Below are 115,343 nucleotides of genomic sequence, written 5' to 3'. Positions count from 1 at the left end.
TCTGAAGGGGCTGGGAACGGGCCTGGTGCGCGATCCGGCGATCGACTACCTGGGCACCGGCCCCACCCCCGCCGATCCCGCGCCGGGATGGACGGTACGGGACGTCCTGGTCCCGTCCGGCTACGCGGCGGCGGTGGCGCTGCGCGGCGGCTGATCCGGGCGCGGGCCGGGCATGGGCCGGGCGCGGCGCGGGCACGGCACGGGCACGGCGGCGCGGCGGGGAGCGGTCCCCGCCGCGCCGCCGCGGTGTGTCCGCGACGACCCGGCCAACGCTGTGCCTTCACCGATCACCCACGTTGTCCCCTGCGGTGAGCGGCATACGATCCCGCGCCTGACAGCGCCCGAACCGACCCGTCGTCGACACCTCCGGCGGGCTTCGCCCCGGCTCGCGCGCCCGCATCCGCTTCGACGCCCTGGTCCCACCACGCGGTCGACCTCTCCGGCGTGCACGGCGGGCGCCCCGGGATCCTGTACGTGGGCACCGCGGCGCGGGTCTCCGAGGCGGCCCGGGCGGCGGGGTTCGGCCTGACGCCGCTTCAGCTGTTCCCCATGCCCAGCGTCGAGGACGTCGACGACACGGTGCTGGGCCACGAGGTGGTGTGGGTGGGCGGCGGGCTCGGTGGCGCATCTGCTCGCCGTGTGGCGGGTGCATGCCCTGGACGAGGTGATGCGGCGCGTCTGGCACGCCGAGGGTGGTGCCGGCGGGGGTGAGCGCGGGCTCGATCTGGTGGTTCGAGGGCGGTGCCACCGGCTCCTTCGGCCCCGTGCTGCGGGCGGTGAGGCCGTGAGGCCATGAGGCCGTAAGCGACGGCCTCGGCCTGCTGCCGTACGGCAACGGCGTGTGCCACGACTCCGGCGAGGGGCGCCGCCCGCTGATCCACCGCCTGGTCCACGGCGGCGCCTTCGCCGGGGCCCACTGCACGGACGAGGGGGGGTGTGCCTGGCCTGGCCTACGGTGGGCCTGGTCCACCGGGGTACCCGGCTTGTGGAGGCGGGTGGGCCTGGTCCAACGGGGGCCCGGCTCGTGGAGGCCGTGGCGGAGTCGCCGGTCAGAGCGGCGTACGTGGTGCGGCGGGAGGGCGGCCTGGCCGTGGAAGAGCGGATCGCGCCGCGTCGGCTGCCAGTGCCTCGACGGCTCCCGTCCTCCTGCATGGGGCGGCGCGCATGAGCGCGCGGGGTGATGGGCACGAGCCCGTGGGGTGTCGGGCACGAGCGTGCGGGCTGGCGCGCACGAGCAAGCGGGGCGACGCGCACGACCACGCGGGCCGACGGGCCGACGGGCCGACGGGCACGAGCGCACGGCGCGACGCGCACAACCACGCGGGCCGACGAGCCGACGAGCACGACCGCACGGCGCGACGCACACGAGCGACCGGGGCGACCCGCACGACCACGCGGCCCCACACACACAACCGCACGGCCCGACGCCCACAACCGCGCGGGGCCACGGGCCGGACCCCGGTCCGTGTTCCCGTGCCCCGCGTCGTGGACGGGCGTGTCCGCGGCTCAGACCAGACCGTGTCGTACGGCGTGGGCGACCGCGTGGGCGCGGTTGCGGGCCTGAAGGCGGGCCATGATCTCGTAGATGACGTTCTTGACGGTGTGTTCGGAGCAGGTCAGCAGCAGGGCGATGTCGGCGTTGCCGTGGCCCTCGGCCATCAGGCGCAGGACCGAGGTCTGCCGTGCGGTCAGGGCCGGGGCGCCGGGAGCGGACGCCGGCTCGCCCGGGCGGGTGCCGGTGGTCAGCAGGCGGGTCAGCTCCGGGTAGGGGATGCTCGGATGGGGGTGGGCGGCCCGGTGGACGGCGGTGCTCAGAGTGTCCTTGGTCAGTCCGGCGGCGCAGACGACGACCGCCCCGGCGCGCAGGGCCCGCAGTTGGCCGCTGCGGCCGACGGTGTCGCAGACCAGCAGCAGCGGGCCCGCACCGCCCACGCCGCGCAGGGCCTGTTCCGGGTCGGCGGCGACGATGACGGTGACCGCCTCGCGGGACGCGTGCGCGCCCGTGCCGTCGCCGAGTCCGGCCCGTTCGGCGAGGCCGCGGACCCGGTCCGCGCCCGGGGCGGGCACGACCCGCACCGTGACGTCGGGGGCGGCCGGCGGCGCCGTCAGGGTGGCGGTCACAGCAGGCCCGCCCGCAGCGCGTAGGCGACCGCGTGGGCGCGGTTGCGCAGCCGGAACCGCTGGGTGATGTCGTGCACGACGGTGGTCACGGTGCGCGGGGAGTAGGCGAGCCGCTGGGCGATCTCCGCCGTCTCGTGCCCGTCGGCCACCAGGCGCAGCACGGAGCGCTCCCGGTCGGACAGCATGCCGTCGCTCCAGCCGCCGGAGCCGCGGACGACCGTGTCCGGCCGGTCCAGGAGCTGTTCGAGCAGGCCGGGCGGCAGGGTGCAGTCGTCCCGGGCGGCGGCCAGCACCGCGTGCGCGAGGCGGGAGGCATCGGCCTCGCGGCGCAGTAACAGGCCCCGGGCGCCGGCGGCGAGTGCGTGCAGGACGTCCCCCGAGGCGAGCGTGCCCGCCGCCAGGACGACGGCGGGGCGGTGGGGCTGGGTGCGGGTGGCCCGCACCATGTCCAGCTCGGCCGGACCGAGCCGGTCCACCATGAGGACGGCGACCCGCGCGTCGGCGGGCTCGCACACGGTCAGTTCGGGGTGGACGAGCAGGGTCGTGCGGGTGCCTGCCTCCAACACTGGGTCGAGGGCGGCCACACTGACAGGTACGGGTGCGCCCATCTGCTGCTCCTTGGAGAGTCGTCCGCCCGGCCGGGGCTCCGCGGGCGGTCTGGCATGGGGACGTGGGAACACCCTGCCTGCCGTACCGGTGCGGGCGGATCGGTAGACGGCCCCCACTTTTCCGCGCGGGGCCGGTCCCCACCCCCGGCAGCGGCCGGGTGAGCGAATGAGCGGGGGTACGGAGGGGGTACGGAGGGTGCCCGATCGGCCCGGCGGGCGTGGGCGGCGGGGCGGGAGTTCCTTGAATGGGGTCTGGACGCCCGGACGTCCTCCTGGCCCCCGCACAGGAGTTCCCGCGGGTCACGCACCCTGGGCCGTCGCTTGGGCGGATACCACCGAGCGCGCCTTCCACCTGCGGTTTCCCGGACTCCTCCCCCCACCATACCCGCACCGATGGGCGGGGGCCCGCGGAGAATATGGGGGACGGATACCCATGTGGGGGCCCCGGGGCGTCTGCGACCTTCTTTCTCGTGACCGACACCGCAAGCCTCCCGACTCCCCGGAGCGCCGGACTCCCCGCCACCTGGTGGGCCCCGGCGCTGACCCTCACGGAGCGGCTCGCCGCCCCCGGGCCTCCCGCGGCGTCCGCCGGAACCGACGCCCCGGGGACGCTGCCCTGGACGGCCGGGGACGCGGAGGGCTTCGCCCTGCGGCTGGACCGGCTGGGCGTCGACGCGGGCACGGCGGCCGCGCTGGCGGCCGAGCCCGCCGAGCGGCTGGCCGCCCGGGCGGCGAAGCCCGACTGGGCGGTGTACGCGGAGACGGTGCTGGCCACGGCGCCCGACACCCTTCCCGAGGTCGAGGTGGGAGGCGAGGGCCCCGACGCGTTCGCCCCGGTCGTCAGGCCGGTGGCCGCCGTGGCCGCAGCGCGTCTGGTGGACCTGATGGCCGGTGTCCCGGACGCCGAACGAGCCGTCTGGCTGGAAGGATTCACCGAGCGGCTGACCCGCCAGCTGGTCCGCCAGGCCGCCCGCACCCTGGTCCACGAACTCCACATGGCGCGGCGCTCCCGGCGTCTGACGGGAGCCGGTCCGCGGGAGCGGTTCGCCTCCTTCGGCGCGGCCGCCGGCACCCGCCGGGGGCTGACCGAACTGTTCGCCGGCTACCCGGTGCTGGCCAGGATGCTCGCCCGGACCGCCCTGGACGCCACGGCGGCCGCCGCCGAACTCATCACCCGCTTCCAGGCCGACCGGGACTCCCTGACCGCCGGCCTCCTGGGCGGCCGCGCGCCGGGCTCCCTGGTCCGCGTCGACCTCGGCCGCGGCGACGCCCACCAGGGCAACCGTTCTGTTGCGGTCCTGCACTTCGCCGACGGCAGCCGGCTCGTCCACAAGCCACGGCCGCTCGACCAGCACGCCCTGCTCGACACCCTGGTCGCCTGGCTCAACGCCAAGGTGCCCGGACTGGACCTGCGCACCGCGCGCACGGTGCGCCACGACGCCTACGGCTGGCTGGAGTTCATCGAGCACCGCTGGTGCGGCACGGTCACCGAGACCGACGCCTTCTACCGCCGCCAGGGCGCCCTGCTGGCCCTGCTGTACGCGGTGGACGGCGCCGACATGCACTACGAGAACGTCATCGCCCACGGCGACCAGCCCGTCCTCGTGGACGCCGAGACCCTGCTGCACACCGGCCTCGGACAGGCCCTGACGGCGGGCACCGACCCGGCGGCGGACGCCCTGGCCGCCTCCGTGCACCGCACCTGTCTGCTCCCCCATCTCCTCATCGGCGAGCACGGCGCCCTGGACATCTCCGCGCTCGGGCGGGACACCGACGGCACCTTCCCCGGCGAGGGGCTGCGCTGGGAGGACAGCGGACAGGACACCATGCGGGCCGTGCGCGGCCCGCTGGCCAGCCCGGCCGCGCAGAACCACCCGCTGCCCGCGGGTACGTCCCTCGCCGGTGCCGACCACTCGGCGGCCCTGCTGGAGGGATTCCGCACCGCCTACGCGGCGATCAGCGAACACCGTCGCGAACTGCTCGACGCCGATGGCCCGTTGGCCCGGTGGGCGGACCGCCCGGCCCGGCTGATCGCCCGCGCTACCCGGCTGTACGCGACGCTGCTGGAGGAGTCCGCCCACCCCGCCCTGCTGGGCGACGCGCTCGCCCGGGAAGGGGTGTTCGCGGTGCTGTGGAGCGAGTCCGAGCACGACGCGGCGCGGGAGCGGCTGGCCGAGCACGAGACCGCCGCCCTGTGGCGCGGTGACATCCCCTTCTTCACCCACCGGCCCTGCGGCACCGCGGTCCGCTCCGACGACGGCGCCCCGGTGCCCGGCGTGCTGCCGGTGGCCGCGGTGACGGCCGTACGGGAGAAGATCGGCCGGATGGACGAGGTCGACTGCCACGACCAGGAGTGGATCATCTCCGCCACCCTCGCGGTGCGCGGCGCGGGTTCACCGCTGGACCGGCCGAGGTCGGAACTGGCGGTGGCGCCGGTGCCGCCGGTGGCACCCGAGCCGTCCCGGCTGCTGGCCGCCGCGTGCGGAATCGCCGACGAGATCGCCGCCCGGGCGGTACGGGGCGGCTCGCGCACCAACTGGATCGGTCTGGAACGGGTCGCGGGACCGCACTGGGCGGTGCTGCCGATGGGCGCCGGACTCGCGCAGGGCTACTGCGGGGTGGCCCTGTTCCTGGCCCACACCGACGCCCTCGCCGGAGCCGGACGGTACGCCGCGGCGGCCCGGGAGGCGGTGCGCCCGCTCCCCGCGCTCCTCAAGGCGCTCGCCGACGATCCGGAGCTGAGCGCGGCGGCGGGCCCCGGCGCCTACGACGGGCTGGGCGGGATCGTGTACGCCGTGGTCCGGCTCGCCGCGCTCCTCGGTGACGGACTGGAGGCGTGTCTGCCGTACGCGCTGACCGCGCTGGGCCACGCGGCGGCCGCCTGCCCCGAACCGGGGCTCGCCCAGGGCAGGGCCGGTGCGCTGGCCGCCGCCGTCGCCGCGTACGAGGCCACCGGTGATCCGGCGGCGCTGCGGCTGGCGGACGCGGTGGAGGACCTGCTGCTGGAGACGCCCGCGGACCGCGCCGGCGACGGTCACCTCCCGCCGCCGTCGGCCGGTTTCGCGGACGGCACGACCGGGATCGCCTGGGCGCTGCTGCGCTACGCCGACCTCGGGCCGGAGCGCGCCCCGCGTCCCATGGCGCTGGCTCACAGCCTGCTCGGCTCGATCCCGCACACCGACGACGAGACGGACCTGTCCTGGTCGGACGGGCTGGCCGGAAGGGCCGCCGTCATCCGGCCCTCCGGCGGCGGCGCCCGGTCCTCCGGCGTCGGCGCCCGGCCCTCCGACGCAGTCACCCGGCCCTCCGACACAGTCACCCGGCCCTCCGGCACCAGCGACAGCCCCTCCAGCGTCGGCGAACGCCCCTCCGGCGTCGGCGCCCCGCTCGCGAACGCCCCGACCGGCCCCGATCTCAGCCTCGCCCGGGGCGCGCTCGGCAGGCTGGAGGCCCTGGCCGTCCTGGCCGGACGCGGCGACACCACCGCCCGGTCGGCCCTGCACCGGCACAGCGGCCAGGCGCTCGCCCTCGTCGAGGCGCAGGGCCACCGATGTGCCACCCCCGACCACGTTCCCTCGCCGGGCCTGATGACCGGCCTGTCCGGCATCGGCTACGGACTGCTCCGCCTGGCCCACCCCGAGACCGTCCCGTCGGTCCTGCTACTGCACCACCCCAGCACCCTCCGGCCCGCCCGCACCTGAGATTCGTCAGCACCACGGCACCTCCCACCTCCAGCCCGTGCCCCCCGCACGGGACATCAGAAGGGGACCACCGTCATGGACAAGAACCTCATCGCCGCCGACTCCGCCGAGTTCACCGGCGCCGACTCCGCCGCCGCCGAGCAGGACGCGGCGGGCGGCATCACCCTCTCCGGCCGCAACCGCGCCTGCGCCCGCGCCCGTGTGCTGGCCGGCATGGTCCTCACCAGCGGCATCGTCATCACGCTGAGCACCCTGGACACCTCGGTCTCCGCACCCAACTGACCGACATCCCACGTAGTCGCGCGTGATGGCGCGGGCCCGCCCAGCGGGTCCGCGCCGCGGCGTTCCCGGGGCACCCGGGGCCGCCGCCGGGCCCCGCACGCCGCCTCGACCGCAACTCCGTTCGATCTAGGCCCCGTCCGCACTGCCGCAGGCCCAACTATGCCGATTATCATCTGCGTTCATGCGTTCCCATGCGCCATCCCTGGTCGGGCGGGACCCCCAACTCACCCAGCTCGCACGCGCCATGGCCGAGGCGAGGCAGGGCCGGGGCGGTGTCGTCTTCCTGGTCGGCGAGGCCGGAGCCGGCAAGTCCCGGCTCGCGGCGGAGGCCGTGGGCGGCGCGCTGGACTCCGGGATGCGGGTGCTGCGCGGCCGGAGCACCACCACCGGCCCCGCCGTACCGTTCCGGCCGCTGACCGAGGCCCTGATGTCGCTGTTCCGCGGCGGCGAACCCCTGGACGATCTCGCGCTCGGCCCCTACCGCACGGTCCTGGGACGGCTGATCCCCGACTGGGACACCGGGGAACGCGACAGCAGCTCCATGGTCATCCTGGGCGAGGCCGTCCTGCGCCTGCTCATCGCCACCGGGCGCGGCCAGGGCCAGTTACTGTTCCTGGAGGACCTGCACCACGCCGACCCCGAGACGATCGGCGTCCTGGAGTACCTGGTCGACAACCTGGAGTACACCCCCGTCCTGCTGCTGGCGACCGTGCGCACGGACATCAGCGACGCGCTGGACCTCGCGCAGTCCGCCCGCCGCCGTGGCGCCGCCGTGCTGGTCGAACTGGCGCCGCTGACCCGGCCGCAGGTGCACGAGGTGATCGCCGCGCAGCTCGGCGCGGACAGCCCCGACGACGTCCCCGCCGAGGTGCTGCGACGGCTGTGGGAGGACAGCGCGGGCAGCCCCTACCTGGTCGAGGAGCTGCTTCAGTCGATGATCGGCTCGGGCACGCTGGTGCAGGGACCCGACGGCTGGCGGGCCGTCGGAGACCTGCGCCGTGACGTTTCCTCGACGCTGGCCCGCGGCATCCTGCGGCGCATCGACCGGCTGGGCACCCAGGGTCTGACCCTGCTGTCGGCCGCCGCCGTGCTCGGCCGCCGCTTCCCGCTCTCCGTGCTCCAGCACATGACCGGCGTCGACGACCGGACCCTGCTCGGCCATCTGCACGCGGGTGTCGCCGCCCGCCTGGTCGTGCCGGACGAGCCCGCGCCCGACTGGTACTCCTTCCGCCACTCCCCCACCGTGGAGGCCCTGTTCACCCAGATGACGCCGGGCCACCGGGCGGAGCTGGCGCGGCGGGGCGCGGAGGCGGTCGAGGCACTGCACCCGGGGCTGGAGGGCGACTGGTGCGCGCTGGCGGCCGGACTGCGCTGCGCTGCGGGCGACCGGGTCGAGGCCGGGTCGCTGTACGCCGACGCGGGCGGGCACGCCCTGGCGGCGGGCGCGCTGAACTCCGCCGTGACACTGCTCAGCCGCGCCGAGGAACTGCTCGGGGACGCGGACGATCCGCAGGCGCGGGCCGCCGTGCTGGAGAACCTGCTGCCCGCGCTCGCCGAGGCGGGCGACTTCGCCCGCGCCTTCGACCTCGTGGACGACCTGCACGCACTGGGCGGCGCCGGCCTCAGCGCCGTACGCCTGGCCACGCTGCACACGCGGCTGGCCAAGGTGGCGCACACCGCGGGCCGCTGGAGCGACGGCAACCGGCAGATCGCACGGGCCCGCGAGGTGCTGACGGCCGTACCCGACGAGACGACCGAGGCGACCGCGGCGGCGGTGGACGTCACGGCCGCCTACCTGGCCCTGGACACACCCGGCCCGGACCGCACCCAGCACGCCGAGAAGCTCGCCCGCTCCGCCGCCGACGCCGCCGAACGGCACGGACTGCCCGTCGTGGCCTGCCAGGCGTGGGAACTGCTCGCCACCGTGGCCCGCGAACGGGACCCGCAGGAGTCGGCGGCCATGCTCCAGCAGGCGCTGACCACCGCGGAACGCAACCGGCTGCCGTTGCAGCGGATGTACGCGGCCACCCGGATGGGCGGCAACGCCTGGCTCGCCGAGGGCGACACCTCCGGCCTGCTGGCGGCCCGCCAGGAGGCATTGCGCCTGGGCTCGGTGAACATCGTGCACACGGTGGACGGCATCCTCGTCCTCGACGCCGTCCTGCGCGGCGAGGACGCGTCCGCGCGGTCCGCCGCCGACGAGTCCCTGGCCGTCGTCCGCCGCCTGCGTCTGGCACCCGCCGTGCGCTACGTCCTGATGGCGCGGGCCACGCTGGAGGCGCACCACGGGAACCGCGCCGCGATGGAGTCGGCGCTCGCGGCGTTCGCCGAGTGGGACGGCGCCGGTTCGCAGGAGGAACCGCTCGGTCTGGGCCTTGCCCGGGCCTTCTGCTCCCTGCTGGAGGAGAACCGGCCGCTGGCCCGCGCGGAGCTGGCGGCGGTGCTGGCGCTGGAGGCGGAGAACCCGTCCACGTACCACCTCAGCGGCACCCACGGCCTGGTGCTGCTGCTGGACGTGCTGGCCGGGGACACCGACCGGGTGCGGCACGAGGAGATCACGGCGACCGCGATGGCCCGGATGCGGTGGAACCGGCAGTTCGTCCTGCTCGCGGAGGCCGTGCTGCTGGGACGCGAGGGTGCCGGGGCGCGGGCGGCGGCGGCCGTGGAGTCGGCGCTGGCGGCGGCGGAACCCTATCCGCTGAGCCGGCACCTGGGACTGCGGCTGATCGCGGACGCCGCGTACGAGGACGGCTGGGGCGATCCGGTGGGCTGGCTGCGGCGGGCCGAGCACTACTTCCACGAACGGGACATCGCGGCCGTCACCGGGGCCTGCCGGGCGGGGCTGCGCCGGCTGGGCGCCCCGGTGCACCAGCACCGCAGCGGCACCAGCGGCATTCCCGAACAGCTGCGCACCCAAGGGGTGACCGTCCGGGAGTTCGAGGTGTTCCGCCTGCTGGCGGAGCGGCTGGGCAACAAGGACATAGCCGACCGGCTGTTCATCTCCCCCCGTACGGCGGAGAAGCACATCGCGAGCCTGATCACCAAGACGGGAGCGGCCAACCGCGCGGATCTGTGCGCGCGGTCGGCCGCTCTGCGGGACGGCTGAGGGGGCTCGGCGGGACGGCTGAGCAAGCCCGGCGGAGCGGCTGAGCAGGCCCGGCCGGACGGCTGAGCAAGCCCGGCGGAGCGGCTGAGCAGGCCCGGCCGGACGGCTGAGCAAGCCCGGCGGAGCGGCTGAGCAGGCCCGGCCGGACGGCTGAAGAAGCCCGGCGGGACGGCTGAGCAGGCCCGGTGGAGCGGCTGAGGGGGCTCGGCGGCTACCGCATCTCGCGCACCGCTCGGGAGCCGAGCACTGCCAGGCCGGTGACGGCCAGGATCGCGGCGACGACCGCGAACAGGGCGAAGTGCCCCGTCCCGGCCAGGGCACCGCACAGGATCAGTGACAGCGGGGCGGCGGCGTAGCCGAGCACCATGTCGACCGAGACGACGCGGGTCAGGATGTCCTGCGGGATGTTCCGCTGGATCCAGCTCAGTCCGAACACGCCCTGGTAGCCGATGGCGAAGCCCATGGCCAGCACGGTCCCCACCACGACCGGCGTGCTCTGGGCCAGGCCGAGGATCGCCATCCCGGCGCCCAGCCATCCGGCGAGGCCGGCCACCAGCAGCCCGACCCGGGGGCGTCCGCCGACGGCGCCGGCGGCGAGGGTGCCGAGCACCGCGCCACCGGCCAGCGCGCCGTTGAGCACGCCGAGGGTGGCCGAGCCACCGCGCAGCACCTGGTCGGCGAGGGTGACGAAACCGACCGTGAAGGGACCCGCGTAACAGAAGTTGACCGCTGTGTCGAGGGCGACGATGGTACGCAGGCGCGGGTCGCGCAGGGTGTAGCCGACGCCTTCGCGGATCCGGGCGCCCAGGGAGGGGCCCTTGGGGGAAGGGCCCTTCGGGGTGGGCCCGGAGGCGGGGGCGTCGGACCGGGGGCGGGTGCGGATGCGGGCCACGCACAGTCCGCACAGGGCGAAGCAGACGGCGTCGACGAGGAAGGCGACCGGTGCCTGGGAGAAGGCGATGACGACACCGCCGATGGCCGGGCCGAGGACCGCCGCCGTGCGCGCCCCGGCGCCCAGCAGGGCGTTGGCCGGGGCGATCAGGTCCTTGTCGACCACCGAGGGGAGGATGGAGACACGGGCGGGCTGGAAGAAGGCGTCGACGGCTCCGAAGGCCGCGGCGGCGGCGCACAGCATCCACACGGTGAGGTGCCCGGTGAGTCCGGCGACGCCGACCGTGGCCATCAGGGCGGATCTGGTCCAGCTGGAGACCACCATCAGGGTGCGGGTGGACCAGGTGTCGCCGAGGGTGCCGCCCACCAGGGTGAGCAGGGCGCGGGGCACGGCCTGGAAGGCCAGGACGTAGCCGAGGGTGAGGGTGGAGCCGGTCAGGCTGAGCGTGATCCAGGAGAACGCGACGACGCTGAACCCGTCACCGAGCAGGGACAGTGCCTGTCCCGTCCACAGCAGACGGAAGGAGCGGTGCCGGACGGGCTCCCACAGCCGCGGCCGGTCCGCGACGAGGGTGGTGGCCATGGGGTGCCTCTCTTCGTGGGGACGTGGGGGGCCGGTCAGTAGCGGACGGGCAGGGCGGTGAGGCTCCGGTTGAGCAGGGACGGCTGCCAGGCGAGCCGCTCCGGTGCGGCCAGGGCCAGCCCCGGCCGCTCGCACACCAGCGTGCGTACGGCGGACACCGCCACCAGCCGGGCCAGGGCGGCGCCGATGCAGAAGTGGGCGCCGAAGCCGAAGCCGAGGTGGGTGGCGCCGGTGCGGGTGACGTCGAACCGGCCGGGGTCGGGGAAGCGGGCGGGGTCGCGGTTGGCGGCGGCGGTGACCAGGAAGATACGGTCCCCGGCGCGCAGCCGGTGGCCGTCCAGGTCGAGGTCCTGGGCGGCGGTGCGGACGGAGATCTTGGACGGGCCGTCCAGGCGCAGGGTCTCCTCCACCGCGCCTTGGGCCAGCTCGGGGTCGGCGCGTACGGCGGCCAGTTGACCGGGGCGGGTGTGCAGGGCGAGGACCGTGTTGGCGATGAGGTTGCTGGTGGTCTCGCCGCCGGCGAACGCCATCTGGGTGAGCATCCCGACGAACTCCTCCTCGCTGACCGAGTCGCCCACCCGGCCCTCCGTGAGGACCTGGCTGATCAGATCGTCGCCGGGCGCCGCGCGCCGCCGGGCGACCAGCGTGCCGAGGTAGTCCTCCAGGCTGACCAGGGCCTGGAGGGAGGCGCGGTACTCGCTCTCCTCCTGGGCGGTGCCGAGGACGAGGTCGGCCACGCGGGTGTTCCAGTACCAGAAGGAAGGTCCGTCGGTGGGCGGGATACCGAGCCAGCGCGCGAACACCAGGGCGGGCAGCGGTTTCGCGACGTCCGCCATGAGGTCGCCGGTCCGGCCGGGCACGGCCTTGCGGTCCAGCACGGCGCGGGTCGCCTTCTCGGTGAAGGCGCTGTAGCGGGCCACGGTCCGGGCGGCGAACGCCTCCTGGAAGACCTGGCGCAGTCTGCGGTGCTGGGGCGGGTCGTTGAAGACCATCCAGCGCGACAGGATGCCGAAGGCCCGCTCGGCGTCCTCGCGGGCCCCCTGGGGGACGGCGTCCATCAGGGGCCGGACCCGGTCGGCGGAGACGGCCCGGTCACGCAGGCACCGCATCACCTGGTCGTACCCGGTGACGAGCCAGGCATGATGCAGCGGACTCCACTGCACGGGCGCGCTCTCGCGCAGCGCGTCGAGGTGGTCGTAGGGATCGGCGACCAGGTCGGGGGCGAGCAGATAGCGCTCGGTACGGGCGGGTGCGGGGGCGGTGGTCATCGGGTCTCTCCCGGGTCCGGGGCGGCGGGGGTGGCTCGGTGGACGGGGGCAGCCCGGTGGGCGGGGGCACAGGTCCCCGACGGCACGAGGGCGGACCGAGCCGGTGCGGTGGGGGCCGCCGACGGTGTGGGGGCAGTTGGTGTGGTGGGGGTCACGGTCGGCGTGGGGGCAGCTGGTGCGGTGGAGGCCACGGTCGGCGTACGGGCATCCGGTGCGGTCGGGGCCACTGTCGGCCCCGAGGCGCTCCCGCCCCTGAAGGGGCGAGCCCGGTCGGAGACGGCAACGGCACCCGGAGCGGCGACAGCCACGGTCGAGGCCAAGACACTCCCGCCCTTGAAGGGGCGAGCCCGGTCGGAAACGGCGACGGCACCCAGAGCGGTGACGGCCACGGTCGAGGCCAAGACACTCCCGCCCCCGAAGCGACGAACCCGATCGGAGACGGCGACGGCACCCAGAGCGGTGACGGCCACGGTCGAGGCCAAGACACTCCCGCCCCTGAAGGGACGAACCCGATCGGAGACGGCAACCGCACCCGGAGCGGTGACAGCCACGGTCGAGGCCAAAACACTCCCGCCCCCGAAGCGACGGACCCGGCCGGAGACGGCAACGGCATCCGGAGCGGCGACAGCCACAGCCCACCCCGAAACACACCCACCCCCAAGGCGGCGGGCCCCGTCGAAGACGGCAACGGCAGCCGGAGCAGTGACGTCCGCAGTCGGCCCCGCGGCACACCCACCCCCGAAGGGACGGACCCGGTCACAGACGGCAACCGCACCCGGACCAGTGACAGCCCCAGCCCACCCCGCAACCCACCCACCCCCCAAGGGACGGACCCGGTCGGAGGCGGCGGCCGTCCCCGGCCCCGTGGCGGCGGACCCGGCCGGTACCGCGGCGGCGGCGACGGCGACGGACGTCATCGCTCCTCCCCGGTTTCCAGCGAAGCGACCAGCGTGGCGATCCCCGTGACCCGCGGCTCCGCCATCATCGACATGTGGTCGCCGTCGGTGATGTGGAGCGTGAGCCCGCCGCGGGCGATCTGCCGCCAGCGGTCGACGTAGGTGTCGTGGTCGACGTCGAGGCCGGGCATCGCGACGCCGCGGGGCAGGCCGGCGGCCTCGCTGCCGACCACCAGGTGGAGGTGGCCGGGGTGGGGCCGGACCTCGTAGGAGGCCAGGGCCGCCAGGAGGGAGTGCCAGACCTCGATGGGGGCGTTCTCGACGAGCGCGGCCTCGGCCGGGCTCATGCCCGCCCCGAGGAGGGTGGCGGTGAGTTCGGCGGTGGCCCGGTCGCGCCGGGCGGAGGGCGGCAGTGCGCGCAGCCGGTCCCGCAGGCGCAGGGCTTCGCGCAGGTCGCGGGTGACACCGTCGAGGCGGGCGCGGGCCACGGGGTTGGGCAGATAGGGCTCGACGAGGACGAGCGGGGCGACGGGATGTCCGGCCTGGTGGAGCTGGGTGGCCATCTCCAGGGCGATGTTGGCGCCCATGGACCAGCCGAGCAGGGCGTGCGGGCCCGCCGCCGCGCGGTCGGTGATCTCGGCGGCGTAGTTGGCGGCGATGCCGGTCACCGTGCTGGGGTCGACGCCGCCGAGGAGACCACGGGCCTGGAAGGCGTGGACGGCGCGGCCGGGCGGCAGGGCGCGGGCCAGCGGGACGAACCAGGCGGCGCTGCCCCCGGTGGGGTGCACGCACCACAGGGGTTCACCCGCGCCCTCGCGCAGCCGTACCTCGGAGGTGACGGTGGCGGGCAGTGCCTGGCCGATCGCGCGGGTGGCGTGGGCGGCGAGGCGGGCGAGGGTGGGGTGTTCGATCAGGTCGCCGACGGTGACGGGCAGTCCGCGTCCGGCGGCCAGCAGGGAGACACGGACGGTGGACAGGGAGCTGCCGCCGATGCGGAAGAAGTCGTCGTGCGCCCCGATGCGGGACAGGCCCAGTACCTCGCGCCAGATCTCGCCGAGGATCCGCTCGGCCGGGGTGGCGGGCGCGACGTACCCGCTCTCGTCGTGGTCGAGTTCGGCCGGCGGCAGGGGCAGGGCCCGCTTGTCGGTCTTTCCGCTGCGGTTGACGGGCAGCTCGTCCAGGACGACGAAGCGGGCGGGCAGCATGTACGCGGGCAGCGTGGTCCGCAGGGCGGCGCGCAGATCCTCGGGGGTGGGCCGGCCGGTGCCGGCGGTGACGAGGTAGGCGACGAGGGCGGGTTCGCCGCCGGGCAGGTCGGTGCGGTGCAGGACGACGGCCTGCCGGATGCCGGGCAGCCGGCGCAACGCGTGCTCGATCTCGCCGAGTTCGATGCGGAAGCCGCGCAGTTTGACCTGGGCGTCCCGGCGGCCCAGCCACTCCACGGTGCCGTCGGGCCGGTAGGCGCCGAGGTCGCCGGTGCGGCACAGCCGTTCACCGGGCTCACCGTAGGGGTCGGGGACGTAGGTGGCGGCGGTCAGGGCGGGCCGGTCCAGGTAGCCGCGGCCGACGGCCTGTCCGCCGAGGTGGATCTCGCCGGGGACGCCGACCGGGACCGGCTGGAGGTCGTCGTCGAGGACGTGGACGCGGGTGTTGCGGATGGGGGTGCCGACGGGCGGGCGGCCCTGGCCGGGGGCGAGATCGGCGGCGACCGACCAGACGGTGGTCTCGGTGAGGCCGTAGACGTTCTGGAAGCGGCGCCCGGCCGACCAGCGGTCGGCGAGTTCGGCGGGGCACGCCTCGCCCGCGACCTGGAGGACGCGCAGTTCGGGGAAGGTGTCCTCGCCCAGGACGGCGAGGGCGCTGGGCGGGAGCATGCCGCCGGTGATCCGGGCCTCGCGCAGGGTGCGGGCCAGGTCCGGGCCGGGGCGCAGCTCCTGCGTGGGCGCGGTGACCAGGCATCCGCCGTTGGTGAGTGACCAGGTCAGCTCCAGGACGGAGGCGTCGAAGCCGAAGGACGCGAACTGGAGGACGCGGTCCTCGGGGGTGGGGTCCACCAGGTCGCGCTGGCCCTCGATCATGTTGGACAGACCGCGGTGCGCGATGGCGACGCCCTTGGGGACGCCGGTGGAGCCGGAGGTGTAGATGAGGTAGGCGAGCGTGTCGGCGTCGGGCTCGCGGCCCGGCACCGGTCCGACCGGCTCGGCGGGCACGTCCAGGTGGATCGTGGGCCCGTCGAAGGGTACGGCGCCGTCCAGGGCGCGCTGGGTCAGCAGGACCCGCATGCCGCTGTCCCCGGCCATGAACGCGAGCCGCTCGGTGGGGTGCTGCGGGTCGAGCGGCAGGAAGGCGCCGCCCGAGCGCAGCACACCGAGGGCGGCGCGCACCCAGTCCGCGCCCCGGTCGACGCAGATGCCGACCACGGTCTCCGGTCCGACGCCGAGCAGCCGCAGCCGCCGGGCCATCTGCTCGGCCTGCTGGTGGAGTTCGGCGTAGGTCAGCGGCTGTCCGCGGTGCTCGACGGCGACGGCGCGCGGGGTGCGGGCGGCCTGTGCGGCGACGTGCTCGTGGAACAGCAGTGGAGAGGAGGGCAGTTGGGGGCCGCTGGCCCAGTCGAGGACGGTGGCGCGGGCGGTGCCGGTGGCCGTCGGCCGGGTGGCCCGGGCGTGCGGGTCGGCGGTCATGGCCTCCAGCTGGGCCACGTACACGTCGGCGACCTGCTCGGCGGTGGCCGGGGCGACGTGGGCCGGGTCCACGTCGAGGGTGAAGGCGTTGACGCTCGCGTTCACCAGCAGCGGGAACATGGTGCGGGCGATCTCCAGGGAGTCGTCCCAGGAGTCGTGCGCGAGCCGGTGGAAGTTGACGTAGTTGAAGACGGTGTCGGTCAGGCTCGGTTCGGTGGGACGCAGCCGGGCGATGCGGACCAGGGGCACCCTGCGGTGCGGGAGCATCTCCTGCTCGGCGGTGAACACGTCCCGCAGATAGGAGAGCCAGTCGCCGCGCGGGCGGTCGACGCCGAACGGCACGGTGTTGAGGAACAGTCCGCGCATCCGGTCGGCGCCGGGCACCTCCGGGCGGCCGTTGGTGACCAGGCCGACGCTGTGTCCCCGGACGCTGTCGTCGCGGTCGGCGAACAGGCTCATCGTGTGGTGGAAGGCCGCGACGAGCACGGTACGGCGGGGCACGCCCGCCTCCTTGGCGAGGCGGCCGATGCGCTCGGCGAGGTGGGCGTAGGAGCGCCGCACCTCGTGCACCGGCGGCTCGTCCGGGGCCGGCGCCTCGGTGCGGCGGCGCAGGGTGACGGGGCGCAGCGCGGCGAGCCGGTCGCTCCAGTAGGCCAGGGACTCCTCGCTGTCGAGGGCGGCCCGCTCCAGGGCGACGTACTCGGCGAAGGCCGGGACGCTCGGCGGGCGCGGGGCGACGCGCTGGGTGACGGCCTCCCGGTGCAGGGCGAGCAGGTCGGCGACGAGGGAGGTCAGGCTCCAGCCGTCGAGGACGACATGGCAGTCGGTGAGGACGAGGCGCAGGTCGTGGTCGGTGATGTGGTGGAGGTGGATACGGACGAGCGGGGCTGCGGCGAGGTCGAAGCGGCGGTCGAACTCCTCGTCGACGAAGCGGCGCAGCCGGGCCCGCTGCTCCTCTCGGGGCAGGCCGCGCAGGTCGGTGTAGCCGACGGACAGACGGGCGGCGCGGTGCACGAGCTGGAGGGGCTCGCGGTAGGTGACGAGGTCGACGCAGGTCCGCAGGATCGGGTGGGCGGCGACGACGGCGTCGACGGCGGCCTGGAAGGCGGCGGCGTCGAACCCTTCAGGGGTGCTGATCTTGAGATCGGTGACGTTGTGGTAGGCGCCGCGCCGGGGGTCGGCGAGCATCTCGTGCAGCATGCCCGCCTGGAGCATGGTCAGCGGGTAGGCGTCGGCGAGGCCCTCGGGCAGCCGGTCCGCGTCGGCGGGGTCGACCAGGGAGAAGGGGGCGACCGGTTCGGGGGCGTCGACGGCCTCGGTGACGAGTTCCGCGAGGTCTTCGAGGCTGCGGGCGCGGAAGACGTCGGCGACGGTGAACGCGAGTCCGGCGAGCCGGCCGACGCCGACCAGCCGCAGGGCGAGGATGGAGTCGCCGCCGAGGTCGAAGAAGTTGTCGGTGCGGCTGACGTGCTCGGCGCCCAGGACCTGGCTGAACACCTCGGCCAGGGCCCGCTCGGTCGCTCCCTCGGGGGCGATGTGGGCGGAGTGTCCGGCCGCGGTGGGGCGGACCGCGGTGAGGGCCGCGCGGTCCACCTTGCCGTTGGCGGTCAGGGGCAGCCGCTCGTGGCGTACGAAGAGGGCGGGGACCATGTACTCGGGCAGGGTCACCCGTAGCCGTTCCCGCAGGGCGGGCGCGTCCAGGGGGCGGCCCTCGGGGGTGACGACGTGGGCGACCAGACGGGCGGTGCCGTCGTCGTGGCGGGCGACGACCGCGGTGTCGGCGACGCCGGGCAGGGCGCGCAGGGCGGTCTCGATCTCGCCGGGCTCGATGCGGTGGCCGCGGATCTTGACCTGGTGGTCGGCGCGGCCGACGTAGGCGAGTTGTCCGTCGGGCAGGACGCGGACGAGGTCGCCGGTGCGGTACATCCGGGTGCCGGGGGCGGCGAAGGGGTCGTCGAGGAAGCGTTCGGCGGTCAACTCGGGCCGGTTGCGGTAGCCGCGCGCCACTCCGCCGCCGGAGACATGGAGTTCACCGACCGTGCCGCGCGGGACGAGGCGGCCCGACGCGTCCAGGACGTAGCCGTGGGCTCCGTCGAGCGGGCGTCCGACGGGTGAGCGGACGGGGCCGTGGACGTCGTCCTCGGTGAGGGTGCGGATCGTGACGTGCACCGTGGTCTCGGTGATGCCGTACATGTTCACCAGGGCCGGGTGGGGACCGGGGGCGGTGAACCAGTCGCGGTAGTCGCGTACGTCGAAGGCGTCGCCGCCGAAGACGACGGTGCGCAGGGCGAGGGCCGAGAAGTCGGCCGCGGCCTCCTGGAGATGGGCGCGCAGGCCCTTGAACGCGGCCGGGGTCTGGTTGAGGACGGTGACGCCCTCCTCGCGCAGCACCCGCAGGACGGCGGCCGGATCGCGCACCTGGTCGGCGGTGAGGACCGTGACGCGCCCGCCGGTGGTGAGCGGGGCCCACAGCTCCCACACGGAGAAGTCGAACGCGGGCGAATGCATCAGGGTCCATACGTCGTCGGGGCCGAAGTCGAAGTGCCGTTCGGCGGCGCCGAGCAGCCAGGCCAGGTTCCCGTGGGTGATCTCGACGCCCTTGGGGCGGCCGGTGGAGCCGGAGGTGTAGATGACGTAGGCGAGATCGTCGAGGGCGGGGACGGCGTCCGGCGCTCCGGGTGCGTCCTCGGCCCGGTCGGGACCGTCCTCGGCCCGGTCGGGACCGTCCTCGGCCCGGTCGAGGGTGTCGTCCAGGTCCAGCAGCCGGGCCGGCAGTCCCTCGGCGGCGTGCCGGGTGGCGGTGTCCGTGACGATCAGTTCGATGCCGGAGTCGGCGACGGTGAACTCGCGGCGTGCCTGGGGGTGGGTCGGGTCGAGCGGGAGATAGGCGGCGCCGGCCCGCCATATGGCGAGGAGGGCGACGGCGAGTTCGGGGGTGCGGTCGAGGCAGACGCCGACGAGCGCGCCCGCGGTGACGCCCGCCGCCCGCAGCCGCCGGGCCAGTGCCGTGGCACGGGCGTCGAGCCGGGCGTAGGTGAGGGACCGTCCCGAGCCGGTGACGGCGACCGCGTGCGGGGTGCGGGCGATGTGGTCGGCGAGGCGGTCGGCGGCGGTGCGCGGGGCCGGACCGCCGTCCTCGCCGGCGCGTGCGGGGCCGTCCGGTCCCAGCAGGTGGGCGCGGTCGGCCGCGCCGAGCGGGTCGACGGCGCTCAGCGGGGTGTCGGGGGCGGCGTGGAACGCCTCCAGGAACCTCACGGTGTGCCGGGCGAGCGCGGCGACGGACTCCTCGGCGAACAGGTCCGGCCGGTAGACGAAGGCCAGTTCGGTACGGCCCGCGCCCTCGCGCAGGTCGAGGGTGAGGTCGAACTTGGCGGTGGTGAGCCCGATCCGGTACGGCCGTCCGCTCGCCTCGCCGAGCACGAGGGTGCCCGCGCCGGTCTCGGTGTGCGTGTACAGCACCTGCACCAGGGGATTGCGGGCCAGGTCGCGCTCGGGGCTGAGCGCGTCGACGACCTTCTCGAACGGCAGCGACTGGTGCGAGAAGGCGTCCAGGACCCGCTCGCGGGTGCGGGCGAGCAGCGCGGCGGGGGTCGGGTCGTCGCCGAGGTCGCCGCGCAGCACGAGCGTGTTGACGAAGAAGCCGACGACTTGCTCCGTCTCGGCGCGTTCGCGGTTGGCGACGACGGTGCCGACGGCGATGTCGTGCTGTCCGCTGTGGAAGGCGAGCGCGGTCTGGAAGGCGGCCAGCACCGTCATGTACGTCGTCGTCCCGGCCCGGCGGCCCACGGCGGCGAGGGCGTCGGTCAGGGCGGGCGGCAGGGTGACGGTGTGGACCTCGCCGCGGCTGGACGGCGTTTCGGGGCGCGGGTGGTCGGTGGGCAGGTCCAGCGGGGTGAGTCCGGCGAGCCGTCCGGTCCAGTGGTCCAGGGCGGCGCTCTGGTCGCCGGCGCGCTGCCAGAGCGCGTAGTCGGCGTAGTCCAGGGGCAGTTCGGGCAGGTCGGCGCGGTGTGCCCCGGTCCTGGCCCGGTACAGCTCGGCCAGGTCACGCACGAGGATGCCGAGCGACCAGCCGTCGGAGACGATGTGGTGCATTCCCAGGACCAGTACGTGGTCGTCGTCGGCCGCGCGGACGAGAGTGGCCCGGAAGGCGGGCTCGCGGGCGAGGTCGAAGGGGCGCAGCGCGGCGGCGTGGACGGCGCCGTCCAGGTGCCGGCCGGGGTCCTCGCCCGCCGCGGCGCTCACGTCGACGAGGTCGAGGACGGCTCGGCCTACGCGGCCGGCGGGCAGGACCCGCTGGTGCGGGATGCCCTCGTGCTCGGGGAAGACGACCCGCAGTTGTTCGTGGCGGGCGACGAGGTCGGCGACGGCGGCGCGCAGGGCCGGCACGTCCAGGGGGCCGCTGAGCCGCCAGGCGGCGGGCAGCAGGTAGGTGGGGGCGTGGGGGTCGAGCCGGTCGAGGAAGTACAGGCGCTGCTGGGCGGCGGACAGCGGGGTCCGCTCCGGGCGGGGCCGGACACGGACGGGGCCGTCGTCGCGCTCGGCCGACCGGCCGCGCAGCCGCTGTTCCCACAGGCGCCGGGCGGCCGGGGAGAGGCCGCCTCCCGTGGGGAGGGGACCGGGGCGCACGTCGGACGTGGTCATGGGGACACTCCGAATCTCAGGTCTGCGGAGGGGTGAGGGGGTGGGCGCGGGCCGTCGGCGGGGCGGCCCGCGCGGCCGGTCAGAGGTCAGCGGTCTCAGAAGCCGGCGGTCTCGGGGGCGGGGGTCTCAGCGGTCGCCGGCCTCAGAGGCAGCGGTCTCACAAGCCAGCGGTCTCAGAAGTCGGCGGTCAGGGACAGATCGATCTCGTCATCGCTCATCTGCGAGATCAGCTCCAGCAGACGGCGTTCCACCTCGGCGGCGAGCCGTTCCACGGTCGGGTGTTCGAACAGGTCACGGACCTGGAAGGGGCAGTCGAACGCGGTCCGCAGCCGGGAGGCGACCGAGACGGCGCGCAGAGAGTGACCGCCGAGGGCGAAGAAGTCGTCGTGGACGCCGACCCGGGGCAGGTCGAGGACCTCGCACCAGATCTGGGCGACGACCGTCTCGGCCGGGGTCCGCGGGGTCACGAGGGGGTGCGGTGCGCGGGCCGCGGGCTCGGGAAGGGCGGCGGTGTCCAGTTTGCCCTGGACGGTCAGTGGCAGGGCGTCGAGCAGGACGAACGCCGAGGGGACGAGGTAGTGCGGCAGCTGGGTCCGGCAGTGGGTGGCGAGGGCTTCCTCGGAGAGGCCGTCGCCCGCGACGTAGCCGACCAGGGCCGGTTCGCCGTACGGGGTGCGGACCACCACGGCGGCGCCGCGCACGCCGGGGTGGGCGCGCAGCACGGCCTCGGCCTCGCCCGGTTCGACGCGGAAGCCGCGGATCTTGACCTGGTCGTCGTCGCGGCCGAGGAACTCCAGCTCACCGGAGGGCAGTCGGCGCACCATGTCACCGGTGCGGTAGACGCGGGCGCCGGGTCGGCCGTGCGGGTCGGGCACGAACCGTTCGGCGGTGAGGGCGGGCCTCCCGAGGTATCCGCGGGCCAGTTCCGGCCCACCGACGAGGAGTTCGCCGGGGACGCCGTGCGGGGCCAGTTCGCCGCGGGGATCGACCACGTAGGTGCGGCGGCTGCCCAGGGCGCGGCCGATGGGCACCCGTCCGCCGGGGCGGACCCGTACGGTGTGCGCGGTCGCGGAGATGACCGACTCGGTGGGGCCGTAGGTGTTGACGACGGGCACGCCGGGCAGGTGCGCGAACCACCGGTCCAGCGGGTCGGCGGGCAGCGCCTCTCCCCCGGTCACCAGCAGCCGCAGACCGGCGAGCCGGGGGGCCAGCGCGTCCAGGCGGGCCACCAGTTCCGCCCAGTAGGACGGGGTCAGTTCCATGACGGTGATCCCGGTCGCGGCGACCCGGTCGGCGAGTTCCTCCGGCGCCCAGATCTCGTCGGGCCGTACGACCACGCTCGCGCCGACGCTCAGCGCGGGCAGGATCTGTTCCAGGGAGGCGTCGAAGGAGGTCGAGGCGAAGGTGAGCACCCGGTCCCGGTCGATGAGGCCGAACGCCTCGCGGGCGGTGGCGACATGGGCGTCCAGGGCGTGGTGCTCGACGCCGACGGCCTTGGGCCTGCCGGTGGAGCCCGAGGTGAAGATGACGTAGGCGAGGTCGTCGGGTCGCGGCGGATGGCGGTGGCCGCCGGGAAGGGGCGGGCTGTCGTCGGCGCGCACGGTCCGGACGCCGAGTGCGGCGACCGCGTCCCGGGTGCGCGCGTCGCACACCACGTGTCCCACGCCCGCCTCCTGAAGCATGTACCGCAGCCGCTCGGGCGGGAGCTGCGGGTCGAGGGGGACGTAGACGCCCCCGGTCCGCCATACGGCGAGCATGGCGGCGACCGACTGGACGCCCCGGCCCACGCACACCCCGATCGCGTCGGCGGGGGCGGCGCCGGCGTCCGTGAGCGCGGCGGCGATCCCCCCGGCGCGGGCGTCGAGGTCGGCGTAGGTGAGGGCGGTGTCGTCGCAGACGACGGCGGTCGCGTCCGGGCGGCCCGCCGGGGCGAAGGCGGGTGCGGCGGGCGCGGTGCGTCCGGCGGCCGTGAGCAGGTCCTCGCGTTCGTCCGCCGACAGCAGGGGTGCCTCGTCGACGCGGACTTCCGGGGTGTCGACCAGCGTGCGCAGCATCCGGCCGGTGTGGTCGGCGAAGCGGGTGGCGGTGGCCGGGTCGAAGAGGTCGGCGGCGTACTCGACGTTGAGTGCGAAGCCGCGGTCGCGGATCACGAAGGTGACGGTGAGGTCGAACTTGGCGGAGTTCCAGGGCAGGGTGAGGTCGGTGGCGTCCAGGCCCGGGAGGCCGGAGCGGCCGGGGAAGGCGTCCTGGACGTCGACCATGACCTGGAAGAGCGGGTTGCGGGACAGGTCGCGCTCGGGGCGCAGCCGTTCCACGACCTGGTCGAAGGGGACCTCCTGGTGGTCGAAGGCGCCCAGGACGACATCGCGGACCCGGTCCACGAGGGTGCCGAGGGCAGGTCTGCCGGAGAGGTCCGTGCGCAGCACGACCGTGTTGACGAAGAAGCCGACGACGGGCTCCAGTTCGACCCGTCCGCGCCCGGCGACGGGGGTGCCGACCGGGATGTCGCGCTGTCCGGTCCAGCGGGCCAGGACCGCCTGGGCGGCGGCGAGCAGCACCATGAAGCGGGTGGCGCCGTGCGCGCGGGCGAGGGTGTCGACGCGGCCGACGAGGTCGTGGGGCAGTTCGACCTCGACCGCGCCGCCCCGGCCGGTGAACGCGGCGGGGCGGGGCCGGTCCGTGGGCAGGTCCAGCACCGGGGTGCCGTCCAGGACGCGCTCCCAGTAGGCGAGTTGGGGTTCCAGGGCGCCGCTGTCGGCGCGGTCCCGCTGCCAGACGGCGAAGTCGCCGTACTGCACGGGCAGGGGCGGCAGTCCGGCGGCGCGGGCCTGGACGCGGGCGTGGTAGTGCTGGGCGAGTTCGTCCAGCAGGACGCCCTTGGACCAGCCGTCGGTGACGGCGTGGTGCAGCGCGATCAGCACGACATGGTCGTCGTCGGCCAGTTCCCACACGCCGGAGCGCAGCAGGGGCGGCCTGGCGAGATCGAACCGGCGGGTGGCGAAGGCCGCGGCGACGGGGCGGAGCGCCTCGACCCGGTCGTCCTGTCCGTCGGCGGTCTCGGGCACGCGTTCCCAGTGGAGCGGGACACCGACCGGGTCGCACACCTCCTGCACCGGGCGGCCGTCGGCCTCGATGAGGGCGGTGCGCAGGACCTCGTGACGGGCGACCAGGTCGTCCAGGGCCCGCTGCCAGGCAGAGCGGTCGAGGCCGCCGCGCACCCGCCAGCAGTACCACAGCAGATAGGAGTCGCCCCGGTCGGAGGTGCGGTCCAGGAACCACAGGCGTTCCTGGGCGAAGGAGAGCGGCAGCGGCCGGTCACGGTCGACGGGCACCACCTCGGTGCCGCCCGAGCCGCGGGCGGCGGCCACGCGCGGGGCGAAGCCCCGGACGGTGGGGTGCTCGAACACGGTGCGCAGTTCGATCTCGCGGCCCAGGCGCTGGGCGATCCGGGAGACGGCCATGGTGGCGAGCAGGGAGTGCCCGCCGAGGTCGAAGAAGCTGTCGTCGAGACCGACGCGCTCCAGGCCCAGCACGTCCGCCCACACCTCGGCGACGATCCGCTCGGTCTCGTCACGCGGTGCCGCGTAGGCGGCACCGGTGGTGGAACGGGTGTGCACGGGGTCGGGGAGTGCGGACCGGTCGAGTTTGCCGGAGACCCCGACCGGCAGGGCGTCCAGGACGACGAAGTCGGACGGAACGGCGTGGTGCGGGAGGTAGCGCGCGCACCAGGCGCGCAGTTCGGGCCGATCCGGTGCGGCGGGGGCGCCGGGGGCGGGCACGACGTAGCCGATCAGGCTGCGGCCGGTGGCGCGGTCGGGGCGGGCGGCGGCCTGGGCGACGAGCGGGCAGGCCCGCAGCACCGTCTCCACCTCGCCGAGTTCGATACGGAAGCCGCGGACCTTGACCTGGTCGTCGTGGCGGCCGAGGAACTCCAGGTCTCCGCCGGGTGTCCAGCGCACGATGTCGCCGGTGCGGTAGAGGCGTCCGCCGGGCGGCCCGTGGGGGTCGGGCACGAAGCGTTCGGCGGTCAGGGCGGGGCGGCCCAGATAGCCGCGTGCCACCTCGGTGCCGCCGATGAGGAGTTCACCGCCGACACCGACCGGGACGGGTGCGCCGTCGGTGTCGACGACGTACACGCGGCGCTCGCCCAGGGGCCGGCCGATGGGCACGGTGTGGGCGGGCGGGTCGTCGGCGTCGTAGGTGGTGGCGGTGACGGTGGTCTCGGTGGGGCCGTAGGCGTTGACGACCCGGACCCGGGGGACGGCGGCACGCCACGCGGCGAGGGTGTCGGGCGGGACGGCCTCGCCGCCCAGGACCAGCAGCCGCAGGGTGCCGAGGGCGGCGGCGAGGCGCCGGTCCAGGGAGAGCGTCAGTTCGGCCCAGTAGGTCGGGGGCACGTTGACGACGGTCAGAGCGTGCCGCTGGACGATCTCGGGGACCTGGGTGGGCAGCCAGGGCTCGTCGGGACGCATCACGACGGTGGCGCCGGAGGTGAGGGCGGGCAGAACCTGGTCGAGGGAGGCGTCGAAGGAGAAGGAGGCGAAGGCCAGGACCCGGTCGGCGGCGGTGATGCCGAAGCGGGCGCGGGCCGCGGCCACGTGCGAGGCGAGGGCGGCGTGTTCGACACCGACGGCCTTGGGGTGCCCGGTCGACCCGGAGGTGAAGATGACATGGGCGAGTTCACGCGGGTGCGGCCGGTGGCGAGGGCCGTCGGCGGCCGGGGCGACGGTCGTGGCATCAATGCGTACGGGGGCCAGGGCGTCGGCGTCGGCGGCGGTCGCCGGGTCGCCGATCACGCAGGCGAGGCGGGCCTCCCCGGCCATGAACCGCAGTCGCTCGGCGGGGAGTTCGGGGTCGAGGGGGACATAGACCCCGCCGGCCCGCCAGATCCCCTCGATGGCGGCGACCGACCACACTCCCCGGCGCAGCAGGACGCCCACCGCGTCGCCCGGTGCGACGCCCGCGGTCCTCAGTGCGGCGGCCAGATCGCCCGTCATCGCGTCGAGGTCCGCGTAGGTGGCGCTGTCGTCGCCGCAGGTGAGCGCTGTCGCTCCGGGGCTGCCGCGGAAGGTGAGGTGCGGCGCCCGGGCGGCGGGAGCGTCGGGGGCGCGATGCCAGTCGGGGCGGGGCCGGGCGAGCGCGCCGGGACGCGGGGGAAGCGCGCGGGCCAGCTCCCGCACGGGGGTGTCGGGTGCGGCCAGGACGGCGCGGACCAGAGACACGTACGCCTGGGCGAACGCCCGCATGGTGGCGGTGTCGAACAGGGCGGTGGCGTACTGGAGCAGGGCGGCGATGCTGCCGTCCGCGCGCAGCGTGAGATCGAGGAAGACGTCCAACGGGGTCTCGGCGAGCGGCGGTTCGACCAGGGACACCTCAAGCCCAGGCATCCGGACCGGCTGGATCGGTGTGTTGAGGAGGGTGAACGACGCCTGGGCGAGCGGGTGCCGGGACAGGTCGCGGGAGCCGCCGAGGGCACCGACGACGAGGTCGAAGGGCGCCTCGGCGTGCGCGAGGTCCACCGGGACCCGGCCGCGCACCCGGTCGAGCAGGGTGGTGAAGCCGGGTCCGCCCGCGAGGTCGGTGCGCAGGACGATGGTGTTGACCAGGGGGCCGATGAGGGCATCGGCGCCGGGGCGGGCGCGGTCGGCGAGGGTGCTGCACACGGCGATGTCGTCGTGGCCGGCCCAGTGGCCGAGGAGGGCCTGGTAGGCGGTGAGCAGGACCATGTAGCGCGTGGCGCGGCGTGCGCGGGCGAAGGTGTCCACGGCGGCGACCAGGTCGGCGGGCAGGTCGAAGCGGACGACATCGCCCGAGCCGTCCCAGGTGCGCGGGCGTGGCCGGTCGGTGGGCAGGCCGAGCGGCGTGAGGCCGGACAGCCGCTCGCGCCAGTGGCCGAGCAGGCGCTCCAGACGCGGGCCGCGCAGGCGTTCGGTCTGGGCGCGGGCCAGGTCGGGGTAGGCGACGGCGGGCGGGGTGACGGGTTCGCCGCGGTATCCGGCGGCGAGTTCCTCCAGCAGGACGCCCCACGACCAGCCGTCCACGGCGATGTGGTGCACCTCGACCAGCAGCAGATGCTCGTCGGGGGCGACGCGGGCGAGGACGGCGCGGACGGGCGGCTGCGCCGCGAGGTCGACGGGCCGTCCGAGGAAGCGGGCGTACAGGTCGTCTGCGCCCTTCGCCTCGACCCGCTCCAGGGCGATGCCGTCCGGGGCGTCGACCACCGGGACCGGTTCGCCGTCGACGGCCGTGAACCGGGTGCGCAGCACCTCGTGCCGGTCCACGACCGAGGACAGCGACCGGTGCAGCCGCTCCGGGTCCAGATCGCCGTGCAGCCGCAGGACCAGCGGGAGCATCGACTCGCTGGAGGAACCGGCGAGCTGGTCCATGAACCACAGTCGGCGCTGCGCGAAGGACGCGGTGCGGGTGTCGACGCCGTCCAAGGCCCTCTCGGGGGCCGGTCCTGCTGTCACTGTGAGCCTCCAAGCCGTGTTTCACAGCAGACTGCCGTCGACGGCCACGGGCCCCATAGGGAAGAAAACGCAGCACCGCGCGCAGTACGGGCTGCCGTGCCGACTCGGTGCAGGTCAGGGCACGGCACAGCACGGCGCCGATCGCGAACTGCCCCTGGGCGCACCGCGCTCGCCGCCGGGCCCCATCGTCATGACCCGCTGACCCGGGTCAAGGACGCCGGTCGTCAACCGGTCCCCAGGAACGATCAAGGGCCGGTTTCGGATCTCTCCGAAACCGGCCCTGACCTGCGACTGTCTCCAGTCGGGACGACAGGATTTGAACCTGCGACCCCTTGACCCCCAGTCAAGTGCGCTACCAAGCTGCGCCACGTCCCGATGCCGTCTGACCTGGGCGTTTCCCTGGCCGAACGCGCACAGAAACCATACCGCACTCCGCCGGGTGGTCGCGCACCCGTTTCCTTGACCTGAACTTCGGTTGAGGTTGCACCATCGTCCGTATGACGATCACCGAACCGCGCGAGCGCTCCTTCGGCTACGACGACCTGCCCGCGCTGATGAGCCGGATGACCGGCGACGAGAAGCACGGACCGGCCGCGACCTCCACCCTGGACGTGCTGTGGGTGCTCTACGACCGGGTGCTGCGGGTGAGCCCCGGGCGCAGGACGGATCCCGGGCGGGACCGGTTCCTGCTGTCCAAGGGGCACGGGCCGATGGCGTACTACGCGGTCCTGGCCGCCAAGGGGTTCGTGCCGGTCGGGTGGCTCTCCGGTTTCGGTTCGTACGACTCCCCGCTCGGTCACCATCCCGACCGCACCCTGGTGCCCGGCGTGGAGATCGGCAGCGGTTCGCTGGGGCACGGGCTGCCGATCGCCGTCGGCACGGCGCTGGGACTGCGCGCCCAGGGGCTCCCCGGGCCGGCGGTGTGGACGCTGATCGGGGACGCCGAGCTGGACGAGGGCAGCAATCACGAGGCCATCGCGTACGCCGGTCCGGCCGGCCTGGAGCGGCTGCACACGGTCGTGGTCGACAACTCCTCCGCCACCTACGCCCGGCCCGGCGGGATCGCCGCCCGCTTCGAGGCCGCGGGCTGGTCCGCCCGCACGGTCGACGGCCGCGATCACCGGGCGCTGTACGACGCCTTCACCGCACCGCACCCCGGCCGCCCGCATGTCGTCGTGGCCCGCGTCGAAGCCAAGTAGTTCCCGTCCGTCCGGGGCCTCCCCACCTACGAAAGGCACCTTCCCACCATGGACACCATGCGTGACCGTTTCGCCCCCACCATGGCGCGGCTGCTCGACGAGGATCCGCGGGTCGCGGTGGTCCTCGCCGAGATCGGCGTGGCCGCGTTCGACGACGTACGGCCGCGCCATCCGGACCGGGTGATCAACGTCGGGATCCGTGAGCAGCTGCTCATCGGGGCCGGGGCGGGGCTGGCGCTGACCGGGCTGCGGCCGGTGATCCACACCTTCGCCAGTTTCCTCGTGGAGCGGCCCTTCGAGCAGGTCAAGCTGGACCTCGGCCATCAGGACGTGGGCGCGGTGCTGGTGAGCGCCGCCGCGTCCTTCGACTGGCCCGCGGGCGGGTACACCCATATGGCGCCCGGCGATGTCGCCGTCCTGGACACGCTCGACGGCTGGACCGTCCATGTGCCGGGGCACCCGGACGAGGCCGAGACCCTGCTCCGGCACGCCGTCGCCGCGGGCGACGACAAGGTGTACGTCCGGCTGTCGGTCCAGTCGAACGCCGAGCCGCTCCCGGTCGACGGTGCCCGTTTCCACACCGTCCGCGCGGGCCGCTCCGGCGTGGTCGTCGCCGTCGGGCCGACCCTGGACGCCGTGCTCGCCGCGACCGAGGGCCTCGATGTCACGGTCCTGTACGCCACGACCGTACGGCCCTTCGACGCGGCCGCCCTGCGGGCCGCCACCGAGCGGGCCGGAACCGATGTAGTCCTGGTCGAGCCGTATCTCGCGGGCACCTCCACCGCCGTCGCGGGCGATGCCCTCGCCGATGTCCCGCACCGGATCCTCGGCCTCGGCGTGGGCCGCCGTGAGCTGCGCCGCTACGGCACGGCCGAGGAGCATGCCGCGGCGCACGGGCTGGACGCCGGGTCGCTGCGGGAGCGGATCAGCGGGTTCCTGGCGGGAGCGCGGGTGCCGCTCACCCTGTGACCGTTCGCAAGGGCCCTCAGCTCGGCTGCCGGTCGCGCTCCTCCCGGATCGCCGGGCCGCCCGCGCCCACCGGTGGGGCGTCCACCCGTACGAGATTGCGGACCGCCGGTATCGCGAGCAGGGCGATGACGACGAAGACGCTGGTCACGGCGGCCACCATGAGGACGCCTCCGGCACCCAGACCGGCGGCGGCCGGGCCGGCGAGGGCCTGGCCGACCGGCATCATCGCGAGGGAGCCCGCCACGTCATAGGCATGGATCCGGTTGAGGACGTCCGGCTGGACCTGGGTCTGGACGCTGGTCGCCCACATCACGCTCCAGAACGCCATCCCGGCCCCCGCCACCGCCGCGCCCGCCGCCATCGCGGCCACGCCCATGCCGAGCCCGACCGTCGCCGGGAACCCGGCGAAGCCGAGCAGGCTGATCGCGCCCGCGCGCAGCATCCGGCGCGGCCGGATCCGCAGGGCGAGCAGTCCGCCGACCACGGTCCCGGCCCCGAGCGCCGAATTGACCAGGCCGTACGCCCCGGCGCCGTGCTCGCCCACCACCTCGGTCGCCACCAGCGGGGTGGTCGGGCCCCAGACGGCGATCATGTACAGACACCAGACGAGGATCACGCCCCAGAGCCAGGTGCGGGAACGGAACTCCCGCCAGCCCTCCACCAGATCGCCCCGGAAGGTGCTCTTCGCCCGGCCGTGCGGCGTGTGGCGCGTGCCGTACGCCGGTCTCGGCAGCCGGAGGAACAGCAGGCACAGCGCGCTGATCCCATAGGTGGCCGCGTGGGCGACGAACACCCCGCCGGGGTCGGTGAGTCCGACCAGGACACCCGCGGCGGCGGGTCCGGCGAGCTGGGCCGCGGACTCGGCGATGCGTATCGCGCCGTTGGCGCCCTGGACATCACTGGCCAGCCGCGGGACCGTGCTGGCCACGCCGGGCTGGAAGACGGCGCCCGCCACGCCGTTGACCACGCCGATCGCGCAGATCTCCCAGAGCACCACCCGCCCGGAGAAGAACAGCGCGGCCGTCACGGCCTGGGTGACCAGGCGCACCAGGTCGGCGCCGATCATCAGCCCCCGGGTGCCGAACCGGTCGGCGATCACCCCGCCGAAGACGACGAGCGCGGCGAAGGAGGCGGCCGTCGACGCCATCGCGAGGCCCACCGCGCCCGCCCCGTACCCGTGCTGGAGCAGTCCGGCGGCCAGGGCCACCGGCAGCATGGTGTCACCGAGCCGGGCGACCGCGCGGGCGACGAAGAACAGCCCGAAGTCCCGCGACCAGACCGGCGGCGGGGTCTTCCCGTCCCGCGCCCCCGCCCCCACGGCGCCTACCACTCCCGCTCCCGGTGGGCCGTCCCCCGTCGACTGCGTTGACCTCCCGGACATCGTGCGCGCACCCCTCCCCGGCTGATCCGCCGATCCCCACCACTGATCTTCGGATCATGCCACGGGCCACTGACAACGCCCCGGCGCGTCATCTCCCGGCGGGCGTCCCCAGCCGGGGGTGGGCTTCCAGGAGTCGGGTCGGGGCGGCCTGGCGCCAGGAGTCGGCGAGGATGTCCCTCAGCTCGTCCTCGCCCTCCAGCGCGGCCAGCCGGACCCGCACCCAGGCGAACTGTGCCTCGTGACCGGCGATCCAGAACTTCTCCGGTTCGGCGAGGACCAGTTCGTCGCGCTCCTCCTTGGGGCAGCGCACGGCGATGGAGGTCTCGTCCTCGGGCAGCGTGGCGAACATCTTGCCCGCGACCCGGAAGGTGGGCATGCTCCAGGCGATCTTCTCCGTCGTCTCCGGCAGCGACAGGGCGATTCGGCGTACGGTTTCGGCATCCGGCATGACAGGCACGGTAACCGCTGCCACTGACAAGGGCCTGGTGCGCGGGGGTCTCCGGCGACGGGCCGGTTCAAGGGCGCGCGTGCGGGGCCAGCCGCTTGTAGTAGATCGACGTCGGCCGTGGCACGCCCCGCGGGTCGGCCGCGTAGTCGGGGATCGCGCCGATCCGGGTCCAGCCCGCCGAGCCGTACAGCCGCTCGGCCCCGCTGTCCGTCTCGGTGTCCAGGTGCAGCATCGTGATGCCGGACGCGGCGGCGGCCTCCTCGGCGGTGGCCAGGAGCCGGCGGCCGAGGCCCCGCCCGCGTGCGTCGCGGTGGACCATCAGCTTGACCAGTTCGGCGCGATGACGGCTGTTGGGCTTGCCGGGAAAGGCGAGACTCACGGTACCGACGACCCGGCCCGCGACCCGGCCCACCTCTCCGCCCGCCCCCGCGTCCCCCGGGCGCGCTTCCTCTCCCTCCGCCTCCGTAGCGACCCACACCGCCCGCCGCCCCTCGGCCACCCCCGCCGCCCACTCCCCCCACCACGCGAGCGCCTCCGCGCGTTCGAGGGGTGCGAGGAAACCGACCGACGCGCCGCCGTCGACCGAGTCGGCCAGCAGGTCCGCCAAGTCGTCCGCCAGAAAGCCGAGGCGGGCGGCGTCCACGCGCGTGATCCTCACGGCAGCACCACCGCCAGCACATACCGCGCGTCCCCCGGCCCCGGGCACCAAAACCGCGTCGCCCCCCACACCCGCAGCCGCAGACAGTCCCCCGCCTCCAGCAGATACCCGGTGTCCTCCGCCGTGATCTCCACCCTGCCCTCCAGGAGCCAGATGTGCTGTTCCAGGCCGGGCACGGGCGGCCGGTCGTAGGCGATGTCGGCGCCGGGCGTCAGCCGTCCCTCGACCAGTTCGCCGCGCAGCCCCGGATGCGGCGGCGACACGGACCGGCGTACGAAACCGGACGCGCGGTCCTCCCACACGGGCTGGTCGGCGGCGCGCAGCAGCGGCGCGGGGCCGGCCGCCTCCACCTCGCCGAGCAGCCGGGACATGGTCCGGCCATAGACATGGCAGAGGCGGTTGAGGGTGGCGGCGGTGGGGCTGATCTCGGCGCGTTCGGCGCGGGAGAGGGTGGAGCGGCTCACTCCGGTGCGCTCGGCGAGATCGTCCAGCGACCAGCCGCGCTCGGCGCGGAGTTCGGCCAGGCGGGTGGCCAGCCGGGCGTCCACGGGATCGTCGTCTCTCATCCTTCGCCCCTCACCGCGTCTCTCGCATTCGGGATGATATCCCAGATGTGAGACAGTCATACGAGACAGCAGCCGGACACCCTCACGGCTCACACCCGCACGGCTCACACCGGCGCCGCCTCCCCCAGCGCCGCCAGTACCGGGCGGATCAGCGGGTGTTCCTCGGCGCCACGGCGTACGGCGGCGAAGACCCGGCGGGTCGGGGCGATCCCGTCGACCGGGCGGACGACCACGCCGGTGAGGTCCATACCGTGCAGCGCGGAGCGCGGTACGAGGGCGACGCCGAGCCCGGCGGAGGCGAGGGCGACGACCGCGCGGAAGTCGTCGGAGGAGTGCTCCAGACGGGGCTGGAAGCCCGCGTTCTCGCAGGCGAGGACGACCACGTCATGGCAGGGATTGCCGGGGTAGGGGCCGATCCACGGGTCCTTGGCCAGCCCGGCCAGCGGCACCACGGCCGCGTCGGCGAGCCGGTGGGCGATGGGCACGACCGCGTCGAACGGCTCGGCGTACAGCGGCACCGGGGACAGCCGGGGGTCGTCGGCGGGCGGCGCCCCCCGGTACTCGACGGCCACGGCGACATCGATCTGCCGGTCCAGCACCATCGCGAGACTGGCGTCGCCCTCGGCGTCCCGGACCCGGATGCGGATGCCGGGCGCGGTCGCGGCGAGCCGGGCCACGGCCGGGGCGACGACGAGGGCGATGCCGGTGGCGAAGGAGGCGACGGTGACCGTACCGGCCGCGCCGGAGCCGTAGGCGGCCAGCTCCGCCTCGGCCCGCTCCAGCTGGGCGAGCACGGCGTGGGTGTGGCCGAGCAGGATCTCGCCGGCCGGGGTGAGCCGTACGCCCTTGGCGCCGCGCTCCACCAGACGGTGGCCGGTCTCCTGCTCCAGGGCGGTGAGCTGCTGGGAGACGGCCGAGGGGGTGAGGTAGAGCGCGGCGGCCGCCGCGGTGACCGTGCGGTGGTCGGCCACCGCGCGCAGGATGTGGAGCCGCCGTGCCTCGATCATGGGCCCATTATCGTGCCAGAGCGTCGGCCCTGGTCAGACGGCCAGTTCCGCGCGGGCGGCGACGAACGCGTCCACGGCCCGGTGCACGTCCTGCGGGGTGTGGGCGGCGGACAGCTGGACCCGGATACGGGCCTGGCCCTGCGGGACGACGGGGTAGGAGAAGCCGACGACGTACACCCCGCGTTCCAGCAGCAGTTCGGCCATCCGGCCCGCCTCGGCCGCGTCGCCGATCATGACGGGCGCGATGGGGTGGTCGCCGGGGAGGAGGTCGAAGCCCTCCTCGGTCATCCGGGCACGGAACAGCGCGGTGTTCGCCCTGAGCCGCTGGCGCAGGTCCCCCGCCGACTCCAGCAGGTCGAGGATCTTCAGGGAGGCGGCGGCGATCACCGGGGCGAGGGTGTTGGAGAACAGATAGGGGCGGGAGCGCTGGCGCAGCAGGGCGACGATCTCGGCGCGGGCGGCGACATAGCCGCCGGAGGCGCCGCCGAGGGCCTTGCCGAGGGTGCCGGTGATGATGTCGACGCGGTCCATGACGCCGTGGAGTTCGGGGGTGCCGCGTCCGCCGGGGCCGACGAAGCCGACGGCGTGCGAGTCGTCGACCATGACCATGGCGTCGTGGCGGTCGGCGAGGTCGCAGATCTCGGCGAGGGGGGCGACGTACCCGTCCATGGAGAAGACGCCGTCGGTGACGATGAGCCTGCGGCGGGCGTCGGAGGCGTCCTTGAGCTGCTGCTCCAGGTCGGCGAGATCGCGGTTGGCGTAGCGCAGACGGCGGGCCTTGGACAGCCGGATGCCGTCGATGATGGAGGCGTGGTTGAGGGCGTCGGAGATCACCGCGTCCTCGGGGCCGAGCAGTGTCTCGAAGACTCCGCCGTTGGCGTCGAAGCAGGAGGAGTACAGGATCGTGTCCTCCTGGCCGAGGAACGCCGACAGCCGGGCCTCCAGTTCCTTGTGCACCTCCTGCGTGCCGCAGATGAAGCGGACGGAGGCCATGCCGTAGCCCCAGCGGTCCAGCGCCTGGTGGGCGGCGGCGAGCACCTCGGGGTGGTCGGCGAGGCCAAGGTAGTTGTTGGCGCAGAAGTTGAGGACATCGCCGGGCCGCCCGCCCGCGCTCACCGTGACGGTCGCGGACTGCGGACCGGCGAGGACCCGCTCGGGCTTGTGCAGCCCGGCGGCCCTGATCTCGTCGAGGGTGGCGCGCAGATCGTCGCGCACGGATTCGAACATCGTGGAAGCTCCTCAGGGGTTACGCGGGGACGTGGTTACGCGGGGACGCCAGGGCACGGACACGACTACCCGGTCCAGTCCAGGATGACCTTGCCGCCCGTGCCACCGGCGGCATCCTCGAAGGCCGTCTCGAAGTCGCGGTAGCCGTAGCGGCCGGTGATCACGGGGGCGAGGTCGAGGCCGCCTTCGAGCAGCACCGACATGGCGTACCAGGTCTCGAACATCTCACGGCCGTAGATGCCCTTGATCGTGATCATCGACGTGACGATCCGGGCCCAGTCGACGGGGAACTCCTCGGCGGGCAGCCCCAGCATGGCGATCCGGCCGCCGTGGGTCAGATTGCCGATGATGTCGCGCAGCGCCTCGGGGCGGCCGGACATCTCCAGGCCGACATCGAAGCCCTCGCGCAGTCCGAGGGTGCGCTGCCCGTCGGCGACCGACTCGGCGGAGACGTTCAGCGCGAGGCTCACGCCGATCTTCCGGGCCAGCTCCAGACGCTCCTCGCTGACGTCGGTGATCATGACGTGCCGGGCGCCCGCGTGCCGGGCGACGGCGGCGGCCATCAGGCCGATCGGCCCGGCGCCGGTGATCAGCACATCCTCGCCGACCAGCGGGAACGACAGCGCGGTGTGCACGGCGTTGCCGAACGGGTCGAAGATCGCGGCGACATCGAGGTCGACGGGGACCCGGTGCACCCACACATTGCCCGCGGGCAGGGCGACGTACTCGGCGAAGGCGCCGTCGCGGCCGACGCCCAGTCCGACGGTGGCCCGGCACAGATGACGCCGCCCGGCCAGACAGTTACGGCATTTGCCGCACACCAGATGGCCCTCGCCGCTCACCCGGTCGCCCACGTCGATGTCGGTGACGTCCCGGCCGGTGGCGACGACCTCGCCGACGAACTCGTGTCCGACGACCAGCGGGGTACGGATCGTCTGCCGGGCCCAGCCGTCCCAGGACCGGATGTGCAGATCGGTGCCGCAGATGCCGGTGCGCAGCACCTTGATGAGGACATCGCCGGGCCCGACGGCCGGCTCGGGCACGTCGGCGAGCCACAGACCGGGCTCCGCCTTCTCCTTGACCAGCGCCTTCACGCTACGGCTCCAGGGGTTCGGGTACCGGGCGCGGGCATGCCGAGGCGGCCCGGACCGGGGAGGGAGGGTGGATTCCGGTAGCAATCTGCCCCACGGGAGCGCCCCGGTCCATCGAGGATTTCTTAAGCGGTACCCCAGCTTTGCTACAGGCCGGGCACGGGGAGGGCCCGGCGACGCGCGCGTGCCTCCCCCACGTACACCCGAGGCGGCGGCCTCGATACGTCACCCGGCGCAGTCCCGGGTGCGCCGCCCCGCGCCGGCTGGGAGGCTCGGCGTCCGGCGGCGGGACGGATTCCGCCCGACACGGGAGAGCCACCCATGCGTGAGTTTCTGGTCCAGATCACCACCAAGGTGCCCGACGGCACCCCGCGCGAGGAGGTTACCGCGCGCCGCGCCGCCGAGACGGAACGCTCGGCGGAACTGGCCGCCGCCGGCCATCTGTGGCGGCTGTGGCGCCCCGAGGGCGAGCGCCGCAGCATCGGCATCTGGTGCGCCGACGACGAAGCGGACCTGCACGCGCGCGTGCTGGACACCCTCCCGCTGCGGCCCTGGATGACGGTCTCCGTCACCCCCCTCGAACCGCACCCGAGCGACCCGGGCCGCGCGGGGAAGTGACCGATGAGATCCACGACATGCGCGTAGAGCGCCCCGCGGCTGCCGTACGACGGCCAGAATCGAGGGACGTCACCGGCCGCCGCGGTCGGTGACCCGCTCGGCCGACCGACCAGGAGCCGCCCATGAACACCGCCCGGGACCTCGCGATCGTCGCCCTGGACTCGGCGCCCGAACGCCCGCTGGAGCAGGGCGATCTGTCGCTGGCGCTGGCCGGGGCCGAGCTGCTCGACCTGGCCGACGCGGGCGCACTCTCCCTGGACGGCGACCACATCGTTCCCGGCACGGCGTCCGACACGGGTGACCGCCTGCTGGACGGGGCCGCGGCGCTGCTGGTCCGCGAGCGGCCGTACGAGTCGGTCGAGGACTGGCTGTGGCGACGGGGGCGGGAACTGGCCGCCGCCTACACGGCCGACCTGGAGAAGGACGGGCTCGCGGCCCGTCCGCGCGGGCGCCGGATTCCGCTCAGGGCCTCCCGCGCGGAGCTGGTGGACTCACCGGAACGCGGTCGGGCCCGCGAGCGGCTGACCGCCGGGGATCCCGTCCTCACCGCGCTCGCTTCTGCGGCCGGGGTCGGCGGGGACGGCGGGGACACGGGGGGCGGGGCCACGGGGGCGGATCTGTCAGAGGACGAGGGCAAGGCGACCGACGAAACCCGCACCGACGACTCCCTCACCACCGAACCCCTCGCCGACGAGCCTTTCGCCGATGAGTCCCTCACCGCCGTTCTCGCCGCCGTCGGGGGCGCGGTGATGGAGCTGGAGGCCGTACGCCAGCGCCGGGCCATCGAGAACGCGGCGTTCGACAATGTGTGGCGCGGGTGGTGAGCCGTTGAGGACCGGGCGGGGCGCGGGGTGGGCTACACCCCCTCCCCGCCCACCCCCTCACAACGCCGGTAATCCGTCCGCCTCCCGGCGTTCCAGGCGGGCGGCGAGTTCCGCGGCGGCGGCCTTGATGGTCTCCAGGCCCGGCCGTCCCCAGGGGCGGGGTGTGACGTCGGAGACGGACACGGTGCCCAGCACCATGCCCAGGGTGTCGATCATCGGCGCGCCCAGATAGGAGCGGACGCCGAACTCGTCGACGACCGGATTGCCCGCGAACCGCGGATAGTCGCGGACGTCGTCGAGGGCCAGCGCCCGGCGCCGCGCCACCACGTGGGTGCAGAAGCCGTGCTCGCGCGGCAGGAAGCGGCCGATCTCGGGGCGGGTGCCGTCCTCCCGGACCACCGGCACCGGGTCCGCCAGGTGCAGCCCGGCGAAGAACTGCCCGTTCCCGGCGAGGAAGTTGACCATCGCGTACGGCGCCCCGGTGTGCTCGGCGAGGCGGGTGGCGAAGGCGTCGAGGGCGGGCTCGGGGCGTTCACCGAGGCCCAGCCCGCGCAGTCGGCGGGCACGGGCGGGTGCCTCTTTGTCCTCGGGCGTGAGCAGCAGCCGGCCTGCCGGGCGGGGCGGCTCGTAGCTCATCGCCCGTCTCCCTCGCTGTGGACGTGTGGCATGTGCGGCTCCGATGGGTGGGGTGGTGCGGGCGGCGGGGCCGTCACCGGTGCGCGCCATTGCTCGGCGCGGGGTCCGGGGAGTGGGCGATCAGATGACGGACGAGGGTGAGCAGGGTCTGGACCCCGGACGCGGAGATCCGGGCGTCGCAGCGCACGACGGGGATCCTCGGGTCCAGGTCGAGCGCGGCGCGCACCTCCTCGGGGTCGTAGCGGTGGCCGCCGTCGAACTCGTTGACGGCGACGATGAATCCGAGGCCGCGCTCCTCGAAGAAGTCGACGGCGGCGAAGCATTCGGCGAGGCGCCGGGTGTCGACCATGACGACCGCGCCGAGGGCGCCCTCGGACAGCTCGTCCCACATGAACCAGAACCGTTCCTGTCCGGGGGTGCCGAACAGATACAGCACATGGTCGGGATCGAGGGTGATCCGGCCGAAGTCCATGGCGACGGTCGTCTCGACCTTGTTCTCGACGCCGTCGAGACTGTCGGTCGCCTCGCCGGCGGTGGTGAGCAGTTCCTCGGTGCTGAGCGGCGCGATCTCGCTGACCGCGCCGACGAAGGTGGTCTTGCCGACGCCGAAGCCGCCGGCGACCAGGATCTTCAGCGCGGTGGGGAACGGATCTCTGTCGCCTCCTTGGTCGTCGCGGCGGCGGTCGGTCACGGCGTCGTACCCATGCGGTGCAAGGTCATGGCGGGCCGCGCCGGTGGCGGGGTCAGAGCTGTCGTCGTAGTCCATCGAGCACTGCCTCCAGAAGAGCCCGGTCTGTGGGGTTGTGGTGGAACACGGGGGGCTTGGTGGTGAGCGCCCCGCAGTCGAGGAGGTCGGACAGCAGCACCTTGGTGACCACCGCCGGCAGCTTCAGCTGGGCTGCCACCTCGGCGACGGAGACGGGTGCCCTGCACAGGTGGAGCACCTGGGCCTGTTCCGGGCCGAGATAGCCGAGGGGGGTCGCCCCGGTGGCCATCAGCTGCGACATCAGATCCAGTGCGACGGAGGGGCGGGTGCGGCCGTTGCTGACGGTGAACGGCCGCACCAGCCGTCCCGCCGCGTCGTCGAGCCAGGGCCCGTCGCCGGTCGCCGCCACGCTCACGACCTCATCGCCGTGGGTTCGACGGCGTGCTGCCGGGGCGCGGTGACCAGATAGGGGCGGACGCTCTTGACGAGCATGGCCATCTCGTAGCCGAGGACCGCCGCGTCGGCCTCGCGGCCGGCCATGACGGCGAGGCAGGTGCCGGAGCCGGCCTTGGTGACGAACAGCAGGTTGGCGTCGAGTTCCACGACGACCTGCCGTACGTCGCCGCCGTCGCCGAAGCGGACACCGGCGCTGCGGCCGAGGGAGTACAGCCCGGAGGCCAGCGCGGCCATGTGGTCGGCGCTGTCGTGGTCGAGGCCGTGGACGGATTTGACGAGTCCGTCGCTGGAGAGGAGAACCGCGCTGCTGGTGTGCGGTACGCGCTGCACGAGGCCGCTCATCAGCCAGTCGAGATCGGATACCTGGCTGGTCTGCGCATCGCTCGCCATGGTGGATCGACTCCTTGGGGTACGAAGGTCTGCGGGAGCGGTGGAACCGGGGGTGAGGGGGGTGCGGGTGGTACTCATCCGGCGGGGGCGCTCCCGTCCTGCCGGAGGGGGTGGTCGTGGGCCGGGTCCCGGGGGGTGGGGGTGGGGGGCATGGACAGCCGCGGGGCCGGGGGCGTGGCCCTCGGGTCCTGCGGGTGAAGCGGCCCGTCGAGGTCCGGTCCGCCGCCCTGCTGGGCCTCGGCGAGACTGACCCCGCGCTGGTAGGCGGCCATCAGGCCGGGGTCGTGCCCGGCGGTGAACTCGGGCTCCTCGCGCGGGGCGGACCGCTCGCGCAACTGGGGTACGAGGTGCTGCTGGGCCCGGCGCCGGGGCAGCTGGGGCTTGCCCTGGGTGCCGCGCACGGCTCCGGCGCGCGGCGTGAGCGGCCTGGTCGCGTGCGACTCGATCAGCGACCGCTCGTCGGGCCGGATCCCGGGGACGGCCTCGGCCGGGGTGGACCGCGCCGCCTGGGCATCACGCACGGGCAGCGGAGCGGCGGCCCCGTCCCTGGCGGCCCCGTCCCTGGCGGCCGGGACCCGCCCGGTGCCGGGGCCCACGGGAACGCTCCCGGTGTCCTGCCCGAGAGACCCCCTCCCGGTGCCAGGCCCGACGGCTGGACTCCCCGCCCCGGGCCCGGCAGAAACACTCCCGGTGCCGTACGCGCCCGGAGCACTCCCCGTCCCATGGGCGACCGGCCCGGTCCCCGTCCCGTACGACGCCGGAGCGCCCCCCATGTCGTACGGGGCCGGAGCACCCCCCGTCCCGTACGCCACCGGTACGCCCCCGGTGTCGTACGCCGAGGGCGTGCCCCCTGTGCCGTCGTGGGGCAGGGCGGGCTGCTCGGCGGTGGGTGCGGCGCCGAGCAGGGCCTGGGGGACGACCAGGACGGCCTGGACACCGCCGTAGATATTGGTCTGGAGCCGTACCGTGATGCCGTGCCGCCGGGCCAGTTGGGAGACGACGAACAGGCCGATGCGGCCGTCGGCCAGCAGGCTGGCGACATTGACCTGGTCGGGGTCGGCCAGCAGGGCGTTCATCTTCTGCTGTTCCTCGACGGGCATGCCCAGTCCCCGGTCCTCCACCTCTACGGCGAGCCCGGAGGTGACCAGGCCCGCGCGGAGCAGGACCTGGGTGTGCGGGGCGGAGAACACCGTGGCGTTCTCGACGAGTTCGGCGAGCAGATGGATGACGTCGGCGACGGCGTGGCCGCGCAGGGTGCCTTCGACGGGGGGCACCAGTTTGACCCGGGAGTACTGCTCGACCTCGGCGATGGCGGAGCGCAGCACCTCGGTCATGGGGACCGGGTTGCTCCACTGGCGGCGGGAGACGGCGCCGCCGAGCACGGCGAGGTTCTCGGCGTGGCGGCGGATCCGGGTGGCGAGGTGGTCGACATGGAAGAGGCCCTTGAGGAGTTCGGGGTCCTCCAGTTCGTTCTCCAGGTCGTCGAGGATCGCGATCTCGCGGTGCACCAGCGACTGGAGCCGGCGGGCGAGATTGACGAAGACCTCCAGCTTCTGTTCGCTGCCGGTCCGGCTGGAGAGCTGGGCGGCCTGGACGACACAGGCGACGGCGCTGTCGTGGGTGTTCGCCAGATCGGCGGCGAGCAGCTCGAAGTCGTCGGCGTCGGCGGGCGGGGTACCGCGGGTCCTGCGGCGGGGCGGCTGCTCGCCGCGGCGCAGCCCCTCGACCAGGGCGCGCAGTTCGGCTTCGCGCCGGGTGCTGCCGCGGCGCAACGCGTCGACGCGGTCGTGGACGGACCGGGCGGCCCGGCGTGCGGCGACAGCGGCGACGGCGACGGCGGCGAAGGTCACCGACAGGGCGGCGGCGAGCACGGCCAGCAGGGTGGGGCCCAGCGGTGCGGCGGTGGCGCGGACGGTGAAGATGACGGCGGCGCCGGCGCCGAGGGCGACCGCGACGGGGGGCAGCACGGCCAGGCGCATCAGTTGGGGCTTTATGTGGGCCTCGGGCAGCGAGGGCGTGGTGCGGGCGACCGGCCGTCCGTGCCGGCCGCCTTCGCGGCGGTCTGCGCGTGCGGCCGGTGCGCGGAGGTGTGACATCGGTTCCCTCGTACTGGTCCGTCTGGTGGCGGACACTCACAGTAGTCGCCGACATGTCCTGAGTGGTGGGCAGTTGACGAACTCCCCCGTAGACCATCCCGCTCTGGTATGAGGCATCGCACGGAAGATCGATAGGTCGGCCGGAGAGTGGGAGGAGAGTCACCATCGGGCGATCAATGCTGGTCAATCATGGTCATGAAACGACGGCGGGGGCCGGGGGGTTCCTGACCCCCCGACCCCCGCCCACTTCGTCGTCCTTCTGGACGGCCGGCCGTTCCTCGGCGCCCGGCGACCCTTTCCGCCCTCCCGACGCATTGCCCAGAACATCACCCAGCGTGATCACCGGTCGGTGTCACGGCTTGCGGGCCACCGCCCCGTACATGGCGATGTCCTCGTCGCGGATGTTCTGCTCGCCCGTGCCGTCCGGGAGCCATCGGTGCACCTGGACGATGCCGGGCTCGACGAGTTCGAGGCCGTCGAAGAACTCGTGCGCCTCGTCCATCGTCCGCAGCCGCATCGGCATGTCCCGGGCCGCGTACTCGCGGGCGACCCGGGCCACGTCCTCGGGGGCGAACTCGGCGGTGCCGATGGACATCGCGAGGTAGCTGCCGGACGGAAGCGGCTCAAGGAGCCGGCGCACGATGCCCACCGCGTCGTCCTCGTCCAGCACGAAGTGCACGATGGCGATGACGGTGAGCGCCACCGGCCGGGTGAGATCGAGCGTCTCGCGCAGTTCGGGGGCGTCCAGGATGGAGCCCGGGTCGCGGAAGTCGGCCTCGATGTACGACGTCCGGCCCTCGGGCGTGCTGGCCAGCAGGCCCTGGGACAGGGTGAGGACGATCGGGTCGTTGTCGACGTAGACGACCCGGGACTCGGGCGCCACGGACTGGGCGATCTCGTGCAGATTGGGGGAGGTGGGTATGCCGGTGCCGATGTCCAGGAACTGGCGCATCCCGGCGTCCTCGGCGAGCCAGCGCACGGCGCGGTTCATCCAGTCGCGATTGGCCCGCATGTGGATCGGCAGCGCGGGCCACTCCCGGGCCATGGCGTCGCCGGCCTCCTGATCGGCGGGGTAGTAGTCCTTGCCGCCCAGGACATAGTCGTAGATCCGCGCGGAGTGCGCGTGCTCGGTGTCGATACGGTCGGCAGGCCATCCGTTGTCAGGCAACGCCGTGTCTCCCATTCGGGTCGGGGTGAGTGAGCCAGGTCCAGCGATAACAGCACTCGAACTCCTTGAACTCCTTGAACTCCTCCTAGAACTCCTTGCGAATCGCACCGAGCTGGGCCTCGGTCCGGCCGGCCGGCGCCGCCTGGGCGCCCAACCGGTCCAGGGCCTCGCGGTAGACCACGACGTCGTCCCTCTTGTCCAGATACACGGCACCCACGAGGCCGCTGAGGTAGACGATGTCGGGCAGCTCACGGGCCCGGAACCGGAAGATGTGGTACGCCCCCGCCCGCATCGCCGGGTGGGGTCCCTGGGTGAACCGCATGATCTGCACGGTCACATGCGGCAGCCGGTTCATCTCGATCAGATGGTCGATCTGCGCCCGCATCACCCCGGCCCCGCCGACCGGCCAGCGCAGCACGGTCTCGTCCATCACCACCCACAGCCGCGGCGGCACCGGCCGCAGCAGCAGTTCCTGGCGGCGCATCCGCAGCGCGACCCGGCGCTCGGTGGCGTCGGCCGCGGCATGCGGGTTGCCCGCGCCGAGCAGGGCACGGGCGTAGCTCTCGGTCTGGAGCAGGCCGTGCACGAACTGGGGTTCGTAGGCGCGGATCTGCAACGCGGCCTGTTCCAGGCTGAGATACGCGGCGAACCAGTCCGGCATGACATCGCGGTAGGTGTGCCACCAGCCGCGCTTGTTGGCCTCGCGGACCGACTTGAGGAAGGTGTCGATCTCCTGCTGGTCCGTCACCCCGTAGATCTGGAGCAGCTTCTCGGCGTCCGCGAGCCGCAGCCGGGCGACCTTCGCGGCCTCCATGCGGCGGATCGTGGAGTGGCTGACCCCGATGGACATGCCCGCCTGCTCGAAGGTCAGACCGGCCCGGACCCGCAGTTCCTCCAGCTGCCGCCCCAGGATCATGCGCAGGACGGAGGGAGCGCCACCCCAGTCGGTCTCCGCGGTCACGCCTTACCCCCTCGATGCCTCCGGGTTCCAGGGCCAACCGTCTCACGCGATCACTTCCACTCGCGTGCTCGATCGCGTCCTACCGCGCCAGCGTGCGCATGACTATTTGCAATTTTCAACTTGTAGGTTGCGAAAGGACGTTGCCGGATGACACCCTGGACCCACCGCCCCGACGCGCTCAACCGCGAAGGACCACAGCTCAGTTGAGCCGAGTCGGGCGGTGACCCACTGTCGTCGGATGCGGCTGACCACCGCACCCGCGCGTGGCCGGGCCTGCGGTGCGACTCCGTTACGGCCCCGGGCACATGGCAGACGAAAGGCGTGCGGCGATGGCTTCGCCCTACCTCCCCCACCCGCCGGCACAACTGCCCCCGTCCGGCCTGCTCAGAGCGGTGCCCACGACCAGGCGCGCGTACGACGACCCGCGGGAGCACACCCGCGCCGCAGAACCACCCGGAGGCGAGTTCACCGGTCAACTCCCTGGGGACCCGTGCCCCGACCGCCTCGCCTCCGGGGATCACCCCACCCCCGCACCGCACCGCGCCGCCGAGCGCGCGTCCCGCTTATCGGACGCGTTCGCGCTCCCGGCCGCCCCGGCCTCCGTCGGCGCGGCCCGTCGCCGTGTCCGCGCGGTCCTGGACGGCTGGCAACTGGCCGAGGAGACCCGGGACGACGCCGTCGTGGTCACCTCCGAGCTGGTCACCAACGCGGTCACCCACTCCGCGAGCGAGTACGTCATATGCCGCCTGCGCCGCACCCCCCAGCTGCTGCGCATAGAGGTGGAGGACCAGAACCGCGGTGCCGCCCGCCCCACGCCCCGCCGGTCGGGCCCCGACGACCAGAGCGGACGCGGCCTCCTGCTGGTCGCCGCGGTGAGCGCCGACTGGGGCGTCGAGGTCGCCCCCGACCGCACGGGCCGGATCGTGTGGGCCGAACTGCCGACGACGGCGACGCCCTTCCCGGCCCCGGCGCCCCCACCACCGCCCACCCCGGCTCCGGCCACCGACGGCACGCGGGATGTCGTACGGCGTGATCCGCACCAGCCGGACCATCCGCACGACTCGCACCAGCCGTACGAGCCGCACCCCCCCGCGCCACCCGCATGAGCCGCACGCGCCCGTGCCGGACCCCGCGGAGACCACCACCGGCCCCTCCCCCACCCGGCCGAAGGATGTACGCCATGCTCCGACCCCACGGCACTGAGCCCCACCGGCCTCCCCTGGTCCGCCGGGCGGATCCGTCCTGGACGCCGGCCCGTCCCAAGCCCGAGCCACGGGTCGGGCCCCCGGCACGGCCCGGCGGATCAGCCGGCCGCCCCTGACACGGGCGCCGGGTCCACCGGCGCGGCGATCAGCCCTTTGTTCTCCATCGGCAGGTCCACGACGCGTTCCAGGGCCAGCCCGGAGCTGTCGAGGAGGGCACGGCAGTCCGCGTCGGTGCGCTGCCGTCCGCCGTTCGTCACCAGCAGCTGCAGATCCCACAGGGCGGTGAGCACGGCCTCGGGATCGTCGGTGGCGACGCGGTCGAGCACGACGACCCGTGAGGTGGGCCTCATCACCGCGCGGACCCGGCGCAGCAGCCGTACGCAGGACGCGTCGTCGCAGCCGCCGAGGACCCGGGAGAACAGATAGGCGTCGGCGCCCGGCGGCACCGGCCCGGTGAACATGTTCTGGCCCCACAGATCCACCCGGTCCGGGCCGACGCGCTCGGCGAGATAGGCGCGGGCGATGGGCATGGTGTGCGGGAGGTCGACGAGAACGCCCCGCGCCCCTGGCGCCGCCGCGAGCACGGTGGCCAGCAGTTGCCCGCTGCCGCCGCCGAAGTCCACGACCGTGCGGCAGTCCGAGAAGTCGATGGCCCGGGGGACGTCGTCGAAGACCTGGTGACCGGCGCGCAGGGCCCGCTGGAAGCGGCCCGCCAGCTCCGGGTGACCGGCGAGATAGGTGTCGAAGGGGAGCCCGTACGCCGTCTCGAAGCCACTGGTGCCGGTGGCCAGGGCGTGCTCGGCGTGCCCCCACGCGTCATAGCACTCCTCCCCGTAGAGCAGGCACATGTCCCGCAGCGAGCCGGGCCGGTCGCGCAGTTGTTCGCTCACGGGGGTCGGGTGGTACGTACGGTTCTCGCCCTCGCCGTCGGCCGTGAAGACGCCGAGCGTCACGAGCAGCCGCAGGAGCCGTCCCAGGAGGTCCGGCGCGAGGCCGGTGGCCTTCGTGAGCGCGGCGCGGTCGCGCTGCCCGTCGGCGATCAGGTCGGGCAGCCGCAGCCGGGCGGCGACATGTACGGCCTGGGTCCGCCAGGCACCGGTGATGAGATCGAGGGCGGTGTGGGTGGGGGTGTGGTCACTGGGCATCGGGGGGCGTCCTTTCGTTCGTACCTTTCGTTCGTATCGTTCGTATGAATGCGAGCGGGCCTGCGTGCGTCGGGCCCGGTCGTCGGTCGGTCAGGGCTGGAGGCGGATGGCGTGCCAGCCCTCGGGGGTGCGGTCGTAGCGCAGGCGTTCGTGGAGGCGGCCGGTGCCCGCCGCCCAGAACTCGATCTGGTCCGGGACCAGTTCGAGGCCGATGTAGGCGGCGGGGCGGGGCTGGGGGCCGACGAGGTGTTCGGCGCGGGCGCGCAGGGCGGCCACGTCGTACAGCGGGCGGCTCTGCCGGGAGGCGACGGTCATCGCGTGTGTGAACGGTGGCCGGGCCGCCCACATGGCCTCCGTATCGGCGTCCGGCAGCCGTCGTACCGGGCCCGCGACGCTGATCTGGCGGCTGGTCTCGCGCCAGTAGAGCAGTCCCGACGCCCAGGGGTTGGCGCGCAGTTCACGGCCTTTGCGGCTGTTCATGTGCGTGGCGAAGACGAGTCCGGTGCCGGTGAGCCGGTGCAGGGCGACGATCCGGGTCGAGGCGCGGCCCCGGGCGTCGGCGGTGGCCAGGGCGAGGGCGGTGGGTTCACGGACGCCGACGGCTGTCGCGTGGGCGAGCCAGGCGCGCAGCAGGGTGAGGGGGTCGGGGGGCGGGGTGCGGTACTCGGGGAAGGGCACCGCGAGGGTCCCGGTCAGGGTCTCGGAGTCGCGTCGCTCAGACATGGAGCCTCCCGTGGGCCACGGTGACGGCGTCTCCGGCGACCTCGACCCGGTCCACCCGGTCCCCCGCGCCCGCCGTCCTGGCGAGCATCCGGGAGGGGCGGCCCAGTTCCACGCCCTGGTGGATCTCGATGGGGCGGCCGTGGTCGACGTATCCGTGCCGGGCCAGATGGACGGCGAGCGGGCCCGCGGCCGAGCCGGTGGCCGCGTCCTCCGCCACCCCGTAGGCCGGGGAGAACATCCGGCTGCGCCAGTGGGTGCCGGAACCCGCGTAGCAGATGGCGGCCAGGTCAGTGAAGCGGGCGAGGGCCCGCTGGTCGGGGACCGCCGCCGACAGCGCGGCCACGCTCGCGAGGCCGACGAGGACATGGCGGGGTCCGTTGCGGTAGATCTCGACGGGGAGGGCGGCCAGGGTGGAGCCGGTCACGCCGAGGGCGTCGAGGAGTTCGTCCGTCCGCTCGAACGGCCGCCAGGTGGGCACCGGCTGCCGCATCCGCGCCCCCACCACCCGGCCGCCCTCCCGGGCCAGCGTCAGCGGGACGACCCCCATGGCGGTCTCCAGGCGCAGCAGGTCGCCCGGCCGGGTCTCCCCCAGCGCGACGGCGGCGCCCAGCAGCGGGTGGCCCGCGAAGGGCAGTTCGTTGACCGGGGTGAAGATCCGGGCCCGGGCGTCGGCGCCGCGCCGGGCGGGCAGCAGGAAGACGGTCTCCGAGAGGTTCAGCTCACGGGCGACGCGCTGCATCCGGGCGGGCGGGAGATCGGCGCAGTCGAACAGCACCGCCACGGGGTTGCCCTGGAGGGGCACCCGGGTGAAGGCGTCCACGACGACGTACCTGTGCATGGTGGATCACGCTCCTCGCCGGTCGGCGGCGGCCGGGACGGCGCCCAGCGTGTGGCGCAGGGCGCGGGCGAGGATCCCCGGGCCGTCCCGGGTGAGCACCGACTCCGCGTGGAACTGCATCGACGCGAAGCGCGGGCCGCGCAGGGCGTGCACCTCGCCGGTCCCCGGGTCACGGCAGATCTCCACCGGGCCCACCCCGTCGATCTCCGCCAGGTCGTGGCCGCTGTGCGCGGCGTAGGTGTTGTAGAAGCCGACGCGCTCCCGGCGGCCGAAGTGGTCGATCTCCTTCTGCACGCCCTGGTCGGGCACGGCCCTGCGGTGCACGGGGAACCCGAGCCGGAGGCTGAGCACCTGATGGCTGAGACAGACGGCGACGAAGGGCCGCCGCAGGGCGAGCAGGGTGTCCACGGCCGTGTGCAGCCGGTCGATCCTGGGATGCCCGCGCTCCTCGGGGTCGCCGGGGCCGGGACCGAGCACCACGAGGTCGTGGCGGTCGAGAGCGCGGGGCGTGTCGGGATCACGTACATGACTGACCGTCACTGTCAGTCCCAGTGAGCGGAGTTGATGGGCGATCATCGCGGTGAAGGTGTCCTCGGCGTCGAGGACGAGCACGGTCCGGCCGTCCAGGCCACCGGTGGGTCCCTCCCCCGGCGGAAAGGCGGCGCGCGTCGACGGGCCGCGTGGGGCGAGCCAGAACCCGGCGAGGTGCTCGTTGCGCCGGTCCAGTGCCGTCCGTACCTCCGGGTGGGCGGCGAAGGAGGCGGGGCCGTCGGGCTCCAGGGCGGTGAGCAGTCCGGCGGCCTTGGCCCGGGTCTCGGCGGCTTCGGACGCGGGGTCGCAGTGGCGGACCAGGGTGGCGCCGACGCCGAGCGCGAGCCGGCCGTGCGGGTCGATCTCGGCGGTGCGGATGAGGATCGCGGAGTCCATGGCCGGGGCGCCGAGCGCGTCACGGCCGATGAGGGCGGCGATTCCGCCGTAGTAACTCCGGCCGCCCGGCTCGTACGCGGCGATGACCCGGGCCGCGTTCTGGAGCGGGGAGCCGGTCACCGTCGGGGCGAACAGCGTCTCGCGCAGGAGCTCGCGCGGGTCGCGGCCGGTCCGGCCCTCGATGAGGTACTCGGTGTGGGCGAGGCGGGCCATCTCCTTGAGGAAGGGGCCGACGACCCGGCCGCCGTCCGGGCAGATCCGGGCCATCGTCTTCAGCTCCTCGTCCACGACCATGTACAGCTCGTCGGTCTCCTTGCGGTCGGCGAGGAAACCGAGGACACCGGGGAGGGTGGGTCCGGCGGGCGGATAGCGGTACGTGCCGCTGATCGGGTTCATGACCGCCGTGCCGTCGGCCAGCGAGAGATGCCGCTCGGGCGAGGCGCCGACGAAGGTGCGGGTGCCGGTGTGGATCAGGAAGGTCCAGTACGCGCCGGACTCGCGCTCCAGCAGCCGCCGGAAGACCGCGAGGGCGCTGTGCGGGCCGTAGCCGGGCAGTTCGGCGGTGAAGGTGCGGCGCAGGACGAAGTTGGAGCCCTCGCCGCCGCCGATCGCCTCGTCGACGATCCGCCGTGCCGTGCGCGCGTACGCCGTGTCGTCCAGGTCGAACGCGCCGCCGGTCAGCGGGGCCGCCGCCCTGGGCAGCCGGGCCAGCGCCTCGGCGACCGGGACCGTCCGGTGCGCGGTGACGGACAGCGCGATCAGCGGGGCCCCGTCGTCCACACAGGCGAAGCCGCGCTCGGTGAGCTGGCGGTACGGGACGAGCGCGAGGACGTCGTGGCGGTGGGCGGGGCCCGCGCCGCGGGGGCCCCGGGGCAGCGGGATCTCCCCGAGGGTGGCGGGCAGCGAGACGCGGCCGGTGAGGGCGTCCAGGTGGGCGGGGCCGGTGGCGGCGGGGCGGTGCACCAGGGCGAAGGGGGCCGGGCGGGGGCTCAGCGCCTCGGCGAACGGATCGGTCAGGGCAGGCATGTCAGGGCCTCCTTCGTGGCCTGCGTGGTGACGACCATCGCGCAGCGCCCGGCGGCGTACCGCAGCGCGCCGTCGTGGTGGGCGCGGGAGAAGTCGCCGGTGGCGTCGGCGACCAGGAACGGACGGATGTCGTGGGTGAAGGCGTCGACCGCGGTCATCAGCACGCCGAGGTGGGCGTACACCCCGCACACGATCAGCTGGTCACGGCCGGACCCCTGGAGCCGGTCGAGCAGGCCGGAGCGGAAGAAGGCGCTGTAGCGCCATTTGGTGAGTGTCCAGTCGCCGGGGCGGGGGGCGAGCGCGGGGTCCACGGCCCGGTCGTCGGCGGTCGTGCGCATGCCCGGGCCCCAGAAGTCGGCCAGCAGTCCGCGCTGTTCGGGGGTCATCCCGCCGGGCTGCGCGGTGTACGCCACGGGCACGCCCAGGGCGGCGGCGCACTCGCGCAGCGACCGGACCCGCGCGACCAGCTCCCGGCGGCGGTCGCCGGGGAAGGGGGCGAGGAAGTAGCGCTGCATGTCGTGCACGAGCAGCACGGCACGCCGGGCGTCGAGGGTCCAGCGGGCGGTGTTGGGGGGCAGGTCGGCGGCGGTGGGGAGGGGGTAGGGGGCGATGGTGGGGAGGGTGGGGGTACGGGGGATGGCGGTCATGGGGTGGTCCTTGAGGTCGTCCCTGGGGTCGCCCTTGGGGTCACCCTTGAGGTCGTCCATGAGGTCGTCCTTCGGGCTCGCAGGGGCGGTTCGGGCGGCGGCCCGCCGTTCCCGGGCCGCTGGACAGCACGGGGCCGGTCCCGCCAGGCCGACGCCACCGCCAGCGCCTGCCAGGGGTTGAGCCGGGGATCGCAGTGGCTCGTGTACGTGCCGCCCGCGCGCCCGGCGTCCCCGTCCCCGGTCGCGCACTCCGTCACGTCGTCCGGGGTGGTCTCCAGGTGGAGGCCGCCCGCGATGCCGCCCGCGGCCTCGACGGCCCGCTGGAACCCGACGACCTCGCGGCACAGCGTGGCGACGGCCCGGACCTTCGTACCGTCGTGCGCCGTCACCGTGTTGCCGTGCATCGGATCGCACAGCCACACCACCGGGTGCCCCGCCGCGCGCACCGCCGTGACGAGGGGCGGCAGCAGGTCGGTGACCCGGCCGGCGCCCATCCGGGCGATGAGGGTGAGCCGGCCGGGACGGCGGCACGGGTCGAGCCGCCGGCACAGGGCGAGCAGGGTGTCCGGGGTCATGGCCGGGCCGACCTTGCAGGCCACCGGGTTGGACACGGCGGCGAGCAGGGCGACATGGGCGCCGTCGGGGTCGCAGGTGCGCATGCCGGCCCAGGGCCAGTGGGTGGAGCCGAGGTAGGGGCGGCCGTCCTCGTCGTGGCGCAGCAGCGGGAGTTCGTAGTCGAGCAGCAGCGCTTCGTGGCTCGTCCAGACGGCCGGGGCGATGCCGAGGCTCTGGAGGGGGGTGGGGCCGGGGGTGTGGCCAGGGGTGGCGCCGGGGGCGGGCCAGCCGAGGTGCCGCATGACCTCGGCCGCCGCGAGGTAGCCGAGCAGGACGCGCAGGGGGTCGGGGCGGCGGCGGTCCGGATCGGGTTCGGGCGCGTTGACCAAGTGCCCCCGGTAGGAGGGGAGGCGGCGCCCGCCGATGTCCTCGTAGGGCTGGGAACGGGGCTTGGCGTACTGGCCCGCGATCCGGCCCACCCGTACCACCGGCTTGCCGGTCGCGGCGCGCAGCGCGTCCGCCAGCAGATCGAGGACGGCGACCTTGCGGCCCACATCGAGCGGCGTGCGGTCGTCGGGGTCCTCGGCGCAGTCGCCGCTCTGCACGACCAGCGCGGCACCGGCCGCCACCCGGGCCAGGGCGCCTTCGAGCGCCCGCAGTTCGCCTGGGCGCACCAGAGCGGGACGGGCCGCCAGGGCCGCGCGCACCCGCCGTATCTGCTCCGGGTCGGGCCATTCGGGCTGCTGCGGGGCCGGGTGACGGGTCGGATGCGGTGGCGGGGCGGCCATCGGCGCGAGGTGCGGAAGGGCCGTCGGCGCGGCGGGCGGTACGGCGGTCAGGGCGCCGGCCTCTGCCCGCTTCACGTCGGAATTCCTTCCCGCCTGATCTCGGGCACCGGAATGCCGAGTGCGCGCAACTGCGCGAAAGGGTTCATGAATTCGCGATTGCGGGTGATGAGGCCGTCGGCGAGTTCGAAGGAATGCAGGAAGTGATTCTCGTAATGGCCCTCCGGATAGCCGGGAAAGCGAATCGTGCCGTGGCCGTCGCATTCCACCCAGAAATGATGGGGGTCCTGGGTCTCGAAGATCCGGACGCCGTACCACTCCCAGTCCGGGAAGCAGCGCAGCGACCAGAGCGCGTGGGCGGCCAGCCGGTCGCGTCCGGCGATCTCGATGGGGGCGCCGGTGTCGGTGGTCCACAGACCACCCCGGCCGTCCTCGGTGAACAGTTCATGGCGGCGCAGCCGGTCCTGTCCCCGGGTGTTCATGTACGTCTCTACCGTCCGGCGGTTGCGGCGGCGCAGTTCGCTGGGCGCGCGGCCGGGTCCTCGCCGGGATGCGGTGCCGGGCATTTGGATACCTCCCGCGATGCGTGGGGAACGGCTTGGGTGCCCCACTCTCCGGGTCCCGGCGCCCCGGGAGCCTGAGGCGGACGCCCTCTCGTCCGCCCAGCGCGGACCGGGCCGGCGGACGGGGCGGTCGGTGGTGTCCGGCCGGGCGGCGGCTGGGGCACGGATGGGACGGCTGCCTCATCCGTCCGGTCCGCCGGACCGCCGAGACTGGAACTTTCCGTGGGCAGCCGCGCGGGAGGAGGCCACTTTGATGCCGGAAGCCGCTGTTGGACGGGGGATCAGGGCCGGGGGTGGGGGGCTGGTGGGTGGGCGGCTGCGGGGTGGGGGGCTGGTGGGTGGGCGGCTGGTGGGTGCGAGGCCGGTGAGTGGGTCGCTGATGGGTGCGAGGCCGGTGGGCGGGCCGCTGGTGGGCGCGAGGCCGGTGGGCAGGCGGCCCGTGCCTGGGCGGCTGCTGGCGACCCGGCGGCTCGCACCCGGGCAGGTGCTGACCCGATGGCTGCTGCCCAGACGGCTACCGGCCCGGCGGCCAGAACGCGGGGGCCTGCTGACCCGGCAGGTCACGCCCCGGCGACTGCCAGCCCGGCGGCTGCCCGCCGAGCGGGCGGCTCCCAAGCCGCTGCCGAACCGGCGGCCCCCAGCCTCACGTCCAGCTCCCAGACCACTTCTGGCCCGACAACTGCCGACCCGGCGGCTGCCGGCCCAACGGCCAGAACCCGGCGCCCTACTGACCCGGCAGCTCACGCCCAGGCGACTGCTGCCCCGGCGGCTGCTGCCCCGGCGGCGGTGGTCCCGGGCGGCGGGTCTCGCCCGCGCCGAGGCCCGCGTTGCGTGCCCGGACGATCGCCTGGGCTCGGTCGTTGACCTGGAGCTTGGTGAAGATGTTCGTGACGTGGTTGCGGACGGTCTTGTCCGAGATGGTCAGCCGGCGGGCGACCTGCCGGTAGTCCAGGCCCGCGGCGATCAGGTCCAGGATCTCCAGCTCGCGCGGGGTCAGATCGGGAAAGACCTGACGGCCGGGGGCGGCGGCGAGGGCCCCGAAGAAGGAGGGCAGCCGCTCGGCGATCCGGGGCCCGAAGACGGCTCCGCCTGCCGCCACGGTCCGGATCGCGGTGAGGATCTCGTCGCGGTCGGCGCCCTTGACGAGATAACCGCCGGCCCCGGCGCGCATCGCGGCGAGGACATTGTCGTCGTCGTCCGACATGCTCAGCACCAGGACCCGCACGCCCGGCCGGTCGCTCAGCAGGCGCCTGGTCACCTCGATGCCGGAGGCGTCGGGCAGTCCGAGGTCGAGCACCACCACCTGCGGCGCCGCACGGGCGCTCAGCTCGATGGCCTCCTGGGCGCTGGACGCCTCCCCCACCACCCGGAATCCGTCCTGCGGGAGCAGCGCGCCGCGCAGCCCGACCCGGAACATCGGATGGTCGTCGACCAGCAGCACCGTCACGGTGGCCTGGCCCGGCACCGGCTCGGCGCCCTGGGGACCCTGGGAAGGACCCTCCGGACTGTCTGGACGTTCGGGGCTCTCGGGCCTCTCGGGGCTCTCGGAGCCCTCATTCCTCATGCCGATTACTATAGGTAATCAAATGACCACACGGAGTATTCGCGCGCTGCTGGGCGCCCACCGGTCCGAAGGTGAGGACCAGCTGGCCGCCGCCGCATTGTGCTTCACCGCGATCCTCACGCTGAGCGGATTGTGGATCGGCTATCTCTTCGCGAACGCGGGCGACCCGGGGGTGGCGGGCAGCGTCCGCGACCTCAGTGTGCTGCTCTACGGTCTGCCGGCCGCGGCGGCCGGTGTCCTGGTGCACGCGCACTGGCCCGGCGCCCCCTTCGGCTGGGTACTGCTCGGCTACGCGCTGACCGTGATCGTGCCGTCCGCGCTGGCCGCCCCGCTGTGGGTGGAGGGCGGGGGTACAACGGCGCGGAGCGCGGTGGTGGCGTTCGAGGCGGTGGCCAATCTGGTGAAGGTGACGCTCTGGTACTCGCTGCCGCTGTGGTTCCCGAAGGGGCGGCTGTCCCGGCGCTGGTGGTTCTACCTGGCCGCGGTCGCCGTCTGGGCGGCACCGCAGACCTTCGCGTACGCCGCCGCCTCCGGCACCCAGTTCGGCGCCCCCAATCCGCTCGCGACCGGCTGGTGGGGCGAGACCGCCGCCGCCCTGCGGGACCGGCTGTCGAGCGCGTGGGACGTGACCGACGTCCTGCTCATCGCCCTGAGCACGGGCGTGCTGCTGCGCCGGATCCTGCGCGGCGAGCCCCGGCTGCGGCGCCCGTTGCTCCTGCTGCTGTCGACGTATCTGCTGTGGGCGGTGGCCCAGCGGATCTACTACTACTTCAGCGACCAGGCGTACTGGCCGACGTACTTCCTGTTCACCGCCGCCTCGGCGCTGTGGCCGGTGTCGGTGGGGTTCGTCGTCGTGCGCACCGGATCCTGGCGGATCAGCCGCTCGGCCCGCCGGATCCTGGCCGGGCTGATCGTCACCACGCTGCTGACCGTGGTGTACGTGGCCGCGGCGGCCGTACTGGCGGGCGGGCTGACGCCCGGCCGGGCCGCCGACGCGGTGGTCCTGGTCGCCCTGGCCTTTCTGCTGGGCGCCGGGCTGCGGCGCACCACCGGGTGGGCCGTCGGCCTGGTCGACCGGATGTACTACGGCGACCGCGCGCACCCCTACCAGGTGCTCCAGACGCTGGCCGAGCGGATCACCCACGCGGTCAGCCCGCAGGACATCCCGGCGACGCTGTGCACGACGGTGGTGGAGACGCTGCGGCTGCCGGGCGCGGCGCTGGCCGTGCACACCCGGGCCGGGCCGCGGACCCTCGCGCAGGCGGGCAGGCCCGACGACCCCGGCCAGCGGTTCCCGCTGCTGCACCAGGGGACGGCCATCGGCCATCTGTCGGTCAGCCCGCGCGAGGGCGAGCAGGAGCTGGACGAGTGGGACACCGGCATCCTGTCCTCGCTCGCCAACCAGGCCGCCCCCGCGCTGGCCTCGCTGCGGCTCCAGGAGGATCTGCGCACCAGCCGGGAGCAGATCGTCTCCGGGCGGGAGGAGGAGCGGCGGCGGCTGCGCCGGGACATCCACGACGGTCTTGGCCCGGCCCTCGCGGGGCTGCGGCTGCGCGTGGACAGCGCCGCGGCGCGGCTGCCCGCCGAGGATCCGGTGGGCGGCGAGCTGCGGACCGTCTCGGGCGAGCTGCGCCGGGTGATCGAGGAGGTCCGGCACATCACCCACCGTCTGGGCCCCGCCCCACTGGGCGAACTGGGCCTGAGCACCGCGCTGCGTCAGCTGGCCGCCGGTTTCGACTGCGAGCGGCTGTCCGTCACCGCCGCCCTCGATCCCGACCCGCTGCCGCCCCTCCCGGCCGCCGTGGAGGTGGCGGCCTACCGCATCGCCGCCGAGGCCCTCACCAACGTCCTGCGCCACGCGCGCGCACAACACGCGGAGGTACGGGTGCGGGTGGACGACCGGGCCCTGACCTTGACCGTCGAGGACGACGGTGTCGGCTTCACCCCGGCCCCGGCCCCGGCCCCCGGCCTCACCCCTGACGCAGCCCGCGACCCGAACCCGGAGTCGACCGCGGATCCGGCCCCGGACGCGACCGCCGATTCGCCCCCGTCGTCCGGCAACGGCCTGGGCATCCGCTCGATGGCCGACCGGGCGGCGGAGATCGGCGGCCGATGCACGGTGGAGGGGGAACGGGAGAGGACGGAGCGACCGGAGAGGACGGAGAAGTCGGAGAAGTCGGAGAGGACGGACGGGCCGGGGACCGGGACTTCGGTACGGGCGGTGCTGCCGCGCTCATCGGCGCCGCTCGGGCCGGACGGCTCCGGCTGAGGTGCGTGCGGGCGCGGACATACGGACGCCCGCCGTCTCCCCGTTGCCGGGGACGGTGACGGCGGGCGTCGGACGATGATGTGCGGCGGGTGGGCGCGGGTGCGGTCAGCGGCTCTTGCCCAGCAGCTTGGGGCAGGCCGGGCACTTCTTCTCCAGCCACTTCCGCAGGCGGTCCACGGGACCGGAGTCCTGCTTGGACTCGCAGTCGCACCGCGCTGCGAGAAGAACCACCCCGACGAGTGCGGTGCCGGTGCCCACCGCCGTGATCACCTTGCGTTTCATGACTGCCTCTCCGTGCCCGCGGGCCCATCACCGTTGATCGGTTCTGTCACCCTTTGCGACAACTCCCGATCCATCCTCCGCACCCGGCGTCCCGCCCGCATGAGGCTGCTGCCCCAGCGTGAGCCCGACGTGAGCGGACGTGAGCGGACGTGAGCGCGAAGGGCCCCGGGGCCCCGGGCCACCGCCGGCCTAGATCGCCACGGTCCGGTGGCCGAGGGCGGGCAGATCGGCGGGGGTGCGGGCGAGGACCGCGGAGCGGGCGGTGCGGTGGGGCGTGACGGCGTACTCCTCGCGCCACAGCTCGAACATCAGCAGCGCCCAGACGGTTCCGGCGAGCCGGTCGCAGGGGTGGGTGAGCTGTGCGTCGAGCAGCCGCCGCACCGCCCCCGCGTCGAACATCCCGGCCCGCCGGAGCCGCTCGGCCGACAGCACCTCACGGACGAGGCCGGTGAGCGCGGTGTCGTGGGCGAGCAGGGTGCGCGCGGAGGTCGTCCGGCGGGCGGTCCGGTACCACTCCGGCACGGCCGTGGTGGCGGCCGACCAGGTCCGGCGCGGGCCGCCCGGGAGCGTCGCGCGCACCTCGTGGGCACCGCTGAGATGGGCGGTACGCCGCAGACCGCGGGCCGGCAGCAGGACGTCCAGTTCGAACCCGGTGAGTGCCGTGCGGCGCGTCCCGCGCACCGCCTGCTCGCCGAGCCGCTCGGTCAGCCGCAGTGCCGTGTCGCCGCGATCGGCGAGATACGCGCGGTAGTCGCTGCTGTAGAGCCCGAAGCGGGCCCGCGCGGGAACGGGGCCGAGGGTGTCCACGTACCGTGCGATCCCGTCCGCCGCGCCCCCGTCGGCCGCCTCCACCCGGCCCCGGCCCCGGACGATCTCGTCCACGGTGTCGGCCGCCGGGGCGCTGCGCAGACCCGCCCGGTGCGCCGAGGCGTACAGGGCGTACGAGGTGAGCGCGGCCGGGTCGGGGTCGGGCTGACCCAGGCTCCAGGCGAGGGCGGGCAACAGGTCCGGGAGGTGCCGGAGGGTGTCCGGGAGACAGTCCACGCACGGGGGTGCGGGCTGGGCGGCGGCGGTGGACGGGGCCGGCCGGCCCGGGAGGGCTGTCCCACGCCGGATCAGCCGGAGCCCTTCGGCCCGGGTGCAGACCGCCGTCGTACCGGGCGGCAGCGAGCGCACCCCGTCGATCAGGGTCTCCCCGTCGAGCGGTGCGCCCACGGTGAGGTAGGCGTCCGGTCCGGGCTCCCACAGGGCGGGGCGGTGCGGCAGCAGGGCGAGCAGATCCGGGATGGCGGTGGCGAAGAGCAGCAGCTCACGACCGGGGTCCCAGTGGTAGTACAGCGGGGTCGTCCCGGCGTCGTCGGTGGCCAGCACCACGGCGGGCGCGGCCCGGGTGTCGACGACGGCGACGGCGTACGAGCCGTCGAGCCGGGCGGCGAACCCGGTCCCGTCCGCCTCGTACGCCCCCTTGAGCACCGCCGCCTGGTTCCGGTCGGCCACGGCACCGCCCGCCGCCTCGATCCTGCTGAGCAGCGGCAGCCGGATGTCCAGCCGCCCGGCGAGCGCGACCGCCACCCCGCCCCCGGCCGTCCCCCGCCCACCGACCAGTCCCCACCCGGGCCCCCGCCGCACCTGCCCGCCGTCCGCCGCCACGGCCCGCAACCTGTACGGGGCGATATCGGCACCGAAATGCCCCAGCATCCGAGCCACGACGATCACGACCTTCCGAACGCGGTCTCACCTGCCCCTCCAAGCTGGGCGACCCGCCACCCCAACCACACGGGCCGGGAATCCGATTCGGAACCCAGGCGGGACCTGGGGCAGGGGCGGGCGTTGCCAAAGGGGCGGTTCCGCGAGGGCGGCGACCGATCGGGTCACCGTCCGGGCCCCACCCCCGCCCCGCCCCAGGCCCAAGGCCCCTGGCTCACCTCACCGCACCGCACCTCCCGTACGTCACCGGTCCCCGGCCAGATCCAGCCCGCCCCGAGCACTCGGAGCCGTACCCGTACCCGTACCGTCGGCGTCGCCCTCATCGTCGGCCCCCGAGGCCACGTCCGAGGGGGCCTGGGAGCCCGTCCCGGGTCGCTCCCGCCAAGGCCGCTCGATGCGCGCCGACACCGTCCGCCACCACCGGTCCACCGGGAGGGTGCCCGCCGGTTCGAAGGGCCGGCCGGGGTGGGGGAAGGCGGCGGGCTGGCCGGTGGTCACGGTGAGGTCGGCCGTCCACTCGGCGGGCTCGGCCCAGGGGTGGGCGGCGAGGGTGAAGGTGCCCCAGTGGATGGGGAGAAGAACGCCGTGCGGCCGGCCGCCCTGGAGGTCGAGGTGGGCGCGCATGGCCTCCTCGGGGGTCATGTGGATGTCGGGCCAGAACTCGCTGTACGCGCCGAGCTGGATCATCGTCGCGTCGAAGGGGCCGTGATCGGCGCCGATGTCCTTGAAGCCCGCGAAGTAGCCGGTGTCACCGCTGTGGAATATGCGGTGGCGCTCACCGGCGACGGCCCAGGAGGCCCAGAGGGTGTGCTGGCCGTTGCGCAGGCCGCGTCCGCAGAAGTGGCGGGCCGGGGTGGCGGTGAGGGTCAGGCCCGCGACCTCGGTCGACTCGTGCCAGTCCAGCTCGCGCAGGCGGCTCGCGGCGACGCCCCAGTGTTCGAGGTGCGCGCCGACGCCGAGCGGCACGGCGAACACGGTGTCCGTGCCGGCCAGCGCCTTGATCGTGGGCAGGTCCAGATGGTCGTAGTGATCGTGGGAGATGACGATCACGTCGACCGGGCCGAGCGCGGTGAGCGGCACGGGCACGGGGTGCAGCCGCTTGGGCCCGGCGAAGGGGAACGGGGAGCAGCGCTCGCCCCAGACCGGGTCGAAGAGCACCCGCGCGCCGTCGATCTCGGCGAGGACGCTTGAGTGCCCCATCCAGGTGAGCCGCAGCCCGCTCGCCGGGGGCCGGGCGATGTCGGCGAGGGTGGTGGCGTGCACCGGGGGCGCGGCGAAGGGGGAGCGGCGGCGCCGGGCCTCCTTGTCGGCGTACTGCTTCGCGATGCCGAGCAGGGACGACGGGCTGGTGCGGGCGACACCGCCCGGGTTCTGGAAGACCCCGTCCCTGAAGTGGGGTGATCTGCGGATCCGCGCCAGACGCTCACCGCTCGGGTCCGCGCCGAACGCCTCGGGCCGCAACGCGCGCAGCCCGGAGTCCGGGGAACGGAAGCCGGCCACATTACCTCCAGTGGAGTCGCTGAGATCTCCATTATGGTCGCCCCCTCCGACAACCCCGATTGACGCTGCCCGAGCGAAGCTTCGATACTGACCGATCATTCAGTAATAGGATCAGTGCATCCGCCTAGGAGCCCCATGCCAGCCCCCATGTCCGCCCCTGTGCCGGCCGCTGTGCCGGCCCCTCTGCTGTCCCTCACCTGGACCGACCATGTCACCGGCCGAACGGGTTATCTGGTCGTGGACCGGCTGGTGCGGGGTGTGGCCAGCGGCGGGCTGCGCATGCGCGAGGGGTGCACGCTCGACGAGGTGACCGGCCTGGCCCGTGGCATGACCATGAAAGAGGCGCTGCATTACGACCCCGGGTCCCGTTATGTCCCCCTCGGCGGCGCCAAGGGCGGCATCGACTGCGATCCGCGCTCTCCTCAGGCGTACGGCCTGCTGGTGCGCTACCTGCGTGCGATGCGGCCGTACATCGAGAGCTGCTGGACCACCGGTGAGGACCTGGGCCTGACCCAGGACCTGGTGGACCGGGCGGCGGCCGAGGCGGGGCTCGTGTCCTCGGTGCAGGCGGTGCATCCGCTGCTGGACGACGAGAGCGCCGCGCGGCAGCGGCTCGCGGACGCCTTCGCCGTGGAGGTGGACGGCATCGGCCTGGACGAACTGGTCGGCGGCTGCGGCGTCGCCGAGTCGGCGCTCACGGCGCTGGACCGCGCGGGCGTGCCGTACGCGGGCACGCGCGCGGCGGTGCAGGGGCTGGGCACGATGGGCGGCGCCACCGCCCGTTTCCTGGCCCGCGCGGGGCTCACCGTGACCGCCGTCGCCGATGTGCTGGGCACCATCGCCAATCCGGCGGGCCTGGACGTGGAGGCGCTGCTCGCCGCCCGGGACGCCTACGGGACGGTCGACCGTACGGCGCTGCGGCGGGAGGACCGTGAACTGCCCGCCGACGGCTGGCTGTCGGCCGACGCGGAGGTGCTCGTGCCCGCGGCCGTGTCGTACGCGATCGACGCCACGAACCAGCACCGGGTCACCGCCCGCTGGATCGTGGAGGCGGCCAACATGCCGGTGACAGGGGCGGCCGAGGAACTGCTCGCCGCGCGGGGCGTCACCGTGCTGCCGGACGTGGTGGTGAACTCCGGCACCAATGCCTGGTGGTGGTGGACCCTGTTCGGCGACATCGGCCCCGACGCGGGCGAAGCCTTCGCGCACATCCGGCGCTCGATGCGGGCCCTGGTCGAACTGACACTGGCCCGCGCGGACCACAACGGCACGACCCCCCGCGCCGCCGCGCACACCCTCGTCGCGGAACGCCTGCCGGTGATCGCGGACCGATACGGCTGGTACCGCTGACCCACGGCTGCGCCGGGCTGGGGCGGGATGGGCGAGGCCGAGTCGGGCTGGGCCGGGCCGGGTTGGGCTGGGCCGGGCCGGGTTGGGCTGGGCTGGGCGGTTGCCAGGCCGAGCGGGCCGAGCCATGCCTAGCGGGGCGGGGCGGGGCGGGGCGCGGCGAGCAGGGCTTGGCGGGGCCGAGCCAGGCCGAGCTGAGGTGGGCCGGGCCAGGCCGCCGGGCCGGACTGTTGAGGCCGACGCCCCTGGAGGAACAGAATCCGCCGCCTAGCCAGCTACACCCGAGCGCACAGGGGGCACACCCCCGTACTCCGCCACACCCACCCCCTGACCAGGCCAAGCGGAGCCCGGCCGCCAGGCCGCCGGACCGGGGCGCCGCACCGCCAGGGCACCAGGCCACCGGACCGCCGGGCCACCACGCCACCTCACCGCCACGCCCCCCACCGCCCACCCAGCCCACTGACGCCGGCACCCCGGCAAGGCCAAACCCCCCGCCCCCGTCAACCACACCCAAGCCCCCAGCGGCACACCCCCAAACTCCGCCCCACCCGCCCCCGTCACCCCGGGCGATAGGGTGACCGCCGTGGCGAGAGTGCGGTTGAGTGTGGCGGAGCGGCGTGAGGAGATGTTGCGGGCCGCCGTCGAGCAGATCGAGGCGCGGGGCGTCGCGGCGGTGCGGATCGCCGACGTGGCCTCGGCGCTCGGGGTGAGCAACGCGCTCGTGCTGTACCACTTCTCCACCAAGGAGAAGCTCGTCGCCGCCGCGTTCACGCACGCCGCCCAGGACGATCTCGCGCAGCTGCGCGCCCTGCTCGGCCGTCGGACCAGCGCGCTGCGCCGGCTGCGGTCGGCGGTGCGCTGGTACGCCCCCACCGGGCAGGCCAAGGGCTGGCGGCTGTGGATCGAGGGCTGGGCCGTGGCGCTGCGCGAACCCGCCCTCCAGGAGGTCACCCGCGAGCTGGACCGCGAGTGGAAGGCGGCGATCGCCGGGGTGATCGCGGAGGGCGTGGCCGCCGGGGAGTTCCGCTGCCCCGACCCCACGGCCGCCGCCCTGCGCCTGACGGCCCTGCTGGACGGGCTCGCCGTACAGATCACGTCGTACGCGGGCGCGGTCTCCCGCACCCGCGCACAGCAGTGGGTGGACGAGGCCCTGGCCCGCGAACTGGGTCTGGACCCGCCCTGAGAGCCGGTCCCGGCCGGTCAGGCCACCCGCGCCCCCGACTCGATGCGGGTTCTGATGTCGTCCGGGGACAGCGTGCCCTTGGCCGTCACATGGTCGCCCGAGGATTCGCCGCGCAGCCGGCGGCCGATCCAGGGCACCAGGTACTCGCGGGCCCAGTGGACGTCGTCCCGGCGGACATCGAGCGTGCCGCGCGGCGGCTGCGGGGGCCAGGTCTGTTCGGGGTCGGCCGGGACCTCGACGCCGAGTGCCTGGCCGGCCCGCAGGGCCACCCGGGTGTGGCCGTCGGGGGAGAGGTGGAGCCGGTCGTCGTCCCAGGCCCGGCGGTCCTGGACGGACTTCAGGGACCACAGGTCGAGGACCGGGCAGCCGTAGCGGTCGGCCACGGCCCGGACATGTCCGTTGTAGGTCGCGATCTTGCCGCGCAGATGCTTGAGCAGCGGCACCCCGCGGGTGTCGAAGCCGGTCGTCACCAGGACGGCGCCGGCCGTCCCGGTCAGGACGGCGACCGCGCGCTCGAAGCGCTCGGCGACGTCGTCCGGGTCGCTGCCGGGGCGCAGGATGTCATTGCCGCCCGCGCTGAAGGAGATCAGATCGGGCGCGAGGTCCGCGGCCCGCGGCACCTGGTCCGTCACGATCTGATCGAGCAGTTTGCCCCGCACCGCGAGGTTCGTGTAGTTGAAGTCGCCTTCCGGACACCGGTCCGCGAGCAGCACCGCGAACCGGTCCGCCCAGCCGACGAACGCCCCGTCGGGGCCGGGGTCGCCCACACCTTCGGTGAAGCTGTCCCCCAGCGCCACGTACGACCCGATCACTGATCCACTGTCATTCTTCGAATCGTCTGCCACATCGAGCCATGATTCCTCCTCGAATGTGACCTACGCGACCGTAATACGGGGTTGACGGGCGGTGAGATAACCCACGGCCCAAACCTTGGTCAAGCACGGAATATCTGGACATCCGACGGACCCTCAGAAGTGACCGAAGCGATACGCACCGAAGGCCGGACCCGGGGATCGGGGGTCCGGCCTTCGGAGTGGACGCGCGGCGGTGCCTCAGCCGACGGAGAGGCCCTTGGAGCGCAGGTAGGCGACGGGGTCCACGTCCGAGCCGTAGGCGGGCCCGGTGCGGATCTCGAAGTGCAGGTGCGGGCCGGTGACATTGCCGGTCGCGCCGGAGAGACCGATCTGCTGCCCGGCGGTCACGGACTGACCCGCCGAGACGGACAGCGAGGACAGATGGGCGTACTCGGCGTAGTAGCCGTCGGCGAGCTTGATGACGACCTCGTTGCCGTACGCGCCGCCCCAGCCGGCCGAGACGACCGTACCGGCGCCGACGGCCTTGAGCGAGGTGCCGGTGGGGACCGTGAAGTCGACACCGGTGTGGTAGCCGCTGGACCACATGCTGCCGGTCTGGTGGTAGGGGGTGCCGATGCCGCCGCCCGTGACCGGGAGGCTGTAGGCGCCGGTGCTGGTGCTCGTGCCGGCGCTGGTGTTCTCTTCGGCGGCCGGGGCCTCGGACGCCGAGGACGAAGAGGACGAAGAGGACGACGAAGAGGACGGTGATGACGACTCGTCCTGCTGTGCCGCGTCGTCCGACGCCTGGGAATCGGTGGAGCCCGAGGACTGGGTGCTCGGCGTGCCGGACGCGCTGGTGTCCGTGGCCGCCTGGGCGCCGAGGGTGAGCTTCAGGCCAGGGTGGATGAGCGACGGATCGCCGCCCACGGCCTCGCGGTTGTCCTCGTAGATCTGCTGCCAGCCACCGCTGATGTCCTGCTCGTCGGCGATCTTCGCGAGGTAGTCGCCCACCTTCACGGAGTAGGTCCGCACGCTCGTCTGCGGTGCGCTGGACTGCTGGTCGGCGACCTGTGTGACGGCCTGCTGGGGGGCCGAGGCGGGAGCGGCGGCGGTGACGGAGCCGGCGGGCTTCTGCGGGACCGACTCACCGGTGGCCGCGTGGGCGCCGGTGGCCCCCATGAGCGGCAGGGCGAGTGCGGCGCCGCCGGTTCCGGCGACGGCGATGGTGCGTGTGAGACGCAGGGTCCTGGGACGGCGGTGCTTACCCTTCGCGGGCATGACGAATTCCTCTCCGGCGCCTGCGAGGTGAGCTGTCGGGTGCGGGCTGGAGATGCCCGGCCGCGGGAAATTGCGCGACTAAACCCCTAGCCGTTCCGGAGACCGGAACAGGCGGTGAAGTCCTGTGGGTCCCCCGCTCCTGCCGAACACGGGTGGGTTAGTGCGGGTTCCGGACGGCGGCAGGATTCGGCGTTCCGCCCGGATTCGGTGGCGAACGTAAGCGACCAGGACGCAAAGGGACAAGCAAGGGGTTCCACCCGAAGGCCATCTTCTTGATCCGCGGGGGGAATTCCCGGTCACCCTCTGTCGCAATGACCCTGTCGAATCGCTCAAAGACCCTTGAAGAACATGTTGATTACGTGAGCATGACGGGCGACACACGGTCACGGATATGACGCTGCTCACGTGACCCCGCTCCACCTTTCTTTATTCCGCAGCGAGTTATGGCGAGTTGTCATCAAGGCCACTTAGGCTTTCAATTCGGACAGGGGTCCTGGATGCGCCACAGAAGACCCCTCGGCCAACTTTGTCGCCATTTCGGCCGTTTCGTCATGTCGTATCGTCGTGGTGCAGCTGCCGCCCGGCAACGGAGCCGGGTGGACCAGCCGACTGGGAGGAGCCCCCGTGACGCAACAGGTCCCCTCGACCGAGCCCGAACTGGCCGGAGTCCGCAACTTCCGCGACGTCGGCGGACTGCCGACCGTGGACGGCCGCCGGGTGCGCCACGGAGTGCTGTACCGCAGCGGCCATCTCGCGCACGCGACCCCCGAGGACACCGCGTTCCTGTCCACCCTCGGGCTGCACACCGTCTTCGACTTCCGCAACGCCGCGGACCAGCGCCTCGAAGGCCAGGACGTCGAGCTGCCCGGCGTGCGGAATCTGAACCTGCCGCTGAGCGACCCCGCCGACGGCGCCGAGTTCTGGAAGATGATCCGGGACGGCGATGTGGCCCTGCTGCGGGAGATCCTCTCCGGGGGCCGGGCGGAGAACCGGATGGTCGAGTCGTACCGCGTGATCATCAAGGAGCGCACCGCCGAGCACTCCCGGGTGCTGCACGCCCTCGCCGAGGACAGCGTCCCGGCCCTGATGCACTGCGCGGCCGGCAAGGACCGCGCGGGCCTGTCCATCGCGGTGACCCTGCTGGCGGTCGGCGTGGAGCGCGAGGCGATCCTCGCGGACTACCTGGAGTCCAACGCCACCCACCGCCGCTACAAGGTGCGCCGCAGCGGCACCTCCCCCTCCGCCTACGCCCCGGAGGTCATGGAGCTGATCAGCCCGCTCTTCGACGCGCGCGCCGAGTATCTGACCGCGGCGATCGACACCATCGACGAGACGTGGGGCGGCGTCGACGCCTATCTGGAGCGGGCCCTGCGGATCACCCCGGAGCGGCGCGACCGGCTGCGGGAACGGCTGCTCGACTGAGCCCCGCCCCGCCTCACCGCCCGGCCGCCGGGCTACTTCCCGCCGACCTCGAACAGCAGATACAGGAACGTGGCGAAGACGTGCCCGGCCACGACATAGATGAACAGCCGCAGCCAGACACCGAGGTGCCGCTTCTCCTTGGGCTTGATCGCCTTGGGCTCACTCATGGCGTTTCTCCCGTGATCGGGCCGAGACACAGCGCGGCCGTGGGGCTCTGCAAGAGGGTGTGGACGAACAGCAGCTCGACCCCGTCCGGGTCCTGAGCGGCGATCCGGTGCGGGGTCAGCGAGTCGAAGTGCGCGCTGTCCCCGGCACCGAGCTGATGGGCGGAGTCCCCGAGGCGCAGCCGCAGCCGGCCGGTGAGGACGTACAGCCACTCCTCGCCGGGGTGCACCCGCACGATGTCGCCCTGGGAGCCGTACGGCACCTGGACGCGCAGCGCCTGCATGCCCCGGCCGGGCGCCCCGGCCTGCCAGTACGTCCAGCCGCCCGCCTCGGTCGGATCCTTGTGGGCGGCACGCAGGACGGCGTCCCGGTCGGGGACGCTCTCGCCGAGCAGCTCCGAGACCGTCGTACCGTAGACACGGGCGAGGGAGAGCAGCATGGGGAGCGAGGGCTGACGCCCGCCGGTCTCCAGCCGGGAGAGGTGGGCGGGCGACAGTCCGGCGGCGCGGGCCGCGGCCTCCAGGGTGAGCGAGGCCCGGCGGCGCAGGGCGCGCAGCTGCGGGGCGACGGCCGGCAGCGGCTCGGCCGCCTCCGGCCCGACGTCGTGAGGGTGGCTCATGTCTCTATTGAGCCCGATTCTTACCTCTAAGGCAAATTCCTTGCCTCAGAGACAAGAGGCGCCGAAGGAACTCCCTGTCACCTGTTGGCCACCGCCTGCTTCACCAGCGTCCTGCCGAAGTCCCAGATCAGCCCGCCACCGCTGTGCGCGTCGTCCATGATCTCCGTGAAGGCGTCCACGAACCGGTCGACCTCCCGCTCCCCCACGATCAGCGGCGGGATCAGTTTGATCACCTCCAGATGGTCGCCGGAGACCTGGGTGAGGATCCGGTGCCGCTGGAGCAGCGGCACGACCACCATCTGCGCGAACAGGCCCTTGCGGGCCGCCTGGAGCATGGTCCAGCGGCCGCGCAGCCCCAGCGACCTGGGCCGGCCGAACTCGATGCCGACCATCAGGCCCCGCCCGCGCACATCGGCGAGCAGCTCGTACTTGTCGACCAGTGCCGCCAGCCGGGACCTCAGCAGGTCGCCGGTCGCGCGCGCGTTGGCCACGATCCGCTCGTTCTCCATGACCGACAGGACCGCGAGGCCCGCCGCCATGGCCTGGGCGTTGCCGCCGAAGCTCGCCGAGTGGACCAGCACCCGGTCGATGGACGAGTAGACCTTCTTGAAGATCCAGTCCTTGCCGAGCGTGGCCCCGACCGGCACATAGCCGCCGGACAGCGCCTTCGCCACGCAGACGAGATCCGGCTCCACGCCCTCCTCGTGCTGATAGGCGTAGAAGTCGCCGGTGCGGCCCAGGCCGGTCTGCACCTCGTCCGCGATCAGCAGCGCCTTGTGCCGGTGCAGCAGATCCTGGGCGGCCCGCAGATAGCCGGGCGGCGTCGTGTGCACCCCCTTGCCCTGGATGGGCTCCACGATCAGGGCGGCCACGTCGCCCTTCCTCAGCTCGCGCGCGAGGGCGTCGAGATCGCCGAGCGGGACGGCCGTGTCGGGCAGCAGCGGGGCGAAGCCGTCCCGGAAGCCGTCCTCGCCGTTGACGGACAGCGAACCCGTGGTCAGCCCGTGGAAGGCGTGCTCGCAGTACAGGATCCTGGGCCTGCCCGTGGCGCGGCGGGCGAACTTCAGCGCGGTCTCCACGGCCTCCGTGCCGCTGTTGCCGAAGAACACCCGGTCGAGGTGCGGGCTGTGCGCCAGCAGCCGCTCGGCCAGCAGACCGGGCAGCGGCGGGCAGTCGAAGCGGGTCAGGTCGGCGAGCTGGGCGTCCAGGACGTCATGCAGCGCCCGGCGGACCACCGGGTGATGCCGGCCCAGGCCCATCACCCCGAACCCGGCGAGCATGTCCAGGTAGTCCGCGCCGTCCGTGTCCCAGAAATAGGCGCCCTCGGCCCGCTCGTAGACCTTGTCGAAGCCGATGGTGTGCAGCATGCGCGGGAGCTGGTGGTTCAGATACCGGCTGTGCAGCTCGTAGCGCTCGGCGCCACGCCCGGCCAGCAGCGCGGCGAGATCGAACCCACCGCCCCCGGCCGCTCCTTCCGCGCTGTTCATCGCGGGCTCTCCTCGGACGGCGGCTTCTCCACGCTCTTCACATTCTTCGTGGTCTTCCCGGGCTTGGCGTCGCTCTTGACGGGTTTGGCGTTCGTGGCGCTCTTAACGTTCTTAACGGCGGTCGTCGTCGTGGGGGTGGCGCGCGAGGTGCCGTTCGCGGTACGAGGGGTGCCCTGCGGCGTCGTACCGCTCGTGTCGCTCGTGCCGTTGGCGGCGCGGCTCGGGCCCCTCGCCGCGCCCTCGGCGCCCGCCAGGCTCGCCCCGATCCGCCCCGCGATGTCCACCGGCGTCAGCCCGATGTCCGCGAGGACCTCGCCGCGCTTGGCGTGGGCGAGGAACTGCTCGGGGATGCCGAAGCGCCGTACCGGCACATCCACCTCGGCGTCGCCCAGCGCGAGCGCCACCGCCGAGCCGACACCGGCCGCGCGGCTGTTGTCCTCGACCACCGCGACCAGCCGGTGCCCGGCGGCGAGCGCGGGCAGCGCGGGATCGACGGGCTTGACCCAGCGCGGGTCCACGACCGTGCAGCCGATGCCGCGGGCCTCCAGCAGTTCGGCGGCCCTGAGACACACCGGGGCCATCACCCCGACCGCCACCAGCAGCACCTGCGCCGTGCCGGGCCCGTCGGGCCGGTGCAGCACGTCGATCCCGCCGATCCGGTCGACCGCCGGGATCGACGGACCGACGGACTCCTTCGGGAAACGGACCAGCGTCGGCGCGTCGTCCACGGCGACCGCCTCCCGCAGCTGGGCACGCAGCTGATCCGCGTCGCGTGGCGCGGCGATCCGCAGACCGGGCACGACCTGGAGCACGGACAGGTCCCACATGCCATTGTGGGAGGCGCCGTCGGTGCCGGTGATCCCGGCCCGGTCCAGGACGAAGGTCACCCCGCAGCGGTGCAGGGCGACATCCATGAGGAGCTGGTCGAAGGCGCGGTTGAGGAAGGTCGCGTACAGGGCGACCACCGGGTGCAGTCCGCCGGTCGCGAGGCCCGCCGCCGAGACCGCCGCGTGCTGCTCGGCGATGCCGACGTCCCACACCCGGTCCGGGAACCGCTCGGCGAAGGCGCCGAGGCCGACCGGGTGCAGCATGGCCGCCGTGATCGCCACGACGTCCTCGCGCTCCTCGCCGATCGCCACGATCTCCTCGCCGAAGACCGACGTCCAGGAGGGCGCGGCAGAGGGGGTCAGGGGCTCGCAGGTGAGCGGGTCCATCACCCCGACGGTGTGGAAGTGGTCCTCCTCGTGCGCGATCGCCGGTTCGTAGCCGCGGCCCTTCTCGGTGAGGCAGTGCACCAGGACCGGGCCGTGGAAACGTTTCGCTCGGCGCAGCGCGGACTCGACGGCGCCCAGGTCGTGGCCGTCGATCGGGCCGACGTACTTCAGGCCCAGGTCCTCGAACATGCCCTGCGGGGCGAAGGCGTCCTTGAAGCCCTTCTTGGCGCCGTGCAGGGCCTCGTAGACGGGGGCGCCGACGACGGGCGTGCGCTGGAGGACCTCTTTGCCCCAGGCCAGCACCTGCTCGTAGCTGTCGGTGGTGCGCAGGGTGGCGAGATGGTTGGCGAGGCCGCCGATGGTGGGGGCGTAGGAGCGCTCGTTGTCGTTGACGACGATGATCAGCGGGCGGTTCCTGGCCGCCGCGATGTTGTTGAGCGCCTCCCAGGCCATGCCGCCGGTCAGCGCCCCGTCGCCGATGACCGCGACGACATGGCCCTGCTCGCCCTGCACCTCGCGGGCCTTGGCGAGACCGTCGGCCCAGCCGAGCGCCGTGGAGGCGTGGCTGTTCTCGACGATGTCGTGCTCGGACTCCTCGCGCGAGGGATAGCCGGACAGGCCGCCCTTGGAGCGCAGCTTGGAGAAGTCCTGGCGGCCGGTCAGCAGCTTGTGCACATAGCTCTGGTGGCCGGTGTCCCACACGATGCGGTCGAGCGGTGACTCGAAGACCCGGTGCAGCGCGACGGTGAGTTCCACCACGCCCAGATTGGGTCCCAGATGCCCGCCGGTCCTGGCGACCGCCTGCACCAGGAACTCCCTGATCTCTCCGGACAGTTCAGCCAGCTGCGCCTCGGTCAGCGCCTTCAGATCGCGTGGTCCCCGGATGGACTCCAGAATCGTCACGCTCGGCCCCCTTCGGTCCGTGCTGTTTCACACACGTGCAATCCGACCCGTCCTGTTCAACCCGTGCTGTCACACGTGCCGTTCACGTCACGGTGACGGCCGGCGTCCCCGACCCCACGCCGTCCTGCTCCATCCGCTCGGCGATCTTCAGCGCCTCCTCGATGAGGGTCTCCACGATTCTGGACTCGGGGACGGTCTTGATGACCTCGCCCTTGACGAAGATCTGGCCCTTGCCGTTGCCGGAGGCGACTCCGAGGTCGGCCTCACGGGCCTCGCCGGGGCCATTGACCACACACCCCATCACCGCGACCCTGAGCGGCACCTCCATGCCCGTGAGACCGGCCGTGACCTCGTCCGCCAGCTTGTAGACATCGACCTGGGCGCGTCCGCAGGACGGACAGGAGACGATCTCCAGCCGCCGCTGTTTCAGGTTCAGCGACTCCAGGATCTGGAGGCCGACCTTGACCTCCTGGGCGGGCGGCGCGCTCAGGGAGACCCGGATGGTGTCGCCGATGCCCTCGGAGAGCAGGGCGCCGAAGGCCACGGCCGACTTGATGGTGCCCTGGAAGGCGGGGCCCGCCTCGGTGACACCGAGGTGGAGGGGGTAGTCGCACCGGGCGGCGAGCTGCCGGTACGCCTCGATCATCACGACCGGGTCATTGTGCTTGACCGAGATCTTGATGTCCCGGAAGTCGTGCTCCTCGAAGAGGGACGCCTCCCACAGGGCCGATTCCACCAGGGCCTCGGGGGTCGCCCTGCCGTACTTCTGGAGCAGCCGCCGGTCCAGGGAGCCCGCGTTGACCCCGATGCGGATGGGCGTGCCGTGCTCCCTGGCCGCCTTCGCGATCTCACGGACCTTGTCGTCGAACTGCTTGATGTTGCCCGGATTGACCCGGACCGCCGCGCACCCCGCCTCGATGGCGGAGAACACGTACTTCGGCTGGAAGTGGATGTCCGCGATCACCGGGATCTGCGACTTGCGCGCGATCGTCGCGAGGGCATCGGCGTCGTCCTGGGTCGGGCAGGCCACCCGCACGATCTGGCAGCCGGACGCGGTCAGCTCGGCGATCTGCTGGAGCGTGGCACCGATGTCCGACGTACGGGTCGTCGTCATCGACTGCACCGACACCGGGGCCCCGCCCCCGACCGCCACCGGTCCGACCTGGATCCGCCGCGACACCCGCCGCTCGGCGACCGGCCGGACCGGTACCTCGGGAACGCCCAAGGAAATGGCGGTCATCGCGTCAGTCCCGGTTCCCGTTGACCGTCTCGCGCATGGCCCGCAGCGACTCCTTGAGCGAGCCCATGGTGGCGAGGACGGCGGTGGGCTCGTAGCCGCAGTGCGCCATGCAGTTGGCGCAGCGCGGGTCCTTGCCCCGGCCGTACTTGTCCCAGTCGGTCTCCTCGATGAGTTCGCGGTACGTCGGCACGTACCCGTCGCTCATCAGATAGCAGGGGCGCTGCCAGCCGAACAGGGAGTAGTTGGGGATCGCCCAGGCGGTGCAGGGGAAGTCGACCTTGCCCTCCAGGAAGTCCAGGAAGAGCGGGGAGTGGTTCAGCCGCCACTTGCGCCGGTTGCCGCCGGAGAACGCCTTCTTGAACAGCTCCCGGGTCTGCTCCACGCCCAGGAAGTGCTCCTGGTCGGGGGCCTTCTCGTAGGCGTAGGCGGGCGAGATCATCATCTCGTCGACCTTGAGGTCGTCGTTGAGGAAGTTGAGCACCTCGACGATGGTCTGCGGGGTGTCGGTGTTGAAGAAGGTCGAGTTGGTGGTGACCCGGAAGCCGCGCCGCTTGGCCTCCTTGATGGCGGCCACCGCCTCGTCGAACACACCCTCCTTGGCCACCGACTCGTCGTGGCGCTCGCGCAGGCCGTCGATGTGCACGGCGAAGGCGAAGTAGGGCGAGGGCGTGAACTTGTCCATCTTCTTGCGCAGCAGCATGGCGTTGGTGCACAGGAAGACGTACTTCCGCTTGGCCACCAGCTGACGCACGATCTCATCGATCTGCGGGTGCATCAGGGGCTCGCCACCGGCGATGGACACCATCGGGGCGCCGGATTCGAGGACGGCTCCCACGGCCTGGGCGACCGGCATGCGCTGCTTGAGCACCCCGGCCGGGTGCTGGATCTTGCCGCAGCCCTCGCACTTCAGATTGCAGGCGAACAGCGGTTCAAGCTCCACGATCAGCGGGAACTTGTCGCGCCGGCGCAGCTTCTGTTCGGCCAAGTATGTAGCGACCTTGATGGACTGGCGCAGCGGCATGGCCATCGGGCTCACCTCCTGGGGAGCAGCACATTACGGTGCCATTCGAAGAACGTCGGTAGTACGGAACGCAGGACGCGGAAAGCTGATATTCCACCGCGCACCGTGCCGATCCGGACGAGTTCATGTTCTGGAGCGTCCACGACCACCCGGACGGCCGCAACCGGGCGCTCGCCCGCGCGGACGGCGCTCAGCAGCGTCGCGGCGGACTCCATGTCGACCGCGATCGCGCCGGTGGCCCGCAGATCGGACCGTTCCGGCCCGCGTACGACATGGTCGGAGCCGGTGAGCGGGCCGGTGTGGACGGTGCGGCCGGGCAGGGCCCGGGTCAGTTCCTTGACGAGTGATGCGGTGCCCGCGCAGATCACGGTCCCGCGCGGGTCGCGGGTCTCCTCGGCGACGACCAGATCACCGGGGTGCATACCGGGGGCGAGTCCGGCGCAGAAGCCGGTGGCGAGCACGGCGGCCCCGGCGAGGGCCGGATCGGCGAGGACCCGGCCCACGGAGCGTTCGGCGGCCCGGGGCCCCATGCCGGTGCGCACGACGGTGACCGGTCCGCTCGCGCCGCCGCGCTCGCCCAGGCGCAGGGCGAGGCGCTCGATGCCGAGCGCGCAGGCGATCAGCAGCGGCGCGGCGCCGGGCTGGCGGCCCATCAGCCCTCCCCGGCCCCGGCGAGCGAGCCCTTTCCGGCCTGGGCGCGGGGGCTCTCCCCCACGCGGGCCGAGGGGCCCTTCGCGGCCCCCGCGGGCCGGTTCTTCCCGGGCACGTCGAAGGGGTCGCCGTGGACATAGCGGCCGAGGGCGGTGAGCGGGAAGACCTGCCGGTAGAGGTGGTAGTTGATGGAGAAGTCCCAGGGGAAGCCGGTGCCGGTGAAGTACGGCTCGTCCCAGGAGCCGTCCTCCCGCTGGGTCTCGGCGAGCCAGCGCACCCCCCGCTCGACGGCCTTGGAGTCCCGCCCGCCGGCCGCGAGCAGCGCCATCAGCGCCCACGCGGTCTGCGAGGCGGTCGAGGCGCCGCTCCCGCTCCAGCTCTTGGTGTCGGAGTAGGAGCGCAGGTCCTCGCCCCAGCCGCCGTCCTCGTTCTGCACGGCCTCCAGCCAGCCCACGGCCCGGCGGATCGCCGGGTGCGAGCGGGGGATGCCGGCGGCGGTGAGGGCGGGCACCACCGAGCCGGTGCCGTAGATGTAGTTGACGCCCCAGCGCCCGAACCACGAGCCGTCCGGCTCCTGTTCGGCGAGCAGCCAGGCGATGCCGCGCCGGGTGCGCGGATCGTCGGCCAGCCCCTCGACGGCGAGCATCTCCACGACATGGGCGGTGACGTCCGCCGAGGGCGGGTCGATGACCTCGCCGAAGTCGCAGAAGGGCAGCTTGTTGGGGAACGGGCTGGTGTTGTCGGCGTCGAAGGCGCCCCAGGCCCCGTCCTTGGACTGCATGCCGAGCTGCCAGCGCACCCCGCGCGCGACCGCCCGCTCCAGCCGCTCCTTGTCGGGGTGACGGACCCGGCGCAGCGCGAGGACGACCTCGGCGCTGTCGTCGATGTCGGGGTAGTTGTCGTTGTGGAACTCGAACGCCCAGCCGCCGGGCGGCAGTCCGGGCCGGCGCACCGACCAGTCGCCGGGCCGCACGACCTGTTCGCTGATCATCCAGTCGGCGGCCTTGACCAGTTGCGGATGGTCGGCGGGGACGCCCGCGTCGGCGAGCGCGATGGTGGCCAGGCAGGTGTCCCAGACCGGGGACTGGCACGCCTCGATCATCCGGGCGCCGTCCTCGCGCCACACCGCGTAGCGGTCCAGGGACTCCAGTCCGGCCCGCATCACCGGGTGTTCGAGGTCGTAGCCGAGCAGATGCAGGGCCATGATCGAGTACACGGCGGGTGGCTGGATGCCGCCCCAGCAGCCGTCGTTCTCCTGCCGCTCGATGATCCAGCGGGCGGCGGTGTTCATGGCCGCCTTGCGCAGGGCGCGCGGGGCGACCTTGTGGTAGACGTGCAGCGCCTTGTCGAGCCGCTGGAAGAGGCCGTCCCAGCTGGCGGCCGGGGCCAGCGGCCTGACCGGGTTGGGCCGGGCGGGGTCGGTGTGCAGTTCGTCGAGCGGGAAGGGCGCCGGGCGCACCGGCCGCTTGGCGGCGACGATGGTGAGCGGCACGATCGTCTGCCGGGCCCAGCAGCCGAAGTCGTAGATGTTGAGCGGCACCCACTTCGGGAAGTAGATGATCTCCGGCGGGAGTTCGGGCAGGTCCTCCCATTTCCACCAGCCGAACAGGGCGAGCCAGACCCGGGTGAAGACCCGGGCGCCTGCCATGCCGCCCTGGGTGCGGATCCAGGCCGCCGCCCGCGCCATGTGCGGGGCATCGGGCGCGTCCCCGGCCAGCCTGAGGGCGATGTACGCCTCGATGGTGGTGGACAGTTCGCCGGGTCCGCCGAGGAAGGTGGCCCAGGTGCCGTCCTCGCGCTGCTCGCCGCGGATGAACAGGGCGGCGGCGCGGGTGGTGGACTCGTCGCGGATGCCGAGGAACTGACGCAGCAGCAGATCCTCGGCGTCCATCGTGACATTGGTTTCCAGGTCGCCCTTCCACCAGCCCTGGGCGTCCTGTTGGGAGAGCAGGAAATCCGTGGCGCGCGACGTCGCGCGCCGTGCGGCATCTTGGACCCCGGCCGCGACGGGGGTGGTGCTTTCGCTGGCCGCGGCAGCGCGGGGCGGCAGGGCCCCGGTGCTTCCGTCGGTCGTCGCTGTCATGGCTTCCCCTTCGTGCAGTGTGCAAGTGGTGCGTCTGCTGGGTCCGCCGTCGGCCGGTACGCTCGCTCTGCTCGCTGTACCGGCCGGCGACTACGCGAGGATGGTTCGACCGATAGTGATCATCTCTTTCGTACGACGACGAAGTCGGCGAGCGCCGTGAACCGTGCCCGCACCGCGTCGGGCATGTCGATGGCGTCGAGGGCTTCGATGGCGGTGACGTGCTGACGGCGGGCCTCTGCGGCGGTCCATTCCCGGCCGCCGGCCTCGTCGATGAGGGCGGCGCGGGCGGCGAACTCCGCCTCGGAGAAGTTCTCGAAGTCGCTGGCCTTGGCGTCCGCGGCGAGGATGTCGCCGAGCCGCTCGGAGGCGGGGCCGCCGGCGGCGAGCGCGGCGACGACGGGCAGGGACTTCTTGCGCTGGCGCAGATCGCTCCACGCCTGCTTGCCGGTGGCCTCCGGGTCGCCCCAGATGCCGAGGAGGTCGTCCACGGCCTGGAAGGCGAGGCCCAGGTGGTGGCCGTACTTCTCCAGGGTGTCGGCGGTGCGGTCGTCCGCGCCGCCGAGCACGGCGCCGATGGAGCTGGCACAGGCCAGCAGGGCGCCGGTCTTGTTGCCCTCCATCTCCAGACACTCCTCGACGCTGACCCGGTCGCGGTGCTCGTAGGAGATGTCCTGGGCCTGCCCGTCGATCAGGGCGCGGGTGGCGGTGGTCAGCCGGCGGGTGGCGCGGCCGGCCTCGACGGTGCCCAGTTGCAGCAGTACGTCGTTGGCCAGCGCGAACAGGGCGTCGCCGACCAGGATCGCCTGGGCGGGGCCGTGCACCTTCCACACGGTGTCGCGGTGGCGGCGCTGTTCGTCACCGTCCATCAGATCGTCGTGCAGCAGGGAGAAGTTGTGCACGAGTTCGACGGCGACGGCGCCGGGCACGCCGGTCTCGGGCGGGGCGCCGGTGACTTCGGCGGAGAGCACGGCGAGGGCGGGGCGCACCGCCTTGCCGCCGTCGCCGTCGGCGGGCCGGCCCTGGGCGTCGATCCAGCCGAAGTGGTAGGCGGCGACGGTGTCCATGGGCGGGGCCAGGCCGTCCACGGCCGCCCGCAGTACCGGCGTGGCCAGGGTCCGGCCGCGCTCCAGCAGCGCGGTCACGTCCACCGCGGGCCGTCCAGCGGCCTTCGGGGCCGGGGGCACAGTGGGCACAGTCTCTCCTTTTGTCGCGGTGCCGGCGGTGCCAGCGATGCCGGCGATGCCAGTGGTACCGGCGGGGCCGGCAGTACCGGCGGTACGGGGGCCTGCCGTGCGCGGGGCGGGGCTCATGCGGCCTCCTCGATGTCGAAGAGGCGGGCGGGGCGAGGCCGGCCCAGGGCGCGCAGCGCGGCGTCGGCCGCAGAAATGCCGCTGCGGACCGCGCCCTCCATGGTCGCGGGCCACCCCGTGGCGGTCCACGCTCCGGCCAGGTACAGACCGGGGGTTCCGGTGCGGGCGCCGGGCCGCAGCCGGGCGACGCCGGGGGCGGGAGCGAAGGTGGCGGTGCGCTCACGGGTCACGAAGAAGTCCCGCACCCCGGCGCCGCGGGTCAGCGGCAGCAGCCGGGCCAGCTCGGGCAGATAGCGCTCACGCAGCTCGGCCACCGGCAGGTCGATCTCGTCCTGCGCGGCGGACTGGGACAGCGCGAGGTACTGGCCCTCCTTCAGACCGGAGGCGTCGGTGCGGTCGAACACCCACTGCACGGGGCTGCCGAGAGCAGCGAGGAACGGGGCGTCGAGCACCTTGCGGTCGTAGACCACATGGACGTTGAGGATGGGCGCGGTGCCGATCTCCAGGAGCCGGTCGGGGGCGTCGAGCGCGCCGTCGGGCAGCAGGTCGCGCGTCTCGCGCTGCGGCACGGCGAGGACGACCGCGTCGGCCTCGACGCGCTCGCCGGGAACCTCGACGCTCCACCGGCCGTTGGCGTGTCGGGAGACGGAGGTGACCCGTGCACGGACCTCGGTACGCACGCCCGCGGAGTCGAGCGCCTTGCGGGCCAGCCGGTCGTGCAGCTCCCCCAGGGGCACATGCGCCCAGCCGATGTCGGCGGCGCCCGGGGCGGACAGCAGACCGGTCTTGAACACCATCGCGGCGAGCGCCAGTGAGGCGTCGCCCGCGACCGCGTTGAGGGTGGCGACCCCGACCAGGTCCCACAGGGCCTCGATGGCACGCGCCGACTGGCCGTGCGCGGCCAGCCAGCTGCCGAAGTCCTGCCGGTCCAGGGCCGGATCGCTGAGGTCGAGCCCCTTCAGCGCGAGTGCGGCGCGGCCCACCCTGGCCCGCTCGGCGAGCGAGAGATGCGGGTACGTGGCGAGCGTGCGCCCCAGATGCAGGGGGGCCGGAAGCGCGTCGCGCCGGAGTCTGCCCAGCCGCCGTCCCTCGGGGCGGCCGGCGTCGACGACGGGTACGTCGAGGCGGTCCTGGAGCGGGGCGAGCGCCGTGCCGTCGATCCGGTCGAGGAACCACCGGTAGGCGGTGCAGCAGCGCATGTACACGTGCTGGCCGTTGTCGACGGTCAGTTCGCCGCGCTGGAAGGAGAAGGCGAGGCCGCCGAGGCGTGGCCTGCTTTCGAGGAGAGTGACGCGTACGCCCGCGTCCGCGAGGGCGAGGGCCGCGGTGACGCCCGCGAGGCCGCCGCCGACGACCACCGCGTGGCGGGCGGGCCGAGTGGTGCCGTCAGGCATGACGCGCCCTCCCCGGGAGGTGGTGACGGGTGTTCCATGGCCGGTCGCGCGGTTCCGCGCGCCCCTTCGGGACGTGGCCGGGCCGTCTCTGACATCGTGCGGGTTGTTCAGTCAGGGACGCGGGACGTGGCCGCGGGGTTGCCCCGGGTTTGTCTCCCTCGGTGCTCTGTCCCAGGTCGTCCATCAAGCGCGCCTCCTGACGGTCCTCCGGGTGACATTGCGGGTGTCGAGCCCGGACAGTCCGCGGACGGCGACATACGCCTTCTCGCGTCCGGGCAGCGAGACCCGGCCGCGCAGCACGGCCCCGGGGTCGCGTTCGATGCGGTCGAGGAGTCTGCGGTAGATGCCGGCCATGGCGGCGACACAGGCGCCGCTGCGCCGGTCGAGCATGGGCAGCAGCCGGTAGCCCTCGGCGAAGAGGGCACGGGCGCGGCGTACTTCGAAGTGCACGAGTCCGGCGAAGTCGGCGCCCTCCGGCGGGACCGCCCCGGCGAACCCGGCCGAGCAGCCGAACTTGGCGAGGTCGTCGGCCGGCAGATAGGTGCGCCCGCCCTCGGCGTCCTCGCGCACATCGCGCAGGATGTTGGTGAGCTGGAGGGCGAGGCCGAGGGTGTCGGCGTACTCGGGGGCCCGCTCGGCGCCGCGCGCGCCGCGCTCCGTGCCGAACACGCCGAGCGAGATACGGCCGATGGCGCCCGCGACACAGCGGCAGTAGCCCTTGAGGTCGTCCCAGGTCTCGTAGGTCTCGCCGCGTACGTCCATCTGGACGCCGTCGATCAGTTCGTCCAGGCCGTCGAGCGGGATGGGGAAGGCGGCGGCGGCGTGGGTGAGGGCGACGGCGACGGGGTCGGTGTCGTCCTCGTCGACACCGCCGTCGCGGACCCGGGCGAGCAGGGCCCGGGTCTCGCCCAGCCGGTCCGCCTTGACGCCGTCCGCCAGCTCGCCGTCGCCGATGTCGTCGACCCGGCGGGAGAACGCGTACAGCGCCGACATCGCCCGCCGTTTGGGCGTGGGCAGCAGCCGGATGCCGTAGGCGAAGTTCCTGGCCTGCTGGCCGGTGACGGTCTCGCAGTAGCTGTAGGCGGCGAGTACCGGTGCGGACACGGGCGGTGTCAGCTCCACGGTCCGGATCACCCCTCTCCTCGCAGAGTGACGCCCACCTGGCGCAGCAGCCGGAGCTTGCCGGGCTTGGGCGGGCCGGGAAGTACGTCGTATTCGGCGGCGGTGATCGCGTCGATCGCCGCCCTTCCCCCCGCCACGAACCCCGCGAGCAGCAGCCTGAGCCTGCCGTGGACGCTACCCACCAGGGGGGCGCCTTCATTCAGCAGATCCCGGGCGCGTTGCGCTTCGTAGGCGACCAGGGCGCGCACCGAAGCGCTCGCGGTGTTCGCGGCGAGATCGGATTCCTGGACGTGGAAACGTTTCATGTCCTCGGCGGGCAGATAGATCCGGTCGCGGCCGAGGTCCTCGGCGACGTCCTGGAGGTGTTCGACGATCTGGAGCGCGGTGCAGATGGCGTCGGAGCGGCGGATCCGCTCGGGGGTCGAGGTGCCGGTGACGCCGAGGACGAGACGGCCCACGGGGTTGGCGGACAGCTCGCAGTAGGCGAGCAGGTCGTCGTAGGTCTCGTAGCGGCTGATCAGCTGGTCCTGCCGGTTGGCGGCGATCAGTGCGAGGAACGGCTCGGGGGTGAGGGCACGGCGGTGGACGGTGGGCGCGAGGCGGCGCAGCAGGGGGTGGCGCGGGGCGTCGTCGAAGACCCGGCGCAGGTCGGTCTCGAAGGCGTCGAGGAGGTGGAGCCGGTCACCGGCCCGGCCGGGTGCCACGCCGAGCAGCGCGGCGTCGAGGCCGCCGGGGGCGAGGTCGCCGTCGCCGATGTCGTCCACCAGGCGGGCGAAGCCGTAGACGGCCATCAGGTCTTGGCGCCAGTCGCGGGGCAGGAAGAAGGGGGCCACGGGGAAGTTCTCGTCCGCTGCCTTGTCGAGCGTGGCGCGCTGCGGGTCCCTGGTGCGCGTCGCGTCCGCTGCCGTCATCGTTTGCTGCCCGGTGCGGGGACGGCACATGCTGCGAAGAGCTGGGGAGTTTCCGTAGCCATTGCCGTCACATCTCCCGTTCTACACTGCCTACCCAATACACACTATTTCGGACACGCCGCCCGGCGCCCGTCGCGGCGGCACCGAGGGCGGGCGCGCGCATTATCGCCCTACTTGCCGCGATTGGGCACCTGTACAGCTTACGTTGTACAACGCATCGCGCACCGTGGGGGTGTCCCGCGCATCACAACAACACACCGATTGGCTCCAAGATTCCTAAGCCGGGCCACAGTTGACGTTTCCTTTGCAGACGCGGGGCCCCGCCGGAACAGTTCCGGCGGGGCCCAGGGCCTGGGACGGGCTATCTGCCCGTGAATTTCTCGTACTCCTTGAGGACCTCTTCGGTGGGTCCGTCCATCCGGAGTTCGCCCCGCTCCAGCCACAGCACACGGTTACAGGTGTCGCGGATCGACTTGTTGTTGTGACTGACCAGGAAAACGGTGCCCGCTTCTTTGCGCAGTTCCCGGATGCGGTCCTCGGAACGCTTCTGGAACTTGCGGTCCCCGGTGGCCAGGGCCTCGTCGATCATCAGGACGTCATGGTCCTTGGCGGCGGCGATGGAGAAACGGAGCCTGGCGGCCATGCCGGAGGAATATGTCCGCATGGGGAGGGTGATGAAATCGCCCTTCTCGTTGATACCGGAGAAGTCGACGATGCCCTCGTAGCGCTCTCTGATCTGTTCCCGGGACATGCCCATCGCCAGCCCGCCCAGGATGACATTGCGCTCGCCCGTCAGATCGTTCATCAGGGCCGCGTTGACGCCGAGCAGCGAGGGCTGGCCGTCGGTGTAGACCTTGCCCGACTCGGCCGGGAGCAGTCCGGCGATGGCGCGCAGCAGGGTGGACTTGCCGGAGCCGTTGGAGCCGATCAGGCCGACGGCCTCGCCCCGGTAGGAGGTGAAGGACACCCCGCGCACGGCGTGCACCTTGCGCACCCCGCGCGGTTCGCCGCCGCGCTTGAGTATCCGGCTGAGCGCCGCGGTGGCGCTGCCCTTGCCGGTCTTGGCACCGTTGACCCGGTAGACGATGTGCAGATCGTCGGCGATGACGGTGGGGATCTGCGCCCCGTGCGGTTGCTCAGCCACGGCCGTACTTCTCCTCCGCCTTCCAGAAGTACACGAAGCCGCCGACCGCGAACAGCAGCGCCCAGCCGCAGGCGATCGCCCAGACGTGGTCGGGCAGGTTCTGCGGGCCGTAGTCGTCGATCAGCGCGAAGCGGATCAGGTCCATGTACACGGCGGCCGGGTTCCACTGGAGGATGTTCGCGATCCAGGACGGCTTGTTGGCCAGCATGATCGGGATGGAGTACATCACTCCGGACGCGTACATCCACGTACGCATCACGAACGGCATCAGCTGGGCCAGGTCCGGGGTGGCCGAGCCGGCCCGCGCCATGATCAGGGCGAGGCCGGTGTTGAACATGAACTGAAGGGCCAGCGCGGGCAGGATCAGCAGCCAGGACATGTCCGGGTAGCTGCCGAAGGCGACGGTCACCGCGAACAGCACGATCATGGAGAACAGCAGCTGCTGGAGCTGCTGGAGGGCGAACGAGATCGGCAGCGAGGCCCGTGGGAAGTGCAGCGCCCGCACCAGGCCGAGATTCCCGGAGATCGCCCGCACGCCCGCCATCACCGAACTCTGTGTGAAGGTGAACACGAACACGCCGGTGACCAGGAACGGGATGTACACCTCCTGGCTCATGCCGCGGTCGGCCTGGAGGATCACACCGAAGATGAAGAAATAGACCGCCGCGTTCAGCAGCGGGGTGACCACCTGCCACAGCTGGCCGAGCTTGGCCTGGCTGTACTGGGCGGTGAGCTTGGCCCGGGAGAACGCCAGGATGAAGTGGCGGCGGTCCCAGAGCCGGCGGACGTACTCGACGAGGGAGGGCCGGGCCCCGCTGACGGTCAGACCGTACTTCGCGGCGAGCCGGTCCGCGGACAGCGACTCGTCGGGCGACACGGGCGCGCTCACCGCGACCGTGGCGTCATGCGTTGTCTCACTCACAAGGGGAAACTTTCGTCTTCGATGTGCGCGGCCCCGGGCGGGCCCGGCACAGGGCGGCGGCCCGCCGGGCCATCGCCCCGGGCACCCGTCGGGGACGAGCTTGTCAGATCACCGGAGGCCGGCCCAGTCGGGTCAGCCGCCACACGGTACGCCACTTCATGGGGCGCCGCGGACCGCACGAAGTGGTCCAGCCCTCGCGGAAGCCGCCGAACCAGGCGCGCAGCGCCGAGCGCGAGGGACGGCGGGCCAGCGTGAGCAGCAGCCAGACGCCGAGATAGACGGGGATTAGGGGCGCGGGCAGATTGCGGCGGGCCAGCCAGACCCGATTGCGGGCGACCATGCGGTGGTAGACCGCGTGCCGGGAGGGGGCCGTCGTCGGATGGTGGAGCACCATGTCGGAGCGGTAGTCGATCATCCAGCCGGCGTCCAGGGCCCGCCAGGCCAGGTCGGTCTCCTCATGGGCGTAGAAGAACTCGTCGGGCAGCGCGCCGACCTCGGCGAGGACCTGGGTGCGCACCGCGTTGGCGCCGCCGAGGAAGGTGGTGACCCGGGAGGAGCGCATCGGGTCGGCGGCCCGCAGCCGGGGGACGTGGCGGCGCTGGGTCTGCCCGGTGTCGGGGTCGGCTATGCGGAAGCTGATGATGCCGAGCCGCGGGTCGGTGGTGAAGGCGGTACGGCACAGTTCGGCGGTGTCGTACTGGGCGAGCAGCCCGTCGTCGTCCAGGAAGAGCAGGATGTCGACGTCCCGCCCGCTCGGCCCGAACGCCTCGATGCCGACATTGCGGCCCCCGGGTATGCCGAGGTTCTCGGGCAGCTCGATCGTGCGCACGCCGGGCGGCAGCTCCGGGACGGGCGAGCCGTTGCCGACCACGACCACCTCGACGGGGGCGCCGTCCTGCTTGGCTATGGAGTCCAGCAGGGCGCGCAGCTCGTCGGGGCGGTTGCCCATGGTGATGACGACGGCGCCGACCTTGGGGGCGTCCGGGACCTGGGAAGGCGTGCCGGGCCGCTCCTGGCCCCTCGGCGCGTTCACCGGAGCCTGCTCGACGCGAGGACGGACACCAGGTGCAGCAGGGTCTGGAGCACGGCGATCCCGGCGAGTACGGCGGTGCCCAGGCGGGTGAAGAAGAGGTCGCCGCGGGAGGCGTCCAGGATCGCCAGGAGCAGGATCAGCAGGGTCGCCTCGATGCCCAGGATCAGCCGGTGGAACTTGAGGGCGGCGGCGGCCCTGCGCGCGAGTGCCATGCCGGCGGAGCGGGGCTCGGCGGCGGCCTCCTGGACCGGCGGCAGCCCGCCCTGGTGCCGGGCGACCCCGACCAGGTCGGTCTCCGCCTTGATCAGGATGGCACCGAGGGCGGCGAGGGTGCCGAGGAACGCCCACAGCCAGTCGATCCGGCCGCTGCCCCACACATCGGCGGCGCGCAGCCCGAGCCCGACCAGGACGGCCGCGTCGGTGAGGTAGGCGCCGACCCGGTCCAGATAGACCCCGCCCAGGGAGTACTGCTTCTTCCAGCGGGCGATCTCGCCGTCCACGCAGTCCAGCAGCAGATACAGCTGGACCATGAGCACGCCGAGCAGGGCGCCGGTGATGCCCGGCACCAGCAGGGCGGGGAGCGCGAGCACACCGCACAGGGTCATCAGGTACGTGAGCTGGTTGGGCGTGACCCTGGTGTTCACCAGGTAGCGGTCGACGCGCAGCGACACCTCACGCATGTAGAGGCGTCCCGCCCAGTGCTCACCGCTGCGCCGGTCCTTGACCCCGGCGGGGTGCACGACCGGCCTGAGTTCAGCTACCGATGGCCTTGACATAGTCGGCGTAGATGTCCTTGATCTGGTGGGTGTTCAGGTCGAGGTGCTCAAGAATCGTGTAGCGGCCGGGCCGGGTCTGCGGCGCGTACTCCACGACCCGGACGAACTCCTCCTCGGTGAAGCCGATCTCCTGGGGCAGCACCGGCAGTCCGTGCCGGCGCAGCACTCCGGCCAGGTGGGCGGACTCCTCGTGGGCGCCGCGCAGATACATCGCGAAGGCCGCGCCGAGACCGCACTGCTCGCCGTGGGCGGCAGCCCGCCTCGGGTGGAGCAGGTCGAAGGCGTGGTTGATCTCGTGGCAGGCGCCGGAGGAGGGCCGGGAGTCGCCGGAGACGGACATGGCGATGCCGCTGAGCACCAGCGCCTCGGCCAGCACCTGGAGGAAGTCGTGGTCGCCGATGCCGCCCGGGTGGCGCAGTACGGCCTCACCGGCCTGGCGGGCCATGGCGGCGGCGAGGCCGTCGATCTTCTCGCCCTTGACCCGGTGGGCCAGTTCCCAGTCGCGGATCGCGGAGATGTTGGAGACGGCGTCGCCGATCCCGGCGCGGACGAAGCGGGCCGGTGCCTCGCGGATGACGTCGAGGTCGATGACGACGGCGATCGGGTTGGGCACCCCGTAGGAGCCGCGCCCGGCGTCGTTGTCGAGGGTGGCGACCGGCGAGCACAGTCCGTCGTGGGCGAGATTGGTCGGTACGGCGACCAGGGGCAGCCCGACCCGGGCCGCGGCGAACTTGGCGCAGTCTATGATCTTGCCGCCGCCGAGGCCGACGAGTGCGTCGAAGTGCCCGGCCTTGATGTCACCGGCCAGCCGCACGGCGTCGTCCAGGGTGCCGCCGCCGACCTCGAACCAGGTGGCGCCGGGCAGCGAGGGCGCGATGCGCTCACGCAGCCGGGCGCCGGAGCCGCCGCTGACGGCTATGGCGAGCTTGCCGGAGTGCGATATGCGCTCGTCGGCGAGGACGGACGCCAGGTCGTCCAGGGCACCCGGGCGGATGTCGACGACGACCGGCGAGGGGATCAGCCTGGTCAGTACCGGCACGCGATCTCCCGTCCCCGGGCGAGGTCGTCGTGGTTGTCGATCTCGACCCAGTCGATGTCGCCGATGGGCGCCACGTCGATCCGGAAGCCGCGGTCGACCAGGTCCTGGTAGCCGTGCTCGTAGAACTGCTGCGGGTCCGACTCCCAGACCCGGCGCAGCGCGTCGCCGAGGTCGGGGGCCGCGTCGCCCTCGATGAGGGTCACGCCTATGTACTCGCCGGTGGCCTCGGCCGGGTCCATCAGCTTGGTTATCCTCCGCACGCCCCCCTCGGGGTCCACGACGACCTTCATCTCCTCGTCGGCGAGGGACTTCACGGTGTCCAGGGCGAGGATGATCCGCTTGTCGCCGCCGCGCGCGGCGAGCAGGGTCCGCTCGACGGAGACCGGGTGGACGGTGTCGCCGTTGGCGAGGATCACGCCGTCCTTGAGGGCGTCACGGCCGCACCACAGGGAGTAGGCGTTGTTCCACTCCTCGGCCTTGTCGTTGTCGATGAGGCTGAGCCTCAGGCCGTACGTCTTCTCCAGCGCGGCCCTGCGCGCGTAGACGGCCTCTTTGCGGTAGCCGACGATGACGGCGGCCTCGGTGAGGCCGATCTCGGCGAAGTTGGCGAGGGTCAGGTCCAGCACGGTCGGCTCGCCCTCGATGCCCTCGGGCCCCACCGGCACCAGTGCCTTGGGCAGGGTGTCGGTGTAGGGGCGCAGACGCCGGCCGGCGCCTGCCGCCAGCACGAGGCCGATCATGCGGGTTCTCCTTCGTCGTGTACGGCGGGTGCCCCGGCCCGGTGGGAGGCCACCCAGAAGCGGACGCTCTCGGCGACCACCACGAACGCCACCACCACGGCCAGGGCCGTGAGCGCGACGGCGAACCACTCGCCGCTGAGCAGCGCGGCGAGCAGGGTGACGAGCAGGACGCGTCCTTCTTGCCCCCCGGCGGTCCGCACCAGCCAGGCCGGTGGCGCCCCGGCGTTCCCGCGGATGCGGTAGACCGTGTCGTAGTGATGGTAGGCGACGGCCGCCACCAGCCCGAAAGCCGCCGGAAGTGCTCCGTTCACCTCCGCGTTCACCTCCGCTTCGACCGCGAGGACGAGGACGGTGCCGTACTCGGCGGCGCGGAAGAGCGGCGGGACCAGCCAGTCCAGGGCGCCCTTGAGCGGCCGGTGCAGCGCCTGACCGGCGGTGATCGCGTAGACGAGGGCGCCCGCGACCGGCGCCCAGGTGACGCCGGAGAAGAGCGAGACGGCGAGGACGGCGGTGCCGGCCCCGGCGACCAGGAGGGGGGAGCCGAGCCGGACGCGGGTGATCCGGGCCACGCACTGGGCGAGCGGTCCGTTGTCGGCGAGGTCCGCGAGCGCCTGTGCCGCGCGGTCGGTGCGCCGCGCCTTGCGGGTGAGCGAGCGCAGCACCCGCCCGGCGGTGGTGTAGGCCGCGGCGAAGGCGCAGCCGATGAGCAGCGCGTAGAAGGTGATACGGGGGGTGGTGAACGCGGTGAGCAGGGCGATCATGGCCCAGCGCTCGCCGATCGGCAGCACGATCATCCGGCGTACCCATACCGTCCAGCCGACGCTGTCGAGCTTGTCCGACAGGGCGGCGGTGGGGCTGGTGTTGGCGGTGGCGTCGTGGTTGGCCTCGTTGAAGGAGAAGTCCACGACGTGCCGGCAGGTCTGGAGGACCATCGCGCCCAGGGCGAGGGCCCATACGTCGTCGCCGCCGCGGGCCGCGCCGAGGGCGAGTCCGGCGTAGTAGGCGTACTCCTTGGCCCGGTCGAAGGTGGCGTCGAGCCAGGCGCCGAGGGTGGAGTACTGGAGGGAGTAGCGGGCCAACTGGCCGTCGGTGCAGTCCAGCACGAAGGACGCGATCAGCAGCACGCCGGCCGCGGCGAAGCCGCCGCGGGTGCCGGTGGCCGCGCACGCGGCGGCGATCAGGGCGGTGAGCAGCGAGGCGGTGGTGACCTGGTTGGGGGTCAGCCCGCGCCGGGCGCACCAGCGGGCGAGATAGCGGGAGTAGGGGCTGACGCAGAAGGTGGTGAAGAAGCCGTCGCGGGCCTTGACGGCCGATTTCAGGCGTACGGCTTCGTCGTCGACGGCGGCCACCGACTGGCGGGCCTCGTGGCGGGCCTGGGGGTCGGCCGGGACCTCGGCGACCAGGGTGCCCAGCTCGGGGCGGTGCACGGTGGCGCCGTCGTCCGTGAGGGCGGTGAGCACCCGGTCCGGGAGGCTGTCGACCAGGACGGCGCCCTCGGCGGAGCGCTCGCGGGCCAGCGCGCGGGTCAGTTCCTGACGGCCGGACGCCTGGGCGGTGACGGCACCGGGCACGGCGGCGAGCGGGAAGCGCGGGTCGGTCAGGCCGAGCCGCAGCGCGTGCGGGTGGCCCACGAAGCGGGCGTCCACCAGCGCGACCCGGTCCGCGCACGGGATCTCGGCGAGCAGCGTCTCGGCGTCGGCCGTACCGGAGGCGATGCGCACCTCGAAGCCGAGCGACCGCAGATCGCCCTCGATGGACGATCCCGGGACCGGCTGGCCGGTGAGGATAGCGGTCGACAACCGAACTCACTCCCTGGGTGCCGACGCGTCCGCGCCGGTCATGTGCATGGTGGGGGCGCCCCTTGGCTGCACCAGCCGGGCGGCATCCGGCAGAGGCTATCGGATGATCGGAAGACCGCGTTCACCGCCCGTTCACGGTCCGGACGACGCGGTTTGCCCTGCCTGTGCTGGCGATCATCATGCGGGATACACGGGCCGCCGTACAAAATCACACCGCAGAGGGGGCATTCCCGGGCGTTGATCCTGAACCCACCGGTAACCGGAGTTTCGGGGCCCCGGGGCGCCTGTCTGCGGCTGTCGGGCGGTGACTGTGGGGCGGTGACTGTGGGGCGGGGTCCGGTCGCCGCGCCGGAGGCCCCGGGCCGCCTCGCCGTGACGGGTGCCGCCGGGTCGGCCGGCAGCGGCCCAGCTGTCCGTCCCCGGTGCCGCCCTGGACGGTGAGGGAAGCACCGCCGGTGCCGAGGTCGCCGCCGAGGGTGGTGCCCTCGGAAACGGAGTGCGGGAAGCCGCCAGGCAATTGGCCTAGGTCGTTGCGGCAGAGGACGGCCTGGCCGGGCCACGCGCCGGAGGACCGGACCGCCTCGCCGTGACGGGCGCGCCGCCGGGGTCGGGGGCACCGGGGTCCTGGAGGTGGCCGCCTGTCACGCCGGGACGAGGGCGGCCGTCACGGGAGGGCGCGGGCTCGGCCCGTCACGGGGGCGCTGGGTCGGCCGTCGCGAGGGCGCCCAGCTGGCCTCGGAGACGGAGTGCGGGAAGCCGCTAGGCAATTGGCCGAGGTCGCTGCGGCAGGGGACGGCCCGGCCGGGCCCCGCGTCGGAGGACCGGACCGGGGCCGCTTCGCCGTGACGGGTGCGGCCGGGGTCGTGGGCGTGGCCGTCCGTCACGCGTGGATGAGGCGCGGGGGCATGGGTGCGGTCGTGGCGTGAACGGGCTGGGCCGGACGGCCCGGCGTACAGGGTCCGTTGTGGTCGGATCGGCGCGGCGCGCTCCCGGCTCCAGGCCGCCCGGACGGTCACCCACATGGCCTGACCTGCGGTTCGTTTCCGCAGGTCAGGGCACATGACAACGGTGTTCACTGCCGCGTTGCCACATACCCCCCACCCGTAGTTCACTGTGGTCGCGGGCCGATCGCGGGCCGATCACACTGGAGGCGGTTCTTCATGGGCGCTGGGCACGATCACGGGCACTCGCACGGCCCGCCGGCGGGCAGCGGTACGGCGGCGTCGGCGTACCGGGGACGGCTGCGGATCGCGCTGGGGATCACGATCACCGTGATGGTGGTGGAGATCGTCGGCGGCATCCTCGCCGACTCGCTCGCGCTGATCGCGGACTCCGCGCACATGGCGACGGACGCGGTGGGGCTCGGGATGGCGCTGCTCGCGATCCACTTCGCGGGCCGGCCGCCCAGCGAGCGGCGCACCTTCGGGCTGGCCCGCGCCGAGATCCTCGCCGCGCTCGCCAACTGTCTGCTGCTGCTCGGCGTCGGCGGCTATGTGCTGTACGAGGCGGTCCAGCGGTTCATCACCCCGGCCGAGACCGCGGGCGGGATGACCATCGTGTTCGGTGTGATCGGCCTGGTCGCCAACATGATCTCGCTGTCGCTGCTGGTGCGCGGCCAGAAGGAGAGCCTGAACGTGCGCGGCGCCTTCCTGGAGGTCGCCGCCGACGCGCTGGGCTCGCTGGCGGTGATCGTCTCGGCGCTGCTGATCCTCACCACCGGCTGGCAGGCGGCCGACCCGGTCGCCTCGCTGGTGATCGGCCTGATGATCGTGCCGCGCACGCTCAAGCTGCTGCGCGAGACGCTGGACGTACTGCTGGAGTCGGCCCCGAAGAGCGTCGACATGGCGCAGGTGCGCTCGCACATACTGGCGCTGGAGGGCGTCGAGGACGTGCACGATCTGCACGCCTGGACCATCACCTCGGGCATGCCGGTGCTCTCCGCCCATGTGGTGGTCCGCACGGAGGTGCTGAACGCGATCGGCAACGAGAAGATGCTGCACGAGTTGCAGGGTTGCCTGGGGGACCACTTCGACGTGGAGCACTGCACCTTCCAGCTGGAGCCGAGCGGGCACGCGGAGCATGAGCCGGGGTTGTGCCACTGACACCGGGGCTGGGGCACGGGCAGGGGCCGGAGTCGGGGCGGCGGGGGCGTATCCGCCGGGGTGCACCACCCGTGCCGTCGTTCGCGCCCCTGTCCCCGGCGGTTCCCCTCCCGGTCCGCCGGGCACGATGGCCTACGGGCCCGTGGAGGGCGTCCGTGCCGGGCGGGGGACATGCCGGGACTGCCCGGGAAGTGCCGGGCGCCGCCCGATTCGTACGGCAGACTGGGGCGAGGACCGAGGCGAAGGATGGGTATGCCGATCACACCTGCCACCGCGACGCACAGTTCGTCGGACGGCACCGCGGAATCGATCATGCTGGAACTGGTCGACGAGAGCGGTGTGACCATCGGCACCGCGGAGAAACTCGCCGCCCACCAGCCACCCGGACAGCTGCACCGGGCGTTCTCGGTGTTCCTGTTCGACGAGCACGGACGGCTGCTCCTCCAGCAGCGGGCGCTCGGCAAGTATCACTCTCCCGGTGTCTGGTCGAACACCTGCTGCGGTCACCCCTACCCCGGTGAGGCGCCGTTCGCGGCGGCGGCCCGGCGTACGTACGAGGAGCTGGGGGTCTCGCCGTCGCTGATGGCCGAGGCGGGCACGGTCCGCTACCACCACCCGGACCCGGCGTCCGGTCTGGTGGAGCAGGAGTACAACCACCTCTTCGTCGGCATGGTGCAGGCGCCGCTGCGGCCGGATCCGGAGGAGGTCGGCGACACCGCGTTCGTGACACCGGAGGAACTGGCCGAGCGGCATGAGAAGGACACCTTCTCGTCCTGGTTCATGACCGTGCTGGACGCCGCCCGCCCCGCGGTCAGAGAGCTGACCGGCCCGGCGGCAGGCTGGTAGGACCGCCGGGCCGGCGGGGCGCGGCGCGAGGCGTCAGAGCGCGCCCGCGGGCCTCAGCGGCAGGGCGGCCCAGATCACCTTGCCGCCGCTCGCGGTGTGCTCGACGTCGCACACCCCGCCCGCCTCCCGGGCGATCTCGGTCACCAGCAGCAGCCCCCGCCCGCCCGTCCGGCCGTGATCGGCCTCCAGGGCGGTCGGGCGGTAGGGGTGGTTGTCCTCCACGGACACCCGCACCCACTCCGCGCCCACCGCCACCTCGACGGCGAGCACCGGCGACAGCAGTGCCGCGTGCCGGACCGCGTTCGTGACCAGCTCCGAGACGATCAGCAGCAGGCCGTGGGCCAGGTCCTCGGCGACCGGTACCCCCTGACGCAGCAGCAGGTCCCGCACCGCGTGCCGGGCCTGCGGGACCGAGGCGTCCACGGCGGGGGCGGTGAACCTCCAGACCCCTTCGTACGGCAGTGGCCGCGGGACGCCGGCCTCACGGGGTCTTTCCACGCCGCCGGCCACGCGCGGACCGGCCCCGGGCCCATGGTCGTCCATTGTCCGGTCGCCACCCTTGCGCTCGATTGTCACCACACGACGAGTGTTGAGAACCCGCCGCCCCGGCCCACCGAGCTGAACTGAAGTCAGCGATTATCGAACACTTCTGATCGTTGGCGTATGACGCGGTCGGCTCAGGGACTGCTCCTGACACCTGGTGCCAATTTCGCGAACTATTCGGGTTGTACGGGTTTGACCCCGCCGTCGCCCGATTCATCCCCGGCGAGCCCCCTCGGGCACCCTCGCGGTGGTCCGCCGGCCGCCGAAACCGGAGGCGATCAGGCCGAGCCCGTCGAAGAGCAGCGCGAGCGAGAGGAAGGCGCCGATCACATACCGGCTGCCGCTCGGCCAGGACGCCAGCACCAGGGCGCCGAGCAGCAGGTCGACGGCGCCCAGCAGCAGCGTCCAGCCGAACTGCGGGCCGCGCACGACGAGGCTGCCGACCAGCCGGTACAGCCCGGCCGTGAGGAAGAGCAGCGCGGCGAACAGGGTGAGCGCGTCGGCGGCGGCGTCCGGACTGCGCAGGATCACCACCCCGGCGGCCAGGTTCAGGGCGGCGACGATCACGCCGAGCCAGAAGAAGCCGGTGCCGCGCGCCTGCACGGAGTGCAGCAGGCCGACCGCCCCGCCGAACAGCAGCAGCCAGCCGAACAGCAGCATCGAGGTGACGGTGGCGAAGGCGGTGTAGCAGAGACCGGCCAGCCCGGCGGCGACCAGCAGCACCCCCAGCGCACCGAGCCACCCGAAGCCGCGGTGCGGCCTCGCCGCCTCGGCCTTCGCGGATCCGGCCATCGGACCTCCGTGGATCGGGCACCGCCCCGGAACCCGGCCGCCGGCCCATCGGCACCGTGTCGCCCGGCCCCTCCCCGAGCGTACGTTCGGCGGGCACGGATAGCATCCGGCGCATGGAGCCGCAGCTGCTGCACACCGTCGGCGACTCGGTCGCCACCGTCGTCATCCACCACCCGGCCCGGCGCAACGCCATGACGGCGGCGATGTGGCGGGCGCTGCCGCCGCTGCTGGAGACGCTGACCGCCGACCCCGCCGTACGGGCGCTGGTGCTGACCGGGGAGGGCGGCACGTTCTGTGCCGGGGCCGACATCACCGGGCTGCTGGACGCGCCCGACGAGGCGCGGGAGCTGGCGGTGGCCGCCGAGGAGGCGCTCGCGGCGTTCCCGAAGCCGACGCTGGCGGCGATCCGGGGGCACTGTGTGGGTGGCGGGGCGCAGCTGGCGGCGGCCTGCGATCTGCGGTTCGCACGGGAGGGGGCACTGTTCGGGGTGACGCCCGCGAAGCTGGGGATCGTCTACCGGGCCTCGTCCACCCGGCGGCTGGTGGCGCTGGTGGGGCCGGCGACCGCCAAGTACCTGCTGTTCTCGGGTGAGTTGATCGACGCGGACCGGGCGCTGCGGACGGGGCTGGTGGACGAGGTGCTGCCGGAGGGCGAACTCGGCAAGCGGGTCGCCGAGTTCACCCGGATCCTGGCCTCGCGCTCACTGCTGACGCAGGCGGCGGCGAAGGAGTTCGCGAACGGCCGCACGGACCGCGACGCGCACTGGGAGGAGCAGGCGCGCGGCAGCGGGGACCTCGCCGAGGGGGTGACGGCGTTCCTGGAGCGCCGCGCGGCGCGCTTCGACTGGACGGTGCCTACGTCAGAAGGAACCGGCTCTGGGAGCTGAGCTCCGCCACGATGTGCGCGGGCGCCTTGTGCGGTGACCCGGCGTCGTAGGGCGGCTGCGGGTCGTACTCCGTGACGAGCTGAATGGTCTGCGCGAAGTCGTCGCCCGCGATCCGGCCGAGCAGGGTCAGGCCCATGTCGATGCCGGCGGAGACCCCGGCCGCGGTGACGTACTTGCCGTCGAGGACGACCCGCTCGCCGGTCGGTTCGACGCCGTAGCGGGTCAGGTGTTCCAGGGCCAGCCAGTGGGAGGTGGCCCGGCGGCCGGTCAGCAGGCCCGCGGCGGCCAGCAGCAGGGAGCCGGTGCACACCGAGGTGGTCCAGGTGCTGGTGGCGTCGGCGGTGCGCAGCCAGTCGAGCAGTACGGCGTTGTCCATCTGCGCGCTCTGCCCCGGACCGCCGGGCACCACCAGCAGATCCGGCGCGGGCACCTCCCCGAGCCCACGGTCGGCGACCAGCGCGAGCGCCCCGGTGTCGGAACGCACCGGACCGGGCCGCTCGGCAACGAACACCAGTTCGGCCCCGGGGAGCCGGCCGAGGGTCTCATAGGGACCGATGGCATCGAGGGCGGTGAAACGGTCGAAGAGGAGGACGGCGATCTGCATGGGGGGCCTTTCGGGGTTCGGGCGGGGGGTGAGTGGGCGGGGGCCGGGGAGGAACGCCGGGTGGGATCGGGGGCGGGGGCTATGAGCCGAGGGGTGAGCCGGGGGGCTGTGGGCGAACGCCGGGCGGGCGGAGTCAGTGGGCCGGGTCAGCGGGTGGGCGTCGGGTGGGATCGACGGGTGGGATGAGCTGGGCGGCGGGTATCGGCGGGTATCGGCGGCGGGATCGGCGAGCCAGGTCAGCGGGCGGGCGCCCGGCGGAAGGGGCGGGCAGGGGCAGCGGGCGGAAGGGCGGGCGGCGGCGGGCAGAGTCAATGGGCGGACGTCGGGTGGGGTCGACTGACCGAATCAGCCGGCCGAGCGATCGGGCGGGCGCCCGGTGAGATCAGCGGGCAGGGTCATCGGGCGGCGGCAGCGGGCACGGCGGTCAGCGAGCGCCGGGCGGGAACGGCGGCAGGGGTATCGGGCAGGCATCGGGCGAGGTCAGTGGGCAGGCGCCCGGCGGAAGGGGCGGGCAGGGGCAGCGGGTAGGCGCCCGGCCGAAGCCATGGGCGGGATCGGTGGGCGGAGGGCGGGCGGGGTTATCCGGTGGGGGATGGGTGGAAGCGGCGGCGGTATTCCGTCGGGGCCGTGCCCAGGGTCTTGAGGAAGGCCCGGCGCATGGCCTCGGGGGTGCCGTAGCCGCTGGCGCGGGAGATCTCCTCGATGCCGTCGGCGGAGTCCTCCAGCAGGCGGCGGGCGTGTTCGAGGCGGACCTGGTCGACGTAGCGGCCGGGGGTCATGCCGGTCTCGGCGCGGAAGGCGCGGGCGAAGTGGCGCGGGGAGAGCCGAGCGCGGGCGGCGAGCGTCTCCACGCCCAGGTCCCGCGCCGGGTGCTCGGTGATCCACTGCTGCACCTCGCGCAGCGGCCGGCGGCTGGCGGTCTGGGTGGCGAGCTGGACGCTGAACTGGGCCTGGTTGCCCGGCCTGCGCAGGAAGACCACGAGATGGCGGGCCACGGTAAGTGCCGCGTCACGGCCCAGGTCCTCCTCGACCAGCGCGAGCGCCAGATCGATCCCGGAGGTGACCCCGGCCGACGTGGAGAGCTGTCCGTCCCGGATGAAGATGGGGTCGGCGTCGACCCGGACCGCCGGATGGTCCCGGGCCAGCTCGGCGGCGTAGGCCCAGTGCGTGGTGACCCGGCGGCCGTCCAGCAGGCCCGCCTCGGCCAGCAGGACCGCGCCCGTGCACACGGAGACCAGCCGCCCCGCGCGCGTGCCGTGCTCCGCCAGCCACGCCACGACCCTCGGGTCGGAGGTGCGTGCGCCCTCGCCGCCGGGCACCACGAGCGTGTGCGGCGGCGGAGCCTCGGCGAGCGAGGTGTCCGGTACGAGGGTCAGGCCGCTGGAGCTGCGCACGGCCCCGCCGTCGACGGACGCCGTACGGACGCGGTACGACCCCGGCGTGTGCTTGTCGGCCCCCGAGAACACCTCCAAGGGGCCGGTGACATCGAGGCTCTGCACGCCGTCGAAGAGAACGACCAGAACGGTTCGCTGCGCCATGCGAACGATTCTTCGCGAGCCGGGGGACGTCCGCAATGACGGGCTCCCCACCTTTTCTGCCATCGGCCGCACACCGGTGGCCCGGCGCGGGCGGCACGCCGGGTCCGGCGGGGCCTGCCTCGCCGGATGCCGCCCTGATCCCCGGTTGTCGGTGCCACCTGCCACAATTGCGGCGCAACCCGAAGTGAGAAGGCGGTACGGCATCGTGACGACACCCGGATCTCTGGCAGTGGGGTCCATCGAAGGCAGGATCGCCGAGGAGATCGGCGTACGGGAGCGGCAGGTCAAGGCCGCCGTGGAACTGCTCGACGGCGGTTCGACGGTGCCCTTCATCGCCCGCTACCGCAAGGAAGCGACCGAGATGCTCGACGACGCGCAGCTGCGCACGGTCGAGGAGCGGCTGCGCTATCTGCGGGAGCTGGAGGAGCGGCGGACGGCGATCCTGGAGTCGGTGCGCGAGCAGGGCAAGCTCACCGAGGAGTTGGCGGCGCGGATCCGGGGCGCCGAGACGAAGGCGCGGCTGGAGGACATCTATCTGCCGTTCAAGCCCAAGCGGCGGACGAAGGCGCAGATCGCGCGCGAGGCGGGGCTCGAACCGCTGGCCGACGGCCTGCTGGGCGACCCGACCGTGGAACCACTGGCCGCGGCGGCCGCATTCGTGGACGCCGACAAGGGCGTCGCCGATCCCCAGGCCGCCCTGGACGGCGCCCGCGCGATTCTCACCGAGCGGTTCGCGGAGGACGCGGATCTGATCGGTGAGCTGCGTGAGCGGATGTGGGTGCGCGGGCGGCTGGCCGCGAAGGTGCGCGAGGGCAAGGAGGAGGCGGGCGCGAAGTTCGCCGACTACTTCGACTTCGCCGAGCCGTTCAAGGATCTGCCCTCGCACCGGGTCCTCGCCATGCTGCGCGGCGAGAAGGAGGAGGTCCTCGACCTCGTCCTGGAGCCGGAGGAGGCGACGGAGGGCCCGTCGTCGTACGAGGGCACGATCGCGCACCGGTTCTCGATCGCCGACCGCGGCCGTCCCGGCGACAAGTGGCTGACGGACACGGTCCGCTGGGCGTGGCGCACGCGCGTGCTGGTGCACCTCGGCCTCGATCTGCGGCTGCGGCTGCGCACGTCCGCCGAGGACGACGCGGTCGGGGTGTTCGCGGCGAACCTGCGCGACCTGCTGCTCGCCGCCCCGGCCGGTACGCGCGCGACGCTGGGCCTGGACCCCGGGTTCCGTACGGGGGTGAAGGTGGCGGTCGTGGACGCGACCGGCAAGGTCGTCGCGACGGATGTCATCCACCCGCATGTCCCGGCCAACCGCTGGGACGAGGCGATCGCGAAGCTGGCCCGGCTGGCGAGCGAGCACGCGGTCGAGCTGGTCGCGATCGGCAACGGCACGGCGTCCCGCGAGACCGACAAACTCGCCGGTGAACTCATCACCAGGCACCCGGAGCTGAAGCTCACCAAGGTGATGGTCTCCGAGGCGGGCGCGTCGGTGTACTCGGCGTCCGCGTTCGCCTCGCAGGAGCTGCCGGACATGGATGTGTCGCTGCGCGGCGCGGTGTCCATCGCCCGCCGCCTCCAGGACCCGCTGGCCGAGCTGGTGAAGATCGACCCGAAGTCGATCGGCGTGGGGCAGTACCAGCACGACCTGTCCGAGCTGAAGCTGTCCCGCTCGCTGGACGCGGTGGTCGAGGACTGTGTGAACGGCGTCGGGGTGGACGTCAACACGGCCTCCGCGCGGCTGCTGTCCCGGGTCTCCGGCATCACCTCCGGCCTCGCGGAGAACATCGTGGCGCACCGCGATTCCAACGGCCCGTTCACCTCCCGCTCCCAGCTGAAGAAGGTGGCCCGGCTGGGCCCGAAGGCGTACGAGCAGTGCGCGGGCTTCCTGCGGATCCGCGGCGGCGAGGACCCGCTGGACTCCTCCAGCGTGCACCCCGAGGCGTACCCGGTGGTCCGGCGGATGGTGAAGAGCGCCGGTCAGGAGGTGGCGGCGCTGATCGGCAACACGTCGGTGCTGCGTTCACTGAAGCCCGGTGACTTCGTGGACGAGACGTTCGGTCTGCCGACCGTCTCCGACATCCTCAGGGAGCTGGAGAAGCCGGGCCGTGACCCGCGTCCGGCGTTCAGGACGGCCACCTTCAAGGAGGGCGTCGAGAAGCTCTCGGACCTGGTGTCCGGGATGGTCCTGGAGGGCGTGGTGACGAACGTGGCCGCGTTCGGCGCCTTCGTGGACGTCGGTGTCCATCAGGACGGTCTGGTGCATGTCTCGGCGATGTCGAAGACGTTCGTGAAGGACCCGCGCGATGTCGTCAAGCCCGGCGACATCGTGAAGGTGAAGGTCCTGGACATCGACATCCCGCGCAAGCGGATCTCCCTGACCCTGCGCCTGGACGACGAGGCGGCGCCGCAGGAGCGGGGCGCGGCCGGTGACGGCCGTCCGCAGCGGGGCGGCGGACGCCCGCCGCAGCAGCGGCAGGGCGGCCGGAGCGGCGACCGGGCCGGCGAGCGGGGCGACCGGGGCGGCTCGCGCCAGGCCACGCCGCCCGCGAACAGCGCGATGGCGGACGCACTGCGGCGAGCGGGTCTGCTGAACCCGAAGGACGGCAAACGCCGCTGAGCCGATGATCGGGCCTGCGGCCCGGGGCCCTCGGCTGGGGGCCGGGCCGCCTTCCCGTGGGGGGCGGGGCATGGCCTTGCCTGGGCGGGGGTGGGCTTGTATGGGCGGGGCGCGGCCTCGCACGGGCGGCGGGGGCGACCTCGTAGAGGCAGGGAGCGGAGACGGCGGCGCGGACACGGACGCTGGAGCTGCGGCGGGACGGGCGGGGGTGGTGGACCGCCGACGGGGAGCGGCTGCCGGATGTCGACGGGGCGCTCGACTGCGATCTGGGGCTGTGCCCGCTGACCAACACCATGCCGGTGCTGCGGCACCGGATGCGCCGGGAGCGGGGCGGGCGCGAGTTTCTGATGGGGTGGGTGTCGGTGCCGGATCTGACCGTGCGGGCGTCACGGCAGACGTACACGCATCTGGCGCGGACGAGTGGCGGGGGCGGCCGGGTGCGGTTCGGGTCGGGGACGTTCCGCCGTGATCTGGACTTCGACGCCGACGGGTTCGTCCTGGACCATCCGGGGCCGGCCCGGCGGCTGACGCCGCGTCAGCGCTCGGTGACCTTGCCGTCGGCGACCTCAAGTCGGCGGGTCACCTGGACGGCGTCCAGCATCCGCCGGTCGTGGGTGACCAGCAGCAGCGTCCCCCGGTAGCCGTCGAGGGCGGATTCGAGCTGTTCGATGGCGGGGAGGTCGAGATGGTTGGTGGGCTCGTCCAGGACCAGGAGGTTGACGCCCCGGCCCTGGAGCAGGGCGAGGGCGGCGCGGGTGCGTTCGCCGGGTGAGAGCGTGTCGGCGGGGCGCAGGACGTGGTCCGCCTTCAGGCCGAACTTGGCGAGCAGGGTCCGTACCTCGGCCGGTTCCACGTCGGGCGCGGCGGCGCCGAACGCGTCCAGCATCGTCTCGGGGCCGTGGAACAGCTTGCGGGCCTGGTCGACCTCGCCGGTCAGCACACCGGAGCCGAGGGCGGCGTGCCCGGCGTCCAGCGGGACGCGGCCGAGCAGGGCGCCGAGCAGGGTGGACTTGCCGGAGCCGTTCGCGCCGGTCACGGCGATACGGTCGGCCCAGTCGAGCTGGAGGGTGACCGGGCCGAGCGCGAAGTCGCCGCGGCGCACCTCGGCGTCGCGCAGGGCGGCCACGACCGCGCCCGAGCGCGGGGCGGCGGCGATCTCCATGCGCAGCTCCCACTCCTTGCGGGGCTCCTCGACCACGTCCAGGCGTTCGATCATGCGCTGGGTCTGACGGGCCTTGGCGGCCTGCTTCTCGCTGGCGTCGCTGCGGAACTTACGGCCGAGCTTGTCGTTGTCCCCCGCCTTGCGGCGGGCGTTCTTCACGCCCTTGTCCATCCAGGTGCGCTGCATCTGGGCGCGGTCCTGGAGGGCGGCCCGCTTGTCGGCGTACTCCTCGTAGTCGTCGCGGGCGTGACGGCGGGCGACGTCGCGTTCCTCCAGGTAGGCCGCGTAGCCGCCGCCGTAGAGGTTGATCCGCTGCTGGGCGAGGTCGAGTTCGAGGACCTTGGTGACCGTGCGGGTGAGGAACTCGCGGTCGTGACTGACGACGACCGTGCCCGCGCGCAGTCCGCTCACGAACCGTTCGAGCCGCTCCAGGCCGTCGAGGTCGAGGTCGTTGGTGGGCTCGTCCAGCAGGAAGACGTCGTAGCGGGAGAGGAGGAGGGAGGCGAGACCGGCGCGGGCGGCCTGTCCGCCGGACAGGGAGGTCATCGGCTGGTCCAGGCCGACGAGGAGGCCGAGCGAGGCGGCGACCTCCTCGGCCCGCTCGTCCAGGTCGGCGCCGCCGAGTCCGAGCCAGCGCTCCAGGCTCACGGCGTAGGCGTCATCGGCGCCCGGCGCCCCGTCGACCAGCCCCTGTGTCGCCTCGTCCATGGCCCGCTGCGCGGCGGCGACGCCGGTACGGCGGGCCAGGAACTCCCGCACGCTCTCCCCCGGGCGCCGCTCCGGCTCCTGCGGGAGGTGTCCGACGGTCGCGGTGGGCGGGGAGAGCCGCAGCTCCCCCTCCTCGGGCACGGCCAGCCCGGCGAGCATCCGCAGCAGCGTGGACTTGCCCGCCCCGTTGGCCCCGACGAGCCCGATCACATCCCCGGGCGCGATCACGAGATCGAGCCCGGAGAACAGGGAACGGTCCGCGTGACCGGCGGAGAGATTCTTGGCGACGAGGGTGGCAGTCATCAGGGGCGATGGTAGCGGGCGGGGTGGAGGGCGGGCCGAGGTGGAGGGGTGGGAGAGCGTGGGACCCGAGCGGGACCTCCTTCAGCGCCCCACCACCCCCACCAGCACACCCCCCGTCGTCCGGGCCACCACATAGGACTCGCCCCTGGTGGCCCTGGCGTCCAGGGGGATGCGGTGGTGGCCGGGTTCGAGGATGCCGTCGAAGAGTTCGTGGGTGTGGGTGCGGTAGAGCCGGTCGAGGCGGTACGCGGTGAGCTGGACGCGGCACGGGGAGGTGACGTCGATGGCCGCCTCGCCGTCGGCCACGGCCAGGCGGGTCAGCCGGTGCCGTTCGGCGGGGCTGCGGTCGAGGGCGTGTTCGATCTGGGCGACGAGGAGCGGGACGATCGGGGCGAGGCCGTCGACGTAGGCCACCTCGACGCCCGCGTGGGTGAACGCCTCGCGGACGGCGGCGCGGTCACGTTCGTCCACCGCGCGGCCGAAGGCGACGGCGCCGTAGCCCCGGAGTTCGTCCGGGGGCACGTCCTGGGCGTCGCGGGTGATGTCCGCGCCGATGCCGATCGTGCGCAGCGCGGCGGCGAGCTTGGCGAGGACGGCGACCCGGGCGCCGATCAGCAGCACCCGCCGCCGGTGCGCGCCGGGGGCGGCGCCGTCGAGCAGGGAGTGCAGGGCGGCCCGGTACTCCTCGCCCCGGAAGCGGAACGGCCCTATGCCGTGATAGCCGTTCAGCTCCAGGTCGGCGACGGGTCCGGTCTGCCAGGCGAAGTCCCGCCACACGTAATCACCCCCGCCACCGCCACCACCGCCATCACCGTGGCCACCCTCACCGTCGTCACCGTCGTGGCGTTCGATCACGGCCGTGACCGCGCCGCAGGCGAGGTCCTCGCATTCGGGGCAGCCGTAGATGACATGGCGGTCGCCCGGCAGCGGGGCGGCCACCTCCAGCAGCAGGCCCCGGACCTGCGCGGTGAAGATCGCGGGCGGGACGTCGGAGGCGAGCGGGGAGACGGCGTCGAGGTCGGAGAGCTGGAAGAGCAGCGGGCGGCCGTCGACGATGAAGTCGACGAAGTCCCGGTGGATCTGGTAGCCCCCGTCCGACAGCACCCCTCCGGCACGTATCGCAGGGGCCAGGCCGAAAGTCGCGTACTCGGCAGACATGCTGTGAGTATCCCCAGTCGGACACCGCCCTGAGCGCGGCATGACACATTCCGCTACGGTCGCGGTGTGGTGAGCGGACAGCATGACGAGGTGATCGTCGTCGGCGGTGGAGTGATCGGCCTCACGACGGCGGTGGTGCTGGCCGAGCGGGGCCGCGACGTACGGCTGTGGACGCGGGACGCGCCCGGGCGGACCACCTCGGCGGTTGCGGGCGCGCTGTGGTGGCCGTACCGCATCGAACCGCTCGCGTCCGTGCACGCGTGGGCGCTGCGCTCGCTCGACGTGTACGAGGAGCTGGCCGCGCGGGACGCCGGCAGCGGCGTACGGATGGCCGAAGGGGTACTCGGTGCGACGCACCCTGACGAGCTGCGCGCCTGGGCCGGGGACCGACTGGCGCTGCGGGAGTCCGGGCCGGACGAGTATCCGGGGCCCGGCACCTGGGCGCGGCTCCCGCTGATCGACATGCGGACGCATCTGGCGTGGCTGCGGGAGCGGTTGACGGCGGCGGGCGGCACGGTCGAGGAGCGGTCGGTGTCCCCCGGGTTCGGGGAGGCGGACGCCCCGGTCGTGGTCAACTGCACGGGCCTGGCCGCGCGCACCCTGGTCCCGGACCCCGGGGTGCGGCCGGTGCGCGGGCAGTTGGTCGTCGTGGCGAACCCGGGCCTTCGGACCTGGCTGGTCGCCGGGGACGACGGGGGCGCCGACAAGACGTACCTCTTCCCGCACGGCGACCGGCTGCTCCTGGGCGGCACGGCGGTGGACGGCGTCTGGTCCACCGCCCCCGATCCGGTGGTCGCGGCGGCGATCGTACGGCGGTGCGCGGCGCTGCGTCCCGAGATCGCCGGTGCGCGGGTGCTGGAGCACCGGGTGGGGCTGCGCCCGGTCCGTGACGCGGTGCGCCTGGCGGGCGAGTCCCTGCCCGGCGGGCGGTTGCTCGTCCACAACTACGGTCACGGCGGGGCGGGCGTGACCGTGGCGTGGGGGTGCGCGGAGGAGGCGGCCGGGCTGGCGGAGGGACGGACACCACCGGGGCCGGCCGAGAGCCACCCGAGCTGACGCGGGCCCCCGCCCCCGCCCTCACCTCCCGCCCACCTGATCCCCCTCCGCCCCGGGCCCCTCCCCCGGCCCGATCCGCAGTTCGAAGGCGCCGTCGTAGCGCTGCTGGCCCGCGATCACCGCCGCCGCGACCGCCTCCGAGCCCCTCTCCTCGCACACGATGACCGGGTCCCGGCGCAGATCGCGCATCAGGGCCACGCACATGAAGAGCATGACGACGACGAAGGGGGCGGCGGCGAGGATGGTCAGGTTCTGGAGGCCGGTGAGGGCGTCGCCCTGATCACTGCCGACCAGCAGCATGATCGCGGCGACCGCGCCGGTGACCACGCCCCAGAACACGACGACGAGCCTGCTCGGTTCGAGCACACCCTGCTGGGACAGGGAGCCCATCACGATCGAGGCGGCGTCGGCACCGGAGACGAAGAAGATCCCGACGAGGATCATCACCAGCAGACTGCTGACGGTGGCGAGCGGGAACTCGCGCAGGACGGCGAAGAGCTGCCCCTCGGGCGTGGCCTCGTCGCCGAGCCGCCCCTGTCCGCGCAGGGTCATCGCCGTGCCGCCGAAGACGGCGAACCAGACCAGGCTGACCGTGCTCGGCACGAGGATCACCCCGCCGATGAACTGACGGATCGTGCGCCCCCGGCTGATCCGGGCGATGAACATGCCGACGAACGGCGTCCAGGAGATCCACCACGCCCAGTAGAAGACGGTCCAGTTGCCCAGCCACTCGGCGACACCCCGGCCGCCGCTGGCCTCGGTGCGCCCGGCCAGGTCGGGCAGTTCGCCGAGGTAGGCGAAGAGCGAGGTGGGCAGCAGGTCCAGGACGACGATGGTCGGTCCGGCGACGAACACGAACAGGGCCAGCAGCAGCGCCAGCACCATGTTGACGTTGGACAGCCACTGGATGCCCCGCTCCACACCGGAGACCGCTGAGGCGACGAACGCCAGGGTCAGCACGGCGATGACGGCGACCAGCAGCCCGCTGTCCACCTCGTCCAGCCAGTCCAGTTCCCGCATGCCGGAGCCGATCTGGAGCGCGCCGAGCCCGAGGGAGGCCGCCGAGCCGAAGACGGTCGCGACGATGGCGAGCATGTCGATGACCCGGCCCCCGGCGCCGCCCGCGCCCCGCTCGCCGATGAGCGGCGTGAACACCGCGCTGACGGTCTGGCGGCGGCCCTTGCGGAAGGTGCTGTAGGCGATGGCGAGGCCGACGACCGCGTAGATCGCCCAGGGGTGGAGCGTCCAGTGGAACAGCGTGGTCGCCATCGCCGTCTCCATGCGCTCGCCGGGGTCGGCCGGTGTGGTGCCGGGCGGGGGCGCGAGGTAGTGCGTGAGGGGCTCGCTCACGCCGTAGAACATCAGGCCGATGCCCATGCCCGCGCTGAACATCATGGCGACCCAGGACACCGTGCGGAACTCGGGCCGCTCGTCCTCCGTGCCGAGGCGGATACGGCCGTAGCGGCTGATGGCGAGCCAGAGCGCGAAGACCACGAATCCGGACGCGGCCAGCATGAACGCCCAGCCGCCGCTGTGCATCAGCCCGCCGAGCAGGGTGCTGGAGACGTCCTCCAGGGTGTCGGTGGCGACCGCGCCCCACAGGACGAAGGCGAGGGTGAGCGCGGCGGTGACCCCGAAGACCACCCGGTCGGTCCCCGGCCGCCCGGGGTCGGCGGCGGGCTCGGACGGGCTGTCAGCTGTCACGGAGGGGCCTTTCGGTGGGCGTCCCCACGGCGACGGTGGGGCGAGAGCGGGGCGAGGACCGGGCGGGCGTAGGACGGGAGTTCCTCCCGCCCTACGCGCTACCACAGATCGCGCCCCGCTCCCCCGCTCAGCAGTCCGTGTCGGGCTCCCCCACCGTCAGGTGGTACGCCGCCCGCTCGTCCAGCAGCAGCGGCACCAGCGCCCGCAGCGACTGCCGCAGCGGTACGTAGGCGCCCTCGCGGTCCGGGCGTACGCGGACCCCGTGCAGGGCCAGTTCGTCCTTGACGTCCGTGTACTGGGCGTCGGTGAGCCGGTAGCCGCAGGGCGGGTCCGGGAGCACCTCGGCGGACTCGGGCGGGTCGTTGTCGGCGCCGCCGAGACAGACCGGGCCGGTGTCCCGGTATCCGGCGTACCGGGCCGCCGTCGTGGCCGCCTCGATCCGGCCGCGCCGCTCGGCGCCGAAGGCGAACAGGCCGTCGAGCGCGGCGAGCTGGGACGCGACCCGGCGCCGGTTGTTGAGCGCCGCGTCGTTCCGCTCGGCCTCGGTGAGCGGGTCGACGCGGCTCTCGATGAGCAGGCCGACGGCGTGTTTGGCGCCGGAGATGTTCCGCAGGATGCGTTCCTGCCCGTCCCCGGCGACCTGCCGGACCGGCTCCCCGGTGACCGGGTCGGTCCAGATCCCGTAGGTGCCGGTGGAGTACCCGGCGTCCTGCGCGGCGGGCCGGACGTATGCCTCGGCGAGGGTTTGGGCCTCGGTGTGCACGGCGTCGGCCGTGTTGAGGTTGCGGGGCCACAGGTCGAACAGATCCTTGTCGTAGTAGCCCGGGGTGGACCCGTATTCGTGCAGGTCGTAGATGATGTCGGGGCTCTGGTCGCGGATGACGGCGGCGAGCGCGCGGCCCTCCTCGGTGGCGAGGGCCACGTGGTCGCGGTTGATGTCCACGCCGTCGGAGTTGCCCCGGGTGTCGGCGGCCCGGCCGTCGGGGTTGGCGGTGGGCACCACGAGCACGGTGGTGCGCTCCAGGAAGCGCCGGGTGGCACTGTCGCGGGCGTGGGCCAGGTCCCGGACGGTGCTGAGACAGGCTTCGCGGCCGGAGGGTTCGTCGCCGTGCTGGCTGCACACCAGCAGGATGGTGCTGGTGCTGGTGCGGGCGCCGACGCGGACGAGTTGCAGCGGGCGGCCCTGCTCCGTCGTACCGATGGACGAGATGGAGACCTGGTCGCTCGCGCGGTCGACGGCGGCGAGGAAGGTCTGTTCCTCGGGCTGGGTGGTCCAGCGGGCGCCGCCGCTCTGTTCGAATCCGGTGCGTGGTGGCGCCGGGGTGGCCGCGCTCGCGGGCGCGGTCATGAGGGACGCGGTGAGGGTGGCGGTGGTCAGGATCAGGACGCGGACGCGATGCTTCACCGGCCTCCCTCCGGGACGCGGTAGGGGGTCCGCGGCGGCTGGACGCCGGACAGTCCGGCGTCCGGGGCGGTGGCGCGGGAACCGGCGGTGGCGCGGGCGAAGGCGCTGGTGCCGCCGACGACGGGGACGTACGCCGTGGTGCGGGACAGGTCGAGGGTGAGGGTCGGGCGGTCGGCGGGCGGCTCGATCAGGCCGTTGTCGGTGCCCGCGACGATCAGCGCGAGCCGGTGCCCGGCGGGGACGACATGGTCGGTGGCGGCCAGGTCGAGGGTGAGCGTGTGCGCCGTGCCCGGGGTGAGCGGGACGCCCTTGCCGGGGGCGGCGTGGGTGCCGAGGTCGGCCCAGCCACGGCTGACGATCGTGTGTTCGACGTCGGTGGTCTTCGCCGCGGTCTCCCGGTAGCAGGCGCTGTCGCCGGTGGTGCTCGCGCCCCAGCAGGTGCGGTCGGTGAGGGTGGTGATGCCTTCGCCGGTGCCCGCGTAGTCCCGGATGGTGTCGGGGCCGAGGTCGACCAGGACGGCGCTGAGATGGGCCGTCGGGGTGCTGGGCGTGGCGGTGACGGTGACCTCGGAGGAGCCGGACAGCCGCAGGTCGCGGGTGAGCGGGCCGGTGACGAAACCGGCCTTGTCGGGCGTGGCGACGCCGAGGTCGGTGGCCCAGTCGCTCTCGTCGCGGGCGGGGTCGTCGGTGAAGGTCTCGGTGCCCTGGGCGGTGCGCAGGCCGAGGCTGCCGACGCCGGGCTCGGCGCCGCTCGCGGGCTTCAGCCGTACGGTGTCGGTGGTGCGGGGCGGCCAGGTGGTGGAGGTGACCCACTGGTCGGGCGCCCGTTCGATGTCGGCCATCGGTTCGTCGTCGATGCCGTTGTCGTAGCCGAGGAGTTCATGGTCGAACCAGCGGTGCAGGGTGCTCACCCAGTCGGCGCGGCGGAAGTCGAAGGGGTCGACATGGCCGACCTGGGAGAGCCAGACCTTGCGCTCGACGCCGTTCTCCGCGAGCGCGTCCCACCACTGGCCGAACTGCTGGGCGCGGACATTGAGGTCCTGCATGCCGTGCACGGCGAAGACGCTGGCCTCCACCTCGTCGGCGTCGGGGACGTAGTCGCGCTCGCTCCACAGCGCGGTCCAGTCACCGGTGCGCGGGGCGCCCTCGGCGATCTCCTGCTGTACGGCGGCGCAGCGGGCGCGGGCCGCGGGGCTCTCGACGTAGTTCGACAGCCAGTCCGGGCCCGAGTCGTAGAGCGGGGCGCCCTGGGAGAAGTAGTAGTCGTACCAGGAGGAGATCGCGCCGATGGGGACGATGGTCTCCAGGCCCTCGACGCCGGTCGCGGCGACACCGCCCGCGATCGTCCCGTCGTAGCTCTTGCCGATCATGCCGGTACGGCCGTTGCTCCAGGTCGCCTGGGCGCGGATGGTGCCGGTGCGGGTGGTGTAGGCGGTGCCGCGCCCGCCCAGCCAGTCGACGACGGCCTTAGCGGACTGGATGTCGGAGCGTCCGCCGACGTCGACACACCCGTCGGAGCGGTTGGTACCGGCGAGGTCGACACCGACGACGGCGTAGCCGCGCGGTACGAAGTAGTTGTCGTAGTACAGCGGCATCTGGACTACGTTCCCGGCCGCGTCGTAGGTCTTGCGCTGGCTCTCGTTGCCGCGCCCGCAGCAGGAGTAGTACGGGCTGGCGTCCATGATGACGGGGACCTCGCGGCCCTGCCGGGCGGGTTCGGCGGGGCGGACGATGTCGACGGCGACCCGGTCGGTCCTGCCGTCGCCGTCCCCGTCCAGCCGGGTGTCCACCCAGACGGCCTCGCGCACGGCACCGTCGTAGGAGTAGATCGGCTGGCTGGTGCGCGGGGTGGTGGCCTGTGCCGGTGTGGTGAGAAGGGTGGCCATCAGGGCGGCCGTGGCCGCCGTCGCGAGCGGTCTCCAGATCGTGAAGCGCATGCGTAGAGGCATGGGGCGGACGGTACCCCCGTCAATTCCCCCGCAGAAGACGGCGTTTGTGTGATCCCTGTGAAGGAGAGTGGCCGGTGGTGGTCTTGGGGGCGGGGGGTTCTCCGGCGGGGCGGGGGTTCCTCCGGCGGGGCGGGGTTTCTCCGGCGGGCCAGAGGGCGATCGGGGGCTGGAACGCCCCCGGCCCCCGGCCGGGGCGGCCTCGGGCCTCGCCGGGTGGGGCGCGTCCAGGACCGTCGGCTGGGCTCCGGCCGCCGTATGGGCCCGGGGACGGGGAAGCGGACCGGCCACCTGGCGTCGAGCCCAGATCCCCGGGCCTGGGCTGCTCGCCGGAGCGGCCCAGGCCCAGTGCGCCCTACGTGGCCGGACCGGCGGTCCACTCCGGGTCCTCGACGGCCAACTGCCGTACGAGGGAGCGGAACCGGTCGTCCCGGTTCTCGGCGCTCTCGTAGAAGGTGTCCTGGCCGACCAGGTTGACGACGGCGAGCAGGAAGAGGGCGCTGTTCGCGTCCCGTACGAAGGCGGCACCGCCCTCGTGGGTGCGGGTGCGGGCGCCGGTGGTCGTGACGGGGGCGCGGGGCGCCGGGCGCGAACCCCGGCTGTTGAAGCGGGACATGAGAAACCCCTCGTGGAGGAGGGAGGCGAGGCGCGCGGGCGCGCGGCAAGGCCCGGACCGAGCGACCACGCCGTCCGTTGTCCCCCCGCGCCGTGGGCGCCGGTGCCTCCCGAGATCAAGGTCGGCGGCGGAAGGGGTTCCATCGCAGGGAAGTATCCGCGGCCTGCGCACCGGGAGGTGCTGGTGAAGTCGAGCTGCTGTGAAGGTGAGGCGCTGTGAAGTCGAGGCGCTGTGAACGCTGCGCTGCTGTGAGGTCGGCGCCCAGAGGTCAAGGCCGGCGACGGCACAAAGCGCTCTGCCAACTGAGCTACACCGGCCGAAACCGGTGACAGGACTCGAACCTGCGACCGCTCGATCTCGATTCGAAGTATCCGTCGCCTTCGCACCTGGGCTGCGCCCCACGGTAGGCGCCCGCGTCCGGCACCCGCCAGCCAATAAGGGCGGTTATCGAACATATGAGCGGTAAGGCATCGGAGTGGCGCTGCGCGAACGTGGGGGACGCGCGTCGGCGCTGACGCGCCGGGGCGGGTTCCGCGGTCTACGGTGGGCCTGTGCGCCGGAGTGCCCGTACCGCACGGGTGCTCGCCGCGGCGTGCGGGTCCGCCGGGCGGGCCCTCGGACGCGAGCGAAGGAGCCGTTGCGTGCGGGACGTCGCGATCATCGAGGCACCGTCCGTCCTGGGACTGCGGCCGACCGGGGTCGAGGAACTGCCCGAGGCACTGCTGGGCGCGGGGCTCGCCGAGGGCCTGCGGGCGGTCATGGCGGGGCGGGTGGAGCCGCCGCCGTATCTGCCGGACCGGGACCCGGAGACGGGCGTGCTCAATCCGGACGGCATCGCCGAGTACTCCGTACGGCTCGCGGACGCGGTGGACGCGGTGCTGGACGACGGGCGCTTCCCGCTGGTCCTCGGCGGTGACTGCGGCATCCTGCTGGGCAACCTGCTCGCGCTGCGGCGGCGCGGCCGGCACGGGCTGCTGTTCCTGGACGGCCACACCGACTTCTACCAGCCGGAGGCGGAGCCGGTGGGCGAGGTCGCGTCCATGGCGCTGGCCATCGCGACAGGACGCGGGCCGCGCGTGCTGACCGATCTGGAGGGCCGCGGTCCGCTGGTGGCGGACGGGGACGTGGTGGCCTTCGGCTTCCGGGACGCGACCGAGTCCGCCGTGTTCGGGGTGCAGCCGCTGCCCGAGGAACTCCACGCGATGGACCTGCACACGGTCCGCGAACTCGGCGCCGCGCAGGCGGCCCTGCGCGCGGTCGGGGCCCTGACCGGGGATACCGGGAGCGGTGGCTACTGGGTTCATCTGGACGTCGACATCCTGGACGACGCGGTCATGCCTGCCGTTGACTACCGGTTGTCGGGCGGGCTTGCCTGGGAGGAACTCGACGTCGTACTGGCCACCGCGCTGGCCGATCCACGGGCGCGGGGGCTGGACGTGGCGATCTTCAATCCCCGGCTGGATCCGGACGGGGACATCGCGTTGCGGCTGACGGAGTGTCTGGTGCGGGCGTTCGAGGTGAGCGCCGGGCGCTGAGCGTCCCCACGGTCACGGGGGCGGTGTCACAGCGCCGGTGGACGGCGAAACCGCTGCGTCCCACGACCGCCGACGGTCCGCGCCGGGTGGGGCCGCACCACGTCCGCGAGCATCCGGCGCGGCTCGCGCTGATCGAGGAGTCACGGCACCAGGGGCCCGCCCGCAGGGGCCGCGGCCCGGCCTGACCGCCGACGGCGACGCGTACCGCGTGGACGCCGGGCTGTCGACCGTACCGCGTGGACGCCGGGCTGCTGCGGCTCGGCGTCGAACTGCTGGCCGTACCGCTGCCCCGGGAGACGACCCCTGTCGCCCGCCGCCCGCACCGTACTGGTCGAACACCGCCGCGCGGCGGCACGCGAGCTGTCGCGGCTGCTGCGCGAGGAGGCGTCGGAGCGGGACACCGACGCGGCGCGTTCCCTGACGGCCCGTAGGCGGTCGACAGGCAGTCGACAGGCGGTCGACAGGCGGTCGACCGTGGTACGGGCTGCCCGGCGCGGACGGCCGGGGCCCGGACCGGACGGCCGAGGCCCGGACCGGACAGACCCTGCGCGGACGACCGATCGGAGCTGGGCCCGGCCTGGATCGGCAGGGTGGTCGTAGCCGCGCGCCGCCCGGCGCGGCGAGGGGTCGGCCGGTCACCGGGCCGCCGGCCCCGCCACGACCCGCAGGTTGCGTGGCGGGGGGCGGCTCCGCCGGGCGGACCGGGCAGGGTGCGCGGGCGTTAAACCGTGATGCCGTGCGGGCCGCGCGCCACGGCCGGGGCGCGGAGGCGAACGCGCGGCCCCGTACCGCCGGGGTGCCGAGAAGCCGACCGGGCCACCGTCGCGGCGCCGGTCCCCGGGACGGGCAGGGCGGGCACGGCCGCCGGGGCGAGGTGGACGATACGTCCCCACCTTGCCGCCTTCGGTCGCGGCAGCGCCGCCCCTGGTGACCGCGCGGGGCCACCCCCGGGGGAGGCGCGCGAGGACGCGGCGCGGTCCGTTCCTGAGGTGAGCCCCGTTGCGGTGCCGTGCCGGTGCCGGTGCGGTGCCGTTCCGGAGGGCGAGGCCCCGCCCTCGGCCCGGGTCAGCTCGGGTCCGTGAAGGTCTCTCCCTTCCGTGCCTTCGTCACCAGCAGCGCGGGCGGTTCGAAGCGCTCGCCGTAGCGCTCGGCCAGTTCCCGGGCGCGGGCCACGAAACCGGGCAGGCCGGCCTCATAGCCGTTGATGTACTGGAGCACGCCGCCGGTCCAGCCGGGGAAGCCGATGCCGAGGACCGAGCCGATGTTGGCGTCCGCGACGGATGTCAGCACGCCCTCCTCCAGCAGCCGTACGGTGTCCAGCGCCTCCGCGAACAGCATGCGTTCCTGCATGTCCCGGAAGGGGATCGCGGCGTCCGGGCGGGTGAAGTGCTCGCGCAGGCCCGGCCACAGCCCGGCGCGCTGCCCATCGGCCCCGTAGTCGTAGAACCCGGCGCCGCCGCCGCGCCCGGTGCGGCCGAACTCGTCGACCATGCGGTCGATGACGGCCTCGGCGGGATGCGGGGTCCAGGTGCCACCGGACTCCTCGACGGCCTGCCGGGTCTCCTCGCGGATCCTGCGCGGGAGGGTGAGGGTCAGCTCGTCCATCAGGGAGAGCACCTTGGCCGGGTAGCCCGCCTGGGCCGCCGCCTGTTCGATCGAGGCGGGCTCGATGCCCTCGCCGACCATCGCCACGCCCTCGTTGATGAAGTGGCCGATGACGCGGGAGGTGAAGAAGCCGCGCGAGTCGTTGACGACGATCGGCGTCTTGTCGATCTGCCGGACCAGGTCGAAGGCGCGGGCGAGGGCCTCGTCGCCGGTGCGTTCGCCCTTGATGATCTCGACCAGGGGCATCTTGTCGACGGGCGAGAAGAAGTGCAGCCCGATGAAGTCGTCCTGGCGTTCGACGCCTTCGGCGAGGGCGGTGATGGGCAGGGTGGAGGTGTTGGAGCACAGCAGCGCGTCCGGCGCGACGACCTGCTCGATCTCCTGGAACACCTTGTGCTTGAGGGCGGTGTCCTCGAACACGGCCTCGATCACCGCGTCGCAGCCCGCGAGGTCGGCGGCCTCGGCGGTGGGCGTGATCCGCGCGAGCAGGGCGTCCGCCTTCTCCTGGGTCGTACGGCCCCGGGCGACCGCCTTTGCGCACAGGTTCCGGGAGTACGCCTTGCCCTGGGCGGCGGCTTCGGGCGACACGTCCTTGAGGACGACGTCGATGCCCGCGCGGGCGCACGCGTAGGCGATACCGGCGCCCATCATGCCGGCGCCGAGCACAGCGGCCTTGCGGACCGGCCGGGGCTCGATGCCCCGGGGGCGGCCGGCACCGGAGTTCACGGCCTGGAGGTCGAAGAAGAACGCCTGGATCATGTTCTTCGCGATCTGGCCGGTCGCCAGTTCCACGAAGTAGCGGGCCTCGATGAGCTGCGCGGTCTCGAAGTCGACCTGGGCGCCCTCGACGGCGGCGGCGAGGATGCTGCGCGGCGCCGGGTAGGGGGCGCCGTTCGTCTGCTTGCGCAGGGTGGCGGGGAAGGCGGGCAGGTTGGCGGCGAACTTGGGGTGGGCCGGGGTGCCGCCGGGGATGCGGTAGCCCGGCGTGTCCCAGGGCTGGCGGGACTCGGGGTGGGCGTCGATGAAGGCGCGGGCCTTGGCGAGCAGCTCGTCGGGCGTGTCGGCGATCTCGTGGACGAGGCCGCTGTCCAGGGCGCGGCGCGGGGTGTACCGGGTGCCCTGGAGGAGGACCTTGAGCAGCGCGTCGGTGATGCCGAGCAGCCGGACCGTACGGACGACGCCACCGCCGCCGGGCAGCAGACCGAGGGTGACCTCGGGGCAGCCGATCCTGGAGCCGGGCGCGTCGAGGGCGATCCGGTGGTGGCAGGCGAGGGCGATCTCGTAACCGCCGCCCAGGGCCGCGCCGTTGAGGGCCGCGACGACCGGTTTGCCGAGGGTCTCGATCCGGCGCAGCGCGCGCTTGACGGCCATGCCACCGTCGAAGACCTCCCGCGCTGTCTCGGGCGTGGCGCGGATCAGGTCCCGCAGGTCGCCGCCCGCGAAGAAGGTCTTCTTGGCGGAGGTGACGATGATCCCGCGGAGGGAGTCGCGTTCGGCCTCCAGCCGGTCGGTGATCGCGGCGAGCGAGGTCCGGAACGCCTGGTTCATGGTGTTCGCGGACTGGTCGGGGTCGTCCAGGACGAGGGTGACGACGCCGGTGTCGTCCTGTTCCCAGCGGATGGTGGTGCTCGTGGTCATGAGGGTCTCCGTGTGAAGTCTTACGGGGGCTGCCGCTGGGGAGGTCAGACGCGTTCGACGATGGTGGCGATGCCCATGCCGCCGCCGACGCAGAGGGTGACGAGGCCGTAGCGCTTGTCCTGGCGTTCCAGTTCGTCCAGGAGGGAGCCGAGGATCATCGCGCCGGTGGCGCCGAGCGGGTGGCCCAGCGCGATGGCGCCGCCGTTGACGTTGACCTTGTCGAGGCCGAGGCCCATGTCCTTCACGAAGCGCAGGACGACGGCCGCGAACGCCTCGTTGATCTCGACCAGGTCGATGTCGTCGATGGTCAGCCCGGCGCGGGCGAGCGCCTTGCGGGTGGCGGGGGCGGGGCCGGTGAGCATGATGGTGGGCTCGGAGCCGGAGACGGCCGCGGAGACGATCCGGGCGCGCGGGGTCAGCCCGTAGCGGTCGCCGATCTCCTTCGAGCCGATGGCGACGAGGGCGGCGCCGTCCACGATGCCGGAGGAGTTGCCCGCGTGGTGGACGTGGTCGATCCTCTCGACCCAGTGGTACTTCTGGAGCGCCACGGCGTCGAAGCCGCCGAGGTCGCCGATGTCCGCGAAGGACGGCTTGAGCGTGGCGAGGGAGTCGGCCGTGGTGCCGGGCCTGGGGTGTTCGTCGTGGTCGAGGACGATCAGGCCGGCGCGGTCCTTGACGGGGACCACGGACCGCTGGAAGCGGCCCTCCTTCCAGGCGACGGCGGCCCGCTCCTGGGACAGCGCCGCGTACTCGTCGACGTCCCGGCGGGAGAAGCCCTCGATGGTGGCGATCAGGTCGGCGCCGATGCCCTGCGGCACGAAGTCGACCGCGAGGTTGGTCATCGGGTCGTTGAACCAGGCGCCGCCGTCGGAGGCCATCGGCACCCGCGACATCGACTCGACGCCGCCCGCGAGCACCAGGTCCTCCCAGCCGGAACGGACCTTGGCGGCGGCCATGTTGACCGCCTCCAGGCCGGAGGCACAGAAGCGGTTCTCCTGGACCCCGGCCACCGTGTCCGGCAGTCCCGCGGCGATCGCCGCGATACGCGCGATGTCGGACCCCTGGTCACCGACCGGGCCGACGACACCGAGCACGATGTCGTCCACGGCCGCCGGGTCCAGGCCGGGGAAACGGGCCCGGACTTCATGGATGAGGCCGGTCACCAGGTCGATGGGCTTGGTGCCGTGCAGGGCGCCATTGGCCTTGCCACGCCCGCGCGGGGTGCGGATCGCGTCGTACACATACGCTTCGGTGCTCACGGGTCGGGCCTTTCGGGGGTGTTCGGGAGTGTTCGAGGGCTTCGAGAGCTTCGAGAGCTTCGAGAGGAGGCTGAGGGGCCTCGGGGGGTCACGCCGGGCCGTCCAGTGCCGGGCGCTCCCGTGCGGGTATGCCCCAGTCGCGCTCGACCTCGGGGGTGTCCGCGCCGGGGCGGGCGGGGCCGCCGCGCAGGGCCGTGGGGGTGGCGGAGAAGCGGGGGGCCGGGGCGGGCTGGGTGATGCCGGCGTGGTCGGTGAAGGTGCCGCGCGCGGCGAGGTGCGGGTGCCTCGGGGCCTCGCGCAGGGACAGCACGGGCGCGACGCACGCGTCCGTCCCCTCGAAGACGGCCGTCCACGCGTCGCGGGTACGGGTCCGGAAGCGGGCGGCGACCAGTGCGCGCAGTTCGTCCCGGCGGGCCGGGTCCGTGCGGGCGGGGGCCTGGCCGGCGATGCCCAGCAGGCGCAGGAATTCGTCGTAGAACCGCTGTTCCAGCGCGCCGACGGCCATGTACTTGCCGTCGGCGGTCTCGTAGGTGCCGTAGTACGGGCAGCCGCCGTCCAGGAGGTTGGAGCGGCGCCGGTCCTGCCAGACGCCGGCCGCGAGCATGCCGTGGATCATCGCGCCGAGGTGGGCGGTGCCGTCGACGATCGCGGCGTCCACGGTCTGTCCGGTGCCGGTGGCGCGGGCGTGGTGGAGGGCGGCGAGGACGCCGACGACGAGGTAGAGGGCGCCGCCCGCGTAGTCACCGAGAAGGTTGGCGGGGGCGGGCGGCGGGCGGTCCGGGTCGCCGATCATGCCGAGGGTGCCGGTGAGGGCGAGGTAGGTGATGTCGTGGCCGGCGCGGGGGGCGAGCGGGCCGTCCTGGCCCCAGCCGGTCATCCGGCCGTAGACCAGGGCCGGGTTGCGGGCGTGGCAGTCCTCGGGGCCGACGCCGAGGCGCTCGGTGACCCCGGGGCGGTAGCCCTCGATCAGGATGTCCGCGCGGGCGGCGAGGCCGAGGACGCGGGCGGGTCCGCCGGGTGCCTTGAGGTCGACGGTCACCGAGCGTTTGCCGCGGTTGGTGACGTCGTGGGCGGGGTCGATGGCGAGTCCGGGGCCGTCGGGGCGGTCGACGCGGACCACGTCGGCGCCCAGGTCGGCGAGGAGCATCGCGGCGAACGGGCCGGGGCCGATACCGGCCAGTTCGACCACGCGCACGCCGGTGAGCGGGCCCTGTCCGGGTGTCCCTGCCATGCGGCCCCCATCGCCGTGACACCGATGCTGCGACATCGGTGATGTTAAGAACGCGTTCCAGTTCGCACAAGACATGGGCGAGCAAGCGCTTAGTCCAGTTTGGCGCGCGTCACCCGGTCAGCGCACGTCCAGCTCGGCTATCAGCCGTCTGGGGGCGATCGCGCGGTAGCTCTCCTCCACCCAGTCGCACAGCAGGTCCGCCGCCGGGGCGCCGTGGGGCTCCAGCGGGACCACGACCCAGCCGCTGCGGCCCAGGCCGTACCCGGCGCTCTCGGCGCCCGGGGCGGTCAGGGCGTGGGCGTGGCAGGTCTCGTCGGCGAGCTTGACGGTGATGCGCAGCGGATGGCCGCCGTCGGGGACGCCCAGGAAGACGAACACCTTCTTGTTCACCTTGGCGACGGCCTCGCCCCACGGGAACTCCTCGCCCGCGCCGGGCATCCCGAGCGCGCACGCCCGCGCCGCCTCCCATTTCCGCAGGGCACTCCTGGCCACCACCACCTGGGACCTCCGGGCTCGTCGACGGTCTCCGCACCGAACACGCTAGCCCCAGCCACTGACAGCGGCACGGGAGGCGACACGCGGGGGAGGTGGCTGGACCGGCCGGAACGCGACGGACCAGGTCCCGGACCCGGCCTCGGCTGTCACCGGTGCGCGGCCGTACGGAGGCGTACCGGTGGCTGCGGGGACAATGCGATCAGGAGGACCACGCGATCAGTGTGCAGATCATTCCCGCGATCCAGCCCAGCCCCGCCAGCACGCCGAGCACCAGGGCCGCCGTCACCGCGCGCTCGACGGGACGGGAGGGGTCGGTCAGGGGCTCGGGGGCTCGGTGTGCGGTCATGCGGCCAGCGTGTCGGGAGGGACGGGTGCATGACATCCGTACGGGTACTCAGATGGCGTACTCGGTTCTGGTGGGCGGTGCTCGGCGGGCCTCCCGCCCGGCGGTTCGACCCGGTTTGAAGGTTGAGGGCGGAAATCCCCTTGTCCGCCCCGGCCCCTTCCATCAAAAGTCTCACTGGGAACGTCAATGAAACACTTGAGGAGAGTCGGAGAGAGGAATCGACGGGAAGGTGGGTGGAGTACGTGAAGTTCGTCCTTGAGGTCACGCTGGA

At 73.5% G+C, this 115,343-nt stretch carries 85 protein-coding genes, 2 tRNA genes, 4 pseudogenes and 1 riboswitch (2 of these 92 running past the window's edge); of the genes and pseudogenes, 22 read left to right on the top strand and 69 right to left on the bottom strand.

Annotated elements, in window-relative coordinates:
* Both ACFRFC_RS07600 and ACFRFC_RS07595 read left to right on the top strand, forming a co-directional pair.
* Window positions 1–154: the 3' end of a 4'-phosphopantetheinyl transferase family protein gene (locus ACFRFC_RS07600; RefSeq protein WP_382687031.1), read on the top strand. The gene continues 539 nt to the left of window position 1, outside the view; the window shows 154 of its 693 coding nt (coding positions 540–693); its start codon lies beyond the left edge, outside the window; it ends in the stop codon at window positions 152–154.
* 177 nt (window positions 155–331) lie between these two features.
* Window positions 332–1,168: pseudogene (locus ACFRFC_RS07595) on the top strand (Type 1 glutamine amidotransferase-like domain-containing protein).
* Between the two features lie 338 nt (window positions 1,169–1,506).
* On the opposite strand, the gene ACFRFC_RS07590 reads toward ACFRFC_RS07595, so the two are convergent.
* The gene (locus ACFRFC_RS07590) at window positions 1,507–2,121 is read right to left on the bottom strand and encodes a response regulator transcription factor (protein WP_382686476.1); all 615 of its coding nucleotides are present in this window, start codon (window positions 2,119–2,121) and stop codon (window positions 1,507–1,509) included.
* Window positions 2,118–2,729, bottom strand: coding sequence for a LuxR C-terminal-related transcriptional regulator (locus ACFRFC_RS07585; protein ID WP_382686479.1), 612 nt, complete (start codon window positions 2,727–2,729; stop codon window positions 2,118–2,120). Before ACFRFC_RS07585 ends, ACFRFC_RS07590 begins: the two co-directional genes overlap by 4 nt.
* Window positions 2,730–3,199: 470 nt before the next feature.
* On the opposite strand from ACFRFC_RS07585, the gene ACFRFC_RS07580 reads away from it, so the two are divergent.
* The 3 genes from ACFRFC_RS07580 to ACFRFC_RS07570 all read left to right on the top strand — a co-directional run bounded on the left by ACFRFC_RS07580 (window position 3,200) and on the right by ACFRFC_RS07570 (window position 9,818).
* Window positions 3,200–6,430, top strand: coding sequence for a type 2 lanthipeptide synthetase LanM family protein (locus ACFRFC_RS07580; RefSeq protein ID WP_382686481.1), 3,231 nt, complete (start codon window positions 3,200–3,202; stop codon window positions 6,428–6,430).
* A 75-nt stretch (window positions 6,431–6,505) separates the two neighbouring features.
* On the top strand, window positions 6,506–6,712 hold the full coding sequence (locus ACFRFC_RS07575) for a hypothetical protein (RefSeq protein WP_382686484.1): 207 nt from the start codon (window positions 6,506–6,508) through the stop codon (window positions 6,710–6,712).
* Window positions 6,713–6,893: 181 nt separating this feature from the next.
* Window positions 6,894–9,818, top strand: coding sequence for an AAA family ATPase (locus ACFRFC_RS07570; RefSeq protein ID WP_382686486.1), 2,925 nt, complete (start codon window positions 6,894–6,896; stop codon window positions 9,816–9,818).
* 211 nt (window positions 9,819–10,029) lie between these two features.
* Here the strand turns inward: ACFRFC_RS07570 and ACFRFC_RS07565 are convergent, their stop codons facing one another.
* From ACFRFC_RS07565 to ACFRFC_RS07545, 5 genes are all read right to left on the bottom strand, one after another.
* Window positions 10,030–11,292, bottom strand: a complete 1,263-nt coding sequence (locus tag ACFRFC_RS07565; RefSeq protein WP_382686489.1) for an MFS transporter — start codon at window positions 11,290–11,292, stop codon at window positions 10,030–10,032.
* A gap of 35 nt (window positions 11,293–11,327) precedes the next feature.
* Window positions 11,328–12,560, bottom strand: coding sequence for a cytochrome P450 (locus ACFRFC_RS07560; RefSeq protein WP_382686493.1), 1,233 nt, complete (start codon window positions 12,558–12,560; stop codon window positions 11,328–11,330).
* A 913-nt stretch (window positions 12,561–13,473) separates the two neighbouring features.
* A complete protein-coding gene (locus tag ACFRFC_RS07555) occupies window positions 13,474–20,778 on the bottom strand; it encodes an amino acid adenylation domain-containing protein (RefSeq protein WP_382686495.1) in 7,305 nt (2,434 codons plus the stop codon).
* A 173-nt stretch (window positions 20,779–20,951) separates the two neighbouring features.
* On the bottom strand, window positions 20,952–27,248 hold the full coding sequence (locus ACFRFC_RS07550) for an amino acid adenylation domain-containing protein (protein ID WP_382686498.1): 6,297 nt from the start codon (window positions 27,246–27,248) through the stop codon (window positions 20,952–20,954).
* 301 nt (window positions 27,249–27,549) lie between these two features.
* Window positions 27,550–27,623: transfer RNA gene (locus tag ACFRFC_RS07545), tRNA-Pro, on the bottom strand.
* Window positions 27,624–27,745: 122 nt separating this feature from the next.
* Here ACFRFC_RS07545 and ACFRFC_RS07540 point away from each other — a divergent pair.
* Window positions 27,746–28,447 (top strand): transketolase, encoded by a 702-nt coding sequence (locus ACFRFC_RS07540; RefSeq protein ID WP_382686500.1) that lies wholly within the window; start codon window positions 27,746–27,748, stop codon window positions 28,445–28,447.
* A gap of 48 nt (window positions 28,448–28,495) precedes the next feature.
* Window positions 28,496–29,416 (top strand): transketolase family protein, encoded by a 921-nt coding sequence (locus ACFRFC_RS07535; RefSeq protein WP_382686503.1) that lies wholly within the window; start codon window positions 28,496–28,498, stop codon window positions 29,414–29,416.
* Between the two features lie 16 nt (window positions 29,417–29,432).
* Here ACFRFC_RS07535 and ACFRFC_RS07530 read toward each other — a convergent pair whose 3' ends face one another.
* The 7 genes from ACFRFC_RS07530 to tdh form a co-directional block, all read right to left on the bottom strand.
* Complete coding sequence (locus tag ACFRFC_RS07530) at window positions 29,433–30,797, bottom strand: MFS transporter (RefSeq protein WP_382686505.1); 1,365 nt, start codon at window positions 30,795–30,797, stop codon at window positions 29,433–29,435.
* An 88-nt stretch (window positions 30,798–30,885) separates the two neighbouring features.
* Window positions 30,886–31,245, bottom strand: a complete 360-nt coding sequence (locus tag ACFRFC_RS07525) for an MmcQ/YjbR family DNA-binding protein (RefSeq protein ID WP_382686508.1) — start codon at window positions 31,243–31,245, stop codon at window positions 30,886–30,888.
* A gap of 67 nt (window positions 31,246–31,312) precedes the next feature.
* Window positions 31,313–31,903, bottom strand: a complete 591-nt coding sequence (locus tag ACFRFC_RS07520; protein ID WP_382686511.1) for a GNAT family N-acetyltransferase — start codon at window positions 31,901–31,903, stop codon at window positions 31,313–31,315.
* Window positions 31,900–32,469 (bottom strand): helix-turn-helix domain-containing protein, encoded by a 570-nt coding sequence (locus ACFRFC_RS07515; RefSeq protein WP_382686513.1) that lies wholly within the window; start codon window positions 32,467–32,469, stop codon window positions 31,900–31,902. The genes ACFRFC_RS07520 and ACFRFC_RS07515 overlap by 4 nt, the downstream gene beginning before the upstream one ends.
* A gap of 104 nt (window positions 32,470–32,573) precedes the next feature.
* The gene (locus tag ACFRFC_RS07510; protein ID WP_382686516.1) at window positions 32,574–33,476 is read right to left on the bottom strand and encodes a LysR family transcriptional regulator; all 903 of its coding nucleotides are present in this window, start codon (window positions 33,474–33,476) and stop codon (window positions 32,574–32,576) included.
* 33 nt (window positions 33,477–33,509) lie between these two features.
* The gene (locus ACFRFC_RS07505) at window positions 33,510–34,703 is read right to left on the bottom strand and encodes a glycine C-acetyltransferase (protein WP_382686519.1); all 1,194 of its coding nucleotides are present in this window, start codon (window positions 34,701–34,703) and stop codon (window positions 33,510–33,512) included.
* 65 nt (window positions 34,704–34,768) lie between these two features.
* Window positions 34,769–35,797: an L-threonine 3-dehydrogenase gene (gene tdh, locus ACFRFC_RS07500; RefSeq protein WP_382686520.1), complete on the bottom strand. Its 1,029-nt coding sequence runs from the start codon at window positions 35,795–35,797 to the stop codon at window positions 34,769–34,771.
* 318 nt (window positions 35,798–36,115) lie between these two features.
* Here tdh and ACFRFC_RS07495 point away from each other — a divergent pair, with 318 nt between their 5' ends.
* A complete protein-coding gene (locus ACFRFC_RS07495; protein ID WP_382686522.1) occupies window positions 36,116–36,412 on the top strand; it encodes a muconolactone Delta-isomerase family protein in 297 nt (98 codons plus the stop codon).
* A 122-nt stretch (window positions 36,413–36,534) separates the two neighbouring features.
* Window positions 36,535–37,236 (top strand): GPP34 family phosphoprotein, encoded by a 702-nt coding sequence (locus ACFRFC_RS07490; protein ID WP_382686525.1) that lies wholly within the window; start codon window positions 36,535–36,537, stop codon window positions 37,234–37,236.
* Window positions 37,237–37,293: 57 nt separating this feature from the next.
* Here the strand turns inward: ACFRFC_RS07490 and ACFRFC_RS07485 are convergent, their stop codons facing one another.
* The 7 genes from ACFRFC_RS07485 to ACFRFC_RS07455 form a co-directional block, all read right to left on the bottom strand.
* Window positions 37,294–37,872: a GAF domain-containing protein gene (locus ACFRFC_RS07485; protein ID WP_382686528.1), complete on the bottom strand. Its 579-nt coding sequence runs from the start codon at window positions 37,870–37,872 to the stop codon at window positions 37,294–37,296.
* A gap of 73 nt (window positions 37,873–37,945) precedes the next feature.
* On the bottom strand, window positions 37,946–38,638 hold the full coding sequence (locus tag ACFRFC_RS07480; protein ID WP_382686531.1) for an ATP/GTP-binding protein: 693 nt from the start codon (window positions 38,636–38,638) through the stop codon (window positions 37,946–37,948).
* The gene (locus ACFRFC_RS07475; protein WP_382686534.1) at window positions 38,616–38,987 is read right to left on the bottom strand and encodes a DUF742 domain-containing protein; all 372 of its coding nucleotides are present in this window, start codon (window positions 38,985–38,987) and stop codon (window positions 38,616–38,618) included. Before ACFRFC_RS07475 ends, ACFRFC_RS07480 begins: the two co-directional genes overlap by 23 nt.
* 2 nt (window positions 38,988–38,989) lie before the next feature.
* A complete protein-coding gene (locus tag ACFRFC_RS07470; RefSeq protein ID WP_382686537.1) occupies window positions 38,990–39,424 on the bottom strand; it encodes a roadblock/LC7 domain-containing protein in 435 nt (144 codons plus the stop codon).
* A 74-nt stretch (window positions 39,425–39,498) separates the two neighbouring features.
* Window positions 39,499–41,520 carry an ATP-binding protein gene (locus tag ACFRFC_RS07465; RefSeq protein WP_382686540.1) on the bottom strand — a complete coding sequence of 674 codons (2,022 nt, stop codon included), beginning with the start codon at window positions 41,518–41,520 and terminating at the stop codon, window positions 39,499–39,501.
* Between the two features lie 352 nt (window positions 41,521–41,872).
* Entirely contained in the window at window positions 41,873–42,688 is an 816-nt protein-coding gene (locus ACFRFC_RS07460) for an SAM-dependent methyltransferase (protein WP_382686543.1), read from the bottom strand.
* An 85-nt stretch (window positions 42,689–42,773) separates the two neighbouring features.
* The gene (locus ACFRFC_RS07455) at window positions 42,774–43,649 is read right to left on the bottom strand and encodes a helix-turn-helix domain-containing protein (RefSeq protein WP_382686546.1); all 876 of its coding nucleotides are present in this window, start codon (window positions 43,647–43,649) and stop codon (window positions 42,774–42,776) included.
* A 329-nt stretch (window positions 43,650–43,978) separates the two neighbouring features.
* Between ACFRFC_RS07455 and ACFRFC_RS07450 the strand changes: the two genes are divergently transcribed.
* Window positions 43,979–44,755, top strand: a complete 777-nt coding sequence (locus tag ACFRFC_RS07450) for an ATP-binding protein (protein WP_382686549.1) — start codon at window positions 43,979–43,981, stop codon at window positions 44,753–44,755.
* A gap of 197 nt (window positions 44,756–44,952) precedes the next feature.
* Here the strand turns inward: ACFRFC_RS07450 and ACFRFC_RS07445 are convergent, their stop codons facing one another.
* The 8 genes from ACFRFC_RS07445 to ACFRFC_RS07410 all read right to left on the bottom strand — a co-directional run bounded on the left by ACFRFC_RS07445 (window position 44,953) and on the right by ACFRFC_RS07410 (window position 53,627).
* Entirely contained in the window at window positions 44,953–45,999 is a 1,047-nt protein-coding gene (locus ACFRFC_RS07445; protein WP_382686552.1) for a methyltransferase, read from the bottom strand.
* A gap of 90 nt (window positions 46,000–46,089) precedes the next feature.
* Window positions 46,090–46,722, bottom strand: coding sequence for a phenazine biosynthesis FMN-dependent oxidase PhzG (gene phzG / locus ACFRFC_RS07440; protein ID WP_382686555.1), 633 nt, complete (start codon window positions 46,720–46,722; stop codon window positions 46,090–46,092).
* Window positions 46,715–47,560, bottom strand: coding sequence for a PhzF family phenazine biosynthesis isomerase (locus tag ACFRFC_RS07435; protein ID WP_382686558.1), 846 nt, complete (start codon window positions 47,558–47,560; stop codon window positions 46,715–46,717). The genes phzG and ACFRFC_RS07435 overlap by 8 nt, the downstream gene beginning before the upstream one ends.
* Window positions 47,561–47,566: 6 nt before the next feature.
* Window positions 47,567–49,513 carry an anthranilate synthase family protein gene (locus tag ACFRFC_RS07430; protein WP_382686561.1) on the bottom strand — a complete coding sequence of 649 codons (1,947 nt, stop codon included), beginning with the start codon at window positions 49,511–49,513 and terminating at the stop codon, window positions 47,567–47,569.
* The gene (locus ACFRFC_RS07425; protein ID WP_382686978.1) at window positions 49,501–50,160 is read right to left on the bottom strand and encodes an isochorismatase family protein; all 660 of its coding nucleotides are present in this window, start codon (window positions 50,158–50,160) and stop codon (window positions 49,501–49,503) included. The genes ACFRFC_RS07430 and ACFRFC_RS07425 overlap by 13 nt, the downstream gene beginning before the upstream one ends.
* Window positions 50,157–51,503 (bottom strand): 3-deoxy-7-phosphoheptulonate synthase, encoded by a 1,347-nt coding sequence (locus ACFRFC_RS07420; protein WP_382686981.1) that lies wholly within the window; start codon window positions 51,501–51,503, stop codon window positions 50,157–50,159. Before ACFRFC_RS07420 ends, ACFRFC_RS07425 begins: the two co-directional genes overlap by 4 nt.
* Before the next feature lie 71 nt (window positions 51,504–51,574).
* The gene (locus ACFRFC_RS07415; protein ID WP_382686564.1) at window positions 51,575–52,066 is read right to left on the bottom strand and encodes a PhzA/PhzB family protein; all 492 of its coding nucleotides are present in this window, start codon (window positions 52,064–52,066) and stop codon (window positions 51,575–51,577) included.
* 721 nt (window positions 52,067–52,787) lie between these two features.
* The gene (locus ACFRFC_RS07410; protein ID WP_382686567.1) at window positions 52,788–53,627 is read right to left on the bottom strand and encodes a response regulator; all 840 of its coding nucleotides are present in this window, start codon (window positions 53,625–53,627) and stop codon (window positions 52,788–52,790) included.
* Between the two features lie 22 nt (window positions 53,628–53,649).
* Here ACFRFC_RS07410 and ACFRFC_RS07405 point away from each other — a divergent pair, with 22 nt between their 5' ends.
* Window positions 53,650–55,896 (top strand): sensor histidine kinase, encoded by a 2,247-nt coding sequence (locus ACFRFC_RS07405; RefSeq protein WP_382686569.1) that lies wholly within the window; start codon window positions 53,650–53,652, stop codon window positions 55,894–55,896.
* A 105-nt stretch (window positions 55,897–56,001) separates the two neighbouring features.
* Here ACFRFC_RS07405 and ACFRFC_RS07400 read toward each other — a convergent pair whose 3' ends face one another.
* The 3 genes from ACFRFC_RS07400 to ACFRFC_RS07390 form a co-directional block, all read right to left on the bottom strand.
* Complete coding sequence (locus ACFRFC_RS07400; RefSeq protein ID WP_382686572.1) at window positions 56,002–56,178, bottom strand: hypothetical protein; 177 nt, start codon at window positions 56,176–56,178, stop codon at window positions 56,002–56,004.
* Between the two features lie 189 nt (window positions 56,179–56,367).
* On the bottom strand, window positions 56,368–57,876 hold the full coding sequence (locus ACFRFC_RS07395) for a hypothetical protein (RefSeq protein ID WP_382686984.1): 1,509 nt from the start codon (window positions 57,874–57,876) through the stop codon (window positions 56,368–56,370).
* Window positions 57,877–58,128: 252 nt separating this feature from the next.
* A complete protein-coding gene (locus ACFRFC_RS07390; protein ID WP_382686575.1) occupies window positions 58,129–59,385 on the bottom strand; it encodes an MBL fold metallo-hydrolase in 1,257 nt (418 codons plus the stop codon).
* A gap of 171 nt (window positions 59,386–59,556) precedes the next feature.
* On the opposite strand from ACFRFC_RS07390, the gene ACFRFC_RS07385 reads away from it, so the two are divergent.
* Window positions 59,557–60,735 carry a Glu/Leu/Phe/Val dehydrogenase dimerization domain-containing protein gene (locus ACFRFC_RS07385; protein WP_382686987.1) on the top strand — a complete coding sequence of 393 codons (1,179 nt, stop codon included), beginning with the start codon at window positions 59,557–59,559 and terminating at the stop codon, window positions 60,733–60,735.
* Window positions 60,736–61,315: 580 nt separating this feature from the next.
* Window positions 61,316–61,915, top strand: a complete 600-nt coding sequence (locus ACFRFC_RS07380; protein WP_382686577.1) for a TetR/AcrR family transcriptional regulator — start codon at window positions 61,316–61,318, stop codon at window positions 61,913–61,915.
* A gap of 17 nt (window positions 61,916–61,932) precedes the next feature.
* Here ACFRFC_RS07380 and ACFRFC_RS07375 read toward each other — a convergent pair whose 3' ends face one another.
* A complete protein-coding gene (locus tag ACFRFC_RS07375; protein ID WP_382686580.1) occupies window positions 61,933–62,727 on the bottom strand; it encodes an SGNH/GDSL hydrolase family protein in 795 nt (264 codons plus the stop codon).
* 240 nt (window positions 62,728–62,967) lie between these two features.
* A complete protein-coding gene (locus tag ACFRFC_RS07370; RefSeq protein ID WP_382686583.1) occupies window positions 62,968–63,987 on the bottom strand; it encodes a peptidoglycan DD-metalloendopeptidase family protein in 1,020 nt (339 codons plus the stop codon).
* A gap of 4 nt (window positions 63,988–63,991) precedes the next feature.
* A riboswitch (cyclic di-AMP (ydaO/yuaA leader) is annotated at window positions 63,992–64,189 on the bottom strand.
* Window positions 64,190–64,611: 422 nt separating this feature from the next.
* On the opposite strand from ACFRFC_RS07370, the gene ACFRFC_RS07365 reads away from it, so the two are divergent.
* On the top strand, window positions 64,612–65,409 hold the full coding sequence (locus ACFRFC_RS07365; RefSeq protein ID WP_382686586.1) for a tyrosine-protein phosphatase: 798 nt from the start codon (window positions 64,612–64,614) through the stop codon (window positions 65,407–65,409).
* A 32-nt stretch (window positions 65,410–65,441) separates the two neighbouring features.
* Here the strand turns inward: ACFRFC_RS07365 and ACFRFC_RS07360 are convergent, their stop codons facing one another.
* The 19 genes and pseudogenes from ACFRFC_RS07360 to ACFRFC_RS07270 form a co-directional block, all read right to left on the bottom strand.
* Complete coding sequence (locus ACFRFC_RS07360; protein WP_382686589.1) at window positions 65,442–65,576, bottom strand: DUF6126 family protein; 135 nt, start codon at window positions 65,574–65,576, stop codon at window positions 65,442–65,444.
* Window positions 65,573–66,193 (bottom strand): helix-turn-helix domain-containing protein, encoded by a 621-nt coding sequence (locus tag ACFRFC_RS07355; protein WP_382686592.1) that lies wholly within the window; start codon window positions 66,191–66,193, stop codon window positions 65,573–65,575. The genes ACFRFC_RS07360 and ACFRFC_RS07355 overlap by 4 nt, the downstream gene beginning before the upstream one ends.
* A gap of 77 nt (window positions 66,194–66,270) precedes the next feature.
* Entirely contained in the window at window positions 66,271–67,680 is a 1,410-nt protein-coding gene (locus ACFRFC_RS07350) for an aspartate aminotransferase family protein (protein WP_382686594.1), read from the bottom strand.
* 221 nt (window positions 67,681–67,901) lie between these two features.
* Window positions 67,902–69,797 (bottom strand): annotated as a pseudogene (gene dxs / locus ACFRFC_RS07345) (1-deoxy-D-xylulose-5-phosphate synthase); the annotation flags it as partial.
* A gap of 82 nt (window positions 69,798–69,879) precedes the next feature.
* On the bottom strand, window positions 69,880–71,037 hold the full coding sequence (gene ispG / locus ACFRFC_RS07340) for a flavodoxin-dependent (E)-4-hydroxy-3-methylbut-2-enyl-diphosphate synthase (RefSeq protein ID WP_382686597.1): 1,158 nt from the start codon (window positions 71,035–71,037) through the stop codon (window positions 69,880–69,882).
* A 4-nt stretch (window positions 71,038–71,041) separates the two neighbouring features.
* The gene (hpnH, locus tag ACFRFC_RS07335; protein ID WP_382686600.1) at window positions 71,042–72,064 is read right to left on the bottom strand and encodes an adenosyl-hopene transferase HpnH; all 1,023 of its coding nucleotides are present in this window, start codon (window positions 72,062–72,064) and stop codon (window positions 71,042–71,044) included.
* Between the two features lie 5 nt (window positions 72,065–72,069).
* Window positions 72,070–72,711, bottom strand: coding sequence for a 1-hydroxy-2-methyl-2-butenyl 4-diphosphate reductase (locus ACFRFC_RS07330; protein ID WP_382686603.1), 642 nt, complete (start codon window positions 72,709–72,711; stop codon window positions 72,070–72,072).
* Complete coding sequence (shc, locus tag ACFRFC_RS07325; RefSeq protein ID WP_382686606.1) at window positions 72,711–74,792, bottom strand: squalene--hopene cyclase; 2,082 nt, start codon at window positions 74,790–74,792, stop codon at window positions 72,711–72,713. Before shc ends, ACFRFC_RS07330 begins: the two co-directional genes overlap by 1 nt.
* A 119-nt stretch (window positions 74,793–74,911) precedes the next feature.
* The gene (locus ACFRFC_RS07320) at window positions 74,912–75,985 is read right to left on the bottom strand and encodes a polyprenyl synthetase family protein (protein ID WP_382686609.1); all 1,074 of its coding nucleotides are present in this window, start codon (window positions 75,983–75,985) and stop codon (window positions 74,912–74,914) included.
* 113 nt (window positions 75,986–76,098) lie between these two features.
* The gene (gene hpnE, locus ACFRFC_RS07315; RefSeq protein ID WP_382686611.1) at window positions 76,099–77,496 is read right to left on the bottom strand and encodes a hydroxysqualene dehydroxylase HpnE; all 1,398 of its coding nucleotides are present in this window, start codon (window positions 77,494–77,496) and stop codon (window positions 76,099–76,101) included.
* 183 nt (window positions 77,497–77,679) lie between these two features.
* On the bottom strand, window positions 77,680–78,630 hold the full coding sequence (hpnD, locus tag ACFRFC_RS07310; protein WP_382686613.1) for a presqualene diphosphate synthase HpnD: 951 nt from the start codon (window positions 78,628–78,630) through the stop codon (window positions 77,680–77,682).
* Window positions 78,627–79,529, bottom strand: a complete 903-nt coding sequence (gene hpnC / locus ACFRFC_RS07305; RefSeq protein WP_382686615.1) for a squalene synthase HpnC — start codon at window positions 79,527–79,529, stop codon at window positions 78,627–78,629. The genes hpnD and hpnC overlap by 4 nt, the downstream gene beginning before the upstream one ends.
* A 361-nt stretch (window positions 79,530–79,890) precedes the next feature.
* The gene (locus tag ACFRFC_RS07300) at window positions 79,891–80,673 is read right to left on the bottom strand and encodes an ABC transporter ATP-binding protein (RefSeq protein WP_382686618.1); all 783 of its coding nucleotides are present in this window, start codon (window positions 80,671–80,673) and stop codon (window positions 79,891–79,893) included.
* Window positions 80,666–81,595, bottom strand: coding sequence for an ABC transporter permease (locus ACFRFC_RS07295; protein ID WP_382686621.1), 930 nt, complete (start codon window positions 81,593–81,595; stop codon window positions 80,666–80,668). The genes ACFRFC_RS07300 and ACFRFC_RS07295 overlap by 8 nt, the downstream gene beginning before the upstream one ends.
* 103 nt (window positions 81,596–81,698) lie before the next feature.
* Window positions 81,699–82,544 carry a glycosyltransferase family 2 protein gene (locus tag ACFRFC_RS07290; RefSeq protein ID WP_382686990.1) on the bottom strand — a complete coding sequence of 282 codons (846 nt, stop codon included), beginning with the start codon at window positions 82,542–82,544 and terminating at the stop codon, window positions 81,699–81,701.
* 80 nt (window positions 82,545–82,624) lie between these two features.
* The gene (locus ACFRFC_RS07285; RefSeq protein WP_382686624.1) at window positions 82,625–83,404 is read right to left on the bottom strand and encodes a CDP-alcohol phosphatidyltransferase family protein; all 780 of its coding nucleotides are present in this window, start codon (window positions 83,402–83,404) and stop codon (window positions 82,625–82,627) included.
* The gene (locus ACFRFC_RS07280) at window positions 83,382–84,443 is read right to left on the bottom strand and encodes an iron-containing alcohol dehydrogenase family protein (protein WP_382686627.1); all 1,062 of its coding nucleotides are present in this window, start codon (window positions 84,441–84,443) and stop codon (window positions 83,382–83,384) included. Before ACFRFC_RS07280 ends, ACFRFC_RS07285 begins: the two co-directional genes overlap by 23 nt.
* Window positions 84,431–85,183 (bottom strand): sugar phosphate nucleotidyltransferase, encoded by a 753-nt coding sequence (locus tag ACFRFC_RS07275; protein ID WP_382686628.1) that lies wholly within the window; start codon window positions 85,181–85,183, stop codon window positions 84,431–84,433. Before ACFRFC_RS07275 ends, ACFRFC_RS07280 begins: the two co-directional genes overlap by 13 nt.
* The gene (locus ACFRFC_RS07270; protein WP_382686630.1) at window positions 85,180–86,982 is read right to left on the bottom strand and encodes a DUF5941 domain-containing protein; all 1,803 of its coding nucleotides are present in this window, start codon (window positions 86,980–86,982) and stop codon (window positions 85,180–85,182) included. Before ACFRFC_RS07270 ends, ACFRFC_RS07275 begins: the two co-directional genes overlap by 4 nt.
* Window positions 86,983–88,142: 1,160 nt before the next feature.
* Here ACFRFC_RS07270 and ACFRFC_RS07265 point away from each other — a divergent pair.
* Together ACFRFC_RS07265 and idi are read left to right on the top strand one after the other, a co-directional pair.
* Entirely contained in the window at window positions 88,143–89,084 is a 942-nt protein-coding gene (locus ACFRFC_RS07265; RefSeq protein WP_382686632.1) for a cation diffusion facilitator family transporter, read from the top strand.
* 252 nt (window positions 89,085–89,336) lie between these two features.
* Window positions 89,337–89,930 (top strand): isopentenyl-diphosphate Delta-isomerase, encoded by a 594-nt coding sequence (gene idi / locus ACFRFC_RS07260; protein WP_382686634.1) that lies wholly within the window; start codon window positions 89,337–89,339, stop codon window positions 89,928–89,930.
* Between the two features lie 33 nt (window positions 89,931–89,963).
* Here the strand turns inward: idi and ACFRFC_RS07255 are convergent, their stop codons facing one another.
* Entirely contained in the window at window positions 89,964–90,473 is a 510-nt protein-coding gene (locus ACFRFC_RS07255) for an ATP-binding protein (protein ID WP_382686993.1), read from the bottom strand.
* Between the two features lie 213 nt (window positions 90,474–90,686).
* The gene (locus ACFRFC_RS07250; protein WP_382686636.1) at window positions 90,687–91,265 is read right to left on the bottom strand and encodes an HdeD family acid-resistance protein; all 579 of its coding nucleotides are present in this window, start codon (window positions 91,263–91,265) and stop codon (window positions 90,687–90,689) included.
* A 113-nt stretch (window positions 91,266–91,378) separates the two neighbouring features.
* Here ACFRFC_RS07250 and ACFRFC_RS07245 point away from each other — a divergent pair, with 113 nt between their 5' ends.
* Window positions 91,379–92,152, top strand: a complete 774-nt coding sequence (locus ACFRFC_RS07245) for an enoyl-CoA hydratase/isomerase family protein (RefSeq protein ID WP_382686639.1) — start codon at window positions 91,379–91,381, stop codon at window positions 92,150–92,152.
* Here the strand turns inward: ACFRFC_RS07245 and ACFRFC_RS07240 are convergent.
* Complete coding sequence (locus ACFRFC_RS07240) at window positions 92,121–92,756, bottom strand: DJ-1/PfpI family protein (RefSeq protein WP_382686641.1); 636 nt, start codon at window positions 92,754–92,756, stop codon at window positions 92,121–92,123. The two genes, ACFRFC_RS07245 and ACFRFC_RS07240, sit on opposite strands and share 32 nt — an antisense overlap.
* Before the next feature lie 578 nt (window positions 92,757–93,334).
* Window positions 93,335–94,294, bottom strand: a complete 960-nt coding sequence (locus tag ACFRFC_RS07235) for a GlxA family transcriptional regulator (protein ID WP_382686643.1) — start codon at window positions 94,292–94,294, stop codon at window positions 93,335–93,337.
* A gap of 205 nt (window positions 94,295–94,499) precedes the next feature.
* Between ACFRFC_RS07235 and ACFRFC_RS07230 the strand changes: the two genes are divergently transcribed.
* Together ACFRFC_RS07230 and ACFRFC_RS07225 are read left to right on the top strand one after the other, a co-directional pair.
* A complete protein-coding gene (locus ACFRFC_RS07230; protein ID WP_382686646.1) occupies window positions 94,500–96,905 on the top strand; it encodes a Tex family protein in 2,406 nt (801 codons plus the stop codon).
* A 170-nt stretch (window positions 96,906–97,075) separates the two neighbouring features.
* Window positions 97,076–97,546: pseudogene (locus ACFRFC_RS07225) on the top strand (putative glycolipid-binding domain-containing protein); the annotation flags it as partial.
* Here ACFRFC_RS07225 and ACFRFC_RS07220 read toward each other — a convergent pair.
* Together ACFRFC_RS07220 and ACFRFC_RS07215 are read right to left on the bottom strand one after the other, a co-directional pair.
* The gene (locus ACFRFC_RS07220) at window positions 97,441–99,078 is read right to left on the bottom strand and encodes an ABC-F family ATP-binding cassette domain-containing protein (protein ID WP_382686649.1); all 1,638 of its coding nucleotides are present in this window, start codon (window positions 99,076–99,078) and stop codon (window positions 97,441–97,443) included. The pseudogene ACFRFC_RS07225 and the gene ACFRFC_RS07220 sit on opposite strands and share 106 nt — an antisense overlap.
* A gap of 81 nt (window positions 99,079–99,159) precedes the next feature.
* Window positions 99,160–100,236, bottom strand: a complete 1,077-nt coding sequence (locus ACFRFC_RS07215) for an oxidoreductase (protein WP_382686651.1) — start codon at window positions 100,234–100,236, stop codon at window positions 99,160–99,162.
* Between the two features lie 66 nt (window positions 100,237–100,302).
* Here ACFRFC_RS07215 and ACFRFC_RS07210 point away from each other — a divergent pair, with 66 nt between their 5' ends.
* Window positions 100,303–101,292 carry an FAD-dependent oxidoreductase gene (locus ACFRFC_RS07210; protein ID WP_382686654.1) on the top strand — a complete coding sequence of 330 codons (990 nt, stop codon included), beginning with the start codon at window positions 100,303–100,305 and terminating at the stop codon, window positions 101,290–101,292.
* 21 nt (window positions 101,293–101,313) lie between these two features.
* On the opposite strand, the gene ACFRFC_RS07205 is transcribed toward ACFRFC_RS07210, so the two are convergent.
* The 5 genes and pseudogenes from ACFRFC_RS07205 to ACFRFC_RS07185 all read right to left on the bottom strand — a co-directional run bounded on the left by ACFRFC_RS07205 (window position 101,314) and on the right by ACFRFC_RS07185 (window position 107,353).
* Window positions 101,314–102,996, bottom strand: a complete 1,683-nt coding sequence (locus ACFRFC_RS07205) for a BCCT family transporter (protein ID WP_382686656.1) — start codon at window positions 102,994–102,996, stop codon at window positions 101,314–101,316.
* Between the two features lie 127 nt (window positions 102,997–103,123).
* Window positions 103,124–104,344 (bottom strand): M14 family metallocarboxypeptidase, encoded by a 1,221-nt coding sequence (locus tag ACFRFC_RS07200; protein ID WP_382686995.1) that lies wholly within the window; start codon window positions 104,342–104,344, stop codon window positions 103,124–103,126.
* A gap of 53 nt (window positions 104,345–104,397) precedes the next feature.
* Complete coding sequence (locus ACFRFC_RS07195; protein WP_382686659.1) at window positions 104,398–106,350, bottom strand: Xaa-Pro dipeptidyl-peptidase; 1,953 nt, start codon at window positions 106,348–106,350, stop codon at window positions 104,398–104,400.
* Between the two features lie 364 nt (window positions 106,351–106,714).
* Window positions 106,715–106,963 (bottom strand): annotated as a pseudogene (locus ACFRFC_RS07190) (TROVE domain-containing protein); the annotation flags it as partial.
* Between the two features lie 320 nt (window positions 106,964–107,283).
* Window positions 107,284–107,353: transfer RNA gene (locus tag ACFRFC_RS07185), tRNA-Ser, on the bottom strand.
* 251 nt (window positions 107,354–107,604) lie between these two features.
* On the opposite strand from ACFRFC_RS07185, the gene ACFRFC_RS07180 reads away from it, so the two are divergent.
* On the top strand, window positions 107,605–108,498 hold the full coding sequence (locus ACFRFC_RS07180; protein WP_382686661.1) for an arginase family protein: 894 nt from the start codon (window positions 107,605–107,607) through the stop codon (window positions 108,496–108,498).
* A gap of 1,065 nt (window positions 108,499–109,563) precedes the next feature.
* On the opposite strand, the gene ACFRFC_RS07175 is transcribed toward ACFRFC_RS07180, so the two are convergent.
* The 5 genes from ACFRFC_RS07175 to mmpA all read right to left on the bottom strand — a co-directional run bounded on the left by ACFRFC_RS07175 (window position 109,564) and on the right by mmpA (window position 115,072).
* Window positions 109,564–111,741 (bottom strand): 3-hydroxyacyl-CoA dehydrogenase NAD-binding domain-containing protein, encoded by a 2,178-nt coding sequence (locus ACFRFC_RS07175; RefSeq protein ID WP_382686664.1) that lies wholly within the window; start codon window positions 111,739–111,741, stop codon window positions 109,564–109,566.
* 44 nt (window positions 111,742–111,785) lie between these two features.
* Window positions 111,786–113,000, bottom strand: a complete 1,215-nt coding sequence (locus ACFRFC_RS07170; RefSeq protein ID WP_382686666.1) for an acetyl-CoA C-acetyltransferase — start codon at window positions 112,998–113,000, stop codon at window positions 111,786–111,788.
* 88 nt (window positions 113,001–113,088) lie between these two features.
* A complete protein-coding gene (locus ACFRFC_RS07165; RefSeq protein WP_382686669.1) occupies window positions 113,089–114,231 on the bottom strand; it encodes a CaiB/BaiF CoA transferase family protein in 1,143 nt (380 codons plus the stop codon).
* A gap of 117 nt (window positions 114,232–114,348) precedes the next feature.
* Window positions 114,349–114,729 (bottom strand): MmcQ/YjbR family DNA-binding protein, encoded by a 381-nt coding sequence (locus tag ACFRFC_RS07160; protein ID WP_382686671.1) that lies wholly within the window; start codon window positions 114,727–114,729, stop codon window positions 114,349–114,351.
* 196 nt (window positions 114,730–114,925) lie between these two features.
* On the bottom strand, window positions 114,926–115,072 hold the full coding sequence (mmpA, locus tag ACFRFC_RS07155) for a morphogenic membrane protein MmpA (RefSeq protein WP_382686673.1): 147 nt from the start codon (window positions 115,070–115,072) through the stop codon (window positions 114,926–114,928).
* A gap of 242 nt (window positions 115,073–115,314) precedes the next feature.
* Here mmpA and ACFRFC_RS07150 point away from each other — a divergent pair, with 242 nt between their 5' ends.
* Window positions 115,315–115,343 carry the 5' end (the start) of a hypothetical protein gene (locus ACFRFC_RS07150; RefSeq protein ID WP_382686675.1) on the top strand. It continues 160 nt past the right edge of the window, so only the first 29 of its 189 coding nucleotides appear in the window; it begins with the start codon at window positions 115,315–115,317; its stop codon lies beyond the right edge, outside the window.

Source organism: Streptomyces sp. NPDC056734 (assembly GCF_042790455.1).
In the GTDB taxonomy this organism is placed as follows: Bacteria; Actinomycetota; Actinomycetes; order Streptomycetales; family Streptomycetaceae; genus Streptomyces.
This window is presented reverse-complemented; position numbering and strand designations above follow the sequence as displayed.

Excerpts from the sequence above, each read along its gene's own strand:
- hpnH (WP_382686600.1), bottom strand. The coding sequence starts at position 72,064 with ATGGCCATGCCGCTGCGCCAGTCCATCAAGGTCGCTACATACTTGGCC.
- ACFRFC_RS07540 (WP_382686500.1), top strand. The coding sequence starts at position 27,746 with ATGACGATCACCGAACCGCGCGAGCGCTCCTTCGGCTACGACGACCTG.
- ACFRFC_RS07435 (WP_382686558.1), bottom strand. The coding sequence starts at position 47,560 with ATGCACAGGTACGTCGTCGTGGACGCCTTCACCCGGGTGCCCCTCCAG.
- shc (WP_382686606.1), bottom strand. The coding sequence starts at position 74,792 with ATGACAGCGACGACCGACGGAAGCACCGGGGCCCTGCCGCCCCGCGCT.
- ACFRFC_RS07200 (WP_382686995.1), bottom strand. The coding sequence starts at position 104,344 with ATGACCGCGCCCGCGAGCGCGGCCACCCCGGCGCCACCACGCACCGGA.
- ACFRFC_RS07585 (WP_382686479.1), bottom strand. The coding sequence starts at position 2,729 with ATGGGCGCACCCGTACCTGTCAGTGTGGCCGCCCTCGACCCAGTGTTG.
- ACFRFC_RS07360 (WP_382686589.1), bottom strand. The coding sequence starts at position 65,576 with ATGAGTGAGCCCAAGGCGATCAAGCCCAAGGAGAAGCGGCACCTCGGT.
- hpnC (WP_382686615.1), bottom strand. The coding sequence starts at position 79,529 with ATGACGGCAGCGGACGCGACGCGCACCAGGGACCCGCAGCGCGCCACG.
- ACFRFC_RS07530 (WP_382686505.1), bottom strand. The coding sequence starts at position 30,797 with ATGTCCGGGAGGTCAACGCAGTCGACGGGGGACGGCCCACCGGGAGCG.
- ACFRFC_RS07195 (WP_382686659.1), bottom strand. The coding sequence starts at position 106,350 with ATGCCTCTACGCATGCGCTTCACGATCTGGAGACCGCTCGCGACGGCG.
- ACFRFC_RS07525 (WP_382686508.1), bottom strand. The coding sequence starts at position 31,245 with ATGCCGGATGCCGAAACCGTACGCCGAATCGCCCTGTCGCTGCCGGAG.
- ACFRFC_RS07355 (WP_382686592.1), bottom strand. The coding sequence starts at position 66,193 with ATGAGCCACCCTCACGACGTCGGGCCGGAGGCGGCCGAGCCGCTGCCG.
- ACFRFC_RS07430 (WP_382686561.1), bottom strand. The coding sequence starts at position 49,513 with ATGCCTGCCCTGACCGATCCGTTCGCCGAGGCGCTGAGCCCCCGCCCG.
- ACFRFC_RS07395 (WP_382686984.1), bottom strand. The coding sequence starts at position 57,876 with ATGCTGGGGCATTTCGGTGCCGATATCGCCCCGTACAGGTTGCGGGCC.
- ACFRFC_RS07400 (WP_382686572.1), bottom strand. The coding sequence starts at position 56,178 with ATGAAACGCAAGGTGATCACGGCGGTGGGCACCGGCACCGCACTCGTC.
- ACFRFC_RS07480 (WP_382686531.1), bottom strand. The coding sequence starts at position 38,638 with ATGGACTACGACGACAGCTCTGACCCCGCCACCGGCGCGGCCCGCCAT.
- ACFRFC_RS07165 (WP_382686669.1), bottom strand. The coding sequence starts at position 114,231 with ATGGCAGGGACACCCGGACAGGGCCCGCTCACCGGCGTGCGCGTGGTC.
- ACFRFC_RS07420 (WP_382686981.1), bottom strand. The coding sequence starts at position 51,503 with ATGGCCGCCCCGCCACCGCATCCGACCCGTCACCCGGCCCCGCAGCAG.
- ACFRFC_RS07265 (WP_382686632.1), top strand. The coding sequence starts at position 88,143 with ATGGGCGCTGGGCACGATCACGGGCACTCGCACGGCCCGCCGGCGGGC.
- ACFRFC_RS07370 (WP_382686583.1), bottom strand. The coding sequence starts at position 63,987 with ATGCCCGCGAAGGGTAAGCACCGCCGTCCCAGGACCCTGCGTCTCACA.
- phzG (WP_382686555.1), bottom strand. The coding sequence starts at position 46,722 with ATGTCTGAGCGACGCGACTCCGAGACCCTGACCGGGACCCTCGCGGTG.
- ACFRFC_RS07570 (WP_382686486.1), top strand. The coding sequence starts at position 6,894 with ATGCGTTCCCATGCGCCATCCCTGGTCGGGCGGGACCCCCAACTCACC.
- ACFRFC_RS07505 (WP_382686519.1), bottom strand. The coding sequence starts at position 34,703 with ATGTTCGAATCCGTGCGCGACGATCTGCGCGCCACCCTCGACGAGATC.
- ACFRFC_RS07235 (WP_382686643.1), bottom strand. The coding sequence starts at position 94,294 with ATGGCGCAGCGAACCGTTCTGGTCGTTCTCTTCGACGGCGTGCAGAGC.
- ACFRFC_RS07415 (WP_382686564.1), bottom strand. The coding sequence starts at position 52,066 with ATGCCCGGCACCGCATCCCGGCGAGGACCCGGCCGCGCGCCCAGCGAA.
- ACFRFC_RS07425 (WP_382686978.1), bottom strand. The coding sequence starts at position 50,160 with ATGACCGCCATCCCCCGTACCCCCACCCTCCCCACCATCGCCCCCTAC.
- ACFRFC_RS07560 (WP_382686493.1), bottom strand. The coding sequence starts at position 12,560 with ATGACCACCGCCCCCGCACCCGCCCGTACCGAGCGCTATCTGCTCGCC.
- ACFRFC_RS07510 (WP_382686516.1), bottom strand. The coding sequence starts at position 33,476 with ATGATCGAGGCACGGCGGCTCCACATCCTGCGCGCGGTGGCCGACCAC.
- ACFRFC_RS07285 (WP_382686624.1), bottom strand. The coding sequence starts at position 83,404 with ATGTCAAGGCCATCGGTAGCTGAACTCAGGCCGGTCGTGCACCCCGCC.
- ACFRFC_RS07250 (WP_382686636.1), bottom strand. The coding sequence starts at position 91,265 with ATGGCCGGATCCGCGAAGGCCGAGGCGGCGAGGCCGCACCGCGGCTTC.
- ACFRFC_RS07535 (WP_382686503.1), top strand. The coding sequence starts at position 28,496 with ATGGACACCATGCGTGACCGTTTCGCCCCCACCATGGCGCGGCTGCTC.
- ACFRFC_RS07470 (WP_382686537.1), bottom strand. The coding sequence starts at position 39,424 with ATGGCGAGCGATGCGCAGACCAGCCAGGTATCCGATCTCGACTGGCTG.
- idi (WP_382686634.1), top strand. The coding sequence starts at position 89,337 with ATGCCGATCACACCTGCCACCGCGACGCACAGTTCGTCGGACGGCACC.
- ACFRFC_RS07245 (WP_382686639.1), top strand. The coding sequence starts at position 91,379 with ATGGAGCCGCAGCTGCTGCACACCGTCGGCGACTCGGTCGCCACCGTC.
- ACFRFC_RS07515 (WP_382686513.1), bottom strand. The coding sequence starts at position 32,469 with ATGAGAGACGACGATCCCGTGGACGCCCGGCTGGCCACCCGCCTGGCC.
- ACFRFC_RS07405 (WP_382686569.1), top strand. The coding sequence starts at position 53,650 with ATGACCACACGGAGTATTCGCGCGCTGCTGGGCGCCCACCGGTCCGAA.
- ACFRFC_RS07410 (WP_382686567.1), bottom strand. The coding sequence starts at position 53,627 with ATGAGGAATGAGGGCTCCGAGAGCCCCGAGAGGCCCGAGAGCCCCGAA.
- ACFRFC_RS07255 (WP_382686993.1), bottom strand. The coding sequence starts at position 90,473 with ATGGACGACCATGGGCCCGGGGCCGGTCCGCGCGTGGCCGGCGGCGTG.
- ACFRFC_RS07555 (WP_382686495.1), bottom strand. The coding sequence starts at position 20,778 with ATGACCACGTCCGACGTGCGCCCCGGTCCCCTCCCCACGGGAGGCGGC.
- ACFRFC_RS07350 (WP_382686594.1), bottom strand. The coding sequence starts at position 67,680 with ATGAACAGCGCGGAAGGAGCGGCCGGGGGCGGTGGGTTCGATCTCGCC.
- ispG (WP_382686597.1), bottom strand. The coding sequence starts at position 71,037 with ATGACCGCCATTTCCTTGGGCGTTCCCGAGGTACCGGTCCGGCCGGTC.
- ACFRFC_RS07275 (WP_382686628.1), bottom strand. The coding sequence starts at position 85,183 with ATGATCGGCCTCGTGCTGGCGGCAGGCGCCGGCCGGCGTCTGCGCCCC.
- ACFRFC_RS07215 (WP_382686651.1), bottom strand. The coding sequence starts at position 100,236 with ATGTCTGCCGAGTACGCGACTTTCGGCCTGGCCCCTGCGATACGTGCC.
- ACFRFC_RS07575 (WP_382686484.1), top strand. The coding sequence starts at position 6,506 with ATGGACAAGAACCTCATCGCCGCCGACTCCGCCGAGTTCACCGGCGCC.
- ACFRFC_RS07445 (WP_382686552.1), bottom strand. The coding sequence starts at position 45,999 with ATGCCCAGTGACCACACCCCCACCCACACCGCCCTCGATCTCATCACC.
- hpnE (WP_382686611.1), bottom strand. The coding sequence starts at position 77,496 with ATGCCTGACGGCACCACTCGGCCCGCCCGCCACGCGGTGGTCGTCGGC.
- ACFRFC_RS07490 (WP_382686525.1), top strand. The coding sequence starts at position 36,535 with ATGAACACCGCCCGGGACCTCGCGATCGTCGCCCTGGACTCGGCGCCC.
- ACFRFC_RS07495 (WP_382686522.1), top strand. The coding sequence starts at position 36,116 with ATGCGTGAGTTTCTGGTCCAGATCACCACCAAGGTGCCCGACGGCACC.
- ACFRFC_RS07240 (WP_382686641.1), bottom strand. The coding sequence starts at position 92,756 with ATGCAGATCGCCGTCCTCCTCTTCGACCGTTTCACCGCCCTCGATGCC.
- ACFRFC_RS07330 (WP_382686603.1), bottom strand. The coding sequence starts at position 72,711 with ATGGGCCGCCAGCCCGGCGCCGCGCCGCTGCTGATCGCCTGCGCGCTC.
- ACFRFC_RS07450 (WP_382686549.1), top strand. The coding sequence starts at position 43,979 with ATGGCTTCGCCCTACCTCCCCCACCCGCCGGCACAACTGCCCCCGTCC.
- ACFRFC_RS07565 (WP_382686489.1), bottom strand. The coding sequence starts at position 11,292 with ATGGCCACCACCCTCGTCGCGGACCGGCCGCGGCTGTGGGAGCCCGTC.
- ACFRFC_RS07485 (WP_382686528.1), bottom strand. The coding sequence starts at position 37,872 with ATGAGCTACGAGCCGCCCCGCCCGGCAGGCCGGCTGCTGCTCACGCCC.
- mmpA (WP_382686673.1), bottom strand. The coding sequence starts at position 115,072 with ATGACCGCACACCGAGCCCCCGAGCCCCTGACCGACCCCTCCCGTCCC.
- ACFRFC_RS07290 (WP_382686990.1), bottom strand. The coding sequence starts at position 82,544 with ATGGGCAACCGCCCCGACGAGCTGCGCGCCCTGCTGGACTCCATAGCC.
- ACFRFC_RS07220 (WP_382686649.1), bottom strand. The coding sequence starts at position 99,078 with ATGACTGCCACCCTCGTCGCCAAGAATCTCTCCGCCGGTCACGCGGAC.
- ACFRFC_RS07465 (WP_382686540.1), bottom strand. The coding sequence starts at position 41,520 with ATGTCACACCTCCGCGCACCGGCCGCACGCGCAGACCGCCGCGAAGGC.
- ACFRFC_RS07175 (WP_382686664.1), bottom strand. The coding sequence starts at position 111,741 with ATGACCACGAGCACCACCATCCGCTGGGAACAGGACGACACCGGCGTC.